This window comes from Duganella sp. 1411 (assembly GCF_017833525.1).
In the GTDB taxonomy this organism is placed as follows: domain Bacteria; phylum Pseudomonadota; class Gammaproteobacteria; order Burkholderiales; family Burkholderiaceae_D; genus Rugamonas.
Window position 1 is genome coordinate 1,151,641 of record NZ_JAFICD010000001.1, and the last position, 115,343, is coordinate 1,266,983.

Annotated in this window: 86 protein-coding genes and 1 pseudogene (2 of these 87 only partly in view); 46 read left to right on the forward strand and 41 right to left on the reverse strand. The window is 66.7% G+C overall.

Annotated elements, in window-relative coordinates; genetic code table 11:
• The 7 genes from JOD97_RS04515 to JOD97_RS32545 all read left to right on the forward strand — a co-directional run.
• Positions 1 to 475, forward strand: the 3' portion of a protein-coding gene (locus tag JOD97_RS04515; protein WP_209713699.1) for a 4'-phosphopantetheinyl transferase. 263 nt of this gene lie to the left of the window's left edge; 475 of the gene's 738 nt are visible here — the last part of the coding sequence; its start codon lies off the left edge, out of view; its stop codon occupies positions 473 to 475.
• Between the two features lie 114 nt (positions 476 to 589).
• Positions 590 to 1,888 (forward strand): MFS family transporter, encoded by a 1,299-nt coding sequence (locus JOD97_RS04520; protein ID WP_209713701.1) that lies wholly within the window; start codon positions 590 to 592, stop codon positions 1,886 to 1,888.
• 96 nt (positions 1,889 to 1,984) lie between these two features.
• Positions 1,985 to 2,251: a BrnT family toxin gene (locus JOD97_RS04525; protein WP_209713703.1), complete on the forward strand. Its 267-nt coding sequence runs from the start codon at positions 1,985 to 1,987 to the stop codon at positions 2,249 to 2,251.
• Positions 2,238 to 2,534 (forward strand): BrnA antitoxin family protein, encoded by a 297-nt coding sequence (locus JOD97_RS04530; RefSeq protein WP_209713705.1) that lies wholly within the window; start codon positions 2,238 to 2,240, stop codon positions 2,532 to 2,534. The genes JOD97_RS04525 and JOD97_RS04530 overlap by 14 nt, the downstream gene beginning before the upstream one ends.
• 66 nt (positions 2,535 to 2,600) lie before the next feature.
• Entirely contained in the window at positions 2,601 to 3,473 is an 873-nt protein-coding gene (locus tag JOD97_RS04535) for an RNA polymerase sigma-70 factor (RefSeq protein WP_209713707.1), read from the forward strand.
• Between the two features lie 84 nt (positions 3,474 to 3,557).
• Positions 3,558 to 4,031 (forward strand): carboxymuconolactone decarboxylase family protein, encoded by a 474-nt coding sequence (locus tag JOD97_RS04540; RefSeq protein ID WP_209713709.1) that lies wholly within the window; start codon positions 3,558 to 3,560, stop codon positions 4,029 to 4,031.
• A 246-nt stretch (positions 4,032 to 4,277) separates the two neighbouring features.
• The gene (locus JOD97_RS32545; RefSeq protein WP_229264179.1) at positions 4,278 to 7,181 is read left to right on the forward strand and encodes a hypothetical protein; all 2,904 of its coding nucleotides are present in this window, start codon (positions 4,278 to 4,280) and stop codon (positions 7,179 to 7,181) included.
• A gap of 52 nt (positions 7,182 to 7,233) precedes the next feature.
• Here the strand turns inward: JOD97_RS32545 and JOD97_RS04550 are convergent, their stop codons facing one another.
• The gene (locus JOD97_RS04550; protein ID WP_209713711.1) at positions 7,234 to 8,691 is read right to left on the reverse strand and encodes a hypothetical protein; all 1,458 of its coding nucleotides are present in this window, start codon (positions 8,689 to 8,691) and stop codon (positions 7,234 to 7,236) included.
• 392 nt (positions 8,692 to 9,083) lie between these two features.
• On the opposite strand from JOD97_RS04550, the gene JOD97_RS04555 reads away from it, so the two are divergent.
• The 11 genes from JOD97_RS04555 to JOD97_RS04605 all read left to right on the forward strand — a co-directional run bounded on the left by JOD97_RS04555 (position 9,084) and on the right by JOD97_RS04605 (position 25,084).
• Positions 9,084 to 11,864 carry a TonB-dependent receptor gene (locus JOD97_RS04555; protein WP_209713713.1) on the forward strand — a complete coding sequence of 927 codons (2,781 nt, stop codon included), beginning with the start codon at positions 9,084 to 9,086 and terminating at the stop codon, positions 11,862 to 11,864.
• A gap of 2 nt (positions 11,865 to 11,866) precedes the next feature.
• The gene (locus JOD97_RS04560) at positions 11,867 to 12,796 is read left to right on the forward strand and encodes an EamA family transporter (protein WP_229264180.1); all 930 of its coding nucleotides are present in this window, start codon (positions 11,867 to 11,869) and stop codon (positions 12,794 to 12,796) included.
• A gap of 15 nt (positions 12,797 to 12,811) precedes the next feature.
• Positions 12,812 to 14,113 (forward strand): D-tagatose-bisphosphate aldolase, class II, non-catalytic subunit, encoded by a 1,302-nt coding sequence (locus JOD97_RS04565; RefSeq protein ID WP_209713715.1) that lies wholly within the window; start codon positions 12,812 to 12,814, stop codon positions 14,111 to 14,113.
• Positions 14,107 to 15,297: an SIS domain-containing protein gene (locus JOD97_RS04570; protein ID WP_209713717.1), complete on the forward strand. Its 1,191-nt coding sequence runs from the start codon at positions 14,107 to 14,109 to the stop codon at positions 15,295 to 15,297. Before JOD97_RS04565 ends, JOD97_RS04570 begins: the two co-directional genes overlap by 7 nt.
• Positions 15,281 to 16,255 (forward strand): N-acetylglucosamine kinase, encoded by a 975-nt coding sequence (locus tag JOD97_RS04575; protein WP_209713719.1) that lies wholly within the window; start codon positions 15,281 to 15,283, stop codon positions 16,253 to 16,255. The genes JOD97_RS04570 and JOD97_RS04575 overlap by 17 nt, the downstream gene beginning before the upstream one ends.
• 107 nt (positions 16,256 to 16,362) lie before the next feature.
• Entirely contained in the window at positions 16,363 to 17,463 is a 1,101-nt protein-coding gene (locus JOD97_RS04580) for an amidohydrolase family protein (RefSeq protein WP_209713721.1), read from the forward strand.
• Positions 17,464 to 17,557: 94 nt separating this feature from the next.
• Entirely contained in the window at positions 17,558 to 18,382 is an 825-nt protein-coding gene (locus JOD97_RS04585) for a DeoR/GlpR family DNA-binding transcription regulator (RefSeq protein WP_209713723.1), read from the forward strand.
• A 63-nt stretch (positions 18,383 to 18,445) separates the two neighbouring features.
• On the forward strand, positions 18,446 to 20,530 hold the full coding sequence (locus JOD97_RS04590) for a glycoside hydrolase family 36 protein (protein WP_209713725.1): 2,085 nt from the start codon (positions 18,446 to 18,448) through the stop codon (positions 20,528 to 20,530).
• Positions 20,531 to 20,656: 126 nt separating this feature from the next.
• Positions 20,657 to 22,675, forward strand: a complete 2,019-nt coding sequence (locus JOD97_RS04595) for a TonB-dependent receptor plug domain-containing protein (protein WP_373999781.1) — start codon at positions 20,657 to 20,659, stop codon at positions 22,673 to 22,675.
• Positions 22,665 to 23,171 carry a YfiR family protein gene (locus JOD97_RS04600; RefSeq protein WP_209713727.1) on the forward strand — a complete coding sequence of 169 codons (507 nt, stop codon included), beginning with the start codon at positions 22,665 to 22,667 and terminating at the stop codon, positions 23,169 to 23,171. Before JOD97_RS04595 ends, JOD97_RS04600 begins: the two co-directional genes overlap by 11 nt.
• The gene (locus JOD97_RS04605; RefSeq protein ID WP_209713729.1) at positions 23,168 to 25,084 is read left to right on the forward strand and encodes a bifunctional diguanylate cyclase/phosphodiesterase; all 1,917 of its coding nucleotides are present in this window, start codon (positions 23,168 to 23,170) and stop codon (positions 25,082 to 25,084) included. The genes JOD97_RS04600 and JOD97_RS04605 overlap by 4 nt, the downstream gene beginning before the upstream one ends.
• Here JOD97_RS04605 and JOD97_RS04610 read toward each other — a convergent pair.
• Positions 25,055 to 25,420: a DUF4844 domain-containing protein gene (locus JOD97_RS04610; protein WP_209713731.1), complete on the reverse strand. Its 366-nt coding sequence runs from the start codon at positions 25,418 to 25,420 to the stop codon at positions 25,055 to 25,057. The two genes, JOD97_RS04605 and JOD97_RS04610, sit on opposite strands and share 30 nt — an antisense overlap.
• A gap of 216 nt (positions 25,421 to 25,636) precedes the next feature.
• Between JOD97_RS04610 and JOD97_RS04615 the strand changes: the two genes are divergently transcribed.
• The gene (locus tag JOD97_RS04615) at positions 25,637 to 26,731 is read left to right on the forward strand and encodes a non-reducing end alpha-L-arabinofuranosidase family hydrolase (protein WP_209713733.1); all 1,095 of its coding nucleotides are present in this window, start codon (positions 25,637 to 25,639) and stop codon (positions 26,729 to 26,731) included.
• A 1-nt stretch (position 26,732) separates the two neighbouring features.
• Here JOD97_RS04615 and JOD97_RS04620 read toward each other — a convergent pair whose 3' ends face one another.
• Both JOD97_RS04620 and JOD97_RS04625 read right to left on the reverse strand, forming a co-directional pair.
• A complete protein-coding gene (locus JOD97_RS04620) occupies positions 26,733 to 28,973 on the reverse strand; it encodes a glycoside hydrolase family 3 N-terminal domain-containing protein (RefSeq protein WP_209713734.1) in 2,241 nt (746 codons plus the stop codon).
• A gap of 164 nt (positions 28,974 to 29,137) precedes the next feature.
• A complete protein-coding gene (locus tag JOD97_RS04625) occupies positions 29,138 to 31,081 on the reverse strand; it encodes a glycoside hydrolase family 97 protein (protein ID WP_209713736.1) in 1,944 nt (647 codons plus the stop codon).
• A gap of 271 nt (positions 31,082 to 31,352) precedes the next feature.
• On the opposite strand from JOD97_RS04625, the gene JOD97_RS04630 reads away from it, so the two are divergent.
• The 4 genes from JOD97_RS04630 (at position 31,353) to JOD97_RS04645 (ending at position 37,189) form a co-directional block, all read left to right on the forward strand.
• On the forward strand, positions 31,353 to 34,280 hold the full coding sequence (locus tag JOD97_RS04630) for a TIM-barrel domain-containing protein (RefSeq protein WP_209713738.1): 2,928 nt from the start codon (positions 31,353 to 31,355) through the stop codon (positions 34,278 to 34,280).
• 139 nt (positions 34,281 to 34,419) lie between these two features.
• Positions 34,420 to 34,707, forward strand: coding sequence for a hypothetical protein (locus JOD97_RS04635; RefSeq protein ID WP_209713740.1), 288 nt, complete (start codon positions 34,420 to 34,422; stop codon positions 34,705 to 34,707).
• Positions 34,704 to 35,114: a hypothetical protein gene (locus JOD97_RS04640; protein WP_209713742.1), complete on the forward strand. Its 411-nt coding sequence runs from the start codon at positions 34,704 to 34,706 to the stop codon at positions 35,112 to 35,114. The genes JOD97_RS04635 and JOD97_RS04640 overlap by 4 nt, the downstream gene beginning before the upstream one ends.
• A gap of 83 nt (positions 35,115 to 35,197) precedes the next feature.
• Positions 35,198 to 37,189 carry a TonB-dependent siderophore receptor gene (locus JOD97_RS04645; RefSeq protein ID WP_209713744.1) on the forward strand — a complete coding sequence of 664 codons (1,992 nt, stop codon included), beginning with the start codon at positions 35,198 to 35,200 and terminating at the stop codon, positions 37,187 to 37,189.
• A 23-nt stretch (positions 37,190 to 37,212) separates the two neighbouring features.
• On the opposite strand, the gene JOD97_RS04650 is transcribed toward JOD97_RS04645, so the two are convergent.
• The 13 genes and pseudogenes from JOD97_RS04650 to JOD97_RS04710 form a co-directional block, all read right to left on the reverse strand.
• A complete protein-coding gene (locus tag JOD97_RS04650) occupies positions 37,213 to 38,340 on the reverse strand; it encodes a Gfo/Idh/MocA family protein (protein WP_209717180.1) in 1,128 nt (375 codons plus the stop codon).
• Positions 38,341 to 38,371: 31 nt separating this feature from the next.
• On the reverse strand, positions 38,372 to 39,427 hold the full coding sequence (locus JOD97_RS04655; protein WP_209713746.1) for a sugar phosphate isomerase/epimerase: 1,056 nt from the start codon (positions 39,425 to 39,427) through the stop codon (positions 38,372 to 38,374).
• 147 nt (positions 39,428 to 39,574) lie between these two features.
• Entirely contained in the window at positions 39,575 to 40,534 is a 960-nt protein-coding gene (locus tag JOD97_RS04660; protein WP_209713748.1) for a substrate-binding domain-containing protein, read from the reverse strand.
• 20 nt (positions 40,535 to 40,554) lie between these two features.
• Positions 40,555 to 41,553: an ABC transporter permease gene (locus JOD97_RS04665; protein WP_209713750.1), complete on the reverse strand. Its 999-nt coding sequence runs from the start codon at positions 41,551 to 41,553 to the stop codon at positions 40,555 to 40,557.
• The gene (locus JOD97_RS04670) at positions 41,531 to 43,021 is read right to left on the reverse strand and encodes a sugar ABC transporter ATP-binding protein (RefSeq protein ID WP_209713752.1); all 1,491 of its coding nucleotides are present in this window, start codon (positions 43,019 to 43,021) and stop codon (positions 41,531 to 41,533) included. The genes JOD97_RS04665 and JOD97_RS04670 overlap by 23 nt, the downstream gene beginning before the upstream one ends.
• An 8-nt stretch (positions 43,022 to 43,029) precedes the next feature.
• On the reverse strand, positions 43,030 to 43,887 hold the full coding sequence (locus JOD97_RS04675) for a sugar phosphate isomerase/epimerase (RefSeq protein ID WP_209713754.1): 858 nt from the start codon (positions 43,885 to 43,887) through the stop codon (positions 43,030 to 43,032).
• A 10-nt stretch (positions 43,888 to 43,897) separates the two neighbouring features.
• On the reverse strand, positions 43,898 to 45,628 hold the full coding sequence (locus JOD97_RS04680; RefSeq protein ID WP_209713756.1) for a GMC oxidoreductase: 1,731 nt from the start codon (positions 45,626 to 45,628) through the stop codon (positions 43,898 to 43,900).
• Complete coding sequence (locus JOD97_RS04685) at positions 45,625 to 46,203, reverse strand: gluconate 2-dehydrogenase subunit 3 family protein (RefSeq protein ID WP_209713758.1); 579 nt, start codon at positions 46,201 to 46,203, stop codon at positions 45,625 to 45,627. Before JOD97_RS04685 ends, JOD97_RS04680 begins: the two co-directional genes overlap by 4 nt.
• Before the next feature lie 22 nt (positions 46,204 to 46,225).
• A complete protein-coding gene (locus tag JOD97_RS04690; protein ID WP_209713760.1) occupies positions 46,226 to 47,095 on the reverse strand; it encodes an AraC family transcriptional regulator in 870 nt (289 codons plus the stop codon).
• Positions 47,096 to 47,412: 317 nt separating this feature from the next.
• Positions 47,413 to 48,636, reverse strand: a complete 1,224-nt coding sequence (locus JOD97_RS04695) for a phospholipase D family protein (protein WP_209713762.1) — start codon at positions 48,634 to 48,636, stop codon at positions 47,413 to 47,415.
• A gap of 140 nt (positions 48,637 to 48,776) precedes the next feature.
• A complete protein-coding gene (locus JOD97_RS04700) occupies positions 48,777 to 49,154 on the reverse strand; it encodes a hypothetical protein (protein WP_209713764.1) in 378 nt (125 codons plus the stop codon).
• Between the two features lie 324 nt (positions 49,155 to 49,478).
• Positions 49,479 to 49,727 (reverse strand): annotated as a pseudogene (locus JOD97_RS04705) (hypothetical protein); the annotation flags it as partial.
• Between the two features lie 106 nt (positions 49,728 to 49,833).
• Complete coding sequence (locus JOD97_RS04710; protein ID WP_209713766.1) at positions 49,834 to 51,426, reverse strand: mechanosensitive ion channel family protein; 1,593 nt, start codon at positions 51,424 to 51,426, stop codon at positions 49,834 to 49,836.
• A gap of 217 nt (positions 51,427 to 51,643) precedes the next feature.
• Between JOD97_RS04710 and JOD97_RS04715 the strand changes: the two genes are divergently transcribed.
• Positions 51,644 to 52,513, forward strand: a complete 870-nt coding sequence (locus tag JOD97_RS04715; RefSeq protein ID WP_209713768.1) for a phytanoyl-CoA dioxygenase family protein — start codon at positions 51,644 to 51,646, stop codon at positions 52,511 to 52,513.
• Positions 52,514 to 52,552: 39 nt separating this feature from the next.
• On the opposite strand, the gene JOD97_RS04720 is transcribed toward JOD97_RS04715, so the two are convergent.
• Positions 52,553 to 53,341: a cyclase family protein gene (locus JOD97_RS04720; RefSeq protein ID WP_373999782.1), complete on the reverse strand. Its 789-nt coding sequence runs from the start codon at positions 53,339 to 53,341 to the stop codon at positions 52,553 to 52,555.
• 58 nt (positions 53,342 to 53,399) lie between these two features.
• A complete protein-coding gene (locus JOD97_RS04725) occupies positions 53,400 to 54,347 on the reverse strand; it encodes a LysR family transcriptional regulator (RefSeq protein ID WP_209713772.1) in 948 nt (315 codons plus the stop codon).
• Positions 54,348 to 54,473: 126 nt separating this feature from the next.
• Between JOD97_RS04725 and JOD97_RS04730 the strand changes: the two genes are divergently transcribed.
• The 17 genes from JOD97_RS04730 (at position 54,474) to JOD97_RS04810 (ending at position 73,919) form a co-directional block, all read left to right on the forward strand.
• Positions 54,474 to 56,162, forward strand: a complete 1,689-nt coding sequence (locus JOD97_RS04730) for a DUF1302 domain-containing protein (RefSeq protein WP_209713774.1) — start codon at positions 54,474 to 54,476, stop codon at positions 56,160 to 56,162.
• A 19-nt stretch (positions 56,163 to 56,181) separates the two neighbouring features.
• On the forward strand, positions 56,182 to 57,531 hold the full coding sequence (locus JOD97_RS04735) for a DUF1329 domain-containing protein (protein WP_209713776.1): 1,350 nt from the start codon (positions 56,182 to 56,184) through the stop codon (positions 57,529 to 57,531).
• Positions 57,531 to 58,619: a YCF48-related protein gene (locus tag JOD97_RS04740; RefSeq protein ID WP_209713778.1), complete on the forward strand. Its 1,089-nt coding sequence runs from the start codon at positions 57,531 to 57,533 to the stop codon at positions 58,617 to 58,619. Before JOD97_RS04735 ends, JOD97_RS04740 begins: the two co-directional genes overlap by 1 nt.
• Positions 58,616 to 60,994 carry an RND family transporter gene (locus JOD97_RS04745; protein ID WP_209713780.1) on the forward strand — a complete coding sequence of 793 codons (2,379 nt, stop codon included), beginning with the start codon at positions 58,616 to 58,618 and terminating at the stop codon, positions 60,992 to 60,994. The genes JOD97_RS04740 and JOD97_RS04745 overlap by 4 nt, the downstream gene beginning before the upstream one ends.
• 9 nt (positions 60,995 to 61,003) lie before the next feature.
• Positions 61,004 to 62,164, forward strand: coding sequence for a S9 family peptidase (locus JOD97_RS04750; protein ID WP_209713782.1), 1,161 nt, complete (start codon positions 61,004 to 61,006; stop codon positions 62,162 to 62,164).
• A gap of 18 nt (positions 62,165 to 62,182) precedes the next feature.
• Positions 62,183 to 63,172 (forward strand): VOC family protein, encoded by a 990-nt coding sequence (locus JOD97_RS04755; RefSeq protein WP_209713784.1) that lies wholly within the window; start codon positions 62,183 to 62,185, stop codon positions 63,170 to 63,172.
• Positions 63,173 to 63,174: 2 nt separating this feature from the next.
• The gene (locus tag JOD97_RS04760) at positions 63,175 to 63,579 is read left to right on the forward strand and encodes a Rieske 2Fe-2S domain-containing protein (protein ID WP_209713786.1); all 405 of its coding nucleotides are present in this window, start codon (positions 63,175 to 63,177) and stop codon (positions 63,577 to 63,579) included.
• A gap of 15 nt (positions 63,580 to 63,594) precedes the next feature.
• Positions 63,595 to 64,734, forward strand: a complete 1,140-nt coding sequence (locus tag JOD97_RS04765) for an FAD-dependent oxidoreductase (protein WP_209713788.1) — start codon at positions 63,595 to 63,597, stop codon at positions 64,732 to 64,734.
• Between the two features lie 16 nt (positions 64,735 to 64,750).
• Positions 64,751 to 65,902 (forward strand): MFS transporter, encoded by a 1,152-nt coding sequence (locus tag JOD97_RS04770; RefSeq protein ID WP_209713790.1) that lies wholly within the window; start codon positions 64,751 to 64,753, stop codon positions 65,900 to 65,902.
• Between the two features lie 21 nt (positions 65,903 to 65,923).
• Positions 65,924 to 66,523 (forward strand): cupin domain-containing protein, encoded by a 600-nt coding sequence (locus JOD97_RS04775; protein WP_209717183.1) that lies wholly within the window; start codon positions 65,924 to 65,926, stop codon positions 66,521 to 66,523.
• A complete protein-coding gene (locus JOD97_RS04780; protein WP_209713792.1) occupies positions 66,520 to 67,509 on the forward strand; it encodes a fumarylacetoacetate hydrolase family protein in 990 nt (329 codons plus the stop codon). Before JOD97_RS04775 ends, JOD97_RS04780 begins: the two co-directional genes overlap by 4 nt.
• Positions 67,506 to 68,459, forward strand: coding sequence for an NAD-dependent epimerase/dehydratase family protein (locus tag JOD97_RS04785; RefSeq protein ID WP_209713794.1), 954 nt, complete (start codon positions 67,506 to 67,508; stop codon positions 68,457 to 68,459). The genes JOD97_RS04780 and JOD97_RS04785 overlap by 4 nt, the downstream gene beginning before the upstream one ends.
• Positions 68,456 to 69,394, forward strand: a complete 939-nt coding sequence (locus tag JOD97_RS04790; RefSeq protein WP_373999783.1) for a LysR family transcriptional regulator — start codon at positions 68,456 to 68,458, stop codon at positions 69,392 to 69,394. Before JOD97_RS04785 ends, JOD97_RS04790 begins: the two co-directional genes overlap by 4 nt.
• Before the next feature lie 239 nt (positions 69,395 to 69,633).
• The gene (locus JOD97_RS04795; protein WP_209713796.1) at positions 69,634 to 70,641 is read left to right on the forward strand and encodes an ornithine cyclodeaminase family protein; all 1,008 of its coding nucleotides are present in this window, start codon (positions 69,634 to 69,636) and stop codon (positions 70,639 to 70,641) included.
• Positions 70,642 to 70,682: 41 nt separating this feature from the next.
• Entirely contained in the window at positions 70,683 to 71,693 is a 1,011-nt protein-coding gene (locus tag JOD97_RS04800; protein WP_209713798.1) for a dihydrodipicolinate synthase family protein, read from the forward strand.
• Between the two features lie 10 nt (positions 71,694 to 71,703).
• Positions 71,704 to 73,173 (forward strand): NAD-dependent succinate-semialdehyde dehydrogenase, encoded by a 1,470-nt coding sequence (locus JOD97_RS04805; protein WP_209713800.1) that lies wholly within the window; start codon positions 71,704 to 71,706, stop codon positions 73,171 to 73,173.
• Between the two features lie 2 nt (positions 73,174 to 73,175).
• Positions 73,176 to 73,919, forward strand: a complete 744-nt coding sequence (locus JOD97_RS04810) for an EthD domain-containing protein (RefSeq protein WP_209713802.1) — start codon at positions 73,176 to 73,178, stop codon at positions 73,917 to 73,919.
• Positions 73,920 to 73,957: 38 nt separating this feature from the next.
• Here JOD97_RS04810 and JOD97_RS04815 read toward each other — a convergent pair whose 3' ends face one another.
• The 6 genes from JOD97_RS04815 to JOD97_RS04840 all read right to left on the reverse strand — a co-directional run bounded on the left by JOD97_RS04815 (position 73,958) and on the right by JOD97_RS04840 (position 84,683).
• Positions 73,958 to 75,139 carry an aldose epimerase family protein gene (locus JOD97_RS04815; protein WP_209713804.1) on the reverse strand — a complete coding sequence of 394 codons (1,182 nt, stop codon included), beginning with the start codon at positions 75,137 to 75,139 and terminating at the stop codon, positions 73,958 to 73,960.
• A 150-nt stretch (positions 75,140 to 75,289) separates the two neighbouring features.
• The gene (locus JOD97_RS33080; RefSeq protein ID WP_373999784.1) at positions 75,290 to 77,629 is read right to left on the reverse strand and encodes a family 43 glycosylhydrolase; all 2,340 of its coding nucleotides are present in this window, start codon (positions 77,627 to 77,629) and stop codon (positions 75,290 to 75,292) included.
• A 210-nt stretch (positions 77,630 to 77,839) separates the two neighbouring features.
• Positions 77,840 to 78,565 (reverse strand): Fic family protein, encoded by a 726-nt coding sequence (locus JOD97_RS04825; protein ID WP_209713806.1) that lies wholly within the window; start codon positions 78,563 to 78,565, stop codon positions 77,840 to 77,842.
• Complete coding sequence (locus tag JOD97_RS04830; protein ID WP_209713808.1) at positions 78,558 to 79,070, reverse strand: hypothetical protein; 513 nt, start codon at positions 79,068 to 79,070, stop codon at positions 78,558 to 78,560. Before JOD97_RS04830 ends, JOD97_RS04825 begins: the two co-directional genes overlap by 8 nt.
• A gap of 179 nt (positions 79,071 to 79,249) precedes the next feature.
• Complete coding sequence (locus JOD97_RS04835) at positions 79,250 to 83,413, reverse strand: discoidin domain-containing protein (protein WP_209713810.1); 4,164 nt, start codon at positions 83,411 to 83,413, stop codon at positions 79,250 to 79,252.
• 256 nt (positions 83,414 to 83,669) lie between these two features.
• Positions 83,670 to 84,683, reverse strand: coding sequence for a hypothetical protein (locus tag JOD97_RS04840; RefSeq protein ID WP_209713812.1), 1,014 nt, complete (start codon positions 84,681 to 84,683; stop codon positions 83,670 to 83,672).
• Positions 84,684 to 84,996: 313 nt separating this feature from the next.
• On the opposite strand from JOD97_RS04840, the gene JOD97_RS04845 reads away from it, so the two are divergent.
• From JOD97_RS04845 to JOD97_RS04865, 5 genes are all read left to right on the forward strand, one after another.
• Entirely contained in the window at positions 84,997 to 88,071 is a 3,075-nt protein-coding gene (locus JOD97_RS04845; RefSeq protein ID WP_209713814.1) for a TonB-dependent receptor, read from the forward strand.
• Positions 88,072 to 88,103: 32 nt separating this feature from the next.
• Positions 88,104 to 89,774 carry a glycoside hydrolase family 43 protein gene (locus JOD97_RS04850; RefSeq protein ID WP_229264182.1) on the forward strand — a complete coding sequence of 557 codons (1,671 nt, stop codon included), beginning with the start codon at positions 88,104 to 88,106 and terminating at the stop codon, positions 89,772 to 89,774.
• Between the two features lie 74 nt (positions 89,775 to 89,848).
• Positions 89,849 to 90,547, forward strand: a complete 699-nt coding sequence (locus JOD97_RS04855) for a response regulator transcription factor (protein WP_209713815.1) — start codon at positions 89,849 to 89,851, stop codon at positions 90,545 to 90,547.
• A complete protein-coding gene (locus JOD97_RS04860; RefSeq protein ID WP_209713817.1) occupies positions 90,531 to 91,850 on the forward strand; it encodes an ATP-binding protein in 1,320 nt (439 codons plus the stop codon). Before JOD97_RS04855 ends, JOD97_RS04860 begins: the two co-directional genes overlap by 17 nt.
• Positions 91,851 to 92,046: 196 nt before the next feature.
• Positions 92,047 to 93,381, forward strand: a complete 1,335-nt coding sequence (locus JOD97_RS04865) for a glycosyl hydrolase family 8 (protein ID WP_209713819.1) — start codon at positions 92,047 to 92,049, stop codon at positions 93,379 to 93,381.
• 11 nt (positions 93,382 to 93,392) lie between these two features.
• On the opposite strand, the gene gspK is transcribed toward JOD97_RS04865, so the two are convergent.
• The 16 genes from gspK to JOD97_RS04945 form a co-directional block, all read right to left on the reverse strand.
• Positions 93,393 to 94,325 (reverse strand): type II secretion system minor pseudopilin GspK, encoded by a 933-nt coding sequence (gene gspK / locus JOD97_RS04870; RefSeq protein ID WP_209713821.1) that lies wholly within the window; start codon positions 94,323 to 94,325, stop codon positions 93,393 to 93,395.
• The gene (locus tag JOD97_RS04875) at positions 94,325 to 94,972 is read right to left on the reverse strand and encodes a prepilin-type N-terminal cleavage/methylation domain-containing protein (RefSeq protein WP_209713823.1); all 648 of its coding nucleotides are present in this window, start codon (positions 94,970 to 94,972) and stop codon (positions 94,325 to 94,327) included. Before JOD97_RS04875 ends, gspK begins: the two co-directional genes overlap by 1 nt.
• The gene (locus JOD97_RS04880; RefSeq protein WP_209713825.1) at positions 94,969 to 95,871 is read right to left on the reverse strand and encodes an SMP-30/gluconolactonase/LRE family protein; all 903 of its coding nucleotides are present in this window, start codon (positions 95,869 to 95,871) and stop codon (positions 94,969 to 94,971) included. The genes JOD97_RS04875 and JOD97_RS04880 overlap by 4 nt, the downstream gene beginning before the upstream one ends.
• Before the next feature lie 22 nt (positions 95,872 to 95,893).
• Positions 95,894 to 97,498, reverse strand: coding sequence for a glycosyl hydrolase family 18 protein (locus JOD97_RS04885; protein WP_209713827.1), 1,605 nt, complete (start codon positions 97,496 to 97,498; stop codon positions 95,894 to 95,896).
• Positions 97,499 to 97,614: 116 nt separating this feature from the next.
• Entirely contained in the window at positions 97,615 to 100,275 is a 2,661-nt protein-coding gene (locus JOD97_RS04890; RefSeq protein WP_209713829.1) for a TonB-dependent receptor, read from the reverse strand.
• A 348-nt stretch (positions 100,276 to 100,623) separates the two neighbouring features.
• Entirely contained in the window at positions 100,624 to 101,553 is a 930-nt protein-coding gene (locus tag JOD97_RS04895; protein WP_373999785.1) for a hypothetical protein, read from the reverse strand.
• Complete coding sequence (locus JOD97_RS04900; protein ID WP_209713833.1) at positions 101,550 to 102,812, reverse strand: glycoside hydrolase family 18 protein; 1,263 nt, start codon at positions 102,810 to 102,812, stop codon at positions 101,550 to 101,552. Before JOD97_RS04900 ends, JOD97_RS04895 begins: the two co-directional genes overlap by 4 nt.
• A gap of 7 nt (positions 102,813 to 102,819) precedes the next feature.
• Positions 102,820 to 103,923 (reverse strand): acyltransferase family protein, encoded by a 1,104-nt coding sequence (locus JOD97_RS04905; protein WP_209713834.1) that lies wholly within the window; start codon positions 103,921 to 103,923, stop codon positions 102,820 to 102,822.
• Between the two features lies 1 nt (position 103,924).
• Entirely contained in the window at positions 103,925 to 105,085 is a 1,161-nt protein-coding gene (locus tag JOD97_RS04910; protein ID WP_209713836.1) for a DUF5009 domain-containing protein, read from the reverse strand.
• A 200-nt stretch (positions 105,086 to 105,285) separates the two neighbouring features.
• Positions 105,286 to 108,438 (reverse strand): two-component regulator propeller domain-containing protein, encoded by a 3,153-nt coding sequence (locus JOD97_RS04915; RefSeq protein ID WP_209713838.1) that lies wholly within the window; start codon positions 108,436 to 108,438, stop codon positions 105,286 to 105,288.
• 10 nt (positions 108,439 to 108,448) lie between these two features.
• Positions 108,449 to 109,159, reverse strand: coding sequence for a response regulator (locus JOD97_RS04920; RefSeq protein WP_209713840.1), 711 nt, complete (start codon positions 109,157 to 109,159; stop codon positions 108,449 to 108,451).
• 436 nt (positions 109,160 to 109,595) lie between these two features.
• Complete coding sequence (locus tag JOD97_RS04925) at positions 109,596 to 110,891, reverse strand: peptide MFS transporter (protein WP_209713842.1); 1,296 nt, start codon at positions 110,889 to 110,891, stop codon at positions 109,596 to 109,598.
• Complete coding sequence (locus JOD97_RS04930; protein ID WP_209713844.1) at positions 110,884 to 112,047, reverse strand: FAD-binding oxidoreductase; 1,164 nt, start codon at positions 112,045 to 112,047, stop codon at positions 110,884 to 110,886. The genes JOD97_RS04925 and JOD97_RS04930 overlap by 8 nt, the downstream gene beginning before the upstream one ends.
• Positions 112,048 to 112,258: 211 nt before the next feature.
• Positions 112,259 to 112,954 (reverse strand): helix-turn-helix domain-containing protein, encoded by a 696-nt coding sequence (locus tag JOD97_RS04935; RefSeq protein ID WP_209713846.1) that lies wholly within the window; start codon positions 112,952 to 112,954, stop codon positions 112,259 to 112,261.
• A gap of 77 nt (positions 112,955 to 113,031) precedes the next feature.
• Positions 113,032 to 114,519, reverse strand: a complete 1,488-nt coding sequence (locus JOD97_RS04940; RefSeq protein ID WP_209713849.1) for a M81 family metallopeptidase — start codon at positions 114,517 to 114,519, stop codon at positions 113,032 to 113,034.
• Positions 114,520 to 114,531: 12 nt separating this feature from the next.
• On the reverse strand, positions 114,532 to 115,343 hold the final stretch of the coding sequence (locus tag JOD97_RS04945; protein ID WP_209713851.1) for a serine hydrolase. Its footprint extends 1,177 nt past the window's final position; only the last 812 of its 1,989 coding nucleotides appear in the window; the start codon falls outside the window, past its right edge — the gene reads right to left on this strand; the stop codon is at positions 114,532 to 114,534.

Here is a 115,343-nt window from a genome sequence, read left to right on the forward strand (position 1 = left end):
CGAACCGTTGTGGCCGGCCGGCCTGGTCGGCAGCATCACCCACGCGGCCGACCTGGCGGCGGCGGTGGTGCTGCCGCTCGCCAGCGGCTATCGCGGCGTCGGGCTCGATATCGAAACGGTGCTCGGCGACGACGGCGCGCGCGAGGTGGGCGGCGTCGTCGCCAGCGCCGACGAGACGCGCTATCTGGCCGCGTTCGAGCAAGCGCTGGGCCGCAACGTCCCGCTGACCCTGCTGTTTTCGGCCAAGGAGAGTTTTTTCAAGGCGGTGCACGGCGCCGTGGGGCGCTATTTCAACTTCGACGCGCTGGAGCTCGAACGGCTCGACGTGGCGGCGCGCCGCATGCACTTCCGCCAGTGCGAGGACCTCGGGCCCGACTTGCCGCCCGGCTCGCGCCACGCGGTCCACTTCCAGTTGCTCGACGCCGCGCACGTCGCCACCGTCTGCCTGTGGCGGCGCGGCGGCGAAATCGCCTAAGGCCGTATCGCGCACACGGGTTGCGCCAGGATACTTTACAATCCGCAGCAACATTGCAGCCTCTCAACAGACGGCGCGCACGGGAAGAACTCAACCATTTAGCAAGGAACCAGCATGACCGCCACCGACCTGCCGCACTACACCCCCGAAGAAAAACGCCGGCGGGTGTTCGCCATCATCAGCGCGTCGTCCGGCAACCTGGTCGAATGGTTCGACTTCTACGTCTACTCGTTCGCATCGATCTATTTCGCCAGCCAGTTCTTCCCTAGCGGCAACCCGACCACCGAATTCCTGAAATCGGCCGCCGTGTTCGCGGTCGGCTTCCTGATGCGGCCGATCGGCGGCTGGATGTTCGGGCGCATCGCCGACCGGGTCGGCCGCAAGCGCTCGATGATCATCTCGGTGCTGATGATGTGCGCCGGCTCGCTGGCGATCGCGGTGTTGCCGACCTACGCCAGCATCGGCGTGGCTGCGCCCATCCTGCTGCTGATCATCCGCATGTTCCAGGGCCTGTCCGTGGGCGGCGAGTACGGCACCACGGCCACTTACATGAGCGAGGTCGCGCTGCGCGGCCAGCGCGGCTTCTTCTCGTCGTTCCAGTACGTCACGCTGATCGGCGGCCAGTTGCTGGCCGTGTTGACGGTGGTGGTGCTGGAGCAATTCTTGAGCGAGGCCGAACTGAAGGCCTGGGGCTGGCGCGTGCCGTTCGTGATCGGCGCCATCGCCGCGCTGGTGTCGCTGATGCTGCGCCGCACCTTGCACGAAACCATCAAGCCCGAGGACAGCAAGAACCAGGAGGCCGGCACGCTGGCGGGCATCTTCAAGAACCACCGCGCCGCCTTCATCACCGTGCTCGGCTACACGGCCGGCGGCTCGCTGATTTTCTACACCTTCACCACCTACATGCAAAAGTATCTGGTCAACACCTCCGGCATGCCGGCCAAGACGGCCAGCGTGGTCATGACCGGCGCCCTGTTCCTGTACATGTGCATGCAGCCGCTGTTCGGTATGCTGGCCGACCGCATCGGCCGCCGCAGCTCGATGATGCTGTTCGGCGCGCTGGGCGCGCTGGCGACCTATCCGATCCTCGCCATCCTGCGCGGCAACGCCAGCCCGTATATCGCCTTCGCCTTGATCACGGTGGCGCTGGCCATCGTCAGCCTGTACACGTCGATCGGCGGCCTGGTGAAAGCCGAGATGTTCCCGCCGGAAGTGCGGGCGCTGGGCGTCGGCTTTTCCTACGCCATCGCCAACGCCATCTTCGGCGGCTCGGCCGAATTCGTCGGCCTCACGTTCAAGAACCTGGGGCACGAGAATTGGTTCTATATATATGTCACCGTCATGATGGCGATCGCCTTCCTGTTCAGCTTGCGCCTGCCGAAGACGCCGTCGTATCTGCATACGGACCACTGAACCCGGGCGCGGAGAGCCACGCCGAGGACTCAATAGAATAAACGTAGATACAAAAATAGGTTGCCACCATTATTATTTGTATCTACAATTATTCACATGGACATCGCATTCGACTCCGACAAAGATGCCGCCAACATCGAAAAGCACGGCATTTCGCTCGCGGCGGCCGCTCTGATCGAATGGGAAGACGCTTTGACATGGAAGGATGAACGGCACGACTACGGCGAGGCGCGCATTTGCGCAATCGCCTACATCGCCGACCGCCTACACTACGTTGTGTATGTGGACCGTGACGACGTCCGCCGCATCATCAGCCTGCGCAAAGCCAACTTGAGAGAGGTAAGACGATATGCCGAAGCTTAAACCAGGTACCGTGTTCCCTACCAACGAGGAAGACGTCGCCATCACCAACGCGGCGATGCAAGATCCCGACGCGAAACCCTACACCGACGAGGAATGGGAGGCGACCATGCCGACACGCGGACGCGGCCGGCCGGCAGGCAGCGGCACGAAGGTCGCCATGAACATCCGCCTGGACCGCGATCTGGTCGATGCCTTCAAGGGGACCGGAGAGGGTTGGCAAACCCGCCTGAACGACGCACTGCGCGATTGGGCTAAAAACCATAAACTACTCGTGGCTAAATAGCAGGGTATGTCACAAAGCAGGCGCCCGGCGCGTCTAATCTGCAGACCCACTCCGTTCGCAGCCACCATGACCGACTCCGCCGCCTTCACCGCCCTCCGCCCCCGGCTGTTCGCCATCGCCTACCGCATGCTGGGCGTGCGCGCCGACGCCGAGGATGTGGTGCAGGACGCCTGGCTGCGCTGGCACGGCAGCGACCAGCAGGCGGTGCAATCGGCCGAGGCCTGGCTGGTCACCCTCACCACCCGGCTGGCCATCGACCGCCTGCGCGCGCGCCAGGCCGAGCGCGACACCTACGTCGGCTGGTGGCTGCCCGAGCCGATCGTCGAACTCGACGAGCGCACGCCGGAGAGCAGCGCCGAGCTGGCCAGCGAGGTGTCGATGGCCTTCCTGTGGGTGCTCGAGCGCCTGTCGCCCGAGGAGCGCGCCGCCTTCCTGATGCGGCAGGTGTTCGATCACGACTACGCCGACATCGCCGACATCCTCGGCAAGAGCGAGGCCGCCTGCCGGCAGATGGTGCACCGGGCGCAGGAGCGCGTGCGCCAGCAAACCCCGCGCTTCGACGTGCCGCGCGACGCCCACCGCGCGCTGCTGGCGCGCTTCATGGCCGCCGCCCAGGCCGGCGACCGCGCGGCCATGAAGACCATGATGACGGACGAGGTGCAACTGGTGTCCGACGGCGGCGGCAAGATCAAGTCCTTCCTGCGCATCCTGCGCGGCGCCGGCCGGGTGGCGGGCGTGTTCTGGTCGCTGGAACACCAGTATCCGCAGCGGGTGGCCTACCGCCAGGCCAGGATCAACGGCGAGCCGGGCTTGCTGCGCTACGTCGAAGGCAAGCTCGAATCGGCGCAATCGTTCGTGATCGAGGACGGCCGCATCGCCGCGGTGCTGGTGATGCGCAATCCGGACAAGCTGACCGGCGCGCCGCAATTTATTTTCTAACAGCTGTCACAGGCGGCGCGGGTGGCCCGTCTAACAGGGTATGCGGGGCGCAATGGTGCGCCCCACCCTCTGAAAGGCATCATCATGACGCAAACCGCCCGCCTCCCCTCCTTCTTCCAGCTCGCCCCCGCCAATCTGCAGGCGATGATCGCGCTGTCAGCCTCGGTCAAAAAAAGTTCGCTGGGCGCGCGTCTGGTGGAGCTGGTCAACTTGCGCGTGTCGCAGATCAACGGCTGCGGCGTGTGCGTCGACATGCACTGGCGCGACCTGATCAAACAGGGCGCCGACCCGCGCCACCTGAACGCCATCGCCGGCTGGCGCGAGGCGCCGTCCTCGTTCTTCAGCGACAGCGAACGCGCCGCGCTCAACTGGGCCGAAGCGGTCAACGCGCTGCCGCACCGGCAGCCCGGCGACGACGATTTCGCCCGGCTCAAAGAACACTTCAACGACACCGCGATCGCCGAACTGGGCTACGCGATCGCGGTGATACGCGGTTGGAACGTAATCAATGCCAGTTTGCACAACCAGATTCCCGAGGTGCCGGCGCCGGGATTCTAAGGCTTGCCCATTTGGCAAACACGTTCTTGACCACGACGTTTTTGCCAACCTTTAACGATATCATTTTGTTAGTTTTCAGGGCACGCATTTTCACAATTACAACAGTTATATTTTTTACACCGAAGAGGGATTCGGCGTTATCTCGCGCGCGTATGCTTATCATCTAAGCGGCTCCTGCTACTTGATAAAAATCAAACGTGCGCTTCATTCCCTCGCACGCATCGCCCGGCCGCGCCAGGAGATGTCATGCTTGATAAACAGACACCGCACTCGTTCGCCGAGGTGTTCGCCCACGAACAATCGCTGTTTGCCGGATTTCCGCCGCCCGCCGACGCGCCATCGAAACCGGCCGCCGAGGCATTGTCCGAACTCTACGGCAAGGCGGCGGACCGCCAGTTCGCCGGACTGGCCCTGTCCGGCGGCGGCATCCGCAGCGCCACCTTCAACCTCGGCGTGCTGCAGGCGCTGGCGGATCTGGGGCTGTTGAGCAAATTCCACTATCTGTCCACGGTATCCGGCGGCGGCTACATCGGCGGCTGGCTGAGCAAATGGATACACACCGCGCCGGGCGGCGTGGCCGAGGTGGAAAAGCACCTGCGCGGCGCCGGCGACGGCCCCGCCCCGCGCGCCGAGCCCAAGGAAGTGCAATTCCTGCGCAAGTACAGCAACTACCTCACGCCCCGCAGCGGCCTGTTCACCGCCGACACCTGGACCTTGATCTGCACCTACGTGCGCAACACCATGCTGAACATGACCATGCTGGTCGCCTGGATGGCGGTGCTGTTCCTGCTGCCGCGCGTGCTGCTGCTATGGGTGGACGAGTTGCGCAACCACCAGCGCTCCGTGGTCCTGCCGCTCAGCCTGGGCATTTTTCTCGCGTGCGTCGCCAGCATGGCGTTGAACATCTCGCTCAAGGGGCCGGCCACCAAGACCTTCGGCTGGCTGCAAAGCCAGAAATGGGTGCTGCGCAGCGTCTGCTATCCGTTGATGATCGCGGCCTTCCTCGGCAGCATCGCCTTTGTCCAGTACCAAAGCCAGATGATCGACTACCTGGACCATTTGACGTTGCGTTCATGGCCCGCCGCCTGGCTGCTGCTGCCGGGCGCCGTGTATTCGCTGTTCTGGGGCGCCGGCTGGATTTTGGCGCAATACCTGAACCGGCGCGCGGCGCTGGCACCGGGCGCCGCCGCGCGCTGGCGCCTGGCACCGGGCGCGTGGCGCCAAACCACGACGGAAGCGCTGGGCCATGCCTTGTGCGCGATCGGCGCGCTCGCGGTCGGGACGCTGCTGATGGTGTGGCTGTGCCGCAGCGTCGGCGCGGCCACGCTGGAGCGCCTGGCCAACGTGCACTTGGCAACGCTGGGCATGCCGGCGGTGCTGTGCGTGTTCGGCGTGACGATGACCCTGATGATCGGGCTGATCGGCCGCCTGTATGGCGACGCCAGCCGCGAATGGTGGGCCCGCCAGGGCGCCTGGACCGTGATCCTGGCGGCGGCCTGGCTGATGGTGTGCGCCGCCACGTTTTACCTGCCCGCGCTGCTGGCCTGGGCGTTCGAGCGCTACGCCACCTCGGCGTCGCTGGCCGCCGGCTTCACCTCGCTGATCACCTACCTCGGCCTGCGCTCGGGCAGCGGCAAGGGCACCGGGCAACCGGGTCGGGCGGGCCGCTCCGGCCGGCTCGAACTGCTCGCCCAACTGGCCCCCTACGCGTTCAGCCTGTTGTTTCTGGGCCTGCTCACCACCGGCCTGATCGCGCTGGTCGCCAACGGTCCGCCGCACGTCGCGTATCCGCCCGCCGCCGACGACGCCGCGTCCCTGGCGCTGTACTTCGAGCGCTACCTGGCGCTCAGCGACGCCCTGGCCTGGGGCCATCTGTGGCCGACGATGCTGACCTGCGCGGTCGCGGCGCTGTTGCTCGGCTGGCGGGTCGACATCAATAAATTTTCACTCTACATGATGTACCGCCTGCGCCTGGCACGCGCCTACTTCGGCGCCACCAACCACGCGCGCCTGCCGCATCCGTTCACCGGCTTCGACCCGGGCGACGACCTGCCGCTGCACGAGTTGCTGCATCCGCGCGCGGCCGCCGGCACCGCGCCGCCGCCCGGCCCGCCGCCCAAGCCCTACCACCTGTTCAACGCGGCGGTCAATCTGGTGCAAGGCACGGAACTGGCCTGGCAGACCCGCAAGGCCGCCAACTTTGTTTTCAGCCCGGCGTTTTCCGGCTTCGAACTGCCGGCGGCCAACGGCGGCGCGGGCGGCTTCCGTTCGACCGAGCGCTACGCCACGCGCGGCACCTTCGGGGACGAGCACGACAACGGCGTCAAACTGGGCACCGCCGTCGCCATCTCCGGCGCCGCCGCCAGCCCCAACATGGGCTACCACTCGTCGCCGCCGCTCAGCTTCCTGATGACGCTGTTCAACCTGCGCCTCGGGCGCTGGTCGCCGAATCCCGCCAACGCCGGGTGGCAGCGGGCCACGCCCGCGCTCGGGTTGTTTTGCATCGTTAAGGAGCTGTTCGGCCTGACCAACGCCGATTCCGACTTCGTCTACCTGTCGGACGGCGGCCACTTCGAAAACCTCGGCTTGTACGAGCTGGTGCGGCGCCGCTGCCAGCTGATCGTGGTGGTCGACGCCAGCTGCGACGAGGCCGACAATTTCGAGGACCTGGGCAACGCCATCCGCACATGCCTGACCGACTTCAACGTGCCGATCACGCTCGATGTCGCCACGCTGCCCGGCGCCGCCGGCGGCGCCCCGCGCGGCAGTTGCGTCACCGGCCGCATCCATTATCACCAGGCCGACGGCGGCAGCCAGCACGGCGTGCTGCTCTACCTGAAGCCGGCGCTGACCGGCGGCGAAAACGCCGACATCGTCAACTACAGCCGCTTGCATCCGGCTTTTCCGCACGAATCGACGGCCGACCAGTGGTTCGACGAAAGCCAGTTCGACAGCTATCGCAGCCTGGGCCGCCACATCGCCGCCCAAGCGTTGGGGCCGGCGGTGGCGGCGGCGGCCAAGGGCGGCGCGCGCGGCGACGAGCGCGGCTACATCGGCCGCCTCAGCGACGCCCTGGCCACGCCACGCCCGCCGCCGCGCCGCGTGTCGCGCCGGCGGGCGGCGGCGGAGCGCGGCGGCGCGCCGGCGTGAACCTCTTCGCCCCCTGCCGTCGACGCGGCCACCGGTTTTCCGCCACCCCGCGTTATGGCGCGGTGCCGTACTCGTCGGCGCCCAGGTCGATCACGCCCTCCTTCCGCGCCTGGCCGTTGATGTCCAGCGTGCCGTTGACCGGAATCGCGCCCGACGGGAAGTAGGCCGTCCACAGCGGCGAGCTCCAGGTCGTCAGCGCGGTGCCGACGGCGCCGACATTGATCGCCGGCGAGGTGGCCTGGAGGTTCAGGTCGCCGTTCTGCGGCGCGACATAACGGGGGTCGGCGACGACGCGCGTGCCCGGCAAGCTGGTCGCGGCCGACGCGGCGCCCCACCACAGGTTGACGCCCCACACGTTGCCGCTGTGCCCGCTTCCCTCGACCACGTAGTCTTCCGCGATCGTGCCTTCGCCGTAGAAAATATTATTGGCGAAGCGCGAGTCGATCACCTTGTACTGGAACACCACCTCGGTGCCCCAGCCCTGGTTCTTGTAGAACGAGTTGTTGTTGACCTGGATGCGGCGCGCCTGGCCGGCGCCCGACGAATAGCCGCCCAGCGACAAGCCGGCTTCGCGGTTGTTGTACACGAAGTTGTTGGTCATCAAAATATCCTCGGTCGCCTTGCCGCTGTGCTCGCTGGCGAATTCGAAGCCGATGTCGTTGCCGGTGGAGATGTTGCGGTCGAAAATGATATTGCGACCGCCGTCCACGTAAAAGCCACCGGCCGACCCTTCGCCGCCATACCACGGATTGGTGGCGCTGGAATTGTTGCGCGCGATGTTGTTTCGCACCATGCCGTTGCGGACCCGGTCGTTCTCGCCGCAATTCTGGCACTCGCCCTCGTAGCCGATGAAATCGAAGCCGATGTTATTGTTGTCGTGCACATTGTTGTTGAGCACCTCGAAGCGGTCGACGTTGCCGTTGATGACCAGCGCCTCGCTGGCCTGCAGCACGTTCTTGTAGACCTCGTTACCCTGGACCAGCAGGTCGGTGACGCCGGTCGCGTTCGTGCCGAACACGGCCAGGCCATGGGCGCCGACCGCGCACGGGTCCTTGCAGGTGCTGGTGTTGCGGATGTCGTGGATCTTGTTGTTGACGATCTGCAGATGCGAGCCGTTGCCCTCGATCAGGATGCCGACCGGCGTATTGCTGCCGCTCGACGTCAGGCCGGCCACCTCGAACCCGTCGACCCGCACGTAATTCGAATTGTTGATCGTGATCAGGCCCTGGCGTCCCGACGGGCTGAGACCGCTGCCGCTGATGATCGCGCCCGCATCGCCCTTGAGCGTGATGAAGGCGTTGGCGTTGCCGGACTTGCCGGAAATAAGCACCTTCTGTGCGTAGGTGCCGGCCAGCACGCGCACGGTGTCGCCAGCGGCGGCCTTGTCCACCGCCTGCTGGATCGACTGGCCGGGAGCGACCGTGTACGTGGCGGCCAGCGCGGCGCCGAGGTGGGTGGACATCAGAAGGCCGGCGAGCACGCGCGCGGCCTTGGTTTTGACATAGTTCATAGGCAATTCTCCAGATGGCGGCTCCAACGGCGAGCCAGGTGAATGAAACCGTCGCGGCGGCATCAGGGGATGCCACCACGAAAAGCATAGTAATAAGCAAAGAAAGAAAACACAAGAAACTTTCGAAATACTTCGATTTAGTGCGATTGCTATTTTTCCTGCCGCTATCACGTAGGGCGGATTAGCGCAGCGTAATCCGCCAAGCGCCGTCGGCGACTCATGGCGGATTACGGCTGCGCCTAATCCGCCCTACGAAACCGGCCGATTCAGCGACAACGCCTCCTTCGCCGCGCCATCAAAAACAACAGTAAACGAAAGTTTTCGAAAGCTTCTTGTGTTTTCGCTTTCATTTTATTACCATCTATCCCAGACAACAAAAACGGGAGAACGGCATGGGTGAAACGATGGGAAAGGGATTCCGGCGCGGCCTGATGGCGGCGGCGGTGGAAATGGCGGTCTGCGGCATGGCACATGCCCAGACCCAGCAGGAGGCGGCGCCCGCGGCGGCCCAGCAGGAAGCGCCGTCGGTAGTGGTGGTGACCGGCGCGCGCGCCGCGCTGGCGCGGTCGCTGGAACTGAAACGCAACGCCGACGTGATCCAGGATTCGATCTCGGCGACGGAACTGGGCCGCTTCCCGGACGATAACGTGGCCGACTCGCTGACCCACATCTCCGGCATCTCGGTCTCGCGCACCCGCGGCGGCGAAGGCCAGTACATCAACGTGCGCGGCCTCGGTTCGGGCTACAACATCGTCACGTTAAACCAGCGCATCCTGGCCACCGACGGCGACGGCCGCGACTTCGCCTTCGACGTGCTGCCGTCGGAGGTGATCAGCGGCGCCGACGTCATGAAGTCGGCCGAGGCGGCGCAGATGGAAGGCAGCATCGGCGGCGCCGTCAACCTGCGCTCGGCGCGGCCGATGGACAATCCCGGCTACCACGCGTCGGTCCGTTTCGAGGGCGACCGCAACGACCTGTCGCGCAAGAATGGCGGCAAGCTCTCCGGCGTGATCAGCAACACCTTCAACAACAACACGATGGGCGTGATCGTCGGCGCCGTGCTCTCCAAGCGCAACGTGCGCACCGATTCGCTGGGCTACCAGACCTTCAACGCCGACTCGCCCGGCAGCTTCGACGCCAACGGCGACGGCACCATCGGCGCCGGCGAAAGCAAGCTGCTGGCGCCGTGCTGCATCTCGTTCGGCTCCGTCTTCGAGGAAAAGAAGCGCAGCGCGCTGTCCGGCGCGTTCGAATGGAAGGTCACGCCGCAGTTGCGCATGACGGTCGACGCGCTGGCCACCCGGCTCGATTCGCCCCAGGTGGGCTACCAGCAGTCGTACTACATCGAGCACGCGCCGGGCCGCTGGTCGGACGTGGTGATCAAGGACCGCCTGATCACCAGCATGACGGTGCGCGACCTGGTGCCCGAAATGAGCAACGTGACCATCGACCGCGTGGTCGACACCCGCCAGCTCGGCTGGCACGCCGACTGGAAGCCCAGCCCCGCGCTCAAGCTCACCGGCGACCTGTATCGCTCGACCTCGCAGCGCGATTCCGGCGGCAAGGACAGCTTCGTCGTCGCCGGCATCGCCGGCCGCAACACCGGCTACTACCGCGCCAACAACGGCGCCCTGCCCGATATCCGCGTCACCCTGGAGGACGGGCGCGACCTGGCCACCGAACTGGCGGCCGGCCGCCTTGGCAACAAGGACTACGGCCTGCATTTCGCCGGCCTGACCGGCACCGACATCAAGGACACCGTCGACGGCGCCACGCTCGACGGCCGCCTGTCGCTGGGCGGCGCCTGGCACGTCGACGCGTTGCGCTTCGGCGTCAGCGCCACCAACCGCAAGAAGGACCGCAACGCCATCGGCAACGAGAAAAGCGGCGGCGCCTGCCAGTACTGCAATATGTACTCGACCACCTTCTCGTCGCTGGGCGCCGACGTGGTCCATCCGATGACGCTGCCGAACTACATGCGCAACGCCGGCGGCGCCTTCCCGGGCAGCTTCGTGCGCTTCGACGTGCCGGCCTACTTCGCCGCGCTTAAAAGCCTGGACGGCAAACCGGTCCTCGACGACAGCGGCAACCCGACCGGCGAGACCTTCGACGTCAGCAAGTCGCAGCCGGTGTTCGTGCCGACCGACTCCTACTCGGTGCGCGAGAAAACCGCCACCTTGCACGGCCAGTTCGAGCTGGCGGGCGAAAACTGGAACGGCAACATCGGTGCGCGCCTGGTGCGCACCAGGACCACCTCGCGCAGCGCGATCGACCAGATCGTCGCGATCGACGACGCCACGCCGGACATCCCGACCAGCAGCCCGCTCGTGACCTATAGCCCGGCCGTGCCGGTATCGCAGGACGGCAGCTACACCAAGCTGCTGCCGTCGGCCAACTTGAGCTGGTGGGCGCGCGACGACTTCGTGGTGCGCGGCGCGCTGGCCAAGGTCATGGCCCGGCCGTCGCTCGACAAGCTGGCGCCGACCCGTACCGACAATACCCTCGACCGCAGCTACATCCTCAACATCGTCGGCGATCCGAACCTCAAACCGACCGAGGCGGTGCAGCAGGACCTGTCGGTGGAATGGTATTACCGGCCCAAATCGGCGATCACGGCGGCCGTCTTCGCCAAGCAGATCAAAAACTTCGTCACCTACCAGACCGACGAACACGTCGACATCGGCGTGCCCGGCTACCTGTACACGGTGACCCACCCGGTCAACGGCGACAAGGCCCGCGTGCGCGGCATGGAGATCGGCGTCCAGCACCTGTTCGACAACGGCTTCGGCATCAACGCCAAATTCGCCAAGACCTGGACCAAGGCCTACCAGGGCGGCGAATACGTCGGCCAGCTCGAAGGCGTGGCACCGACCGCGTCGTCGATCGGCTTCCTGTACGAACGCGGCGGCGTCAACGCCTCCATCTCGTTCGACTACACCGGCCAGTACACGCAAAGCACCAACGTGCTGGCCGGCTTCCCCAACAAGGTCGATTCGCTGACGTGGGTCACCGCCTCGGCGTCGTGGGACATCACGCCGCGCGTCACGCTGTTCGTGGAGGGCAAAAACCTCGGCGACGCCGTCATGCGTTCGAACCTGGGCCGCGCGGACGCGCAATACGGCTTCGAGACCTGGGGCCGCACCTACGCGGCCGGCATGAGCGTGAAGTTCTGACCATGACCTCCTCGATAACGATGACGACGGCGGGCGGCGCGCGCCCCGCCGGCTGGCTGGGCTACGCGCTGGCCACCACGCTGCTGTGGGGCGTGTGGGGCGCGTTCGCGGGCCTGCCCGCGCAGCGCGGCTTTCCCGAAACGCTGATCTATGTGGTGTGGGCGCTGACGATGGTGCCGCCGGCGCTGCTGGTGCTGGCGCGGGCCGGCTGGCGCGTGCGGCGCGACGGCCGCGCCGTGTTCTACGGCCTGACCATCGGCCTGCTGGGCGCCGGCGGGCAGATGATCCTGTTCTACGCCGTCAAGGCCGGGCCGACCTACCTGATCTTCCCGCTGATTTCGCTGTCGCCGGTGATCACGATCGCGCTGTCCTACCTGTTCCTGCGCGAGCGCACCGGCCGCCTTGGCGTGGCCGGCATCGTGCTGGCGGTGTGCGCGCTGCCGCTGTTCGACTACACGCCGGGCGGCGCGCCGCAGCAGTATGGCCTGTGGTTCGTGCTGGCCGTCGGCGTGCTGGTCGCCTGGGGCCTGCAGGCCTATTTCATCAAGCTGGCCAACGCCAGCATGGACGCGCAGAGCATCTTCTTTTACATGACCGCCAGCGCGCTGCTGTTCATCCCGGTGGCGCTGGCCATGACCGACTTCTCGCAGCCGATCAACTACGGCGCGGACGGGCCGCTGCTGGCCGCCGCCACGCAAGTCCTCAACGCGGTCGGCGCCCTGGCGCTGGTGTACGCCTTCCGCTACGGTAAGGCGCTGGTGGTCTCGCCGCTGGTCAACGCCGGCGCACCGCTGCTGACCACCGTCATCGCCATGGCGCTGGCGGCCACGCTACCGAGCGGCTACAAGCTGGCCGGCATCGGGTTGTCGCTGGCCGCCGCGCTGTGCCTCGCGCTGCAGCCGGAAGACGCGCCCCCACCTGAACCAACGTAATCCAAGGAACACGATATGCGATATCTACTCAATCTGGTGCGGCGCCAAAAGGCCGGCGAAGCGGCCGGCATCTATTCGGTGTGCTCTGCCCACCCGCTGGTCATCGAGGCGGCGATGGAAGTGGCGCTCGCCGCCGGCCAGCCGGTGCTGATCGAGGCCACCTCGAACCAGGTCAACCAGGATGGCGGCTACACCGGCATGACGCCGTCCGCTTTCCGCGATTTCGTGCACGGCATCGCCGACCGCGCCGGCCTGCCGCGCGAACGCGTGCTGCTCGGCGGCGACCATCTGGGCCCCAACGCCTGGCAGGACCGGCCCGCCGACGACGCCATGGCGCGCGCGGAGGTGCTGATCGAACAGTACGTGCTGGCCGGCTTCCGCAAGATCCACCTGGACTGCTCGATGTCGTGCGCCGGCGATCCGGTTCCGCTGCCCGACGCCATCGTCGCCCGGCGCGCCGCGCGCCTGTGCGCCGTCGCCGAAAACGCGTGGAACAGTGCCGGCGGCGAGGCCCCGGTCTATATTGTTGGCACCGAGGTGCCGGTGCCCGGCGGCGCCCACGAGGATCTCGAGGCGCTTGCGGTGACGACGCCGCAGGCTGCCGCCACCACCAGCGCGGTGCACCGCGCCGCCTTCGCCGAAGCCGGCCTGCAGGCCGCGTGGCCGCGTGTGATCGGCCTGGTGGTGCAGCCCGGCGTCGAGTTCGACCACCACAAGGTGATCGACTACCGCCCGGAACAGGCGAGCGCGCTGAGCCGCTTCATCGAGAGCGAGCCGACGCTGGTCTACGAGGCCCACTCCACCGACTATCAGGTCCGCGACAGCCTGGCCGCGCTGGTGCGCGACCATTTCGCCATCCTCAAGGTCGGTCCCGGCCTGACCTTCGCGCTGCGCGAGACGCTGTGGGCGCTGGCCGACATCGAGGAGGAGATGCTCGACGGCCGGCCGGGCTCCGATTTCAAGAACGTGGTGCTGGAGACCATGCGCGCCGAACCGGGCTACTGGCTCAAATACTACGGCGACCCGGTGCGCGCCCGCTTCGACCAGCAGTTCAGCCTGAGCGACCGGATTCGCTACTACTGGCCGCATCCGGCGATCCAGCGCGCGCAAAGCCTGATGCTCGACTACCTCGAACGCCACGCGCCGCCGCTCACGCTACTGAGCCAGTACCTGCCGGCCCAATACGAGGCGGTGCGCGAAGGCCGCCTGCGCAACCGGCCGGCCGATTTACTCAAAGAGGGCGTGGCCAGGGTGCTGCGCCAGTATATGGACGCCTGCACGACGGGCGCCGCAACAAGGGAGTTGGAAACATGTTAGTAGTGGATAAGAGCCGGACCATCCTCGGCCTCGGCGAAGAACAATTGGACACGGCCGGCGCCGGCCTGACCGCGCGCGAAGTCGCGCAGCAAGGGGACGTGTGGCCGCTGATCGCCGACTTGCTGGCAAGCCGGCGCGCCGACGTCGACGCCTTCCTCGGCCCGTTGCTGGCGCGGCCGGACCTGCGCATCGTGCTGACCGGCGCCGGCACGTCGGCCTTCATCGGCGAATGCCTGGCCCCCGCCCTGCTGCGCCGGGGCTTGCGCGCCGAGGCCGTGCCGACCACCGACCTGGTGTCCGGTCCCGGGCTGTTCCTGCAGCCGGCCGTGCCCACGCTGCTGGTGTCGTTCGGCCGCTCCGGCAGCAGCCCGGAAAGCGTGGCGGCGGTGGCGCTGGCCGACCAGTTGGTCGCCGACGTGCACCACCTGGTCATCACCTGCAACGCCGACGGCGAACTGTATCGCATGGCGCAGGGCCGCGCCAACGCGCTGGCGCTGCTGCTGCCGGACGCCACGCACGACCGGGGCTTCGCGATGACCACCAGCTTCACGTCGATGCTGCTGTCGGCCGCGCTGGCGTTCGGCGCGGTCGACGGCGACGCGGTGGCGGCGCCGTCGAGCGCCGCGCCACGACTGCAACTTGCCGCGCTGCCGCTGCTGCAAGCGCTGGTCGAACAGCGCTTTAGCCGCGTCGTCTACCTCGGCAGCAACGAGCTGCGCGGGCTGGCGCGCGAGGCCGCCCTCAAGCTGCTGGAGCTGACCGACGGCCAGACGGTGGCGCTGTTCGATTCGCCGCTCGGCTTCCGCCACGGCCCAAAGACCATCGTCGACGGCGGCACGCTGGTGGTGGTCATGCTGTCGAACGACGCGCACGCGCGGCGCTACGACCTCGATCTGCTGCGCGAGCTGCGCAACGACGGCCGCGCCGGCCGCGTGCTGGCCCTGAGCGGCATTCCCGAACCCGGGCTGGGCGCCGATTGCGTGGCGCTCGACGGCATGGGCGGCGCCGGCGATCTGGCGCTGGCGCTACCGTATATCGTATTCTGCCAATGCTACGCGCTGCTGCAGTCGCTGGCGCTGGGCCTGCGGCCGGACACGCCCAGCGTCTCCGGCACCGTCAACCGCGTGGTGCGCGGCGTGACGATCTATCCATATCAAGGGGAAAACGATGTTTCTGGGCGTTGACGGCGGCGGCACCAAGACCGCGTTCGCACTGGTCGACGCGGACGGCAACGTGCGCGCGCGGCACGAGGAAGGCAGCGCCTACTATCTGGAAGTGGGCATGGACGGCGCCGCCGCGATGCTGCAACGCGGCTGCCGCGCGCTGTTCGCCGCCGCCGGCGTCGGCCCGAACGACATCGCGCAGGCGTTTTTCGGCTTGCCGGCCTACGGCGAGGACCGCGACGTGCAGCCCGCGCTGGACGCGCTGCCGGGCGCGATCCTCGGCCACGGCCGCTACCAGTGCGGCAACGACATGGTGTGCAGCTGGGCCGGTTCGCTGGCCTGCGCCGACGGCATCAGCGTCATCGCCGGCACCGGCTCGATGGCGTATGGCGAATATGGCGGCAAGCGGGCGCGCGCCGGCGGCTGGGGGGAGTTGTTCAGCGACGAGGGCTCGGCCCACTGGATCGCCCGCGCCGGACTGGCGCTGTTCTCGCGCATGAGCGACGGCCGCGCGCCGCGCGGCGCGTTGTATGAGCTGGTGCGCCGGCGCCTTGCGCTGCGGGAGGACCTGGATCTGTGCGGCGTGGTCTACGGCCAGATGAAAGGCGAACGCAGCGCCGTCGCGCGGCTGGCCGGCCTGGTGACCGAGGCGGCCGCGCTGGGCGACCGCCAGGCGGTGGCGATCGTCGATCAGGCGGCGGCCGAACTGGTCGGCATGGTCGACGCCGTGCGCGACGCGTTGGGGGTGGATGACGGCGCCAAAGTCGCGGTGTCGTTCACCGGTGGCCTGGTCGGCGCCGAGGGGCCGTTGCGCGCGCCGCTGATCGAGGCGCTGGCGGGGTACCGGGTGGCGCCGCCGCGTTTCGCGCCGGTGCTGGGGGCGGCGCTGTACGCAGCCCGCAGCGCCGGCACGCCGCTGAGCGCGGACGCGCTGCGGCAGTTGACCGTAGCGGATCGCGTTCCACGTGGGGCGGATTAGCGCAGCGTAATCGGCCATGTACGAGCCGCCGACGGCGCATGCATGGCCGATTACGGCGTTCCGCCTAATCCGCCCTACGTGGATCCACAATAATCGAAGGAATCAGAATGCGTCTTACCCTTATCTGTTTCATGCTGGCCGCCCTGCCGGCGCGGGCCGCCACCGATACCTACACGATGGCCGATTTCGACAAGGTGCCGAAGATCGACGCCCACCTGCACCTGCACGGCGACAGCCAGGACGCCTACCTCGCCCAGGCACGCAAGGACAATTTCCGCGCGCTGACCATCAATGTCGACTACGGCGACTTTCCGCCGCCGGCGCGTCAGCGCGTGGTCGCCAGCAAACTGGCGCGCGCCCATCCCGGGGAAGTCGCCTGGGCCGCCACCTTCTCGACCAAAAACTTCGAGCGCGCCGGCTGGACCCAAGCCACCTTGAAAGACCTCGACACCGCGCTGGCCGATGGCGCCGTCGGCGTCAAGGTCTGGAAAAACATCGGCATGGAGCTGCGCGACGCCAGCGGCAAACTGGTGATGATCGACGACCCGCGCCTGTCGCCGCTGTTCGACGGCCTGGCGAAACGGGGCGTGATGGTGCTGGGCCACCAGGGCGAGCCGCACAACTGCTGGCTGCCGCTCGAACAGATGACCGTCAACAGCGACCGCGAATACTTCAAGGCCCATCCGGCCTACCACATGTACCGCCACCCGGAAATGCCCGGCTACGAGCGGCAGATGGCGGCGCGCGACCACCTGCTGGCCAAACATCCAACGCTGCGCTTCACCGGCGTGCACCTGGCGTCGCTCGAATGGAACATCGACCGCCTGGCGCGCTTCCTCGATGCCCATCCCACCGTCAACGTCGACGTCGCGGCGCGCATCGGCCAGCTGCAATACCAGTCGCAACGCGATCCGCAAGGCGTGCGGGCGTTTTTTGTGAAGTACCAGGACCGCCTGATGTACGGCTCCGACCTCGCCCAGTCGGCCGCCCAGCCGGACGCCGACTTCGCGAAAGACCTCGATACCGTCTGGCGGCGCGACTGGCGTTACTTCGCCACCGGCGACAGCCAGTCGGTGCCGGAACTGGATACGCCGGTGACGGGCCTGGCGCTGCCGCGCCGCGTAGTCGACAGGCTGTTCCGCGAGAACGCCGAAAAAACCTTCCCGACCGCGTGGAAAGCCGCGCCGGAAAAGGCCGTGCGGCGCTAGGCCGAGCGGACCGCCGAACTTTCGTTTCTTTTCGCGCCGGGCGTCCTGTATCATCGGGGTCACTCTGAATTGGCGCGAAATGGAAAGATCGGCAATGAAAAAAAACCATAACACGGAAACGAAAGCCGTAACGAAGGAAACGCCGGACAGCGACATGCTGGTCGAGGAACGGCGCCGCCGCATCCGCGAGCTGGTCGGCGAGCGCGGCCGGATCACGGTGGCCGAGCTGGTGGCGATGTTCGACATCTCGCAGGTCACCGTGCGCAGCGACCTCAACGCGCTGGCCGAGATCGGCGCGGTGGTCCGTACGCGCGGCGGCGCGCTGGCCCAGCGCGCCGACGAGGACCTGCCGATCGGCGTGAAGCAGACGCTGCGCCGCGCCGAGAAGGTCCGCATCGCCGAGGCGGCCGTGCGGCTGATCGGCGAAGGCCAGACCATCGTGCTCGACTCGGGCACCACGACGGCCGAGATCGCCAAGCAGATACGCGGCCTGAAGCTGCAGTCGGTCAACGTCATCACCAACGCGCTCAACATCGCGGTGCTGCTGGCCGGCGCGCCGCACGTGACGTTGATCATGCTGGGCGGCGTGCTCAGGCCCAGCTCGTATTCGCTGGGCGGACCGCAGGCCGAGGCGGCGTTGCAGGGGCTGCACGCGGACATCCTGTTCCTCGGCTTCGACGGCCTGGACCCGGAGATCGGCGTGATGACGCCGCACCTGCTCGAGGCGCGCCTGAACTCGCGCATGCTGGAGATCGCGCGCAGCGTGGTCGCGGTGGGCGACTCGTCCAAGCTTGGACGGCGCAGCCTGTCCGTGATCGCCAGGATCGAACAAGTCGACCGCATCATCACCGACGCCGGCGCGGCGCCGGAGACGGTCGAAGCGCTGCGGGCACGCGGCGCGCAAGTCACGCTGGTGTAGGGAGCGGCAGCGGCCGCGCCCGCGCCGGCCGTGGTCCACCTACACTGACAGACGAGGAAATGTATGAAGCAAGCGCATGACAAACGACGCCGCACCCTGCTCGGATGGCTGGCCGGCACGGCCGTGGCATCGACCGCCTCGCCGGCGTGGGCGGCCGCCGGCGGCAACCACATCGCCCGCGTCGGCGACGCCGCCATGGCGCTGGAATTCGACGGCCAGCTGCGCTGCCGGGTGCTGTCGAAGCACGCGCCCCGCCCCGGCGCCGTCACCGGCTTCGCCCCGAGCGAAAGGCTGCGCCTGAAGGACGGGCGCTGGATCGAGCGTTTCGCGCTGACGGCGCAGGCGGCCGACCGGGTCGACGGTCCGCACGGCTCCGGCGTGCGCCACCGCTTCACCGGCGTGTCCGCCGAGGGCGTCGAAAAGACCGTCGCCGTGACCTTCCACGAGCGCCACCCCGGCTTCGCCATCGTGCGCATCGCCTACCGCAATACGGGCGCCGCACCGCTCGCCGTCACCGCGTGGGCCAACAGCGGCCACACCCTGCGGCCGGCGGCCGGCCGCAAGCCGGAATTCTGGACCTTCTCCGGCGCCAGCCACCTGGACCGGCGCGACTGGGTGCAGCCGGTGAAGGCCGGCTTCGACCAGCGCAACTTCATGGGCATGAACGCGTCCGACTACGGCGGCGGCACGCCGGCGGCCGACGTCTGGCAGCGCGACTGCGGCCTGGCCGTCGGCCACATCGACACCGTGCCGCGGCTGGTCGCGCTGCCGGTGCGCGCGGTCAAGGGCGGCGCGGCGATCGGCGTCGAATACGAGCTGGAGGCCACGCTGGCGCCGGGCGAATCGCTCGCCACCCTCGACACCTTCCTGGCGCTGCACACGGGCGACTACTTCGCCGCGCTGGATCGCTACCGCCAGGTGATGGCCGAACGCGGCATCCGCTCGCCCGACACGCCCGCCGAATGCTACGAGCCGATCTGGTGCGCCTGGGGCTACGAGCGCGACTTCACCATCCCGCTGATGGTCGGCACGCTGCAAAAAGCCAAGGAACTGGGCCTCGAATGGGCGGTGCTCGACGACGGCTGGCAAACCAACGAGGGCGACTGGAAGCTCGACCGCAAGAAGTTCCCGGCCGGCGAGGCGGACATGCGCGGCCTGGTGGGCGCGATCAAGGACGCCGGCCTCAAGCCGCGGCTGTGGATCACGCCGCTGGCGGTCGATCCCGGCTCGGACCTGCTGCACGACCACACCGACATGCTGTTGCTGGACAAGGACGGCGCGCCGCAGCTGGTGACGTGGTGGAACAGCCTGTATCTGTGCCCGGCCTACCAGCCGACCATCGACATGACCCGCGACCTGGTGCGCAAGATCCTCGGCGAATGGGGCTACCAGGGCCTCAAGCTCGACGGCCAGCACCTGAACGGCGTGGCGCCCTGCCACAACCCGGCGCACAAGCACGCGCGGCCGGAGGAATCGTTCGAGAAGCTGCAGGACTTCTGGAAGATGGTGTACGACACCGCGCGCGAGGTCAACCCGAATGCCGTCGTCGAGCTGTGCCCGTGCGGCACCTCGTACGCCTTCCACAACATGCCGTACATGAACCAGGCGCCGGCCGCCGATCCGCTGTCGTCGTGGCAGGTGCGGCACAAGGGCAAGACGCTGAAGGCGCTGATGGGACCGTCCGCGCCGTACGCCGGCGACCACGTCGAGCTGAGCGACGGCGGCGAGGACTTCGCCTCCACCGTCGGCATCGGCGCCGTGCTGTCGACCAAGTTCACCTGGCCGGTCGATCCCAAGCCCAAGGACAGCTTCCTGCTGACGCCGGCGCGCGAGGACAAATGGCGCAAGTGGATCGGCATCTATCGCGACAAGATGCTGCCGAAGGGCCTGTATCGGGGCGAGCTATACGATATCGGCTTCGACCGGCCGGAGGGCCACGCGGTCGAAAAGGATGGCAGCATGTATTTCGCCTTCTTCGCGCCGCGCTGGGACGGGCCGGTGGAGCTGCGCGGCCTCGGCCCCGGACGCTGGCGCCTGCGCGACTACGTCGACGGCCGCGAGCTGGGCGAGCTGCGCGCGGCGGCCGGCACGGCGACGGTGGCGCTGCGCTTCGAGCACGCGTTGCTGCTGGAGGCGGCGCGGGTGTGAGCACCGCCGCCAGCGGCAGCGCTGTTGCAATGACGCACAGAAACATTTTCTAAAAGCTACAAAATGGCGGTTCCCCCGCGCGAAAGGAGTAAAATAATTACTGCTAATCAATAATCTTGTCATCCCGTGAACGCATTCCATCGCCCCGCCCCTCGTTTCCGCCTGCGCCAGGGCACGCTGTTGATCGTGCTGGCGCTGGCGGCGGCCCGCGCGGCGGCCGGCCCCGAGCCGGAGGAATTGAGCACGCTGCCGCTCGAGAGCCTGATGGACGTGACGATGGTGACGTCGGCCTCCCGCTTCGCCCAGCGCGTCAGCGACGCGCCGTCGGCGGTGTCGGTGCTGACCTCGCAGGATGTGCGCGAGCATGGCTGGCGCACCCTGGGCGACGCGCTGGCCTCCCTGCCCGGCCTGTACGTGTCGAGCGACCGCAATTACGACTACCTGGGCGCGCGCGGCTTTCTGCGCCCGGGCGACTACGACAGCCGCTTCCTGCTGCTGATCGACGGCGTGCGCGTCAACGACAGCGTCTACGACCAGGCCTCGATCGGCGACGACAGCCTGGTCGACATGGACCTGGTCGAGCGCATCGAATACGTGCCGGGGCCGGGGGCCGCCGTGTACGGCTCGAACGCGCTGTTCGGCGTCATCAACGTCATCACCAAGACCGGCAGCGCGCTGGCCGGCGCCCAGGGCGCGGTGTCGGCCGGCAGCCGCGGCGAGCGGCGCGGGCGCGCCAGTTACGGCTACCACAGCCAGGACGGCACCGACCTGCTGCTCTCCGTCAAGGCCTCGACCCGCCGCGGCGACGCCCTGTACGCGCCCGAATACGACACGCCCGAGCAGAACCACGGCCTGGCCGAAGGCTTGGACTACCAGCGCGCGCACGGCGCCTTCGTCAAGGCCAGCCGCGGCGGCTGGGGCGTCAGCGCCGGCTACATCGAGCGCGTCAAGGGCGTGCCGACGGCATCGTTCGGCGCCGTGTTCAACGCTCCCTACCACACGCGCGACACGCAAAGCTTCGCCAGCGTCGCCTACAACGCCGCGCCGGCCGACGACGTCGCGCTGTCGACGCGGCTCGACTGGGGCCGCGCCGACTACCTGGGCGTGGGCTGGTATCCGGACGCCGAGGGCCGCGTCCGCCAGAACATCGACGGCGACCACGCCGCGTGGTACGCGCTCAACCTCAACGCCACCTTCACCGGCCTGGCCGGGCACAAGCTGCTGGCCGGCCTGGACGCGCAGCGCAACGCCCGCCGCGACCAGTTCAACTTCAACCAGGACCCGTACCAGCAGGAACTGGACGACCGCCGCGCCGACAGCCGGCTGGGCGCCTACGTCGAGGACGAAATGCGGCTGGCGCGCAAGGTGGTGGTCAACGCCGGCCTGCGCTTCGACCGCGACAGCATCACCGGCACGCGCCTGAGCCCGCGCGCGGCGCTGATCTGGCAGCCCGGCGCGGCCGACACGCTCAAGCTGATCTACGGCACCGCCTACCGCTCGCCCAACGCCTACGAGCTGTATTACGCGGTGGGCGTGGCCGACGGCGGCCAGGCCGCCAACCCGGGCCTGCGCGCCGAGGAGATCTCCACCCACGAACTGGTGTGGGAACGCCAGCCCGACGCCTACAGCAAGGTGTCGCTGGCCGTGTTCCACTACCGGATCTCCGGGCTGATCACCGAGACGGTGCGCCGCGACGGCATGCTCATGTTCGACAACACCGAGCGCGCCTCCGCCAACGGCATGGAACTGGCGGCCGAACGGCTGTATCCGGGCGGCACCCGGGTGCGCGCCAACTACGCCTGGCAACGCGCGCGCGACGGCGACGGCGCCAGCCTGGTCAATTCGCCGCGCCACCTGGCCAAGCTCAACGCCACCTGGCCGCTGCCGGGCGAGGCCCTGCGGCTGGGCGTGGAGGGCCGCTGCATGTCGCGCCGGCTCACCGAACATACGACCGCCGCCGGCTACTGCAACTGGAACCTGACCTTGCTGCCGGCGCGCCGGCGCGCCGCCGGCCTCGATTGGTCGCTCAGTTTTTACAACGCCGGCGACCACCGCTATGCCGACCCGGCCGGCCCGGCCTTCGTGCAGGAAGCCATTCCGCGCGAAGGGCGCACCATCGTCACCAAAATCGGTTATGCATTCTGAACCGAACTCCATCAAAGCCGCGCTGCTGTGGTGCGTCGCGCTGGTGCTGCTGACGCTGGCCCGCTCCGGCAGCGCGCAGACCGACGACGCCGCGCTCAAGGCGGCCTACGTCTACAACATCGCCCAGTTCACCATCTGGCCGGGCGCGGCGGGCGCGCGCCCGCTGACCGTGTGCCTGAGCGGCGCGCACGCGCTGTGGGACAGCCTGCGCAAGCTGCGCGGCAGGCCCGTGGGCGAGCGCCCGCTGGCCGTGCTCGAACCCGGCCCGGGCACGCAGTGCGACGTCGCCGTGCTGCGCGGCGGCGCCGCGCGCCCGACCGAGGCCGCGAGCGGCCTGCTGGTCATCGTCGACGAGCCCAAGCGGGGCTACGCCGGCGCCGTCGCCCTGGTCGAGGAAGACCAGCACCTGCGTTTCGACATCGATACGGCGGAGGCGGCGCGCGCCGGACTGCGCTTCAGCTCGCGCCTGCTGCAGCTGGCGAGGAACGTCCGATGAGGCGCCCCGCCACGCAAACCGCCGTGCCGATCGCCAGCGCGCTCGGCACCGGCCAAATCATCGCCGCCGCCGCCGCGCTGGTGATCGCCGGCGCCGTGCTGATCGCCTACCAGCTACTCGACATGCGCCACGCGCTCACCGAGGGCGCCCGGGTGCAGGCGGCCATCGTCGCCGACAGCATCACCGCGCCGCTGATGTTCGGCGACCGCGACGCCGCCGACGAGGCGTTGCGGGCGTTCCGCTACGCGCCGGGCCTGCGCGCGGTGGGCGTCTACGACAACGAAGGCCGCCTGTTCGCGGAGTTCTCCTATCCCGACAGCCGCCTGCCGGCGCGCCTGCCCGCCGCCGGCGTGACGCCGGACGGCGTGGTGACCGTGACCGAGCCGGTACACTACCGCAACACCATGCTGGGCCGGACGGTTTTACACACCAGTACCGGCAAGCTGCGCGCGGCCATGCTGCGCTACGTCGGCCTGCTGACGGTGGCCTCGCTGCTGGCCATGCTGGTGGTGGCGGCGCTGAGCCGCAAGACCCGGGCGCGGGTCGCCGCCGCCGAGCGCCAACTCGACTACATGGCCCACACCGACCACGTCACGCGCCTGCCCAACCGCCACGCCACCTACGCCCGCCTGGGCGCCGACCTGGATCGCGCGCGCACGCAGGGGTGGCAACTGGCGCTGCTGCTGGTGGACCTGGACAACTTCAAGCTGGTCAACGACAGCGCCGGCCACGCCGTCGGCGACGAGCTGCTCAAGCAGGTCGCCGGCGCGCTGGCCCGCGCGGTGCGCCCGGCCGACCTGGTGGGGCGCATCGGCGGCGACGAGTTCGCGATCATCGCCGGCCCCGTGCGCGACCGCGCCGAGGCGCTGGCGCTGGCGGCCGGGGTTACGCAGGCGCTGCAGGCGCCGTTCCAGCTCGAGCACGGCGAGTTCTTCGCCACCGCCAGCGTGGGACTGTGCCTGTACCCCGACGACGCCCCCACCATGATCGAGCTGATGAGTAGCGCCGACACCGCGCTGTACCACGCCAAGCACGGCGGGCGCAACCGGTTCGCCGAGTTCGTGCCGGCGATGACGGCGGCCACCCAGCGCCGCGCCGCGCTCGAGCGCGAGCTGCGCCGCGCCATCGCCCACGACCGGCTGGCGGTGCACTACCAGCCGCAATTCCATTGCGCCAGCGGCGCGCTGACCGGGGTCGAGGCGCTGCTGCGCTGGAACCATCCGGAGCACGGCCCGGTGCCGCCGTCCGAATTCATCCCGATCGCCGAGGACAGCGGCCTGATCGTCCAGTTGGGCAGCTGGGTGCTGCACCGCGCGTGCGCCGAGGTCGCGGCCTGGGAGCGCGCCGGCGCGCCGCCGATGACGGTGGCGGTCAACATGTCGGCGCGCCAGTTGCGCGAGCCGGGCTTCCTCGATGATGTGACGCGGGCGCTGACAAACAGCGGGCTGGCGCCGCCGCGGCTGGAGCTGGAACTGACGGAAAGCGTGCTGATGGAGGACGTGGCCGGCGCCATCGCCTTCATGCAGGCGGTGCGCGCGCTGGGCGTGCGGCTGGCGATCGACGACTTCGGCACCGGCTACTCGTCGCTGGCCTATCTGCAGACTTTCCCGATCAACCAGCTCAAGGTCGACCGCAGCTTCGTGCAACTGCTGCCGCGCCGCGGCGACACCATCGTCCACGCCATCCTGGTGCTGGCGCGCGGCTTCGGCCTGTCGGTCGTGGCCGAGGGCGTCGAGGAGCAACAGCAGCTCGACTGGCTGCGCGAGGCCGGCTGCGACATCGCGCAGGGATTTTTGCTCGGCAAGCCAGTGCCATCGGAAGAATTCGCAGCCCGCTATCTGGGCCGCTACCTTGCTCAACCCTCGGTTGTTGACCAAATCCTGTCAAATTCCGCCCAAGTAGGCGGCAAGTAGACCATCGGAGCTTTCGATACCTAAAACGTCCATTATCGACTCGAGTTCAGAGCCGAAATATTCGCGCCCTTCCGTATCGTCGTTCTCAACCAGGACTAAAGACCGCTGAAATTCTGCAAGAACCCAAAGTTTTGTCGGGTTAGCTTGAACTCCATCGATCAGTCGGCGGAGTAAGTCATTGAGAATCGTTGACAGGCGCTCCTTCTCTTCCCTTGTATTTTCACCGGGAAGAGAGCCGAATTTTTCCACAGCTTTAAGGATGTGCAGTTTTATTATCGTCGAGTCGTCTATGTCGATTGGTGCATCAATAACTTCGGAGAGTGGGTCGTCATTCATGTGGGATTTCAATTGGATGGGCCGGGTGCGGAAATCCTTGGCAGCGCGCGTGCACCCAGGCACGTGAGCGACTTAGCACTTCTGGCACTCTTCATAAAAAAAACAGCGCGCTGCAAAAGTCGCTGCATTCTACCTTATCGCCACGTACGTGTTTCGGCCTATCCTCCCTGTCGAATTCTGCAAATATTTTTTGATTCGCCAATAGAGGAGATATTAATGAAACTAAAAAAACGCGGTATGGGAGTAATCGTGTGGGCCACCCTGGCCGTATGTGGTGGGAATCACGCAATTGCCAACGGCGCCACCGATCCCGCCCAGCTGGGATTTAAGTGGACTTCGACCCCGCCGCTTATCGCGCCGCAACCAGATTCAAACCAGACAATCTACGGCGTGAAAGATCCTTCGATCGTTTTCGTGAACGGAAAATATCACGTATTCATGACGACGGCGGGTTCCAATGGCTGGGGTCTCGGATACACCAGTTTCGAAAAGTGGACGAACCCGTTGGCCGCGAAAATCGTCCCGCTCGACAAGTCGCCCATGGGGCCGGGTTATCGCGCGGCGCCGCAGGTATTTTATTTCGCTCCGCAGCAAACCTGGTATCTCGTCTATCAAGGTGCCGATCCGCTGTATTCCACCTCGAAAGACATCAGCGATCCGCTGTCCTGGAGCGCGCCGAAACCGTTCTTTCCAACCAGCCCCGACATCGTCAAGCCGCCGCAAGGCACCGGCTGGCTGGATTTTTGGGTGATCTGCGACGATAAAAAATGCTATCTGTTCAGCACCGACGATAACGGACGTCTGCTTCGGTCGGAAACCGAATTAGCCCAGTTCCCCAACGGCTTCCACAACACCGTCGCCGTCATGAACGATAAAAGGGACGACGTGTTCGAGGCGAGCAATACCTACAAGATCGCCAACACGAACACCTACATTACCCTGGTGGAGGCGATTTCGCCGAAAGGACGCTACTTCCGGATTTGGAAGAGTGAGGGCCTGGAGGGAAAATGGGAGCCATTCTCTTCCGCGCCGATGAACGCTTTCGCGAGCAGCGATAATGTCGAGCGGATTTGGTCGGAAGGGATTTCCCACGGTGAAATGATCCGGACCAATCCCGATCAGACGATGACGATCGATCCTTGCCAGCCGCTCGAATACCTCTTCCAGGGGAATGACCCCACGGTACGGGTCGACGATTACATCAAAATTCCGTACCGCTTGGGCGTCATCACGGCGAAGGGCGAAAATCCAATAAGCGCACTCTGCCGCTATCCGGCGTCCCGCCCGGCCGCCGGGGCGGGGACCAACTAACTCATTCGGTCAGCTCGATGTTGGCGCGCAGCCGGATGTCGTCCGAGGCCGCGCCCACCATCAGCTCGAACCGGCCCGGCTCGGCCACCCACTGCAGCTTGCGGTTGAAGAAGGCCAGGCTGCCGCGGTCGATCGTGAAGCTGACTTGCTGCTGCTGGCCGGGCGCCAGCGCGATCTTCTGGAATCCCTTGAGCTCCTTCAACGGGCGCACGCTGGAGGCGACCGGGTCGCGCAGGTACAACTGCGCCACCTCGGCGCCGGCCACCGGGCCGGTGTTGGCCAGCGTGAACGACAGCGTGATCTTGCCGTCGGTCTTCATCGCGCTCTGGCTCAGCTTGAGGTCGCGGTAGGCGAACGTGGTGTAGCTCAGGCCGTGGCCGAAGGCGTAGCGCGGGCTGTTGGACATGTCGATGTAGGCCGACTTATACTGGATATCGCGCTCGTCGGTCACCGGGCGGCCGGTCGAATATTGCTGGTACGTGATCGGGATCTGCCCCTGGTGGCGCGGGAAGGTCATCGGCAGCCGGGCCGACGGGTTGACCGCGCCGAACAGCACGTCGGCGATGGCGTTGCCGCCTTCGCTGCCCGGCAGCCACGCGTACAGGATGGCCTTGGCGTCCCGCGCCACGTTCTCGAAGATCAAAGGACGGCCGGCCAGCACCACCACCACCGGCGTCTTGCCGGCCGCCTTCAGCGCCGCGAACAATTGTTCCTGGCGTCCGGGCAGGCCGATGTCGGCGCGCGACTTGGCTTCGCCGCTCATCTCCCACGATTCGCCGACGGCCAGCACCACGACGTCGGCCTCGCGCGCCGCCGCCAGCGCGGCGCCGAAACCGCTGTCGCTGGCGCAGGCGACGTCGCAGCCGGCGGCGAAGCTGACCCGCGTGCCGGCGCCGGCCTGGGCGCGGATGGCGTCGACCAGGTTGACCACGCGCGCCGCGTTCGACTTGACGATCCAGCCGCCCTCCAGGTCGCGGCGGGCGTCGGCCAGCGGGCCGATGACGGCGATCGATTTGACGCCGCGTTTGATCGGCAGCGCGCCGCCGTCGTTCTTCAGCAGGACCATGGACTTGGCAGCGGTGGCGCGCGCGGCGGCGCGGTGCGCGGGGTCGCTGACAGCCTCTTTTTCGCGCTGCGGATCGGAGAAGCGGTAAGGATCGTCGAACAGGCCCAGTTCGAATTTCTTGGTCAGCACGCGGCGCACGGCGTCGTCGACCAGCTTGACGTCGACCTTGCCGGCGCCGGCCAGCTGCGCCAGCGAGCCAGCGTAGGCGTTGCTCTCCATGTCCATGTCGCTGCCGGCGGTGATGGCCTTGGCGGCGGCGTCGGACAGGTCGCTGGCGTAGCCGTGCGGGACCATCTCGCCGATCGAGTTCCAGTCGCTGACGACAAAGCCCTTGAAGCCCCAGGCGCCCTTGAGGATGTCGCGTTGCAGCATGGCGCTGCCGGTGGCGGGCACGCCGTTGAGCGTGTTAAACGAGTTCATGAACGTGGCCGCGCCGGCGTCGACGGCCGCCTTGAACGGCGGCAGGTAGGTTTCGTACAGCAGCTGTTCGCTCATGTCGACGGCGTTGTAGTCACGCCCGGCGATGGCGGCGCCATACGCGGCGAAATGCTTGGCCGTGGCCATCACCGAGCCGGTGCCGCCCAGCTTGGCGCCTTGGAAGCCGCGCACGCGAGCGGCGGCGATGCGGCTGCCGAGGTAGGCGTCCTCGCCGGCGCCCTCCATCACCCGGCCCCAGCGCGGATCGCGGGCGATGTCGACCATCGGCGCGAAGGTCCAGTGGATGCCGGCGGCCGACGCCTCGCGCGCGGCGATGCGCGCCGACTGCTCGATCGCCTCCAGGTCCCACGACGCCGCCTCGCCCAGCGGCACCGGGAAGATGGTGTCGTAGCCGTGGATGACGTCGAGCCCGAACAGCAGCGGAATCTTCAGCCGCGACTGCATGGCGATGGCCTGCACCGCGCGCGTGTCGGCCGCTCCCTTGACGTTGAGCATGGAGCCGACCTTGCCGGCGCGAAGATCGCTCTCCAGGTTGCGCCGCAGTTCGGATTCCGGCCCGGTGATGAACTCCTTGTCCGACAGCTGGTTCAACTGGCCGACCTTCTCGGCCAGCGTCATCTGGCGCAGCAGCGCCTCGACCCGCTCCGGGATGGCCGCGCCGTCGGCCGCCCAGGCGCTGTTGGCGATCAATGCGAGCAGCGTTGTCGCCGCCGAGCGTGCGATCCAGTTTTTTGTCATGCCTGTCTCCGTGCTATGTATATCGTTGGGTGAAAAAGTTACGTAAATATACACGCAAAAATGCGCCGGGCTAAGCAGTTTTCGGAAAAAACGGAAACGATTCCACTCCGGCCGCCAAGTCGCGGGCACACGGCGTACGCAAGGCATTACCACGTTGGCGCCAATTATCGCGCCACCGGTTCCAGAATCACCGCCGCGCCGCCGGCGGACGCCAGCTTCAGCTCCAACACATCGCCGGCGCCCACCTCGCGCTCCATCCGCGCCACGTCGTTCGGCGTGGCGCCATCCTGCCAGATCGTCGCCCGGTATCTGCCCGGCGACAGGAACCGCAGCGGCACGCGCTGCACGACCCCGTTCGCCTCGTCGGCCGTCATCGCGCCGAGGTACCAGCTGGCGCCCCGGCGCCGCGCCAGCACGATGTCGCGCCCCGGCTCGCCGGACAGGAAGCGGGTCTCGTCCCACGCCGTCGGCACCCGCTTGACGAAATCGAATCCGGCGGCGTCGCGGTAGGCCTCCGGCGAATCGGACACCATCTGCAGCGGGCTGTCGTAGACCACGTACATCGCCAGCGCCTGGCCGCGCGTGGTCTGCGTCTGGGGCTCGGTCTCGCGCACGGCGAAGGTGGCCGGCGTGGCGTTGCGGAAGCCGCCGGGCGTGTAGTCGATCGGGCCGGCGAGCATGCGCGTGTAGGGCAGCATCAGGTTGTGCCGGGGCGTGATCTTGTTGCCCATCTTGTTCCACTCGGCGCCCATCACCCCCTCCTGCGTGATGAAGTTCGGATAGGTGCGCTGCAGCCCGGCGGGCACGTAGGCGCCGTGCAGGTCGAGCAGCAGCTTGCGCTTGGCCGTGGCGGCCGCGACCCGCTGGTAAAACTCGACCATCTGCTGGTCGTCGCGCTCCATGAAATCGATCTTGACGCCCTTGACGCCCCAGCGCGCGTAGGTGTCGAGCACCTCGTCCATGCGCGCCGCCACGTGCGCCCAGTGCGCCCACAACAGCAGCCCCACGCCCTTACCGGCCGCGTAGCGCGCCAGCGCCGCGATGTCGATGCCGTCGGCGGCGCGGGTGATGTCGGTGGTCGGCAGCGCGACCCAGCCGTCGGTGTTCGAGCCCAGCGCCCAGCCGGCGTCGATCAGGTAATACGGCAAGCCGGCGTCGGCGGCGAAATCGATGAAGCGGCGGTAGCTGTCCATGTCCGGCTTCATGCCGGCCAACGGACTCGAATACCAGTCCCACGCCGCCTTGCCCGGGCGCACCCAGCTGAAGTCGCCCGCCGCCGGCGGATTCAGGTTGCCGATCAGATTGGAGCCGATCAGGTCGCCGGCGCGCTCGCCCAGCATGACCACGCGCCAAGCCGTCGTCAGCCCGGCCGGGGACGCCACCGCCGGCGCGGCCTGCCTGGGCTGCGCCGACAGCTTCACCCGCAACGCCCCGCCCTCGCGCCACAGCGAGGACCCGGTATAGCCGCCCAGATTGGCCTGCGTGATCGCGTACGCCGTGCGTCCGGACGGCGCCGTGCACACCACCGGCACGTCGTAGGCGACGCCCTCGCGCAGCGCCGACACCTTCAGCAGCTCGAACGGCACCTCGTGCGCCGTGGTGGCGACCGACACCAGGCATTCGGGGTCGCCCGCGGGAACGAAGGCGGTGCGTTCGCCGCGCAGGCGCACCGGCTGCGTGCCGCCGATGCGGTAGCGGAAGGCGACGCCGTCGTCGTAGGCGCGCACGTCGACCAACAGCCGTCGCCCCTTGGCCGCGCGCTCGCGGAAAACCAGGGTGGCGCCGCGATAATGGTCGCGCGCCTCGGCGGCCTTGGTCGCCACCAGCGGGATGGTCCGGTCAACGCTGACGCCCTGCTGTTTTTCCAGCGTCAGGGGCCCGAAGCCGGGCACGCCGTCGAACTCGAGGCCGAGCGGCGAATCGGCGATGATGGTCTCGCCCGCGCGCGTGATCGAGAAGCGGCTGGCGTCGCGCTCGATGCTGATGACGGCGCCGCCGTTGGGCGAGGAAATGGCCACGGCGCCCTGCGCCGCCGCCGCCGACAGGCAAAACAAGGGATACAGCGCCGACGCGACGGCGGCCGCCATCGTTGAGGAATTTGCTTGCATAACACTCCATACCGAAGCCGTCCGGGCTTCTGTTCGTTGAGGTCGAGGTGGTTGGCACGCCGGCGCCGCGCGTGTACACTACGGCAATGACGGTACGGAATATATCGAAAACATCGACTCGAAGCAAACCTTATCGTCAAAAGAATTATCGATATCGAAATCGCTATCGAAAACATAGAAATTGGAATTGGTAACGATCCCGGTACTCTGCTAGCTTGCTGCATCCGGGCCGTAAACAAGAGCCTGCTTCATCCACCGATCTGGGAGACAAATGGAAAAACATACCGCGCTATCGGCCTTCGCGCTGCTGGCAGTCCTTGCCACGAGCGCCAACGCGGGCGCCCATCCGCCCGCCGGCCTCGACGCCAATGGCCATCTGCTGCCGGTGGCCGCGACCAGCGCCCTCACCGCCGCGTTTTCGTATTCGCCGATCGAGCATGGCGTGCAGGTGCGCGTGGGCGGTGTGACCAAGAACGTGATCTTCTACGGCCCGGCGACGGTGCGGGTGAACACCACGCTGGGCGACAATTTCTGGCGCCATCCCAGCATCGTCGTGACGGGCAAGCCGGCCGCCATCGCGTTCACCACGCGCGAGGACGCCGACACGCTGACCTTGCGCAGCAAACAGCTCCACATCGTCATCGACAAGGCCAGCGGCGCGCTCACCTTCAAGGACGCCAACGGCAAGGTCTACACGCGCGAACGCCAGGCCGCGCCGCAGGCGCTGAAGAAAATCGAAGTGGCCGGCGCCCCGACCTACGAGGCCGAGAACACCTTCACGCTCAAGCCCGATGAAGGCATCTACGGCTTCGGCTTCCTGGGCGAAGGCGAGCTCAATCGCCGCAACAAGAATTTGCTGCTGGTGCAGACCAACATCGGCATCGTCATCCCGGTCATGGTGTCGACGGAACGCTACGGCATCCTGTGGGACACCTACTCGAAGATGCGCTTCAAGGACACGCCCGAGGGCGCGTCGCTGTGGGCCGAGAGCGCGCCCGGCGGCGTCGACTACTACTTCATGGGCGGCGGCACGGTGGACGACGTGGTGGCCGGCTACCGCGACCTGACCGGCGCGGCGCCGATGTACGCCAAGCAGGCCTTCGGTCTGTTCATGAGCAAGGAGCGCTACCAGACGCAGGCGCGCCTGCTGGAGGTGGCGAAAACCTTCCGCCAGGAGCAGTTCCCGCTCGACTACATCGTGCAGGACTGGCAGTACTGGGGCAGCGACAAGGACGGCACCTGGAGCGGCATGATCTGGAATCCCGAACGTTTCCCCGATCCCAAGGGCATGACCAAGTCGCTGCACGACATGAACCTCAAACTGATGGTGTCGATCTGGCCGTCGATCGGCAACGACACGGCGCTGGCCAAGGAGCTCGACCAGAAGGGGCTGCGCTTCGAACCGCTGCACTGGATTTCGAAGAAGGCGCGCATCTACGACGCCTTCAGCCCCGAGGGGCGCAAGATCTACTTCAAGCACGTCAAGCAAGGTTTGCTCGACGTCGGCGTCGACGCGCTGTGGATGGACGGCACCGAAGTGGAAGTCGGCACGGCCGCCCACAGCGCCGCCGACAACGAACGCGACATCAAAGGGCTGGGCAACAACGCGCTGGGCGACTTCACCCGCTACCTCAATCCGTATTCGCTGATGACCACGCAGGGCACCTACGACGGCCAACGCGCCACCAGCCAGCAGCGCGTGCTGACGTTGACGCGCTCGGCCTGGGCCGGCGCGCAACGGACGGGCGCCACCTCGTGGTCCGGCGACACGCGCGCCAGCTGGAAAACCCTGCTCGAGCAGATCAACGGCGGCGTCAACGTCACCATCACCGGCAACCCGTACTGGACCCAGGATACCGGCGGCTTCTTCATCGGCAGCGATTTCCCCGGCGGCGAGAAAAACGCCTCGTACCGCGAGCTGTACGCCCGTTGGCTGCAATACGCGGCCTTCAATCCGCTGATGCGCATCCACGGCACGGATATCGAGCGCGAGCCCTACCTGTTCAAGCAATCCGATCCCGAGATGTACAAATCGCTGCGGGGCGCCGTCGACCTGCGCTACCGGCTGCTGCCCTATATCTACAGCCTTGGCTGGAAAGTCACCCACGACGGCTACACGATGATGCGCGCGCTGCCGATGGACTTCCCGGACGACCGGGGCGTGCGCGACATCAACGACGCCTTCCAGTTCGGCCCGTCGTTCCTGGTCCATCCGGTCACGCGCCAGATGTACCGCATGCCGCCGCCGCCGGCCGCCACCATCCCGGCCAGCGCGCTGCGCACGCCGGACGGCAAGCCGGGACTGGCCGGGCAGTACTTCGAAGGCACTGGTTTCGAAACGCCGAAGGATAAAACGGTCGACGCCACCATCGACTTCCAGTGGCCGGGGCCGCCGCTGGCGGACATTCCGGGCGGCCTCAAGAGCCTGGACAACTTCTCCGCGCGCTGGACCGGGGCCGTCGTGGCGCCGGAGGACGGCGAGTACGAACTGGGGCTGGAGGGCGACGACGGCTATCGTCTGTTCATCGACGGCAAGCTGGTCGTCGAGGACTGGAAGAATGGCGGCAAGCGCTACGCCGGCACCAAGGTCACGCTCAAGCAGGGCCAAAGCTTGCCGGTCACGGTGGAGTATTTCCAGGCCACCAGCGAGCGCAACCTGCGGCTGGTGTGGCGTACGCCGTCGCAGCTGGCCAGCGCGGCCAGCAACACCGACAAGCCGGACACCACGATGCAAACCTACCTGCCGGCCGGCACCGACTGGTACGACTTCTGGACGCACGAGCGCTTCGGCGGCGGCAAGACGGTGAGCAAGGACGTGCCGCTCGACGTCTTCCCGCTGTACGTGCGCGCCGGCGCGATCGTGCCGATGGGGCCGGTGGTGCAATATGCGACCGAGCGGCCCGACGCGCCGTACGAGATCCGCGTCTATCCCGGCGCCGACGGCAAGTTCACCGTCTACGAAGACGACAACGAAACCTACGACTACGAAAAGGGCCGCTACGCCACCTACGACCTGGTCTGGAACGACGCCGCCAAATCGCTGACGGTCGGCGCCCGCAAAGGCGCCTATCCGGGCCTGGTCAAGACCCGCAAGCTCAACATCGTGCTGGTCGGCCCGGCCAATGCCACGGCGATCGAACCGGCGACGGCGACCAGGTCGATCACCTACACCGGCAAGGCGCAATCGGTGAAGTTCTAGTTGATGGGCGGATCGAGGCGGCTATTCTTGTGCGCCTCGATTTTCCTGGCTGTCGACGACACGGCGGCGGTGACCAAGCTGGCATTGACAAACGATGGGTACTTGGATATCTTAAAGACATCTAAAAAGCGAGACTCCCATGACCACGCGTGCCATTTCCAATCAGATCGCTTTTCGCTACCGAACCACTGACAGCGCTACCGGGATCACGCGGGAGACGGCCAAACGCTTGGCAGAACATCTAGGGGTCGATGAAACCCAGGCTATCCACCTCGCGTTGCATGACCTCGCCGTCAAGGTACTCCCCCAGTACGAAGCCGACGATGGTGCGCTGAGCGCCGCGCAGGTGCGCCAAATCAAAAAGCAGGTGCCACAAGGAAGCAATCGCTCGGTGCGTTCAAGCCTGTTCGACAAAGAGCCTCTATGACACCGGTATGGTGGACCGAGCCCACCGCCGGAGAGATCGTCTGGTGCCACTTTCCGGACAATATCACCCCCCGTCCCAAACCACGACCGGCACTCATTCTGGTGGTTTTCGACGACGATGCGCCGCGATTCCACGTTCAAGTCGCATATGGCACCAGCCAGCGCACCAAAACACTCTACCGTGGAGAATTTTCCATTTTACGATCGAGCAATCCCAAGGCTTATGAAACGGCCGGCTTAAGCTACGACACCAAATTCGATTTGAAGCAGATGATCGAACTGCCCTACACCACTGAATGGTTCTCTGTCCCCCCTGCCGCGCCCCATGGACAGACACCCAAACTGGGCACTCTGCATCCCTCCCTTGTGCCGGCTGTTCAAGCAGCTTATCGTGCGGTCATGAAATAAGCGGACGCCACTAAACACGCCTGACCCCGCAATCAGTCATTGCCAACTTATAATGTTCATTGCACAATGTTGGGATGAGACACTTGCCATTCCCTCGCCCAGCCTTGCTTCTGGCCTGCGCCCTGACCGCCAGCGGGCCGGCCGCCGCCGACGGCACGCCGCCCCAGTCGTACCAGCCGGACTATTTCGCGCAGTTCCAGGCGGCGACCGCGATGGACATGGCGACCCGCCTGCCCGGTTTCGTCTTCGATGGCGGCAACCCGTCGCGCGGCGTCGCCGGCAACGTGCTGATCAACGGCAAACGTCCCGCGTCCAAAACGGAGCCGCTTGCCGACGTGTTGGGACGCATCCCGGCGGCGGCCGTCGAGCGCATCGAGGTCATCAACGGCGGCGCCGGCGGCATCGATATGCAGGGTTATCCGACCGTGGCCAACCTGCTGCTCAAGCAAATGGACCTGGTGTCGGCCAGCACCACCGCGTCGAGCTATCTGACGGCCGACGGCGATCTGACGCCCTCGCTGGAGGGCAACTACAGCCTCAAGCGCGGCGACCGCAGCATCAACCTGACGCTGGGCTGGCTGCGCTCGCCCGACACCGGACAGGGACAGGGCCGCAAAACCACGCGCTATGCCGGTCCGGGGTCGGTTGCCGAGGCGACGATGGCCGGCGCCGGCGTCAGCGGCAACAAGGTGGCCAAGCTCACCTATGGGCAAGACCTGCTGGACGGCCAGTTGACCTGGAACGGCGCGTTCAATCCCTGGACCTACCAGTCGCAGGGCTGGTATGACGCCGGCACGCGCTCGCTCAACAGCAACGACAACGCCGGCCGCACGCTCGAACAGGGCCTCGCCTACACGCGCGATCTGGCGCCCGGCGCCAGCATGGACCTCAAGGCGCTGTACCGCACCGCCGAGATGACGGCCGACTCGACCTTCTCCTCGGGCGGCCACACCTCGTACGCGGTGTCGGCCACCAACGCCAGCGAGCAGGTGCTGGCCGCGCAACTGAGCTGGCAAGCGTTGAACGGCGTCGTCATACGCGGCGGCGTCGAGCGTGCCGTCAACACCAACGACAGCGCCAACACCTATCAGGCCGGCGCCGACGCCGCGCCGATGCCGACCGGCGCCGCCTGGGTGCGCGAGGAGCGCGTCGAGGGCCAGCTGTCGTCCGCCTGGCAGCTCGACAACTCGCTCAGCGCCGAGGCCGGCCTGAAGCTCTCGCACGCCAGCCTGAGCGCGGGCATCGACCAGCCGGAGGCCAAGGCCCATCTGTATCCCAAGCCGCGGCTGCGCGTGTCGCTATCGCCGACGCCATCTCTGCAGCTGCGGTTGCGCCTGGAACGCGAGATCAGCCAACTGAACTTCGGCGACAACGCCGGATATTTCGGCGTCGCCGACCCCAGGCTGCGGGCCGACTACCCGGAGCTGGAGCCGGCCAAGACCTGGTTGTGCGAAGGCGCGCTCGAATACCATTTCTGGGAACGGGGCGCGGCCGTGCTGAGCTATACGCAATCGCACATCAGCGACGTCATCGACCGCATGCCGATGCGCACGGCGAACGCCACCTACGACACCGCCGGCAACATCGGCGACGCCAGCGCCGACAGCGTGACCGGCTCGCTGAACCTGCCGACCGACGGCTGGGCCCTGCCGCAAGGTCTGCTCAAGCTGTCGACCACGTGGCGCTCGTCGTCGGTCACCGATCCGACCACGCTGGAGACGCGGCGCCTGTCCGGCGAGCAGCCGCTGGCCTGGCGGATCGAGTTCGCGCAGGATTTACCGCGCCAGCGCACCGCCTGGGGTTTTTCCGTCGACAACGGCTGGAGCAACGACAACTGGCAGGCCGCCGAACGCGACACCAGCAGCGGCAGCGGCTGGGCGCGCGCCTTCGTCAACTACCGGCCGGCCTCGAACATGATGGTGACCTTGGAGTTGAACAACCTGACCGGACGCACCGTCACGTTCGACCGCACCCACTACGCCGGCGACCGGCTGGCCGGCAACATCGACTTCATCGAGCACAACCTCACCCGCACGCAGCCGTTCGCAACGCTGCGCGTGCGGCGGGATTGGTAGGTTTCCCACCTACCAAATCACGGTTACTCCGCGATCCCGATCCAGCGCGAACCTTGCCGGCTGCTTTCCATGGCAGCGTCCATGAACTTCAGGCCGGCGACGCCGTCGTCCACGTCGGGCATGCCGCGCGTCAGCTCGGGCTTGGCCCGGCCGGCGTCGATGGCGTGGATTTGCGCGGCGGCGTCGCGGTACAGCTGGGCGAACGCTTCCAGATACCCCTCCGGATGGCCGGACGGCACGCGCGTGGCCGCCTCCGCCGCCACGCCGCGCACCCGTCCGCGCGTCAGGCGCTGGGCGCAGCCGCCCTGCGGTGTGAGCCACAGTTCATTTGGATTTTCCTGCTCAAAACTCAGGCTGGCCTTGGTACCGTACACGCGCAGGCGCAGGCCGTTTTCACAGCCGGTCGCCATCTGGCTGCTCCACAGCATGCCACGCGCGCCATTGGCGTAGCGCAGCATGACCTGCACATGGTCGTCCAGCAGGCGCCCGGGTGTGAACGCGTGCAGCTCGGCCAGGATCTCGTTCGGCAGCATGCCGCTGACATAGCCGGCCAGATGATAGGCATGGCTGCCGATATCGCCCAGGCAGCCGTTCGGCCCGGCCCGCAGCGGATCGTTGTGCCAGTTGTTGCGCTGGTAGTCCTCGCTCTGGTTGGCCGCCTCGGCCAGCCAGTCCTGCGGGTATTCCACCTGTACCAGCCGGATCTCGCCGATCTCGCCCGCCGCCACCATCGCCCGCGCGTGCCGCACCATCGGATATCCGGCGTAGACGTGGGTCAGCGCGAACACCTTGTTGCGTTCGCGCGCCAACGCCGCCAGCGCCTCGCCCTCGGCCAGCGAAATCGCCAGCGGCTTGTCGCAGATGACGTGGATGCCCGCTTCCAGGAAGGCCGTCGCCATCGGCGCGTGCAGGTAGTTGGGCGTGACGATGGCGACCGCGTCGATACCGTCCGGCCGGGCCGCTTCGGCGCGCGCCATCTCGTTGTAGTCCGCGTAGCTGCGCGCCGAGCCAAGGCGCAGGCCTGCGGCGCTGGCCGCCGCCTTTGCCGGATCGCTGGACAGGCTGGCCGCCACCAACTCGTAACAGTCGTCGAGCCGCCCGGCGATGCGGTGCACCGCGCCAATGAAGGCGCCGTCGCCGCCGCCCACCATGCCCAGCCGAAGTCGTCGTTCCACGCCCATGTCAGCCCTCCAGTCCCATCAGCGCGCGGACCTGCTGCAGGTCCGCGCCGCTGCCGGCAAAATCGTCGAATGCCCGCTCGCCCACGCGGATGATATGGCTGCGAATGAAGTCCGCGCCTTCGCGCGCGCCGTCCTCGGGATGCTTGAGCGCGCATTCCCATTCCAGCACCGCCCAGCCCGGGTAGTCGTATTGCGCCATCTTCGAGAAGATCGCCTTGAAGTCGATCTGCCCGTCGCCCAGCGAGCGGAAGCGCCCCGCCCTGTCCTGCCAGCCCGAGTAACCGCCGTACACGCCCTGCCGGCCGTTGGGACGGAACTCGGCATCCTTGACGTGGAAGGCCTTGATGCGCTCGTGGTAGATGTCGATGAAGGCCAGGTAGTCCAGCTGCTGCAGCACGAAGTGGCTGGGGTCGTACAGGATGTTGGCGCGCTTGTGGCCGCCCACCGCGTCGAGGAAGCGCTCGAAGGTCACGCCGTCGTGCAAGTCCTCGCCCGGATGCAGCTCGTAGCAGAGATCGACGCCGGCGTCGTCGAAGGCCTCAAGGATGGGCAGCCAGCGGCGGCCCAGTTCGGCGAAGGCCTCCTCGACCAGTCCGGCCGGACGCTGCGGCCACGGATATAGATACGGCCAAGCCAGCGCGCCGGAGAAGCTGACATGGGCCGCCAGGCCCAGGCGCTTGGACGCACGCGCCGCGCGCAGCAACTGGTCGACCGCCCACGCCTGGCGCGCCGCCGGATCGCCGCGCACATGGGCCGGCGCGAAGCCGTCGAACAGCGCGTCGTAGGCGGGATGGACCGCAACAAGTTGGCCCTGCAAATGGGTCGACAATTCCGAGATCTGCAAGCCGTGCGAGGCCAGCAGCGCGACAATGTCGTCACAATATGCCTGGCTGTCGGCGGCCTGCTCCAGATCGAAAAGGCGCGGATCGCACGGCAGTTGGATGGCTTTGTAGCCGAGGCCCGCCGCCCAGCCGGCCAGGTTGGCGAGATTGTCGAACGGGACGTCATCGCCCATGAACTGCGCCAGGAAAATGGCCGGTCCCTTGATGGTTTTCATGCTGAACTCCTGCGTTATGCCGCGTGGGGCGGATTAGGCGGAACGCCGTAATCCGCCAATGCATGCGCCGTCGATACGCATGCAGTGGCGGATTACGCTGCGCTAATCCGCCCTACGTGGTTCCGTTGGCCGCTTAAGGCGGCTAAATTAATACGGCGAATCGGCGAAGTAGAACTGCTTGGCGTTGTCACGCGTGATCAGCACCGACGGGATGATGGTCTTGGCCGGCAGCGCTTCGCCTTTGAGCCGCGCGGTGGCCGTCATCTTGATGGCGTCGTAGATGAACTTGGGCGAGTACGAGACGTCGGCCTGGATCAGCTTGTCGCCGTCGATGATCTTCTTGACGGCGCTCTTGGCGCCGGCGCCGCCGAACACCTCCTTGATGTCGGTGCGCTTGGCCTGCTCGATGGCCTTGACCACGCCGATGGCCATGTCGTCGTCGGCCGCCCAGACCGCGTCGATCTGCTTGAAGCGCGTCAGATAATCCTGCATGACCTTGAAGGCGTCGTCGCGGTTCCAGTTGCCGTACTTGGTGTCGAGCACCTTGATGCCGGGGTTGGCCTTGAGCGCGGCGTTGAAGGCGTCGACGCGCTCGTTGTCCAGGGTGCTGGGCATGCCGCGCAACACCACGATATTGCCTTTGCCGCCCAGTTTCTTGGCCAGGTATTCGGCAGGCAGCTTGCCGAAGGCCGTGTTGTCGCCCGCCACATAGGCGTTTTGCGCCGCCGGGTTGGTCAGGCCGCGATCGACCACGGTGACGTAGACGCCCTTGTTTTTCAGCTGCGTGACCGGCTGCGTCAACGACGCCGACTCCAGCGGGAAGATCACCAGCGCGTTGATCTTGTTCACCACCAGCATGTCCTGCAGCTGGTTGGCCTGGTCCGGCGTGCTGGCGGCCGTCTTGATGATGATCTTCAGCGTCGGATTGGCCGCCTCCAGTTCCTTCTTGGCCTGGTTGGCCCACCAGACGATGCCGCCGGTGAAGCCGTGCGTGGCGGTCGGGATCGCCACGCCCAGTGTGACTTTCTCGGCCGGAGGTGCCGAAGCGGCCGAGCCGGCCGCGACGGCCAGCAGGCAGGCGCTTACGATGCGTTTGATTGAGATCATTGTATTCCCTTGTAAAAAAATTAGCGGCGGCCACGCTGCAGGTAGGCGACGGTGATGATCACCACGCCCTGCACGGCGGCGTTCAGGTGGACGCTGATGATGCTGGTCAGGTTGACGATATTGCCGATGACGGACAACAGGATGGCGCCGATGACGGTGCCCATGATGCGTCCCGAGCCGCCTTTGAGGGAAGTGCCGCCCACCACCACGGCAGCGATCGCCTCCAGCTCCCACAGGATGCCGGTGGTCGGCGTGGCCGAGCCCAGGCGCGGCACGTACAGGATGGTGGCGATGGCCACGCACACGCCCAGCAGCAGATAGGTCAGCACCTTGATCTTGTCGACGCGGATCGCGGCGTAGTTGGCGACCTGCTCGTTCGAGCCGATGGCCTGCACGTGCTGGCCGAACGCGGTGCGGTTCAGGATCACGGCGCCGCCGACGGCCACCAGCAGGAACACCAGCACCGGGATCGGCACGCCCAGCACGCTCTGGTAGTACACCGGGCTGTAGACGTCGGACACGGTGCTGTCCAGAGTCAGCGCGCCGCCGTCGGACAGGTAAGTCAAGGTGGCGCGGAAGATGCCCAGGGTACCCAAGGTGGCGATGAACGGCTCGATGCGCCCGCGCGTGACCAGCAAGCCGTGCGCGCCGCCCAGCACGCCGCCCATCAGCAGCGCCAGCGCGCAGCCCAGCAGCACCGTGGCCACCGGGCCGGCCCATTGCGCGCCGGCCGCCGCGTTCATCAGCATGATCATCGCTCCGGCGATCAGTGCCGCCATCGAGCCGACCGACAGGTCGATGCCGCCGGAGACGATGACAAAGGTCATGCCGACCGCGATGATGCCGATGAAGGCCGTGCGGGTGAGCACGTTCATCAGGTTTTCGACGGTGGCGAAGTCCGGGTTCAGCAGGCCGCCGGCGATGCACAGCAAGACCAGCGCGACGACCGGGCCGTAGCCGCGGAAGCGCTCCAGCCCCGGCAACGTGAAGGGAGCTTTAGTGGTGGGTGTCGGTTGCATGGGAGATCAATTCTTCTTCGGTGAGATGGTCGTGGTCCAGCATCGCCTGCAGCTTGCCGCCGCGCAGGATCGCGACGCGGTGGCACAGGCCGATCAGTTCTATCAGTTCGGACGAAATGACGATGACGGCCCGGCCCTCGGCCGCCAGGCGGTGGATCAGCTGGTAGATGTCGCGCTTGGCGCCGACGTCGACGCCACGGGTCGGCTCATCGAGCACCACCACGCGCGGATCGCTGTGCAGGTATTTGGCCAGCGCCAGCTTTTGCTGATTGCCGCCGGACAGCTCGCCGGCCTTGCAATCGACGTCGCGCAGGCGGATGCCGAAATCGGCGATGGCCTTGTCCAGCGCGGCGCGGCCGCCCTTCAGGTCCAGCCACGGCTTGGCGTCGCGCTCCAGGGTCATCACCGTGAGGTTTTCCCGCAGGCCCAGGCCGACGTGCAAGCCCTTGCCCTTGCGGTCCTCGCTCAGGTAGGTCAGGCCGTGCAGCATGGCCTGGCGCGGATTGCGGATATCGACCGGCGCGCCGTCGATTTCGATGCGCCCCGATGAACGCGGGCGCAGGCCGAGCAAGGCCTCGAAAGCCTCGGTGCGGCCCGCGCCGACCAGGCCGCCGAAGCCGAGGATCTCGCCGGCGCGCACCTCGAAGCCCAGGTCGCGCACCCAGCCGGGCACGCTCAAGCCCTCGACCTTGAGCAGCACCTTGGCATCCGCCGCCGGCAAGCGCTTGGGCAGGAACATGTCCGACACGTCGCGCCCCACCATCAGGTTGGCCATCTGGTGGCGGTCGATGTCGGCCGTCAGCGCGCGGCTGACGAAACGGCCGTCGCGCATCACCACCACCTCGTCGGTGTTGGCCTCCATCTCGTCGAGCTTGTGCGAGATGTAGACGATGGTCACGCCCTCGGACTTGAGGCGCGCCATCAACGCGAACAGCTTGCGCGTTTCGCCGGACGACAGGCTGGCCGTCGGCTCGTCCATGATCAGCAGGCGGGCCTTGCGGCTGAGCGCCTTGGCGATTTCCACCAGCTGCTTCTCGGCGACGATCAGGTCGGCCACCTTGGTGTCGGGACTGATGTCGAGCCCGACCTGCTCCAAACAAGCGGCGGCGCCGGCGCGCATGGCCTTGAGGTCCAGCAGCCAGCCGCTGCTTTTCTCGTGGCCGAGAAAGATATTCTGCGTGATCGTCAAGTGCTCGGCCAGGTTGAATTCCTGGTGGATCAGCGCGATGCCCAGCGCCTCGGCCTGCCGCGCGTCGGCGAAGTGGCGGGCCGTGCCGTCGATCAGCAGCTGGCCGCCGGTCGGGCGCTCGTAGCCGGCCAGGATCTTCATCAGCGTCGACTTGCCGGCGCCGTTTTCCCCCAGCAGGCCGACCACGCGGCCCGGTTCGAGCGCGAAGTCGACCCCGTGCAGCACCCGCACCGGGCCGAACTCCTTGACGATATGTTGAAAATGTACGGACAAGCTCATGGAAATCCCTACGGCACCGGCATCTTGGCCAGCACCGCCTGCAGCCCGCGCATCGAGGCCGCCACCGATTCCAGCTGGCCCATGCCGTTCGGGTATTCCTCCTGCTCGACGATGATCCACTCGGTGCCGCCGACGCTGCGCACCGCCTTGGTCAGGCCGGTCCAATCGGTCTTGTCCTGGCCGATGATGCTGGTGCCCTCCGTGCCTTTGACGAACTTGGCCTTGTAGTGCGTGGTCACGGTGCGGCCCGGGTAGGCGTTCACGAAGGCGATCGGGTCCTTGCCGGCGTAGGTGGTCCAGCCCACGTCCTGCTGCAGGATGAAGTCCTTGGGCGTGTTGTTGGCCAGCAAGTCCCAGTTGGTCTGGCCCTTGTCGCCCAGCATCTCCGCCTCGTGGTTGTGATAGCCCAGCTTCATGCCCTGCTCGCCCAGCTTGGCCGACAAGGCGCTCAGCTCCTTGGCCAGCTCGGCCGAGCCTTCCTTGCTGGCGGCGCGATTATCCATGGCGATGATCAGGCGGTTGCAGCCGAGCGTCTTGTAGAAATCGGTGGTGGCCTTGAAGTTGGCCGCGTTGAGCTGGTCGACACGCGTGTGCGCGCCGGCGCATTGCAGCCCTTTTTTCCGCAGGAAGGCACGCAGCCCCGCCGGATCGGCCTTGTATTTGCCGAACTCGCCGGCGAACTCGACGCCCTGGAAACCCAGCTTGGCCAGCTTGTCCAGCGTGCCCTCGAAGTCCTGCTTGATCTCGTCCTTGACCGACCACAGCTGCACGCCCAGCATCGGGCTGGTGGCAGCCTGGGACGACGCCGCCGTCAAGGCGAAGCAAAGCGCCAGCGCGTTGCGTTTGTGTGCGTTGAAAACCTTCATGTTCATATCCTTAAAGTTTGCCAAGTTTGAGTTGTTCAACCGCATAGTCGCAGGCGCGCACGGTGAGCGCCATGAACGTCAGCGACGGATTCTGCCAGGCGCCCGAGCACATGCTGGCGCCGTCGGTGACAAACAGGTTCGGCACGTCGTGCGCCTGGTTGTACCCGTTGAGCATCGACGTCTTCGGATCGCGCCCCATGCGCGCCGTGCCCATCTCGTGGATCGACAGTCCCGGCGCCCACTGCTCCGTGGTCCTGATCGACTTCTTGACGTCCTTGACGCCCAGCGACTCGAGGATGTTGGCGGCGGTATCGGCCATGTCCTCGCGCATCTTGTTGTCGTTGGCCGAATAGGTGCAGTCGATGTGCAACTGCGGCATGCCCCACTTGTCCTTCTTGGTCGGATGCAGGCTGACCATGTTTTCATAGCGCGGCAGCATCTCGCCCTGGCCGAACAGGCCGAAGTGCCAAGGGCCCGGCTTGCGTATCATCGCCTTGTAGTCCTTGCCGAAGCCGGGCTTGCCCCCCTGCTGCTGCCAGCCTTCGCGCCGGGCGCCGCCGGCCAGCGCGTAGCCGCGCAGGAAGCCCGGATGCTGCTCCGTCACGTTGCGGAAACGCGGAATGTAGGGTTCGGTCGGACGCCGGCCCGAGTAATAATCGTTCTCGTAGCCCTCGACCCGGCCGGAGGCGCCGGCGCCGAACAAGTGGTCCATCAGGTAATGGCCCAGCACGCCCGAGGAGTTGCCCAGGCCGGTGGGGAACGCCTCCGAGGTCGAGTTCAGCAGCACCTGCGTGCTGCCCAGCGTCGAGGCGCACAGGAACACCACCTTGGCGTGGAACTCGCGCGTTTCCATGGTTTCGGCGTCGATCACCCGCACCCCGGTGGCGCGGTTGGTCTTGGCGTCGTACAGCACGCTGTGGACGATGGCGTTGGTGGCGATGCTCAGGCGCCCGGTCGCCACGGCGGCCGGCAGGGTCGAACTCTGCGTCGAGAAGTACGCGCCGAAGGAACAGCCGCGATTGCACATGCTGCGCGCCATGCAGCTGCCCCGGCCCATTTCCAGGTGCTTTTCGTTGGGCTTGGTCAGGTGGGCGCAGCGGCCCATGATCATGCGCGCCGGCGCGAAGCTGGCGTCGAACTTCTTCTTGAGCGCGGCCTCGACGGTGTTAAATTCGAACGCCGGCAGGAACTCGCTGTCCGGCAGCACCGCCATGTTTTCCCGCGCGCCGCTGATGCCGACGTGGCGCTCGACATGGCCGTACCACGGCTCCAGGTCGGCGTAGCGGATCGGCCAGTCGACGCCATGGCCGTCCTTGGCGTTGGCGCCGAAGTCCAGATCGCTCCAGCGGTAGGACTGGCGCGCCCACAACAGCGACTTGCCGCCCAGCTGGTTGCCGCGTATCCAGCTGAACGGACGCCCTTCCGGCGTGCTGTAGGGCATGTCGCGGTCGTTGTTGAAGAAGTGCTTGGTGTGGTCGTCGAAGGCGTAGCATTTGCGCTGCTCGGCGAACTGGTCCGCCGCCAGCTTTTCCTCGACCAGGCCGCGGTTGGGCAGTTTCCACTCGTCGACGCCTTCGCCGATGTAGTCGCTGCGGTGCTCGACCGGGCGGCCGCGCTCGACCATGAGCGTGCACAGGCCGCGCTCGCACAATTCCTTGGCGGCCCAGCCGCCGGTGATGCCGGAGCCGACCACGATGGCGTCGAATTGTTCGGCGCTTTTCTTGATGTAGGGTTGGTTCATATCAGAGCCCAGGTGCGAGTGTTTTTTCGAACGGGAACGTCGCCCTTGTAGCCGCCGGGCACCGGCAGATACGCCAGCTCCAGGGTCGAGCCGGCTTCCGAGGTGTAATAGGCGAACAGCGTGTAGGACTTCAGCGTGCGGAAAAACCGCTGGTCGTCGGCCCCGAACGGCGCCGTGCCGCCATCGAGGGCGTGCAGCAGCTCGATCCTGCGCTTGGGCGGCAGCGCGCGGAAGCGCTTGCCCGCCGTGGCCAGCGCCAGCGCGTCGACGCGCTCCAGTCCGGCGATAAAACTCTTTTGCTCCGGCTCGGTGGCGCAGGCCCGCAACATATGGTCGATGGTGCGGTGCGCGCCGACGGCCAGCGCGCCGGGCGTGTCGGTGGCGGGAATGATGTGCTCGGCCAGCACGGCGGTCAGCGCCAAGGCCTCGGCCGACAGCACGCCGGGCGCGGCCGGTGCGCCGGCCGGGGTCGCCAGCGCCGCCAGGGCGTCGCCGGACAATGCCAGGCCACACAGGCCGGCTAATTTGATGAGAGCGGATCTGCGTCCGTCGATCTCTCGTTCAGCATGCAACATGTCTCCTCCATGAATCTCGGGTTCAACTACTCCTTCGGACCGTCGCCGCCCGCCCGGAGGCCAGCAGGGACAGCTGATACTGTTTGGGCGTGATGCCGACCACGCTGCGGAAGATCTTGGTGAAATAGCTCTGGCCGCCGAAACCGGTCTCCACGGCCACGCGGGCGATGCTGTTCGCACCCGGCAACAGGCGGCACGCCTCGTGCACTTTCATGCGCAGGATGTATTGCTTGGGCGTCAGCGAGAAATGCTGCTTGAATTTGCGCTCGAAGGTCGACAGCGACATGCACGACAGGCTGGCCAGGTGGTCGATGCCGATGTCCTCGGTCAGGTGCGCCTGCAGGTATTCGATGCAGCTTTTAAACACGTGGAACGGCGCGATGGCCTCCTGCGAGCGCTGGGCGTCGCGGCTGAAGCCCTCGACGCCGACGATCTCGCCGTGGCGGTCGCGCACCGGCGCCTTGGTGGTGAACAGCCACGTCAACGCGCCGTTATTGCCATCGATCACTTCGAGCTTGTTTTTGACGGAGACGCCGCTTTCCATCACCTGCAGGTCGTCGGCGCGGATGCGGTCGGCGATATCGCGGCGGAAAAAGTCATGGTCCGACTTGCCGATGATGTCTTTCACGCTGGAAAGAGAATGCTGCTCTTGCAGCAAACGGTTGCCCCAGACGAACTGGCCGGCGCGGTTTTTGGCGAAATAGTAGGTGTCTTGCAGGTCGTCGAACAGGACGCTGGGGGTGGAGATGCCGTGGCGGTAGAAGAAGTCGGCGCAGTCGGAGGTGGACGCGGCCGGGGCGGCGCCGTCGGCGGCGAGGAAATTTTGGTGTTTTTCCTTTTCGGTATCGCCGGTGGCCACCACCATTCCCATCCTGATCATCCTCGTGCTCATCGCCATTCGCCATTCGCTAGTCTGGCAAGAATGGTAGCATCGACAACTTCCGGGAAGTATTAAAAAATCGGAAAAATTTATAACGAAATCGGCAAGTGGGAAAATTCAAAGCCTGGCGGTCGAGATGTTTTCCATCACTGCGCCAAGCGGCACCAAGCTCTCCCCCGCTTGATCGCCGCTTGGACTACATGGCCTGAACCTTTCAGCATCGAGCATCCGCCGCGAATCGCTCAAAGCCGCCGGCTGAGGTCAATTTGGCTACCCCTCTCTCGGTTTCTCTTTGAGCACTATTCGGTGACAACCACTCCTGCGACAAATCAGGCAGCGGCCTGATGTATGCTCGGGTCGTAATAAATGCTGTCCATGAGCGCGGCACGATTGTCCCATATACGCCCGCCCAGTACATCCCTTGGCCTTGAGTGCAGCCACCAAGGGCTATTCTGCACAGGGATAACGACACGCTCCCAGTAGTTGCCTAGGTTTAAGGTTGTGGGGGCCGTTCCGAAGGCTTCGCTGATGCCTACTCGGTTGGCGTTGTTCAGCCCGACAAAAAAATCTGGCCTTTTCATGGCAAGCAGACGACTTGCCGTTGCGACGCCGCCCTTGTGTGCCTTACCCTGGAAGGCAAGGTCGAAGTCGTGCACAAAAGCGTCGAACTGCGCCTCTGACACATCGCCCTCCAAAGGAATGTTTTGCAGCGCGCTGGACAATAGCTCCGGCGACTCATTGACAAGGTTCTTGAAGTCTCCTTGGCCGAACATCGTTCCAAACCAGGCCCAATTTAGACCATCAAGCTGAGATTCCTTGGTTCCATAAGTGCCCGCAATTGCCTTGCGCTCGTATTGCGACATCGCCGAGAACGAACGATGCTCTTTGAACAAAACTGACGCTCGCTCCAAGATTTCCAACCGACCTACGAAGTCATGGTGGCCGTCTTTCTTCACTGCTGCGGTAAAGCTCGCCCAAGAAACGTCCATAGGAGATGTCTTCGCCCCTTTGCGGGGCTTCTTTAGCCGGTGGAACTTATCCAGCGCGCTGCGCTTAGCCTTGTTGATTCGATACTGGGTTTCATAAGGAAATAGGAAATCGTCTTCGTCGATCGTCTCCGCTACGGCCCAGCTCGATTTAACGAAGGAGGTTAAATCAACAAAGACCTCATCGTCAGCGGAACCTTCAAGCAGCACACTTACCTCGATATTCCTGCCTCCGAAGGCTCCTCCGGTGAGGTTATGGCTCCCTACAACCGCAGCGAACCCTTTCGCCATCTTAAAGAGATAGACCTTCGGGTGGAAAAGACGACCATCTGGTGGCAAACAGCGAGCTCCAACGTGGGGGATGAACCTCCGCAGCACTTTCGGGTCAGTCTGATACATGTGGGTACCGATTACAACGCGTCCTAGTTTCGGGTGCGCCTCCAGCATTGCCTCCACCGCAGGGTTGGGGCCTGCCCAAGCCACCGCCACATCAAACCGAAGACACTCCCTTACCAGACGGACCACGGCGCGGGTCGCTTCGGTGTCCGTCAACATGTTCACTTTCATGCGATTCTTTTCTTGTTAATTTTGTTTTATGGTGTTGGGGCTCGTTTGGCTGTCGCGTGCCCCGCACCGCAGCGGCTTTGGCTCCAGCCTGCTGCGGTGCTGGCTTCGCGCATTTCTGAGTTAATTGGCAGGCTGGCTTTTTACGTCGCTGCTTTGACGGCGCCAACGGAAACACCTGCACCTGCCGCGGCTCCTACGCCTGTAACGATAGCCGTTCCAGCAGCCATGCCGCCCCCGCCTGCCGCCACGGCGCCTCCTCCGATAGCAGCCAAAGATGCATTTGTGAGCGCAGCGCCAGACAAAGTACTGATCGCCGTACCGGTGCTAGCCGCTCCGAGTAATCCTGCACCGCCAGCCGCAGCAGCAACCGCGGGAGCCGCTGCCCATGCCAGACCACCGGTGGCAATCGTTCCCCCAACTACGAGCAACGTTTTCCCTGGGTTTTCAACAACAACGTCTATAACATCACTCACCATGTCCACTGCGCCACCCAACACGTCACCAATAAAGTCGAACATAATGCATCCTTCATAACAACTAGGTTGAAAATGGCCGGCGATGCGCTCGACATCGACTACCGAGGAAGACTTTCTAAACAGCCACGACCGCTTCCAGTAGAAATTGGCCGATGACAGTTAGGATAGCATTATTTCCCAGTGGAAAAATACACGAAATGTCACACTGCAGGCGTGTGGCGAGGGCAGGTCCCGGTCGAATAAAACGCCTCAAATACTCGAGACAAATGCGCGAATTCACGGGAACGTACGTTTATTACGGAATCGATATTTCAGCCGCGTCCAGGAGCCGGTCTGACGTCAATGTCTGGTCGAGGAAAGAACTTAACCAACCAGATCACGGGCGAGCTCGATCAAGGTCGCCGACGGGATGGCTTCGCGCACGTCGGCCAGCGCGCTGCGCAGCGCCGCGTCCGCCGTGTCCGACTCGCGGGTAAATTCCAGCGCCAATCGCCCCGGCTGACCGATCCCGACCAACGCGTCCTCGCAGCCGGCCTGCCCCAACCGCTCAACCAGCGCCTCCGTATCACGGTCGCCGTCGACGAGCTGGTAGTTCAATGTAAAGACGTACTCCATGTTTTAATCCTCGCCCTCGTCGGCGACTCGCCGTCGCTTGTGGTGAGAGGACGCACTGCCAGTATCGGGACCATCAACATGGCCGTCAAGCGACGGCCGTACCGTATTATGACGGCTGCGGACTGACGCCCTCCGCCGGCGCGCACAAAATCGTTTGTGTCGGGAAGGCAAGACCGATGCCGGCCGCCTCGAGCTGCTCGTAGATCGCCAGGAGCAATTCTTCCCGGACAATCACCTGGACGTCAAATTCGGGCACGTCGATATACGAAAAGACTTCGATATTGAAGGCACGGTCGGTGATGTTGCCCAGCCTGGCGCGCGCGCCCTCGGCCATTTTTTCATGGCCGGCGAGCACCTGCTGGACGATCCGGATGGCCTCACGCAGCTTGGCCGACGTGGTGCCGTAGGCGATCGCGATGACCGGATTGAACAGGAACCGGTCGCGCTCGGCGTAGTTCTCGATCTGGCGCGCCGACAAGTCGCCGTTGGGCACGGTCACCACGGTGCGCTCGCCGGTGCGGATGCGCGAGGACCGGATGCCGATGTCCTCCACCGTGCCGACCACGTCGCCGACCCTGACGAAGTCGCCCACCTGCAGCGGCCGGTCGGCGATGATGGTGACGCTGCCGACCAGGTTTTCCACGGTTTTCTGCGCGCCCAGCGCCAGCGCGATACCGCCGATGCCCAGCGCCGCGATGCCGGTGGTGACGTCGATGCCGAACGTGCCGAGGATGCCGATGCCGGCGAACGCGAGCAACAGGAACTTGACCGTGCGCCGCGCCAGGATGATGACGGACACGATCTGCCGGCGCTGGTGCCGCTGCATGCGCGCGACGGCCAGGTCGGCGATGCCGTCGACCAGCCGCAGGCCGAACCACACCAGCGCGATAGCGGTGATGACGCCGGTGTAGCGCAGCAAGGTCTGGCGCGCCACGATCGAGACCGGCAGCTGGTCGGCCCAGTTATAGAAGACGAAGACGGCGATCAGCAAGCTCAACGGCGGCAGCGCCGCCTCGGCGAAGCGGTAGCCGCTGCTGGCGGCCGGGTCGGCGACCAGCCGGCGGATGACGGTCACGCAAATGAAGGAAACGATCCACAAGCCGCCGAACACCACCACGCCCAGCCCGAGCAACACGCCCCAATCCTTGAGCGGCGCGCCGGCCACCAGCGTTTCGTTTTTCGCCGGCGGCTGGGCCGCCGGCGCGCCCTTGGCCGCCGCCGCGATCTGCGCCAGCGTTTCCTTCGAAACGCGCCATATCTGATGTTCGCCGTCCGCGCCGCGCGTGAGCAGGATCGGCACCTCCTTGCCCTGCAGCTTCACTTCACCGATGATTTCCTGGTCGGCCGGCAGGTCGTCGTCGAGCCTGCCGGTGTCGGCGTTCGACAAGGCGGCGAACGGCTTGAGCGAGCCGTTATCGTCGAGCAGCGCATGGAAGGCGCGCGCCTGGCTGGCGGCATTGAGTTGCTGGCGATTGTTGGCCGGCGCCGGGATGTCGAGGAATTGGGCAGCGCGATCGTAGTCCAGTTCGGCCAAGGCCCCGATCAGGCCGGCGACCATGGAGCGCGGCGTCTCGCGGCCCAGCGTATCGGCGGGAACGGCCGGCGCCTCGGCGGCTGGCTTGATCGGTGGCACGGCAACGGCGACAGGCGCCGCCAACGCCATCAAGAGCCAGAGCAGAAAACGGTGATAAAAGCGCATACAAAAAACTCCTATTGATTGGATCGCCACCGCGTGCGCAACCGTAAGGCTGTGCACGGCTGACCTGTGGGCCGTCAATGATAGAAGTCTTCCGCGCGCGGCGCTGTTCGCTACCGCACAGTGCGCCAACCAGGGGCCACTGGCGATTCAGCCGTGCCGCGCCGATCGGGGCGATTGATTACAATAATTCGTGAGCGCATCGAAACAAGGAGCCATCATGGATCCAGATAACCGCACCCCATCGACGCCGGCCGAGTACACCGAAGCTGCCATCATGGGTGGCCTGTATGGCGACGGCTTTATCGCCTGCAAAAATGCCTTCCCGACCGAGTGGGTGCGGCGGCTGGGGGCCGATATCACCGTGTTGTTCCGGGAGGCGCTGGCCCAACCCGGCGGCGCGCTGCCGCGCGGCCCGAACCGCTACTACGTCGAGATCCACCCGGAGCGCCTCAGCGGCTTCATCGACATCATCACGCACCCTTGGGTGGCGGCGGTCTGCCGCGCCATCCTGGGACCGGATTACCGCATCGTCGAAGCCGGTTTCGACGTGCCCGGCCCGGGGGCGCTGCACCAGCCGTGGCACCGCGACTTCCCGACGCCGGCGGCGACGCTGCAAGGCCGGCGCCTCAATTCGCTGGCCTTCAACATCACCACCGTGGACGTGACCGAGGACATGGGCCCGTTCGAAATCGCGCCCGGCACCCAGTGGGACGACCTGGCGGGCGACGACCCGATGTTCCCCGCGCGATCGCGCTGGCCCCGCTACGAGGCGCTGGCCCAGCGCAAGCTGGCGAAAATGGGCGACATCTCAGCCCGCTCGGCGCTGACCATCCATCGGGGCACGGCCAACCAATCCGACAAATCGCGCCCGGTGTTCGTGCTGGGCGTCGACGCCCCGGACGCCCGCAACGCCGACAAGCACGACCTGCAACTGACGCGCGGCTACTACGACAGCCTGCCGGACGCGCTGCGCCGCCACATCACCTGCCGCGTGGTCGACCAGCTCGAGCCGATCGTGCAGGAGCATACGATCGAAGGCTTGCTGACGGGCGTCTCGCCCGGCGCGCGGATGGGCATGGGGGGATGAGCACTCGGTCCAACCCGAACCGCGCCGGCACGGCCTCTTTTACTCTTCAAAGATCGCCACGGCCCGCGTCCAGCCGGCCGATGCGGCGCGGATCTTGTGCGGGAAGCAGCTGATGGTGAAGCCGGTCGGCGGCAGCGACTCCAGGTTGTGCAGCTTTTCCAGGTGACAGTAGCCGATGTCGCGGCCCGCCTTGTGCCCTTCCCAGATCAGGCCGACGTCGCCCGTCTCGGCGATTTTCTTGGCCGTGTAGCTGAACGGCGCGTCCCAGCTCCAGGCGTCGGTGCCGGTCAGGCGCACGCCGCGCTCGAGCAAATACATGGTCGCCTCGTAGCCCATGCCGCAGCCGCAGTTGACGTAGTCCGGCTTGCCGTAGCGTTCGCCCGCGCGGGTGTTGACGACGACGATTTCCAACGGCCGCAGGGTGTGGCCGATGCGCTTGAGTTCGGCCTCGACCTCCGCCGCCGACACCACGTGACCATCCGGCAGGTGGCGGAAATCGAGTTTGACGCCCGGCTGGAAGCACCACTCCAGCGGCACCTCGTCGATGGTGATCGAGCGCTCGGCCTCGCCCAGCTTGCGGTTCATCGTCGAGTGGAAATGGTAAGGGGCGTCGAGGTGGGTGCCGCTGTGGGTGGTCAGCCGCACCCATTCGGCGGCGGCGGCCTCGCCGTCCGGGAAGTCGCTGGCCTTGGTGCCGGGCAGCATGTGCATGAACTCGCCCAGCGTGTCGGCGTGGGTCTGGTATTCGATCTTCGGCGCCAGCATGGGCGGGTCGGACAGCACCTCGTTTTCCAGGTAGATGGAGAGGTCGACAAAGCGGCGCGGCATAAACATCCTTTCAGGGTCAGAAGCCGCCATGCTAGGCGCGCCGTGCCGCGCTGTAAAATCACTTCTGTCGATTACTCCCATCGATGGCTTCGATACCAGCGTCCATCCTTGCCACCGCCTGGTGCAGCAAATCGCGCAGCCACACCAGCCCCGGGTCCTGCGTGCGATATTTGTGCCACTGCATCGACTGCGCCATGCGAGTCACCCGCAGCGGCATGTCCAGCATCGCCACCGGCAGCCCGCGCGCGACCTCCTTCGCCAGCCGGCGGTGCACCGTGGCGACGCGCTCCGTGCCCACCACCAGAAACGGCGCGGCCAGGAAGCTGAAGGTGGTCACCTCCACCCGCCGCTTGATACCGGTGTTTTCCATGAACGTGTACTCGAAGGTGCGGTCCATGCCGGGCGGCTGCATCACCACATGCCCGGCCGCCTGGTACTCGGCCAGCGAGATCGCGCCCTGCTTCGCGTAGCGGCTCTGGTCCCACACCACGGCGCAAAACTCCTCCTCGAACAGGCCGTCGGTCGGATGCTCCGGCGAGCAGAACTCGTGCGGAATCACCAGCAGGTCGGCGTCGCCGTGCTCCAGCGTGCGTTGCGGCTGCCGCGTTTGCGGCAACAGGTGGAAGCGCACGCTGCTCGATTGCTCGCGCGCCAGCACCAGCAGGTGCGGCACCAGCACCGACATCGTGAAATCCGAGACGAAGATGCGGAACTCGCGGTCCGAGCGCGCCGGCTCGAAATGCGGCGTGGCGGTGATGGTCGTGTTGACGCGCACCAGCACGTCGCGCACCGCCTCCTGCAAGACCTCGGCGCGCGGCGTCAACTCCATCTGCCGCCCCACCTGCACCAGCAGGTCGTCGCCAAAGTATTCGCGCAGCCGCGCCAGCGAACTGCTGAGTGCCGACTGGCTCATGTGCAGCTGCTCGGCCGCGCGGCTGACGCTGCGCAGCGTGAACATGGCGTCGAGCGCCACCAGCAGGTTCAAGTCCAGCTTGTTGAAGCGCATGCGGTCTCCTTCGGTTTTTATAGGTATCGACAGCATCGATACATCGAATGCATACAATCAATTTTACACATACGCGCTCCGTTGGCAAACTGAATGCACCACATAAAAACATAACCGGAGACAATAATGAATAACTTCCTGGCACCCGCTGCCCGGCCGGCGCCCCCGCGTCTGGGCCTGTTGAAGACGGCCACGCTGGCGACTACCCTGGCCGCCGTCCACGGCCACGCCGCCGAGCTCGAACTGTCCAATCCCGATTGGACGGTTCGCTTCGACAACACGCTGAAAATCAGTACCATGTACCGCGTGCATGACGCCGATCCGGCGCTGGTCGACACCACCCGGCAACTGGTGCCGGGCGTGCCGGCATCGGCCTTTCCGCAGGCGCTCAACTTCAACGCCGGCGACGACAACTTCCGCAACAAGGGCCTGGTGTCCAAGCGGATCGACCTGCTCAGCGAGTTCGACGCCGTCTACCGCAAGGACTTCGGCGTGCGCGTCAGCGCGGCCGGCTGGTACGACCAGGCCTACGACGGCAGGACCGACGCCACCGACACGCACAACGGCCAGTCCCCCTACGACAGCATCCCCGAATCGACCCGCAAGCTGGCCGGCCGCAAGGCCGAGCTGCTGGACGCCTTCATCTTCGGCGGCTGGGAGCTGGGCGCGGGCCACAAGCTCAGCGCGCGCCTGGGCCAGCACGCGCTGGTCTACGGCGAGACGCTGTTCTTCGGCGACAACGGCATCGCCCGCGCCCAGGGACCGACCGACGTGATGAAGCTGCAGTCGTCGCCCAACGCCCAATTCAAGGAGATCATCCGTCCGGTGCCGCAGGTGTCCGGCCAGCTGCAACTGAGCCCGGACGTCACCGTCGGTGCCTACTACCAGTTCCGCTGGGAGGCCGACCGCATGGCGCCGGCCGGCAGCTATTTCAACACCTCCAACAACATCTGGGGCGGCTCGCCGCTGCCGGAGATCGTCAGCGGCAACGTCTTGCTGCCCGGCGCCGACCAGAAGCCATCGGACCACGGCCAGTTCGGCGCCCAGCTCAAATGGCGCCTCGACGAGACCGACATCGGCTTCTACGCCGCGCGCTACCACGACAAGTCCGGCCAGTTCTATTCGCAATTGAACGTCACCAGCGCCGCGCCGAGCAGCTGGTACTACATCTTCCCGGAGGCCATCACCACCTGGGGCGCCAGCGCCACCCACGCGATCGGCAACACCAGCTTCGCGCTGGAGGCGTCGGTCCGCAACAACATGCCGCTGACCAACCAGAACGTGGTCTACCCGAACGTGCAGCCGCAGCCCTCGTACGCCACCGGCCGCACCGCCCACGTCAACCTCTCGTGGCTGAGCTCACTGGGACCGAACTGGCTGGCGCGCGAATCATCGTTCATCGGCGAGCTGGCCTGGAACCGGGCGCTGTCGCAGGACGATCCCAACCACACGCTCGACGGCCTGCGCACGCGCGACGCCAGCGCGCTGCAGATGATCTACACGCCGACCTACCGCCAGGCGCTGCCCGGGCTCGACCTGAGCGTACCGGTCGGCTTGCGCTACGCGCTCGACGGCTACTCGTCGGTCACCGGCCTCGGCTGGGGCGCCAAGCACAGCGGCACCGCCACGTTCGGCGTCGACGGCACCTACCAGGGCGTGTGGCAGTTCTCGCTCAGCTTCAACAAATACCTGGGCAAGGCCGAGCCGTTCGTCAATTACCGCCCGCTGCTGGCCAACGGCGCCGCCGTCTACACCAGCGGCAACGCCCTGGCCGACCGCGACTACCTCGCGCTGTCGCTGCGCCGCACCTTCTAAAAACCACTCCGGAGACCGTATGAAGCATTCGATATCGACCCTTGCCGCGCTCGCCGCGCTGGCCACCGGCGCGCTGGCGTCCGCCGCCACGCCCGACGAAGCGGCCAAACTGAAGACGGAACTGACGCCGCTGGGCGGCGAAAAAGCCGGCAACAAGGACGGCAGCATTCCGGCCTGGACCGGCGGCTACACCACCCCCATCGCCGGCGACAAGGCCGGTGGCCGGCGCGGCGACCCGTTCAAGGACGAAAAGCCGCTGTATGTGGTCACCGGCAAGAACGCCGACCAGTACGGCGCCTTGCTCAGCGACGGCACCAAGGCCATGCTCAAGAAGTACCCCGACTACCGGCTCGACGTCTACCAGACCCACCGCACCGCCGCCGCGCCGCAATGGGTGTACGACAACACGTTCAAGAACGCCACGCGCGCCAAGCTGACCGCCGACGTCGTCAGCGGCGCCTTCGGTGGCATTCCCTTCCCGATCCCCAAGACCGGCGCCGAGGTGATGTGGAACCACGTGCTGCGCTGGCGCGGCACCTCGTGGCAGGTGCCGCTGAACCAGTACCAGTTGACGGCCGACGGCAAGGCCGTGCTGACCACCGCCGGCGTGGCCGACGAACAAATGCCCTACTATTTCCCGGAGAGCTCGCTGGAGCAATTTTCTAAGACCAACGAGCAATGGCTGATCCGCCTGATCAATTCCGGGCCGCCGATCCGCGCCGGCGAGGCCATCGTCGGGCGCAACAGCATCGACGCCAGCAAGGACCAGGCGTGGGTTTACCTGACCGGCCAGCGCCGCGTGCGCAAGCTGCCCAATCCGTGCTGCGACACGCCGACGCCGTCGACGGCCGGGGTGATGAGCTTTGACGAGCTGTCCACCTGGACCGGACGCACCGACCGCTTCGACTGGAAGATCGTCGGCAAGCAGGAACTGCTGATCCCGTACAACGGCAACAAGCTGCTGCAACCGAAGACCGACGCCGAGCTGCTGGGCAAGGCCTACCTCAATCCCGACCATGTGCGGTGGGAGAAGCACCGGGTGTGGGTGGTCGAGGCCAGCCTGCGCACCGGCCAGCGCCACCAGGCGCCGAAGAGCCGCTACTACTGCGACGAAGATACCTGGAACTGCGTGCTGGGCGACCGCTGGGACGCCAACGGCCAGTTGTGGAAGACGCTGTGGTCGCAGACCTTCGTCGCGCCGGACCTGCCGGGCACGGTGATCGGCGCCTTCGGCTACACCGACCTGATCTCCGGCACGGCGTTCGTCGGCGACCTGTCGACGTCGAAGGCGGCGCAGTATCCGCTCAAGCCGCGCTATCAGGACAGCGTCTTCACGCCCGATGCGATGACCGGCGAAGGTGCGCGCTGATGTTGGCGAGCACCTTCATCGGCGCGCTGGCCCTGGGCGCCCTGCCCGCCGCCGCGCTGGCCGATAGCGCGCCGGCGCCGACGGCCACGGCCGCCCTGGCCACCACGGCGGCGCGGCTGCGCCCGGCCGTGATGGCGCGCGGCGCCGCCCGGTCGGTGCTGCTGGGCGCCGCCACGGCGGGCAAGCGCATCGTCGCCGTCGGCGAGCGCGGTATCATCCTGCTCAGCGACGACGCGGGCAACAGCTGGCGCCAGGCCGCCGTGCCGGTCAGCGTGACGCTGACGGCGGTGCGCTTCGCCGACGCCAGCAACGGCGTCGCGGTCGGCCATGGCGGCGTCATCCTGGTCAGCGGCGACGGTGGCGCCAGCTGGCAAAGCGTGATGGACGGCCAGCGCATCGCCACCCTGGCGCTGGAGGCCGCGCGCGCCGGCACCGACGCCGCCGCCATCCGCGACGCCGAACGCCTGGTGGCCGACGGCGCCGACAAGCCGCTGCTCGACGTCTGCCTGCTCGGCGGCGGCCGCATGCTGGCGGTCGGCGCCTACGGCCTGGCCTTCGCCAGCGCCGACGGCGGCCGGACCTGGTCCTCGTGGATGGACCGCATCGACAATCCAAAAGGTCTGCACCTGAACGCCGTGCGCCGCCGCGGCGACACCCTGCTGATCGGCGGCGAGCGCGGACTGGCGCTGCTGTCCACCGACGCCGGCCGCACCTTCAAACGCCTGCCGGTACCCTATCAAGGCAGTTTCTTCAGCGCGGAGCTGACCGGCGACGGCGCCCTCGTGCTGGCCGGCCTGCGCGGCAACGTCTGGCGTTCCGCCGACGCCGGCGCCAGCTGGCGGCAGCTGTCCAGTCCGATGCCGGTGACGATCACGGCATCGGCCGCGCGCGCCGACGGCTCGCTGCTGTTCGCCAACCAGGCCGGCGTGCTGCTGGCCGCCCGCCAGGACGCGCTGGTGCCGCTGCCCGGCGCGCCGCTGGCGCCACTGAACGGCGTGCTGGCGCTCGACGACGGCAAGCTGCTCGCGCTCAGCGCGCGCGGTGTGGCAGTGGTCGCCGCCAAGCCGGCAAACGGGGGCCAGCCATGAACATGTCCGAGAACCTGAACCAGTTCGACCGCGCCTCCGGCTCGCTGGTCGAACGGCTGCTGTTCAACCACCGCCTACTGGTGATGCTGGCCTGCGCGCTGGTGACCATCGCGCTGGGCTGGCAAACCACCAGGCTGACGATCAACGCCAGCTTCGAGAAGACCATTCCGACGCACCACCCGTACATCCAGAACTACCTGGCCCACCAGGCCGAGCTGACCGGCCTGGGCAACGCGGTGCGCATCGCGGTCGACAATCCGCGCGGCAGCATCTACGACGCCGCCTACCTCGAAACCCTGCGCAAGCTGAGCGAGGAAGTGTTCCTGCTGCCGGGCGTGGCGCGCACGCAGATGAAATCGCTCTGGACGCCGGGCACGCGCTGGGTCGGCGTCACCGAGGACGGCCTGGAGGGCGGCCCGGTGATCCCGGACGGCTACGACGGCGGCGCCGCCAGCCTGGCGCAGCTGCGCGCCAACATCGCCCGCTCCGGCGAGATCGGCCAGCTGGTCGCCTTCAACGCCGGCTCCAGCGTGATCTACGTGCCGCTGCTGGTGCGCGACGGCGACGGCAAGGCGCTCGACTACGGCGCCTTCGCCCAGCGCCTCGAAGCGCTGCGCGCCAAGTACGAGCAACAAGGCGTGCGCCTGCACATCACCGGCTTCGCCAAGCTGGTCGGCGACTTGATCGACGGCGTGCGCGCGGTGCTGCTGTTCTTCGCCATCGCGGTCGCCATCGCCACGGCCATGGTCTACTGGTACACCCGCTGCGCGCGCTCGACCGCCCTGGTGGTGCTGGCCTCCCTGGTGGCGGTGCTATGGCAACTGGGCATGCTGCCAATGCTCGGCTACGCGCTCGATCCGTATTCGATCCTGGTGCCGTTCCTGGTGTTCGCCATCGGCATGAGCCACGGCGCCCAGAAGATGAACGGCATCATGCAGGACGTCGGGCGCGGCATGCACAAGCTGGTGGCGGCGCGCTTCACCTTCCGCCGGCTGTTCCTGGCCGGGCTGACGGCGCTGCTGGCCGACGCCGTCGGCTTCGCCGTGCTGTCGACCATCGACATCGACGTCATCCGCGAACTGGCGGTGGCCGCCTCGCTGGGCGTGGGCATGCTGATCATCACCAATCTGATCCTGCTGCCGATCCTGCTCAGCTACACCGGCGTCAGCGCCAGCGCCGCCGCGCGCAGCCTGCGCACCGAGGCGGCCGACGCCGGCGGCCAGGCGCGCCACCGCCTGTGGGCGCTGCTGGACCGCTTCACCGGCCGCCGCTGGGCGCTCGGCGCGATCGCCGTGGCGCTGCTGCTGGCCGCCGGCGGCTACGCGCTCAGCACCCGCCTCAAGATCGGCGACCTCGATCCGGGCGCGCCGGAGCTGCGCGCCGACAGCCGCTACAACCGCGACGTGGCCGCCCTGTCGGCCGCGTACGGCGCCTCGAGCGACGTGCTGGCGGTGATGGTCAAGACCCCGGACGGCCAGTGCGCGCAGTACGACACCCTCAACAAGATCGACGCGCTGGAATGGCAGTTGCGCCAGATCGACGGCGTCGACAGCACCAACAGCCTGGCGCTGCTGAACCGCCGCGTGCTGGCGGGCCTGAACGAGGGCAATCCGAAATGGTACGAGTTCCTGCCCAACCAGGACATGCTCAACACCGTCACCGCCGGCGCCCCGCGCGGCCTGTACAACGACAGCTGCGGCCTGCTGACGGTCTACGCCTACCTGCGCGACCACAAGGCCGACACTCTGGCGCGCGTGGTGGCCCACGTCGAGGCCTTCGCCGCCGCCAACGACAGCAAGGATGTGCGCTTCCTGCTGGCGGCCGGTTCGGCCGGCATCGAGGCGGCCACCAACATCGTCGTCCACGAAGCCTGGCGCCGCATGCTGTTGATGGTGTACGCGGCGGTCGTGGTGCTGTGCTTTATCACCTTCCGCTCGTGGCGCGCGGTGCTGGTGGCGGTGCTGCCGCTGATGCTCACATCCGTGCTGGCCGAGGCCCTGATGGTGGTGTTCGGCATGGGCGTCAAGGTCGCCACCTTGCCGGTGATCGCGCTGGGCGTGGGCATCGGCGTCGACTACGCGCTCTACATCCTGAGCATCACGCTGGCCCAGCTGCGCCAGGGGGCCAGCCTGTCGGCTGCCTACTACCGCGCCCTGCTCTTCACCGGCAAGGTGGTGATGCTGACCGGCGTCACGCTGGCCATCGGCGTCATCACCTGGGTCGCCAGCCCGATCAAGTTCCAGGCCGACATGGGCCTGCTGCTGGGCTTCATGTTCTTGTGGAACATGCTCGGCGCGCTGATCCTGGTGCCGGCGCTGTCGCACTTCCTGCTCAAGCCGGCCCGCGCGGCGGCCGGTCCACAGATTTTATCGTAAGGAGTATCCATGTTCCGCTATTTCCCCACCAACTATGTCTGGGACCTTTCCATCAACCTCGCCATCGAGATGGGCGCCAAAATGGGCGAGATCGAGGAGATGTGCGCGCCGCTGCGCGAAGCGGCCAGCCAGCCCGACGCCGCCGGCTCGCAGGCGTTCCGCGCCACTTGGGTGCGCATGGCCGACAAGCTGTGCGAGCTGGCCGCCGAGGACGAGGCGCGCGGGCGCCTGATCTCGGCCGGCGACAAATACGGCCGCGCCGCCACCTACTACCTGACCGCCGAGCGGCTGCAGGCGCACGGCTCCGAAGGCCGCATGGCCTTGTACCAGCGCTTCCTCGAGGTGTTCGCCAAGGGCACGGCGCTGGCCGGCGAGAACTGCGAGCGGGTCGAGATCCCGTACGGCGACACCCACCTGTCGGCGCTGTACATCCGGGCCGAGGGCGTGGCCGGCCGCGCACCGGTGCTGGTGCAGCTCAACGGCCTCGATTCGACCAAGGAGATGAAGTATCGCGTCGGCCTGCCGCGCTGGCTGGCGCAGCGCGGCGTGTCGTCGCTGGTGGTGGACCAGCCGGGCACCGGCGAGGCGCTGCGGCTGCATGATCTGACGGCCGTCTACAACAGCGAGGTATGGGCCGCCAAGGTGGTCGACTGGCTCGAGACGCGCGACGACATCGATCCGTCGCGCATCGGCTGCGAAGGCGTGTCGCTGGGCGGTTACTACTGCCCGCGCGCGGTGGCCTTCGAGCCGCGCTTCGCCTGCGGCGTCGTCTGGGGCGCCAACCACGACTGGCGCGACGTGCAGAAGAAGCGCTTGCAGAAGGAAGGCAGCTTCCCGGTGCCGCATTACTGGTCGCACGTGCAATGGGTGTGGGGCGCCAAGGATCTCGAGGACTTCATGCGCATCGCCGAAAACGTCCACCTCGACGGCGTGGTCGAACGCATCAAGGTGCCCTTCCTCGTCACTCACGGCAGCAAGGATAGTCAGATCCCGCTGCACTGGGCCGAGCGCACCTACGAACAACTGGTCAACAGCCCCAAACGGGAACTGAAGATCTTCACCGAACGCGAAGGCGGCGTCCAGCACTCCAGCTTTGACAACTCCGCCAACGCCGGCGCCTACATCGCCGACTGGGTCGCTGAGACCCTCGGCGGGCGCGTCTCCATTTAAACCAACAAGGAAGCAACCATGCATATCATCGGACCAGACGCACTCGTATTCGGCGTCGACGACGTCGCCGCCTGCAGCCAGTACCTGACCGACTACGGCCTGATGCCGGTCGGCGTGAGCGCCGCCGGCGGCCGCTTCGAAGCGCTCGACGGCACCGCCATCGTCATCGCCCGCCAGGACGACGCTACGCTGCCGCCACCCCTGCCGACCCGCACCATGCTGCGCAAGACCGTCTACGGCGTGGCCGACGCGGCCACCTTGGACGCCATCGCCGCGGAACTGGGCAAGGACCGCGAGGTACGCCGCCTGCCCGACGGCTCGCTCGAGGCCAGCGACGACCTGGGGTTCGTGCTTGGCTTCCAGGTCACCGTGCGGCGCCCGTTCGCGCTGCCGGCCGAAGCGGTCAACGCGCCGGGCGCGCCGGCGCAGCGCGCACCGAACGTGGTGGCGGTCGACGAGCAAGCCGTGATCCAGCCACGCACGCTGTCGCACGTGGTCTACTTCGTGCCCGACATCGCCAGGGCGGAAGCGTTCTATGTCGAGCGCCTCGGTTTCCGCTGCACCGACCGTCTCGGCGGCGCCGGCCCCTTCCTGCAGCCGGCCGGCACGCTGGACCACCACACGCTGTTCCTGATCCAGACCCCGCCGTTCATGCAGGGCGTCGAGCACTTCACCTTCCACCTCGGCGGACCGACCGAGTTGATGCTGGCGGGGACGCGCTTCGTCAAGCAGGGCTACCAGTCGTTCTGGGGGCCGGGCCGCCACAAAATGGGCTCGAACTGGTTCTGGTACTTCAATAGCCCGCTGGGCTGCCACGTCGAATACGACGCCGACATGGACCTGCACGACACCACCTGGACGGCGCGCGACGTGCCGATGAGCGCCGACGCTTCGCAGCTGTTCCTGTTCCAGCAGCGCGACAAATGGGCGCCGGCCGGCGGTCCGCCTCCAGGAGTGCCTGGCGGCCCGCCGCCAGGCAAGCCGGCGGAAAGCATCGTCCAGGAGTAGCCATGCGGGCGCCCGACATCCGGCTGTGCCACCTCGACGAGCTGCCCGACGGCGAGGCGCGCGGCTTCGACCCGCACGGCAGTGGCCAGGACAGCGTGCTGGTGGTGCGCCAGGGCGCCACGCTGCACGGCTATCGCGACCTGTGCCCGCACTACGGCGACACGCCGATGGCCTGGCGCCGGCACGCCTACCTGAACGCCGGCGGCACCCACATCGTCTGCGCCGCGCACGGCGCGCTGTTCGAGATCGACGGCGGCATGTGCGTGCGCGGCCCCTGCCTCGGCCAGGCGCTGACGCCGGTAAAGCTGGCGTTGAACGCCGCCGGCGAAGTACATTTGAAGGGTGAGGTGCCGGACGACGCGGGTCCGGCCCCCGCTACAAAAACCACCGAAGACAATACTAATTAATCAACGGAGACTCACATGACATCACCAGCAAACAACATCCTGATCATCGGCGGCGGCTTTTCCGGCATGTCGGCCGCCATCCAGCTGCGCAAGCTGGGCGTGGCCGTCGAGGTGGCCGAGATCGATCCGGGCTGGCGCTCCTACGGCGCCGGCATCAGCCTGGGCGGCGCCACGCTGCGCGCCTTCAAGACGCTGGGCATCCTCGACCAGTTCCTGGAGCACGGCGCGGCCGCCGACGGCGTCGACCTGCTGCTGCCGCACGGCCAGCACCTGGCCACGTTGCCGACGCCACGCCTGGCCGGCGACGACGTGCCCGGGGGCGGCGCCATCATGCGCCCGGTGCTGGCCAAGATCCTGGCCGACGCCACCATCGCCAGCGGCGCCAAGGTGCGCCTGGGCTGCACCTTCACCAGCCTGCGCCAGCACGCCGACGGCGTCGAAGTGAGCTTCACCGACGGCACCGTCGGCAATTACGACCTGGTCATCGGCGCCGACGGCCTGTATTCGAAGGTGCGCGAAACGCTGATGCCGGAGGCGCCCAAACCGCGCTACAGCGGCCAGTGCGTATGGCGCGCCGTGCTGCCGCGTCCAGCGGAAGTGGAACGGGCCATGATGTGGGTCGGGCCGAAGATCAAGACCGGCGTCAATCCGGTCTCGCGCGACCGCATGTACCTGTTCGTGACCGAGGACCGCGCCGACAACGTGCAGATCGATCCGGCCAGATTCACCGACATGCTGACCGACCTGCTGGTACCCTTCGCGGCGCCGCTGATGCAGCAGTGCCGCGCGCAGTTGCAGCAGATGGGCGCCGACGCGCAGATCGTCTACCGGCCGCTGGAAGCCTTGCTGATCCCGCAACCGTGGCACCGCGGCCGCGTGGTGCTGATTGGCGACACCGTCCATGCGACCACGCCGCACATGGCCTCCGGCGCCTGCATCGGCATCGAGGACGCCATCGTGCTGGCCGACGAGTTGGACGGCGCCGACACCATCGAGCAGGCGCTGGCCGGCTTCGAGGCGCGGCGCTGGGAACGCTGCCGCATGGTGGTGGAAAATTCGAGCCGGCTGGGCGAGATCGAAATCGCCGGCGGCGACAAGGCCGAACATTCGCGCATCATGCACGCCACCCACATGGCCCTCGCGGCGCCGATCTGAGCGCCGGGAGCCCGCCATGAACAACTTCAACGAGCGCGCCGAGCGCTGGCCCGGCCGCGTCGCGCTGGTGGTAGCGCACTGCGCCGGGATGGTCGACCTGGTCGCGCTGCCGGTATGGGTCGGCGCGCTGATCGCCGGCTACGGCCTCGATCCGCAGCGGGCCGGCGCGCTGGCCACGCTGTTCCTGCTGGGCGCCGTCGCCAGCAGCCTGGTTTGCGCGCCGCGCTTCCACCGGCTGCGCAGCGGCGCGGTCGCCGTGGGCGGCTTCACGCTGGCCGCCGCCGCCTTCGCCGGCGTCTCCGCCACCCACGACTACGCGCTGATGGCGCTGTTGCACGCGCTGGCCGGCGCGGCGGCCGGCGCGGCGCTCAGCATGACCCACGGGACCATCGGCCGTTGCCGCAATCCGCACCGCATGTTCGCGCTGGCCGGCATGGGGCTGGGCGTGTTCGCCATCGTCTTCCTCGGCTCGATGCCGGGTTTGATCGCCACCCAGGGCGGGCCGGTGCTGTTCCGCGTCTTCGCCGGCGTGATGGTGGTGGCCGCGCTGGTGTCGGCGCTGGCGTTTCCGTCGGCCGTCGCCGACACCGAAGTCAGGACCGCCAACGCCGCGCCGATCGCGCCGGCCGTCTGGTTCGCGGCGTTCGGCATTGGCTGCATGGGCCTGGTGCAGGCGATGATGTTCAGCTTTTTGGAGCGCATCGGCGCCGATCGCGGCTTCGCGCCGGGCGCCGTCACCGGCGTGCTGATCGCGCTCGGCTTCGTCAACCTGTTCCCGGCGCCGCTGGCGGCGCTGCTGGAGCGGCGCTGGCCCGCGCATCTGGTGGTGCTGGCCGGCCCCGTGCTGCAGGCGGCCCTGGCGCTGACCATCGCCGCCAGCAGCAGCTACGCGGCCTACGCCGGCGCCGGCGCCGTGTTCGCGGCGGTGATGATCTTCACCCACACCTTCGCCTTCGGCCTGGTGGCGCAACTCGACGCCGGCGGCCGCGCGCTGTCGGCCACGCCGGCCATGCTGATGGTGGGTGCCGCCATCGGCCCGGTGCTGGGCGGCACCCTGGTCAAGAGCGCCGGTTACGGCATGCTCGGCGCCGCCGCCGCGCTGATCGGCTGCGTGTCCGTTTTCTGTTTCGCCCAGGCCGGCCGCCGTCGCGTGGCCGTGCCATCCTGATCCCCCCATAGGAGTAGCATGATGTCCCTGCCCCCGATACACCGCGTCGTCACCGGCCATGACGCCGCCGGAAAAGCCATCGTCGCCAGCGACGGCGCCCTGCCCACCGTGATCGAACTGGCGGCCATTCCCGGCACCGTGTTCCATGAGGTGTGGAGCACCGCCGCCACCCCGGCGCCGGCCGACAACGGCGCCGACCCGACGCTTGGCGCGCTGGTGCTGCCACCGCCCGCCAACGGCACGCGCATGCGCTTTGTCGACATCCCGCCCGATACCGACGACTTTCTCGCCAACGGCGCGGCGCGCATGCACGACGCCTTCACCCAGGCCGGCGACGCCGCCGCGTCGACCGTCGCCGCCGATTCGCCGCACCCGCTGATGCACCGCACCGAGTCGGTCGACTACGGCGTCGTCATCGAGGGCGAGATGACGCTGGTGCTCGACGACTCGCAGGTGCTGCTCAAACCCGGCAGCGTGGTGATCCAGCGCGGCACCAACCACGCCTGGGCCAACCGTTCGGACCGGCCCTGCCGCATGCTATTCGTGCTGGTCGACGCCACCTACGATCCGGCCATCGCCGCCGCCCTGGCCCTGCCGTCATCCATCTGGAAAAAAACATGAAATTCGCCACCCTGCAAGACCACACCCTCGACGGACGCCTGCTGATCGTCTCGCGCGATCTGACCGCCTGCGTCGAAGCCGGCGACATCGCGCCGACCCTGCTGCACGCGCTGCAGCACTGGGCCGACGTCGAGGATGCGCTGCGCCGGCGCTATGAGGCGCTCAACGCCGGACGCCTGGAAAGCCAACCCTTCGATCCGCGCCGCTGCGCCGCGCCGCTGCCGCGCAGCCCCCAGTGGTGCGACGGCTCGGCCTTCCTCAACCACGCCAACCTGATGGAAAAAGCCTTCGGCACGCCGCCGATTCCGGACCTGGACACGATACCGCTGATGTACCAGGGCGCCAGCGACGACTTCCTCGGCCCGCACGACGACGTGCCGATGCCCAGCGAGACCGACGGCATCGACTTCGAGGGCGAGTTCGGCGTCATCGTCGACGCGGTCGCGATGGGCAGCGGCGCCGACCAGGCGCTGGACGCGGTGCGGCTGGTGGTGCAGCTCAACGACTGGAGCTTGCGCGCGATGGGCCCGCGCGAAATGCGCACCGGCTTCGGCTTCCTGCAGGCCAAGCCGTCGACCAGCTTCGCGCCGGTCGCCGTCACCCCGGATGAACTGGGCAACGGCTGGTCGGATGGCCGCGTGCACCTGCAACTGGAAGTGTCCTGGAACGACGCGCCCTTCGGCCGCCCCGACGGCGGCGAAATGAGCTTCGGCTTCGGCGAGTTGATCGCGCACGCGGCGCGCACCCGGCGTCTCAAGGCCGGCACCATCATCGGCACCGGCACCGTCTCCAATGTCAGCCGGCAGGCCGGTTCCGCCTGCATCGCCGAGCGGCGGGTGATCGAGATGATCGACCAAGGCGAAGCGCGCACCGGCTTCATGCGCTTTGGCGACCGGGTACGGATGGAGGCGCGCTGGCCGGGCGCCGGCGCCGGACCGTTTGGCGTCATCGAACAAACCGTGGTGCGGGCGGAGCGGCCGGCATGACGGCCCCTGCTCCGCTGAAGCATACGGTGATCACCGGCGCCGATGGATTCGTCGGCCGCGCGCTGGTGGCGCGCTTGCGCGACGATCCCCGGCAGCGCCTGACGCTGATCGACCAGCGCTTCGACCAACCGCCAACCGCTCCGCACATCCGCCAGGTGTGCGGCTCGTTCGGCGACGACGCCGTGTTGGACCAGGTGTTGGAGCAACCGGCCGACACCGTATTCCACCTGGCGAGCGTGCCCGGCTCGCTGGCCGAGCGCGAGCACGCCCTCGGTTATCAAGTGAACCTGCTGGCGACGTTGACGCTGGCGCATCGGCTGGCCGCGCAGGGTCGCAAGACAGGCAGTCCTGCGCGGCTGGTGTTCGCCAGCTCGGTCGCGGTCTATGGCCCGCTCGGCGCGGACCCGGTGCGCGAGGATCAACCGGCCCGGCCGGCGACCAGCTACGGCGCCCACAAGCTGATGGCGGAAATCGAACTTGCCGATTTGAGCCGGCGCGGGGAACTCGACGCGGTCAGCCTGCGCCTGCCAGGCATCGTCGCCCGGCCAGTCAGCGAATCGGGCCACGGCTCGGCATTCATGAGCCTTGTGATGCACCGTCTGGCCGCCGGCCAGCCCTACGTGTGCCCGGTGCCGGCGGATGCCACCGCGTGGTGGATGTCGCTGCCGTGCTGCGTCGACAACCTGCAGCATGCGGCGCTCATGCCGACAGCCGGCGCGCCGGCCTCGCGCACCTGGCAGCTGCCCGTGCTGCATCTGAGTATGGAGCAGCTGCTGGCGGCGCTGGCGCGACGCTACGGGCCGCGCAGCCGCGCCTTGTGCACGCACGAGGAGAACGCCGCGATCACGGCGCTGTTCGGACGCTTTCCGCCGCTGCAAACGCCACTGGCGCTGGCCGCCGGATTCCGGCACGACGGCGACGCCGACCGCCTGGTCGCGGCGTCGGTGTGAACCGCAGCTCCATGGAAGCGCGCGCTAAAAATACGCAACCCGACCCGGCGATCATCGAGCAGCGCTGGCTGGTGTTCCTGCGCGTGGTGGCCGTCGGCAGTTTAAGCAAGGCGGCCGCCGCGCTCGACATGCCGCAGTCGATGGTCAGCCGTCATATCGCCCAGCTGGAACAACAATGCGGCGAGCGGCTGTTCCGGCGCACCGGGCGAGGCGTGGTGCTGACCGAGGTCGGCGAGCAGCTGCTGCCCCGCATCGGCGAACTGGCCGCCGGCGCGGAACGCCTGGCCGACGATATCCGCAGCGTGCGCGGCCAGCCGGTCGGCGAGGTCATGGTCGGCCTGCTGCCGTCGGCCGTCGGCCGTCTGGCGGGGCCGCTGTTCGCGGCGGCGCGCGCGCAAATGCCCGGCGTGCGCCTGCACCTGTCCGAGGGCGCCAGCGCCCAACTGGACGAACACCTGCGCGAAGGCCGGCTCGATATGGCCGTGGTGCTGCGCGAGGACGGCGACCGCGCCGACGACGAGGATGTGCTCGCGCGCTTGGCGTTGCACGTCGTCGGGCCCGCCGGCGACCCGCTGCTGGCGCACGGGGAGCTGCCCTTCGCCGCGCTGGCGGGCCTGCCGCTGGTGGTGCCGGGCCGCCCGCACCTGCTGCGCGCGCGCCTCGACCGGCTGGGCGCCGAACACGCGCTGCCGCTCAACGTGGCGGTGGAAGTCGATTCGGTGCGGCTGCAATATGAGGTCGCCGCCGCCGGCGGAGGCTATGCCATCGCCGCCGCGCCGCCGGCCGGCATGGATCGGCGCCTGGCGGCGGCGCGCATCGTCTCGCCGGAGCTGGAGCGGTACGTGGTGCTGGCCGTCTCGCCGCGCCGTCCGCATACGCGCGCGTCGCGCGAGGTGCGGCGCGTGATCTGCCGCCTGGCGCCCTCTTTCACCTGAATTTCCGTGATTGGTGGGTTTCGTAGGGCGGATTAGCGCGCAGCGCGTAATCCGCCATGAGCCGCCGACGGAGCCTGGCGGATTACGCTGCGCTAATCCGCCCTACGTGATCGACGTGATCAACGCGATCGACGTGGCCAGCCATCGACAATGAGCATAGCTGCTTTCCCTAACCGGTGGTTCCTCGCGCGGATGACGGCTCGTATAGTCGAAGGCATCCAAACCACGGGGCCCGCGCCATGTCCGAACCAGTCAGCACCACCATTCCTCCCACCCTGTTCCTGTCCGACGCCGACGTTGCGTCGCTGGCCGATTGGGGCGCCGCCGTCGCCGCGCTGGCCGACGCCTACGCCCGTCCGGTGTCCGACGCCATGGTGCCGCCGCGCTCCATGGCGCGCGGCGACGGCCACTGGTTGCGCAGCCTGACGGCGGTCTCGCCGTCGGGCGGCCACCTCGGCTGCAAACTGATCGCGGCCTCCACCCGCGCCCGGCGCGCCAGCTACCTGATCTCGCTGTTCGACCAGGAGACCACGGCGCTGGCCGCGCTGATCGACGGCAACCGCGTGACCGGCCTGCGCACCGCCGCCACGGCCACGCTGGCGGTCGACCTGCTGGCGCCCCTGCGGCCGCTACGGGTGGCGGTGATCGGCTCGGGCTTCGAGGCGCGCGGCGCGCTGGACTGCCTGCGCACGGTGCGCACGGTGCAATCGGTGCGTGTCTACAGCCCGACCCCCGCGAGCCGCGAGCGCTTCGCCGACAGCTTCCGCCCGGACCTCGACATCACGACCGTCGCCAGCGCCCAGGAGGCGGTGCGCGAGGCCGACGTCGTTCTGTGCGCGGCGCGCAGCCGGGATGAATCGCCGGTGCTGCGCGGCGCCTGGCTGCCGGCCGGCTGCACCGTCGTCTCGCTGGGATCGACCCTGCCGGAGCAGCGCGAGGTCGACGAGGAGACGCTGGCGCGCGCCGCCTGCATCGTCGCCGACATGCCCGACGAGGTCGAGCACGACACCGGCGACGCCATCGCCGCCACCCGCGCCGGCGTCCACCTGCCGGACAAGCTGGTGTCGCTGGCGGCGCTGGCCGCCGGCGCCGTCACGCCGCGCCGCGCGGAACGCGACATCGTCGTCTACAAATCGGTGGGCTCGGCGCTGCAGGACGTGGTCATCGCCGAGATGCTGTTGGCGCTGGCCCGGGAGCGCGCGATCGGCACGCCGCTGGCCGCCAGCATCGCGCCCGTCTCCAAATAATTTTCCATCCATCGCATCACGCACCACCTATAGGAGCCATCATGGCCGGTTACACCAAAAAAGAAGCCCGCGACTGGGCACGCGAACGCCTGCAAGGCGTGGCCAACGTCATCATCCCGACGATGACGTCCGATTTCAAACACCTCAACGAAGCGGCGGTGCGCCACGACGTCGACACCACCATCGGCCACGGCTTCGTCGGCACGCTGACCTGCTCCGAAGTGGCCATCACGCTCGACCAGTACGAGCAGTTCGTGCGGGTCGCCGTCGACCAGGCGGCCGGCCGCATTTTCATCGTCCACCACGCGGTGTTCAACACGCTGGAGGACAACATCGAAGCGCTCAAGGTGGCCGAGGCGGCCGGCGCGGAACTGGTGCTGCTCGGCTATCCGCCGTACTTCTATCCGAAGTCGATGGAGGACGTCTACAACTACACCAAGGCCCTGTGCGACGCCACCGACCTGGCGGTGATGCTGTTCCCGATTCCGACCTGGGGCTTCGGCCGGCTCGATCCGTCGGACATGTCGCTGCCGCTGCTGCGCCGCCTGATCGACGATTGCCCGAACGTGGCGGCGATCAAGGCCGAAGGTGGCGCGCCGCACATCATGGCGGCGATCGAGGTGCACCGCGCCTTCCACAAGGAGGTGGTGATCTCGTCGCCGATGGAGCACGAATACGTGCCGCTGGCGCAGTTGATCCCGATCCCCTTCTGCGGCACCAATTATTCGGCCTTCTACGGCCCGGTGCTGCCGAAGGTGTACAAGTTGATCCAGGAAGGCCGCTTCGACGAGGCGACGGCGATCTTCTACCAGCTTGACGCCGCGCGCAAGGCCTTCGGCAGCGTGCCGCAGGCGGGCAATGGCCTGATCAACCGCATGATGTGGAAGTACGAGGGCTGGCTGCAAGGCTACAACGGCGGCCCGCTGCGCCATCCGACGGCGCGCGTGTACTCGCGCGACATGGTGGCCCTGCGCCGTGGCCAGGAAGCCTCCGGCCTGAATCCCACCGCCGATGCCGACGAGGCGTTCTTCGTCGGCCGCAATCCACGCTAAAGGACCAGCGATGAAACACCTGCTCAAAGATCCCACCCTGTGGCGCGACGCCGCCTATGTCGGCGGCGACTGGCTGGCAAAAACGCCCCATGGCAGCTACGCGCTGCGCAACCCGGCCAACGGCGAGGTACTGCTCGAACTGCCGCGCTGCCAGCAGGCCGAGGCCCGCCACGCCATCGAAGTCGCACACCAGGCCTTCCTGGCTTGGCGCAAGACGACCGCCAAGCACCGCGCCGAGGTGCTGCACCGCTGGTATGAACTGGTGCGCGCCAACCGCGACGACCTGGCGCTGCTGATCACGCTCGAGGAAGGCAAGCCGCTGGGCGAGGCGCGCGGCGAGATCGATTACGCCGCCTCCTTCCTGCAGTGGTTTTCCGAGGAGGCCAAGCGGGTGCGCGGCGACGTCATCCCGGCGCCGAAGGAAGGCCAGCGCATCGTCGTGCTCAAGCAGCCGATCGGCGTGTGCGCCGCCATCACGCCGTGGAACTTCCCGGCCGCGATGATCACCCGCAAGGCCGGCCCGGCGCTGGCGGCAGGTTGCGCGATGGTGGTCAAGCCGGCCAGCCAGACGCCGCTGACGGCGCTGGCGCTGGCCGAACTGGCCCTGCGCGCCGGCGTGCCGCCCGGCTTGTTCAGCGTGCTGACCGGCAACGACACGCGCCTGCTCGGCGCCGAGCTGACCAGCCATCCGCTGGTGCGCAAGATCACCTTCACCGGCTCGACCGAGGTGGGCCGCGTGCTGCTGCAACAGGCCGCCGCCACCATCAAGAAGTGTTCGATGGAGCTCGGCGGCAACGCGCCGGTGCTGGTGTTCGACGACGCCGACCTCGACACGGCGGTCGAAGGCGTGCTCGCCTCGAAGTTCCGCAACACCGGCCAGGCCTGCATCAGCGCCAACCGCATCTTTGTGCAGGACGGCATCTACGACGCCTTCGCCGCCAGGCTGGGCGCGCGCGTGGCGGAACTGAAGGTTGGCAACGGCCTCGACGACGGTGTCCAGCAAGGTCCGCTGATCGACGCCGGCGCCGTGGCCAAGGTCGAGGAACACATCGCCGACGCGCTGGCCGGCGGCGCCCGCATCGCGCTCGGCGGCAAACGTCATGCGCTGGGCGGCTGCTTCTTCGAGCCGACGGTGCTGGTCGACGTCAAGCCGTCGATGAAGATCGCCCACGAGGAAACCTTCGGCCCGGTGGCGCCGCTGTTCCGTTTCCACACCGAGGCGGAGGCGCTGGCACTGGCCAACGCCACCGAGTTCGGCCTGGCCGCCTACCTGTACAGCAGGGACGCGGCGCGCATCTGGCGCGTCGGCGCCGGCATCGAATCGGGCATGGTCGGCATCAACTGCGGCCTGATCTCGAACGAAGTGGCGCCGTTCGGCGGCGTCAAGCAAAGCGGCCTGGGTCGCGAGGGGTCGCAATACGGCATCGAGGAATTCCTCGAGATCAAATACCTGTGCTGGGATGGATTGGAGGAGATTTAGAGATGATCAAAATGATGGCAGCCATTTGCCGGCGCCCCGGCATGACCCACGCGGAATACATCGCCTACGTGCAATATGTGCACGCGGCGATCAGCAACGAGAATCCGCTCGCGCTGCGCGCGTACGTGCAGAACCACGTGTTCGATTCGGCCTTCGGCAGCGCGGCCGAGGCGGCGCACACGATGACGGTGGCGCGCGATTCGGTCACGGAGCTGTATTGGGATAACGCCGGGGACCTGCAGGCGACGTTTTCGCATGAGCATGTGCGGACCAAGGTCGGCCCCGATGGCCGGAATTTCAGCGATACCAGTGTCGCGCTGAGTTTGGTGGCGGCGGAGGTCGAGCAGCCGGTCGCGCGCCCTGGCGGCGGCTGCGGCGCCAAGGTGCTGCACTATCTGCGCGCCGCCGACGGGCTGGAGCTGACGGACTTCTTCGCGCGCTGGCAGGCGGCGCACGCGAAGGCGCTGGCGGCGGCGCCGGAGGCCGCGTCGGCGCTGCGCCGGTGCGTGCACAACCGGCAGCTGCCGCAATTTAATCCGATGCTGGCTTATTTCGGCGGCAAGGATGCGCCGATCTATGAAGGCGTCGGCAGCCTGTGGTTCGACAACGCCGCGTCGGTGGGCGCCTTCCGCGCCTACGAGCGCGCGCTGCTGGAAATCAACGCCGATCCGGCCACCGCGTTCTACCGGCCGGACCAGTCGTTTTTCCTGTATGCGCAAGAAGTCGACATCTACCGGCGCAGGTGATTTACCCGGGGCGGATTATCCACCCCGGGCAATTCGTATCAACGATCGAGCTTGTAGAAATGCAACACCGTGGTCTGCGAATAATCGCGGCCCGGATCGACGCGGGTGCTCGGGAACGCCGACTGGTTCGGGCTGTCCGGATAACCCTGCGCCTCAAAACTGATCGATTGGTACTTGGTCAGCTTCTGGCCGCCCTTGCCCACCACCTCGCCTTTGAGGAAGTTGCCGGTGTACATCTGCATGCCCGCTTCGGTGGTGGCGATCGCCAGGCCGCGGCCGGAGTTGCGGTCCTCGATCTTGACGGCCGGTTTCGGCTCGGCCGTTTTGCCACCGCGCAGGATGTAGTTGTGGTCGATGCCGCCGTTGGCCAGCGCCAGCTGCGGATGCTGGGCGCGCGCCCGCTCGGTCACATTGGCTGGCGTGCGGAAGTCGAACGGCGTGCCCGCCACCGGCAGCGGCTGGCCGGTCGGGATCAAGGTCTTGTCGACCGGCAGGATGGCGTCCGACTCGATCGTCAGGTCGACATCGGTGGCCAGGCGCGTGGCCGGGATGCCCGACAGGTTCAGCATACTGTGCCAGGTCAGGTTGACCACCGTCGGCTTGTCGGTCTTGGCGCCGTAGCGGATGGTCAGGTCGTTGTTGTTATTCAATTCGTAGGTCACGTCGGCCACGACGGTGCCGGGGAAGCCCTGGTCGCCGTCGGGCGACGTCAGGGTGAACGTCACCGAAGCCTTGTCGGCGGTCTGTTCGACGCTCTTGACCACCCAGTTGCGCTTGTCCCAGCCGATGCTGCCGCCGTGCAGGGTGTTGGGCGCCTCGTTGACCGCCAGCGCGAACTTCTTGCCGTCCAGTGCGAAAGTGCCGTTGGCGATGCGGTTGGCGTAGCGGCCGACCGTCACGTTGGTAAAGCCGGGCGTCGATTCGTAGCCGGCCAGCGTGTCGTAGCCGACGGCCAGATCGGCCGAGTTGCCCTGCTTGTCCGGGAAGCGCAGGCTCTGCACCGTGGCGCCGTACGAGATCAGCGTGGCCGACAGGCCGCTGGCGTTCTTCAGGACGATGGCTTCAACCTTGGCGCCGTTCGACAACGTGCCGAAAGGCATGCGCGACAGCGACACGCCGCCGGAAGCGGCGTCGTCGCGCGATGGCAGCTGGCTGCAGGCGCTGAGGCCAACGAGGGTGCTAAGCAGGAAAATCGAGGCGGGTCTGGTCGAAATAGTCATGTAGTTGTGAAGGTTCCGTTAAAAAAAATAGGTGGCCGGCGACTGCCGGCCATGCCCATGATAATTGCTGAGCCGGCCGTCGGGCGCCCGGGAGACAGCCGGACGTTAGCATAAACCAAACGCCGGCTTCCCGTGCGACGGCACAACCGATCAGCGCGCGATGCTGGAGATTTCCCCGTCGGTCAAGGCGGTACCGTAGATGCGCAGGTCGTCCATCGACCCTTTATATGGCGCGTCCCACCAGTTCACGCCCAGCGCGAACACGCCGCTGGTGGTGGTGAATACGTTGGGGAAGTTGACGCCGCTGTAGCGCTTGGCGCCGTTGACATAGATGTTGACGGCGCCGTTCTTGACGGTGAACGCCACGTGCGACCACTGGCCGACCGGGATGTTCATGCCCAGGCCGGCGTCGTACCACGCCGTGCCCGACCACAACATGGTGGAACCACCGACGCCGTCGTGTCCCTTCGGCAGCAAGCTGATCCACGAGTCGCCGGTGCGGGCGCCAAAGAACGTGGTGGTGAACGCGGTCAGTTGGGCCGGCTTGAGCCACATCGCCACCGTGTACGTGTTGCTCGAGAATAGGCCGTTCGGCAGGCGCACACCGGTCGCGCCGTTGAAGACGGCCGCGCTGCCCTTCATGCCCGGCTCGTACCCCAGGCTGCCGCCGGCGATATCGATTTTCGCGCCGATGACGGCGCCCGCGCCGAACGCGCCGGTGGCGTCGTTCAGGTTGCCGTCGAACGGGAAGTAGGCGACCATGCCGCCCAGCTTGCGCACGGTGACGACAAAGGACTTGACGGCCTTCGCCATGCCTTTGGTGATGGTGGCCGTCAACGTGACGGTCACATCGCCGGACGGGCTGGTGACCTGCCCCGTGTTGCTCAACACGCGAGGATTCGACGAGGTCCACGTGATCACGGCATCGCGCGCGGCGCTGGTCGGCAGCGTCATGTCGCCGGTGACCGCGTTGGTGTTGCCGAGGCTGAGTTCACTGTAAATCGCGTGCACGATCTGCATGTCGCTGCCGGACGGCAGGCGGCTGCCCATGACGGAGACACCCTCGCGCGACGTCGCGGTAAACGTCATCACATAGCTTTGCGAGGTTTCATCCCACTGCCTGAGGAACACGCCTTTGAACGGGGACGACCCCGGCAGGTTGATCTCGGCCTGGTTGGCGCCCACCAGCGCCCACGTGCCGGAGACAGCGCCGCTGATCGTCCCGTTGGCGTTGAGGGTGATGAATTTGGATTTTTTGATCGTGGCGGAAATATCCTTGCCGTGATTGACGAACATGTAGTCGCCGAACACGAATCCGCGCGGCACGGCGGCCAGGGTTTCGTTGGTATTGCGGTACGGCGTCACCACCGGCCAGCCATCGGCATTCATGAACATCTGGTGCACGCGGATTTCATGCTGTTCGCCGCGCTCCGGGAACCGGGTGTGGAAGATCAGGAAGTGCTTGCCGGTGGCCGCATCATAATACGCCGAATTGTGACCGGCCGACACATAGCCGGTGCCGATGCCGGTGCCGAGTTCGCCCAGCTTGCGCTCGAACAGGAAATTGCCCATGATCTTGACGCCATACGGCGCGATCGAGGCGTCGTCGAACAACGGCTTGGTCGGATCGGCCTTGACGTTGGCCATATTGACGCCCTGGGCGTCGAAGTACGGGCCGTCCGGCGAGGTGGCGCGCGACACGCGCATGTTGTAGCCGCCGGCCGCGTCCAGCCCGCCGAACGACGTGAACATGTAGTAGTACTGCGTCACGGGGCTGTACATCACGTAGGCGCCTTCGATGCGGCTGTGATTGCCGCCCATCAAACGCTTGCCGTAGCCCTGCCCCGGCAGCGGCATGCCGGTGACCGGATTCATCTGCATGATGAAGATGCCGCCGGAATAGGAACCGTAAATCATCCACAGCCTGCCGCCGTTATCGAAGAACACGTTAGGATCGACGGTGTTCGGATGCTTGAGGGCGTCGTAGATAGTGCCGTCGTAGCTGGCCTGGCCCCACATGCCGGACTTGAGGATGATGCCCTTGTTGACGTACGGGCCCTCGATATTGTTCGACACCGCGATGCCCAACGCCGAGCGCGGCGAATCGCCTTTGCAGGCGTTGTAATACATGTAGTACCTGCCGTCGGCGAGGCGGATCACGTCCGGCGCCCACAGCGTGTTCGATTGCGCCCAGCTGAACGTCTCGGCCAATTCCGTGTAAACGTTGCTGGAACCGTTCAGGAATAATTTATTGGTGGCGCTGACCGAGTCGGTTATCTGCGTCCAATTCATCAAATCGGTGCTTTTGGCCGATGCCAGGTGGGAGCCGAACACATAATAGGTGCCACCGGTCTTGATCACGGATGGATCGTGGACGGAGGCGTTTTTAAAGGTCACCGGCGCATAGGACTGTTGCGCGGCGGCGTTGGTGGACAGCATGGATGCGGCCAATACAGCGGCGGCCCCCCACAGCGAGAAGGATTTGGTCACGTTGGTCTCCAAGTATATTTTTATCGTTTTACCCGCCCAAGGGCTGCGGAAGTTCGCCTTTTGCCTGTACCTGCCCGGCAAATTTCATGGTCGGCTACGCACGATATCGTGGAGAAACTGATGTGTCCAATGACGTTTTACGCCGCCGCGATAGCCAAACAGGCATCGGGGGTTGGCGGCATCGCGCTGACGTGGCGCAAGTCCGACGCGTCAAAGCGGCCGGTATGCTCGCTTACGTGCGAATTCCGCGTAGTCACGCGCGACGTGTGGGTCGGCATAAGCGGCGACGGCGTCCGCTTCGGCATCGACACCGTCTAATCCAGGCATCACCGCCACCGAAGCCCGCCATTGTTCACGTGGAATAGGCGGACCTATGAACGGAAGTAAATAAGCATCCAGGTGACCTGCATTTGGCGATTCAAGTTCAAGATTAAGCGCTTGCAGGTACGGCTCCTTTTGCGTGCGTGTCCAATCAATGGAAAGGCCTGCGCGAAAACACAACTCGGAGTGTATCAACAACATGGTACGTCCGTTACCATCGAGAAAAGGATGTCCATAGGCGAACAATCCCATGATGAAGCCAGGATGGGTTGGCATCTGGCCTTTTTCCTGCGCCTGGACCAAGCCGTCCTCCACCGCACGGCGACAATCGCGTGGATGACAAAAGTAGACAGGTCCCTTCGAAATCGCCTTGTCTGGCAGCACTGCGGCGCGATCCTGACCTGCCCAAGGATACAATCCGCCAAAAAGCAGTCGATGGGTGTTGAGGAAATCCTCATATTCAATCCTGCGACAGGTTACCAAGTAGTCAAGCGCAGCCGGAAGTTGGGCACGAAACAAAGCGTGCTCCGCAACCTTGACGATGCTCAGGTCCTTTTCCCCACCGGTATTCCGTAGATAGCCCGCAGTTTCAAAATCACCGAATGGATCAAACATGCGATTTAAGCATGCGGTGATGTTCCATCACCAGCTTGGTCATGTCCGTCGGCGACAATTTTCCTGCCCGCGTCAGCGCCACGAGCAAGTCATCGGTGGAATCGGTCGAGACTTCATCGCCGGCAAGCCGGGTCACCGCGACGGCCCACAGATCGCCATAAGTGGGTATATAACTTATCCCCAAACGTCGGGCCAACGAAGCGACATAGCGCGCGGTCGGCGTCATCACCCGCGTCTGACGCCTCCGTCGCGTGGCGAGCTTTCGGCGTAATTTCGCTTGTCGCTGATGCGCATTGGCAAGGACCGCTTGCTTACCGAGCAACTCTAATTTCTGAGGTGTGACATACACGCCGCGCTCAATCCGCAGAATAAAACCCTTGCGGCGCAACTCCAGGAGAGCTGCCGAAACCTGACTGCTGCTACCCATGCCATTCAGATCCGAGCGCAGCAAAAGACCGTCCCGACGGGGACGGATTGACTGCAATATTCGGCCTTGGATGTCCATATGGTTTATTATACATGATGTAGTTTTCCTTTGTATATCATAGACTTACCGCATTTCTCAATGCCGGTCTCGACCGGCTTCCGCTCGACGGGATGCACGCGTGCCTCGGCCGGCCCGGCGCTTACCCCATCGCCCTCCACTCAGCCGTCACGCCGGGTCGCCAGCGCGACGGCCCAGCGCTACAACGAGCCGTGCAGACGCACTTCCGCCATGCTGCCGTACCAGGTACCGCCGTTGTAAATGCGGATGTAGCGATATGGCGAGGCGCCCCCCACCGCGAAGCTCTGCCAATCCGCCGTCTGGACGCCGGCCCCGGCGATCGTGGTCCACGTGGCGCCGTCGTTGGAACCCTGGAACACGACGCCCTTCGCGCGGATGGTCTGGTCCTGGCGCGCCAGCAGTTCGACACTCGTCAGGCTGACCTGCTTGCCGGACTTGAAGTCGAACACGATGTAGCTGCCGACTCCGCTGTTATTGCTGCCGGTGCGGAAATCCGAGAAGGACGAGATATTGCCGTCGAACAGCGCGTCAACCATCGAGGCGGTCAACGCGGCGCTGCGGTTCAGCGTCGAGTCGATCAGCGTCGCCACGGTCGAGATATTGCGGATCACGTCCGATTCATCGACCACATAGGCGCCGCTGCCGTCCGTGGTGGCCGTGGCCGGATAGCCGGCCGAACCATCCGGCAGCTTGTAGTTGACGGCGAACGTCACCTTGCCCGCCGCCACGCCCTGCGGCAGCGCCGCGCTGGCCGTGAAGTTGACGTTGTCGCTGGTGGCGACCGTCGCCGTCTGGCCCTGGATCGTGGCCGTGACGTCGTTGATGGCCGCCTTGGCCGTGAACGTCAAGGTCACGGTGTTGCCCGGCACGACGCGCTTGTTCGCCACCGTCGCCGGGCTGAGCGATTGCGCCGAGGTCAGCGACGCGGTGGCGATCTGCGCGGTCGATTTGACGACGCCGTACAGGCGCAGCTCCGCCATGTTGCCGTACCACTGGCCGCCGTTGAACACGCGCAGATAGCGGAACGGCGTGGTGTTGTTGGAGGTCAGCGTTTGCCAGTCGGCGTTGTTGCCGGCCGCGTTCGTGATCGTGGTCCAGTTGGTGTTGTCGTTCGAGCCTTGCACGACGGTGCCGTTGATGCGGCCGACCTGGTCCTGGCGGGCCAGCACTTCGGCGCGCGCCAGCACCACCGTGCCGCCGTCGCGGAAGTCGAACTCGACCCAGCCGCCGTAGCCGCTGCCGTTGACGCGGTAGTCGGTGGCGGTCGTCAGGTTGGCGTCGAACAGCAGGTTCGCGGTGTTGACCGCGTCGGTGGCGTTGCGCCCGCTCGAATCGGTGACCGAGGTGACCGTGGTGACGTTGTCGATCATGCCGGTCTGGTCGGCGATGGTCAGCGCGCTGCCATCCGTCGTGAAGAAAGTCGGTTCGGCGTCCACGCCGGCGGCGGTTTTGTAGTTCAACAGGAAGCTGACCGTGCCGTACGGGCCTGTCGCGCCGGCCACCCAGCTGGCGGTCCAGTTCAGGTTGTCCGTCGTGCTCACCGTGGCGGGCTGGCCCTGGATGGTGACGTTGACGTTGGTGATCGCCTCGGTCGAGACGAATTTCACCTTGACCGTGTTGCCCGGCACGATGCGGTTGCGCAGCGCCTGGTCCGAACCCATGGTCACGGACGACAGCTTGTTGACCGTCTCGTAGCGGGTGCCGAAGATGTGGAACTCGCCCAGCTCCAACATGCTGCTCGAGGGCTCGATCATGGCGATCTTGAAGAAGCGGTAGCGCTGGGTTTGCAGCGCATCGTCGACCGGCAGGTTCTGCATGTCCTCGGTCACCACGGTCAGCCCGGGCGTCAAGCGGGTCCAGTTGGCGTTGTCGTTGGAGCCGTAAACCGTGGTGCCGCCGATGCGCTCGGGGAAGCTGGTGCGCACCTGCAGGCCGAAGGCGGTGGCGGCGACCTTGAAGCTCGGTCCGAAGTCCAAGGTGTGGGTCTGGTTCTGCGCCAGGTAAAAGCCGACGAAGGAATCGGGATTGCCGTCCAGCGCGTTCGGCACCTGGGTGCCGAAGGTCGACGACGTCAGCATCTTGGTGTAGTTCAGGCTGCCATCGGCGATCACCGGCGTCAGCAGTTGCAGACCGGCCACGGCCGTCCTGAGCGTGGCCAGCTTCTGGAAGAACACGTCGTCGGTGGCGCTGGCGATGACGCTTTCGATGTCGTTGTAGGCGGCGGTGTAGGTGTTCAGCGTCGAGGTGACGTACGGCAGGCTGGCGTTGTAGCTGGCGATCACGGCGTTGACCACAGCCTGGCGGTCGGCGCCCACGATGACGGTGACGCGCTTGCTGACGACGCTGGTGCCGTCCCTCGCCGAGACGACGAAGCTATAGGTGCCGGCCTGGGTCGGCAGCCACGAGAACGCGCCGGTGCTGCCGTTGAAGCTGGCGCCGGGCGGCGGATTGTCGATCTGGTAGGTCACCGTGGCGGTCGAGCTCGAATCGGTCGCGGCGAAGCTGGCGCTCACGGCCTGGCTGGCGCCGGCGTAGGTGTAGACGTCCAGGTCCGCGTTGCCGGCGGTGAAGGTCGGCAGGCTCAGGCTGCCGCCGTTGACGTTGATGTGGTCGATGTCCACCGTCGTGCCCGCCCCCTTGATCGTGACCGGCAGGAAGTCGCCCAGCCCGCCCGCGTAATTGACGTACATCCACTGGCCATTGGTGTTGGGCAGCTGGAACGTGGTGCCGAACGCTTCCATGGTGGCGACGCCATTGGTGCGCACCTTCAGCGACAGGCTGCTGGTGCCGTAGCCATAGCCGTAGACGGCGAAGCTGCTGCCGGCGGCGGTGGCGGTGGTCTCGATGTAGGAAGCGGTCGTGTCCGACTTGACGACGGAGTTGGCGTCGAGCGGCGTGAAGCGCGCCTCGACTTCGCGATAGGGGTCGGTGATCGTCTTGACCAGGCGCTGGGTGCCCTCGGCGGCCGCGGCGGCCGGGATCAACAGCCAGAAGTCGCCACCGCCGTCGCCGCCGTCCCAGTTATAGACGGTGCGGTTGGCGAAGATGCGCGAGAAGTTGGGCGCGTGCTTTTCCATGTTCATGCCGCGCGCGTACTTGTAGTAGTAATACAGTTCCCAGGTGTTCTGGGTCAGCCGCCCGCGGTAGGCGCCGGCCACCTTGTGGTAGACGACGGTGGGGTTGCCGCTGGCGTCGGTATGCGACGCGGTGGGGATCCACGCAATCTCGTAGCCCTGCATATAGGTGCCGAACTTCTCGGCGGCCTGCAGGATGCGGTCGCACAGGAATTCGTAGGGGCCGACCGCGTTCGGCGCGGTGGACGGCGTGCCCTCGACCGGATCGACCTTGGTGCCCTGGGCCATCATGAAGCGCGCCAGGATTTCGGCGTTGGTGAGGTCGCCGGCGCCGTGGGCCTGGTCGCGGCCCATCTCGACGTGTTGCACGGCCGGCGTCACCTGCTCGCCGGTGTCGTCGTTGGTGGTCACCAGGCGGAACAGCGCTTTGACGGCGCCGTTCTGGCCCTGGTCGACGGCGTCCTTGTTCACCGTGAACCACTCGACGGTGCGGTCGTAGCCGGCGCGGTCGCCGGTGAAGATATACCCCGCCATGGCGCCGATCGTCGTGTACAGGTGCTGGTTCATGAACCGGCAATTGCAGCTGTTGTCGGTGTCGATGGTCGGCAGCACGAAGTTGTTGGCGAAATTGCTGGTGTCGTCGTCCGTCCACGCCAGCGCGGCGGTCTGGTAACTGGTGTAACGCAGGATCTCGGCCGCCCCCACCATGCGCTGCAGCGGAATGCCCGTGTGGATGTGCGCGTCCGTGTAGTAGGCGAACTGGCTCGGGTCCATCTGCCCGTACAGGCGGATGATGCGCAGCGCGTTGGCGCGGTAGGTTTCGTTACCCGTCACGTAGTACAGGATGGCCTGGGTGTAGGCGGTCAGCGCGTCGGCGATGAACAACGATTCCACGCCCTGGCTATTGAGGCCGTAATAGCGCGGCTTGGACGGGTCGGCGGCGTTGACGTTCTTGATCGAGGGCGTGGTCGACGCGGTGCCGGACAGCAGCATCTGGTTGAAATAGGTGTTCCACGGTTCCTTTTGCGCCCGCACCTGGGTGCGCATATTTTCCAGCACGTCCTTGGTCAGGCCGACGCCTGGATGCTTGAAGCCGCTCGCATCGAGCGTCTCGTTGATGGTCGGCTGATAGCTGGTGGCCAGGTTGACGATGGTGTCCGCAGCCATGGCCACGCGGGCCGGCAGCACGCCACACAGCGCGACGATGCCCGCCGCCGCGCCCATGCGGACCATCCGCCAGAACGCGCTGTTTAATCTTTGTATTTTCATTGTTGTCTCCTCCTTTTTTTAACTACACGAGTGCCGATTCCAACTCCTCTTGTTCTTAATATATTCAATACATACCGCCCGGCCGGGATGCGCCGGAAGGGATTTCAAACGACTGGGAAAAGCGTGGTGAATACGCGCCGGAACGGCACGCGATAGACCACGAGCCCGATTTACGGGCCCGTTGTTATCGATATCAATACTAGTCCATCGATGGGGGCGTGTCCACGTTTTTCAGCTCCCCGTCCGATGAACGCAACTACGGGGACGGGGCGCGGAGACGGAACTCGAGATCGGCGTCGCGGTCGACGACCAGCTGGCCATCCTGATAGACCAGCTCGGCGACCTGGATGACGGTGCGCTGGTTCCAGCGCGGGTCGGCGCCCGCCTCGGCCTCGTTCTTTTGATGGACGAAGTAATAGATGAACGCGCGGTCGCCATCGACGACGACGTCCGGATGCTGCCCCATGGCGCGGTCGGTCGCCTTTTGGCCGGCCCCGCCGAGGATGTAGCCGGCCTGCTCGGTCCATTTGAGCGCATCGTCGGAACGCAGCACCATCAAGCCCTTCCACACGTCGGCGATCAGCCAGTAATGTCCCTTGAACCGGAACACCTTGGGCCCCTCGCCGTGGGTGGAATTCACCGGCCCGTCGCCGGCCTTGGTCCAGGAGCGCAGGTCGCGGCTGTCGGCGGCCATGATGCGGCTGCCGGCCCGCTCGTCCTTGTACCACATGCGGTAGCCCTGACCCAGCTTGATGACGGTCGGGTCGATCACGCGCCCCGCGTCCAGCTTCACCGTGCCCTCGCAATCCCATTTGGACAGGTCGGTGCTGGTCAAATGCTCGATGCGCGCTTCGGCGCCCGCCACGCCCCAGCGGTGGAATATGCCCGGCACGACGGTGAGCCACATGTGATAGGTGCCGTTCTCGTACATCACCTCGGGCGCCCACAGCGTCGCGTCGGTGCACGCCTTGGGAAACTGCGCCGTGCCCTCATAGCGCCATCGCACGCCGTCCGCCGACGTGGCGACGCCGATCGCGGTGCCGTGCACCCATTCGACATCTTGCGGGTCGGGCAGCTTCATCGTCGCCCTGCGGTTGGTGTAGAACATTTTCCACAGCTTAGCGCCGCGGTCATAAATAATCGACACATCGGCCGCGCCGTCGAAAACCGGGTCGCGGTACAGCGGCTTGGGCGCGATGTCGGCGGCGTCTGCCCAGCTTGAGAAAACCAGCGGCAGCGCGATGGCTAACGCGGATAGCAACGATTTCATTCAGTCTCCATTTTTGACGGCAAATCCGTTATCGATAACATCCCCATTGTAACCCGCGTTGGAGACGAAACGGTACGTTCCAGGTGCCGTCGCGTCAAATGGTTACGCATATCATATTCGCCGAAACACTTCTTTTCCCTTACGCACAAATTACATTCGCCGCCCAGATACACTCTGTGGCTAAAAATGGTTGCGCTTATCAAATTATGTTTGAATATGTTGACTTTGCTCAATCCGGCTCCTAGACTTGGCGTTGTCGTGCTGTAAAAAAACAGGAAAAGCACGGCGGTAACCAAAAAATGGAGACAAGCAAATGAATCATAGAACGACCGCCAGCCGGCGCGCCGCACTTGGCCTGACCGTCATGGCCGGCATGATCGCCCAAGCCTACGCCCAGCAGGCCGCCCCCGCCGCCGACACCAGCCCCCCGGGCGCCACCGCCGAGGCGCCGATCACCAGCGTACAGGTAACCGGCTACCGCAACAGCCTGTTGTCGTCGGCACGCGACAAAAAAGAAGCCGTCGGCTTCCAGGATTCCATCAACGCCGAGGATTTCGGTAAGTTCCCCGACAAAAACCTGGCCGAGTCGCTCAGCCGCGTTCCCGGCGTCGGCGTCTCGCGCGACGTCACCGGCGAGGGCATGACCATCCAGATTCGTGGCCTGGGCTCGTCGTTCACCAAGATTCTGCTGAACAATTCTCCGGTCGCCGTGGCCTCGTCCGGCCCGATCGACGGCGCCAACACCAACCGCGAGGTCGACCTCGACCTGCTGCCGACCGACCTGTTCACCAAGCTCACCGTGAGCAAGAGCCCGACCGCCGACCAGATCGAGGGCGGCGCCGCCGGCGTCGTCAACCTGCGCAGCGCGCGGCCGTTCGACAAGGAAGGCAAGCAGCTGTCGATGGGCCTGACCGGCACCAAGCAGCAGATCGCCGACAAGGCCGGCATGCGCGGCAACATCATGGCCAGCAACACCTGGGACGGCAAGTTCGGTATCCTGGGCGGCATCTCGTTCTCGCGCCAGCAAGCGCGCACCACCGGTTTCGAAACCGTCGGCTGGACCAATCCCAACCTGACCGCGTCGCAAAGCACTTCGCCGACCCGCAACAACACCGGCGGCGGGAACTGGACCATTCCGGCCACCGTGCCGGCCGGCGCCGGCAACGGCCTGACGGCGGGCACGCCGATCGACCAGGCCTTCCTGCTGGCGCACAATCCGGGGCTGACGATCGGCCAGATCGACAACGCCATCATTCCGCGCCTGGGCCGCACGATGGAATACTACGGCACCAAGGACAAGATCTCCGGCGTGCTGGCGGCCGAATACCGGCCGACGCAAGACCTGCACTTCTACCTGGACACCATGTACAGCAAGAAGGACGACGACATGCAGCGCAACGCCTACACCTGGGCCGTGCGCAACAACGGGTCGATCCCGCTGAACATGCAGGTCGATAAGACCGATTGCGCCAACGGCTGCACGGTCACCAGCGGCACCTACGCCAACGCCTTGAACTTCATCGAGTTCGGCCCGCGCCGCGACAAGGTCGACCTGCTGGGCATCAACCCGGGCATGGAATGGAAGATCACGCCCAAGCTGACGCTCGACGTGGCCGGCAACTGGAACCGCAGCCGCTTCACGCACGAGGCGCCGACGGTCATGCCGATCACCGCGCCCAACAGCGGCAACACGATCACCTACGCCAACAACGGCGGCGTGCCGTCGATCGTCTCCAACCTGGACCTGAACAACCCGGCCAGCTACCAGTGGATCGGCGGCCGCGTCAACGTGCAGAACGAGTTGCGCGAGACCGAAACCAAGGGCTTCCACACCAACCTGGCATGGGGCGACAAGAAGCTGACGCTCAAGGGCGGCCTGGCCTGGGACGACATCGACCGCACCATTCGCGGCCAGGATAATTCCGCCGCGTGGCAGGCCGCCGTCTGCGGCAACAACCCGACCGTGTTCCTGCAAGGCCCGAACGGCGCGCCGCCATGCAACGGCGCCAGCACGCCGGGCGCCAGCGCCGCCGCCCTCTATCCGGGCTACGGCACCGGCTACACGGCCGGCCAGACGGCTCCGCTGACCTACCAGGGTTCGCTGATCACCAACGCCGCGCTGCCAAGCTATCTGGTGCCCGGCCCATACGGCAAACTGGCGCTGGACTGGGATCGCTTCCGCCAGGATTCCAAGTACGACTACTACAACAGCACCGCACCGGACACCGGCGCCTCGTCGACCGGCGCCAGCGCCGGCTACATCCGCGAGAAGTCGAAGGCGGTCTATCTGGAGGCGAGCGGCGAACTGGCGCCGGCCGGCTTCAACACCCGCTGGAACGTCGGCGTGCGCTATGTACGCACCAACCAGCAGGTCGGTTCGCGCAACTCCTTCAGCGACCCGCGCAACGCCAGCTTGCCGCTCAACGGCAGCAAGTATCCGAACATCGATTCGTGGGTGTACCAGGACTCGGAGTACAACAACACCCTGCCGTCCGGCACCCTGGCGGTGGACGTGGTCAAGGACGTGGTGGTGCGCGCCGCCCTGTCGCGCAGCATGACGCGCGTGAATCCGAATTCGCTGCGTCCGGGCGTCAATTTCTCCGGCGTGTCGGCCGATACGGGCACCCAGGGCAATCCTAACCTGAAGCCCTACCTGTCGGATAACATCGACCTGGGCATCGACTGGTACACCGGCCGCGAAGGTTATGTGTCGGTCACCGGATTCCAGAAGCGCGTCAACGGCTTCACCGTGGACGAAAACGTCACGTTGCCGTTCTCCGCGCTGGCACAGTATGGCATCAACTACGGCACGCTGATCCCGACGCAGCAGCTGGCGATCGATTCGCGCGGCGGCCCGGACGTGGCCACCGTCGTCATGACCCGTCCGCGCAACGCCGACGGCATCCTGCGCATCCGCGGCCTGGAAGTGGGCTGGGTGCAGCCGCTCGACAAGCTGCTGCCGATCAAGGGCTTCGGCTTCAACGAGACGCTGACGCTGATCAACCAGAAGGCCAGCGGCGAAGGCTCGAAGGGGTTCATCGCGCTGGGCGTGCCGAAGAAGACCAACAACTTCGGCGTCTACTACGAGAACCACGGCTACATGGCGCGCTTCATGCACACCTACTCGCAGGGTAGCCAGGTGGCGACGGCGAACCAGAGCGGCATCACCCAGGCCGCGCTGTTCAGCGACACCTACAAGCAGTGGGACTTCTCGTCGAGCATAGAACTGGACCAGGTGTTCGACCGCGATGGCCTGCCGATGCTGACCTTCGATATCGTCAACCTGAACAAGGCCAAGCGCCGCGGCTACTTCCAGTTCCCGAACGCCACGATGTCCGAGTACGATCCAGGCCGCACCTTCGCGTTCGGCCTGCGGATGAAGTTCTAACGGCGGCGGTGCCGCGCTTATAGGGTTAATACATGAAACAACAACTCTTATTGGTCGCGGCACTCTGCGTGGCGGGGGCGGGGTCGGAGGCGGCCGCCGCCCCCGCCACCAGCGCGCGCTTCGAACGCTTCAGCTACACCGGCAAGTCCCTGGAGCAGGCCAAACCGGGGCCCGGGCAGTTCGTCAACCCGGTGTTGTCGGGCTATTTCCCCGACCCGTCCATCACCCGCGTGGGCGACGATTACTACGTGGTCAATTCCTCGTTCACCAATTTCCCCGGCCTGCCGATCATGCACTCGCGCGACCTGGTGACGTGGACCCAGATCGGCAACGCGCTGGATCGTCCCGAGCAGGTCGACTTCACCGGCGTGCGCGGCTCGCAGGGCATCTACGCGCCGGATATCTCGTTCCACGACGGGCGCTATTACATCATCACCACCTGTTCCAGCTGCCCCGGCGGCATGGGCAACTTCATCATCACGGCCGAGAATCCGGCCGGCCCCTGGTCCAAGCCGGTCACGGTGAAGGGCTTGAACGGCATCGACCCGTCGCTGTTCTGGGACGGCGACAAGGTCTACGTGGTCCACAACGACGCGCCAGAAGGCACGCCGCGCTACGACGGCCACCGCGCCATCTGGATCACGGAACTGGACCCGGCCACCTTGCAGCGCGTCGGCACGCGCCAGGTGCTGATCGACGGCGGCGTCGAGCCGGCCAGGAATCCGATCTGGATCGAAGGCCCGCACCTGCTGAAAAAAGACGGCTATTACTATCTGATGTGCGCCGAGGGCGGCACCGGTGACAACCACTCGGAAGTGATCCTGCGCTCGAAGGACGTGATGGGCCCATATGCTCCCGGCCCGGCCAACCCGATCCTCACGCAGCGCGACCTCGATCCGGCCCGCCCCAATCCGGTGACGACCGCCGGCCACGGCAAACTGGTGCAAACCCAGCGCGGCGACTGGTGGGCGGTGTTCCTGGCGACGCGCCCCTACCCCGGCAATTTCTACAATATCGGGCGCGAGACCTTCCTGCTGCCGGTGACGTGGAAAGATGGCTGGCCGATGATCCTCGAACAGGGCAAGCCGGTGCCGTACACGCTGGCCAAGCCGGATCTGCCGCGGCAGCCAACGCCGGCGCTGCCGATGAGCGGCGACTTCGCCTATGTCGACGAATTCAATGGGCCGCTGTCGCCGGCCTGGATCGGCTTGCGCACGCCGCGCGTACGGCCGTACAGCATCGACAAGGGTCAACTGGTGCTGCAGTCGGGCCAGCCGCTGGGCAAGCTGGACGGCGTCCCGGGCTTCATCGGCAGGCGCCAGCAACACCATGACGCAACCGTCTCGACGCTGGTCGACTACCAGCCGGCGCGCGACGGCGACCGCGCCGGCCTGATCGCCATCCAGAACGACGCCAACCATCTGTTCCTGGGCGTAACGCGCATCGCCGGGCGCCGGATGGTTGCGCTAGTCAAAATCGAGAACGGCAATGAAACGGTGCTCGGCTCCGCGCCGCTGGCGGCGGGCCGGGTCGAGCTGATCATGGAAATGCACGGCGGACGCTCGGCCTATAGCTACCGCGCCGGCGGCAAGGTCAACTCGCTCAAGACCGACGTCGACGTGACCTTCCTGTCCACGCAAAAAGCCAAGGGCTTCGTCGGCGTCGTCATCGGACCATACGTGCAGGCGGCCGACGGCGGCTAGCGTCCCGGTTTTTTCCCGCGCCGCGCACGGCACATGCGATGTTGTATAGTTGCATTTTCCGTTCGTGGTTCCGTATGCAGGAAAGCTTACTACTCATCGAAGACGACCTGGCGCTGGCCGCGCTGACGGCCGAGTTTCTGCGCGCCGAGGGCTACCAGGTGACCGTGGCCCACCGTGGCGAAGGCGTCGCCGCGCTGGTGCGCACGCTGCGGCCGGCGCTGATCGTGCTGGACGTGATGTTGCCGGGCATGGACGGATACGCCGTGTGCCGGCAGATCCGCGCCGGCTATTCCGGCCTGATCCTGATGCTGACCGCGCTCGACGAATCAGCCGAGCAGCTGACCGGCTTTGCCGCCGGCGCCGACGACTACGTGGTCAAGCCGGTCGATCCCCAGATACTGCTGGCGCGGCTGCGCGCCATGCTGCGCCGCCATCCGCAGGCGCAGGCGCCCCATGGCCTGCTGCGCTGCGGCGCGCTGGCCATCGACCTGGCGACCCAGCGCGCCACGCTGGACGGCGCCCCGCTGCCCTTCTCCACCGCCGAATTCGAACTGCTGTCGATCTTCGTGCGCCACGCCGGCGTGCCGCTCGGGCGCGAGGTGCTGCTGCAAAACCTGCGCGGCCTCGAATACGACGGCCTCAATCGCTCGATCGACATGCGCGTCTCGCGCCTGCGCAAGAAGATGCAGGCGCTGAACTGCCCCGTCACGATCCAGACCATCACCGCGCAAGGCTATTTATTAGCCGCCACCGACGATGCGGACGCCGTTTAAGCCGGGCCGCCCGCTGCTGGTGGCGCTGTGCGCCTGCTGGGCGGCGCTGACCGTCTGGCTGCTGTGGCTATCGGCGCTGGGCGCGATCCATGTCAGCGAGTACAGCTTCCGGCGCCTGCTCAACGGCCCCGGCTACCTCGTGGCCGAGCGTTTGCGCGCGTTGCCGCCGCCCGAACGGGCGGCCGGTTTGCAGGTGCTGCAGCGGCACTTCCAGTTTCCGCTGTCGCTGGTGGCCCGCGCCGACGTCGAGCTGGCGCCGGAGGCGGACGTCATGCTGGCGCACGGCCAGGCGGTACAAGGCAGCACCGAGGAAATCGCCTACTTCGCGCTGGACCAGCAAACGTTGATCCAGATGGGACCGATGTGGGGCAGCGCGGCCATCGAGGACGTGGCGCGCCAGCCGGTGTTCTGGCTGGCCGGCGCCGCCTGCTTCGCGCCGCCGCTGTTGCTGTCGCTGGCCGCGTGGCAGCGGCGGCGGCGCCGCGCGCGCTCGATGGCGGCGCTGATCGACACCCTCGACCAGCTGCTGCGCGCGCCGGCGGCGGTGTTGCCGGCGGTCGAGGCGGAATGGCAGCCGATGGTGCGGGCGCTGCAGCACCACGCCAGCCAGATCGCCGCGATGGCCGAGCGCCACAAGGAGGTGTCGCAGGCGGTGTCGCACGAGTTGCGCACGCCGCTGGCGCGCATGCGTTTCGCGCTGGCCCTGCTCGGGCGCGGCGCCGACGAGGCGACCCGCGCGCGCCTGCACGAGCGGCTGCTGCGCGACGTCGGCGAGCTTGAGGCGCTGGTGCGCGCCAGCCTGGCCTTCGCCCGGCTGGCCGACGCGCCGGCGGTAGTGGGCAACGAGCGCATCGCCCTGCGCGCCTGGCTGGAGGAGGAACTGGCGGCGCTGGACGGCGGGCGCCGCGCCGTCACGCTGGCGGTGGAGCTGGACGACGACGGGCTGTGGGGCGACCGGGCGCTGTTGCATCTGGTGCTGCGCAATCTGCTGGACAACGCCGCCCGCCACGCGCACGGCCAGGTGTCGCTGACGGTGCGCGAGCACGCCCCGGGGCAGCTGGTGCTGGAGGTCGACGACGACGGTCCGGGCATCGCGCCGGAGGACCATGAGCGCATCTTCGAGCCGTTCGTGCGGCTTGGTGTGCACGATGGCGGCGAGGAAGGCCACGGCGGCAGCGTCGGTCTCGGCCTGGCGCTGGTGCGGCGCGCGCTGCACTGGCAGCAGGGCGAGGTGCGGGTCGGGCGCAGTCCCCTTGGCGGCGCCCGATTCAGCGTGACGCTACCGCGCCGCCGCGCCGGCTAATAACGCCGCACAATCACCTAACCACGTAACCACGTAGGGCGGATTAGGCGGAACGCCGTAATCCGCCATGCATGCGTCATCGGCGACGCATGCATGGCGGGTCCGTTACAGCCTGTGACAACGCCCAAGCCCCGCCGCAACTAGACTGCCAGCAGCCGTCGCAAGCCCTGCGCCGGGTCCTTCTGGAGACCTTCCCATGACTGTACGACCTTCCCTTCGCACCTCGCACCTCGCCCCCGCGCTGCTGGCGGCGCTGCTGACCGCTTGCGGCGGCGGCGCGTCCGACGCCAACGCCGACCGCACAGCCGCCACGCTCACCGTGAAGGCCGCCACGCTAAAGGCGGTGGCCACGCCGCTGCCCTACACCGCCGGCACCATCCGCCCCAACCACGTCAGCGACGCCACCCTGGCGCAGCAACGGGTCGACTTCTACGCCCAGTGGAAGGCCCTGTACGTGGCGCAGGAATGCGGCAGCGGGCGCTACTTCGTCAAGGTCAACGCCGACGGCAAGGTGGTCGGCGGCGGCACGGCGGACGACACCATCACCGTGTCCGAGGCGCATGGCTACGGCATGCTGATCAGCGTGCTGATGGCCGACGAGGACAGCGACGCCCGCACCGTGTTCGACGGCATGGTGCGCTACTTCCACGACCACCCGGCAAGCTCCGACGCCGGCCTGATGGCCTGGAACCAGGTCAAGGGTTGCGCCAACGCCGGCGGCGACAAGCGCGGCCACGTCAGCGCCACCGACGGCGACCTCGATATCGCCTACGCGCTATTGCTGGCCGACCGCAAATGGGGCAGCGCCGGCACGATCAACTACAAGGCCGAGGCCCAGCGCGTGCTGAGCGCCATCATGAAGTACGAGGTGCACCCGAACGGCAAGCACCTGCTGGTGGGCGACTGGGCCCGCATCGACGAGGACCGCACCTACGAGCAGACCACGCGCACGTCCGACTTCATGCTGTCGCACCTGAAGGCGTTCGCGCTCGACAGCGGCGACGCGCGCTGGAACGCGGTGCGCGACCGCAGCTACGCCATCGTCGATCTAATACAGCGTAACTTCAGCAAGACCACCGGCCTGGTGCCGGACTTCGTCTACCGCCTCGATGGCACGCCGGCGCCGGCCGCCGCCAACTTCTTCGAGGGCGAAAACGACGGCAATTATTCGTGGAACGCGTCGCGCTTCCCGTGGCGGGTGGCCATGGATTACCTGCTGTACGGCGACAACCGCGCGCTGACCGCGCTCAAGCCGCTCAACAGCTGGGCGCGCACCGTCACCAAGAACGATCCGAGCCGCTTCGCCGCCGGTTACAAGCTCAATGGCAAGGTGTCGGAGGCCGACTATAACCAGCTGCCGTTCGTCTCCGCGCTGGGCGTATCGGCGATGGTCGACCCTAACAACCAGGCCTGGCTGAACGCCATCTGGAAGGACGTGCAGGGCCAGACGCTGAAGGACAACGACTACTACGGCAACACCCTCAAGATGCTGGGCATGATCAGCATGTCCGGCCGCTGGGCCAAGCCGTAAGCAAGCCGCAGTTATAACTCGCGGGTCCACACCAGCCGTGTGGCGGCCTCGCTGCCGCGCGGCCGGTGCAGCAATGAGACGGCATCCAGTTCGGCGCGCTCGAGACGGATGCTGCTCTCGACCACAAAGTAGTCGCTGCGCAGCCCGACGCGCACGTCCTTCAGCACCGTACCATCGGGCAGCGTGGCGGCCAGTTCGGCCATGCTGCGAAAGTGGGCCTGGCGGCGCCGCTCCGCCAGTTGGCGCGCCTGATCCAACGACAGGCGCGTGACCGCCGCCAGCAATTCCGGCGGCGCGGTGTCGAGGTTCAGATCTGCCGGCGCCGGCAGCAGGATCACGAAGTTGGCCAACGCCGCCAGCACTTGCGGCGTGTAACCGGGAACGCCGGACAGCTCGTCGACGCGCTTGAGCGCCAGCTGTCGCTTGGCCCCCTGCGCCCCTTGCTGGCCGTCGGCGACCGCCCGGGCGGCGCGCAACGCCAGCGCGGGATCGAGTTTAAGCTGCGTCAAAAGACGTTCGTAGACGCGGATCTCGGCGAGATTGAACGTCCCGCCGTCGGCCAGATTGGCGAGGTTGTAGCGCGACTGCGCGTCGATGATGCGGCTGGCGATGCCGGCGCGCGGCGCCACCTCCTCCGCCGCGTCGAGGTCGAGATAGCGATCCAGGTGGATCTCGGCCGGCTGGCTGTTCCACCAGCCGTCCAGCGTCGTCAGTTCCGGCGAGCGCTCGCTGTCGTCGCGCAGCACCTGCCGGCTCCAATCCAGTCCGGCACGGAGAACCCAGCGCGTCTGCGCGTGCAGGCGCTGGTTTTCCAGCATGCGCACCTGCACCTGCTGGCGCCAGAACAGGCTGGCGATCGCGCTCACGGCCAGCGTGGAGATCAACAGCGCGGTCACCATCGCGATGCCGCGCTGGCGTCGATACCCGCCGCCGCGCCGGCGCATCAGCCGCTTCCCAGCATGAACATGCGCACCAGCGGGCCGACGCCATCGGTCGGACGCAAGGTCACCTGCAGTCCAGCCGCCTCCATCGCCGGTGGCCGCACGACACGCCGCGTGCGCACACGCGGACCGGCCGGAGCCCCGGCGGCCGCTTGCCAGGTGCCGCCGCTCCAGGTCAGCAGGTCGAAGCCCGCCACGCCGGGATCGAGCGCCACGCTCGCCGGCGGCGCGACGCCCTGCACCGCCGCGCTCCACGCCGCGCGCAATTGATCGAGATCGCGCGTGGCCGGCGAGGTGCCGCGCAACAGGCGAACGCCGTCGCCGTGGTACACCACCACCTGCATGCGGTCGGCGCCACCGTCGCCATCGACGCCGCGCAACAGCACCAGCCGGCCCGGCGCGGCCGACAATGTGGGTTGTCCATCGAACGCCGCGCGGCGCGCCAGTTGCGCGCAATCGGCTTCCAGCTGTGCAAAGGCCAGTTGATGGCCGCGCATCGATTCCAGCTGCGCGGCCAGCGCCACGCGCGAGGCCAGGATGCCGTCCAGCGCGCGCCACCCCATCACGGTCATCAGCGACAGGATCAACATCGTCACCAACAGCTCGACCAGCGACATGCCGCGCTGCGGGCGGTGGCGCGGCGTTGTCACTGGCGCCCCTGGATGCGGCGCCACTCCAGACCGGGGCGGTCGACGCGGAAGCGCAGCAGCCGCTGGTGCTCGACTTCGGTCACGTAGATAGTGCGGCCATCCGACCCGCCGAAACAGAGGTTGCTGGGCCGCGCGCCCGGCAGGCGGATTTCGCGCAGCAGCGCGCCGTCCGGCGCCAGCTTGACCACCGTGCCCTTGCCGAAGCGGCTGACGTACAGGTTGCCGTCGACGTCGACGCGCATGCCGTCCATGCCGAAATCCTCGAAACGGCGCAGCAACCGCTTGTTCGACAGCCCGCCGTCTGCCGCGATGGCGAAGGCCCAGATATTACGCTGCTCGCTCTCGTTGACATACAAGATGCGGCCGTCGGGACTGACCTCGATGCCGTTGGCGGTGCCCATGCCGTCGGCCGCCAGACTGACCTTGCCGCCACGGTCGATGCGCCATACGCGCCCGGTGTTGTGTTCCCAATCGGGATCGCTGGCATACAGCACGCCGTCGGCGGTGATGGCCAGATCGTTGGGCTGGGTCATCCTCGCCTCGTGCGCGTACAGCTGAGGCGTGGAGGCGCCGGGCGCGATGCGGAAAATATTATGGCCCACGTAGTCGGCCACATACAGCGCGCCTTCGCGGTCAAAGCGCATCCCGTTGGGCACCGAGGCGCCGGGCAGCAGCGCGAACTCGCGCGCCGCCCCTTCCGGCGTGACGATGCCGATGGCCTGCTGGCGGCCGAAATTGGCCGCGTAGACGTTACCCGCGACGTCCACCGCCGGCCCTTCTATGCCGGCGGTGAACCCTCGCTCCGCTGTCAGCGGCGTGGCCACGAACAAATCCTCCGCCGTCGACGGGACGCTCCAGCCCAATCCCGCCGACAGCAACAGCACCATCATCGAACGCATGGCATACCCTCGCGAAAAAACATCAATGGCCCAGCACCTGCAGTTCCTTGATCGAGCCGCTCCACGACGACGCGCCGGTGCGTCCCGACACCCGCACGCCGGTCACGCCGTTGATGGCCGCGCCGCTGAAGGTGTAGGTCGCGCCGCCGGCGGAGGCGCTGTTCGGATAGGCCGGGCTGACGGCCCAACCCGATTCCACCCAGGTCGTGCCGTTGGTTGTGTACTGCAGGCTCACGCCGGCCTCGAAATAGCCGTTGCCGTACGTGTCGATGACGCCGTTGATGAATTTGGCCGACGAAATGGTCTTGGCCGCAGGGAGCGTCACGCCGGCCGCCTGCCATTTCTGGTTTCCGCCCTCGCCGGCGCCGTTGATCGTCAAGGTGGCGCTGGTATTGCCATCATTGACCGCCGCCGCTGCCGCCTTGTTGGTGTTGGCGGTGGCGGCGGTGTTGGCGGTCCACACGTAGCCGGTGCCGGTGGTGGCGACGTTGCCGTCGGTCGTGCCGCCGCCGTTGCCCAAGCCGGCCGACACCGCGCTCCAGAACGTGCCGTCCTCATAGCCCATGGCCCACACGCTGGCGCCGCCGAGCGCATAGGTGTTCACCAGCGCTGCCTTGGCGGTGACGCTCTGCGCGTCGTCGTACCAGAGCACCGGCTGCTTGTTGGCGGTGGTCCATTCGGTGCCGTCCGGCTGCTGGACCACCGTTCCCCAGGTGGCGTATGGGGTGGCCGACGCGGTGTCGCGATGCTTGACCGCGCCGTGCGCGGCGATGACATCGTTATAGCCGGAGACGCCGTTCGTGCCCTTCCAGTAGACCAGGTTCTTGGTGCTGTAGTCATAGCCGTAGGTTGGCAATCCGTGCAGCACCTTGGCCGCCGGCACGCGCGAGACCGCGTACGCCAGCTTGGACTTCATCCAGTCCAGCCCCGCCTCCGGCCCCGGCCAGGTGGCCGAACTGGAAGACGACCACCCCGGACCGACTTCGTCATACGTCATCAGCTGGAAGTAGTCGACCGCCGCGCCGATGGCGGCGTAGTCGTAGCCGGCCAGGTACTCCGGCTGGCCGTCGCCGCTCATCGGCGGAATGCTGATGATCAGCTTTTTATTCTGGTTGTGCAGCCCAGTGGCCAGCGCGTTGATGAAGGACGTCATCTGCGCCTTCATCCCCGGCTGCACCGCCTCGAGGTCGATGTCGATGCCGGCGAAGCCGTTGTTCACCGCCAGGTTGACAAGATTGGTCACGGCCGTGGCGCGGCTGGCGGCGCTGGCCAGCAAGCCGTTGCTGACGGCGGGATCGAAGCCGCCGTACGAATTGCTGTAATCGGAAACGGTCGGATACAGCGGCAGGCTTTTGGCCTTGGCGAAGGCGATGATGCTGTTGGTGGTGGCGGTCAGGCCGCTGCTGTCGATGCTGCCGTTGGCCAGCATGGCGTAGGACGAACCCAGTCCCACGGCCGACAGGCTGGTGTAATAGGCCTGCAGGTTGGTGTACGACTGCGCCACCTGGCCGTCGGTGTAGGCCAGCACGAAGGCGGCGGATGCATCTCCGCCGAAGGTGGCGGCAGCCAGCGTGATGGATGCGGCCAGCATGCGCAGCCGGGTCGGAACAAGTTTGGTAGCAATCACGGAAAGTCTCCAGGTTGGGTGGGTTTCGGGAACGACCGGGCGTAGTCCGCCCCGGCGGTCCGCGCACGGACCGCCGTTTGCTGCATTACCACGGGTGAGTCAGAAGAAGGCGGCGCTTACCACTCGGTGCCGACGCGGATGCCGAACATGCGCGGATCGTTGTACGAAGCCAGGGTGAACGTCGACTGCGGGCCGCCGATGCCGCCCCAGGTCTTGGCGCGCACGTCGCCCACGTTGCGCACGTAAAGCTCGGCGTGCCACGGGAACCTGGCGCCGCTCGGGGCAGTGAGTCGCAGCGCGGCGTCGACCTGGCTGTAGGCCTTCTGGCCGTCGGACAGGTGCGGCGTATCGAGGTTACGCAGCGAGAAGTACATCTTGTCCTGCCAGCGCCACTGAACCCACGGCGACAGCGACCAGCCGTCGTTGAAGTAGAAGTCCTGCGAGAAGCTCAGGGCCATGGTCTTCGGCGGCGAATAAGGCAGATGGTTGCCGACCACGTTGTACGGCCGCAGCTGCGCCAGCGATGGATCGGTGCCGGTGTAATAGTCCGGACATGGCGTCACGCCTTGCTTGGCGCGGGCGTCGCAACCGATATCGTCGCTGTAGGTCGGGTAGTCGGCGATCTTCGCGCTCAGCAGCGAGGCCGAATAGCTGATGCGGGCGTCGCGCCACGGACGGTACTGCCCTTCCAGCTCCAGTCCCTTGATGTCGGCGCGGCCGATATTCTGGGTCGAATACCAACTGATCACCGCATCGCAGGCCGGATGGTCGGCGTCGCAGGTGCGCTTGCTGCGGCCCACGGTGTGCTGCCCTGTCGCCTGCATGTCCTTGTAGCGGCTGTAGAACACCGTGGCCGACAAGGTCAGACGGTCGTCCAGCAGCTTGCCCTTGTAGCCCAGTTCCAGATTGGTGACGGTCTCCGGCCGGTACGGCAGGAAGGAGTACTGCGGTCCCGGCGGGCCGGAGGCGCAATCGTAAGGCTTGCCGTTGGCGTCCAGCTCCGTGCCGCACAGGTTGAAGCGGTCGTTGAAGCCGCCCGCCTTGTAGCCCGTCGACAGCGAGGTGTAGACCATGTTGCGCGGATCGATCTGCCAGGTCAGGCCCAGGCGGCCGGTGGTTTTGCTCCACGATTCCTCGTGGTTGCTGATCGACGCCGCCGCCGGGAACACGCCGCTGCCGTAGTAGGCGCCCATGCCCGGCTTGAGCAGGCTCGAATTGACGCCGGTGTAGCCTGGCGTGCCGGGACCGCCCGGATCGAGTATGCCGTTGAAGTAGTCCTTGCCGTACGATTCCCAGAACTGGCCATCCTTGTCGGCGCGCTTGTCCTTGCTCATGCGCACGCCGGCGGTGAAGTTCCACGTCGGCGCGAACTGCCAGTCCGACTGCGCGAACACCGCCTTCGACTCCGATTGGCGATTGGGCTGGTGGTAGAAGTTCGAGTACGGGTAGCCGTTCGGCCCCTGGTTCAGATAGTCCTGGCCGAAGTCGATGTTGTTCTTCTCCTTCATGTAGAACAGGCCGGCCACGTAGCGCAACGAACCGAAGTTCTGGCGCAGCTGCAGCTCGTGGACGTCGGAGGCGAACTTCGATCCCATCGTGTAGGTGGCGGCGTCCACCACCGGCCAGTGGTCGCCTCCGGCGGCGGCCGTGGCGTCGACGTCGGCCTCGATGTTCTGGTAGCCGGCGTCGGTGTCCTGCTGCTGGAAGCGGCGCTGCACCGCGTGCGCGTAGCTATATTCGATATCGGTTTGCTTGTTGAGGCTCCAGACGATGTTGGAGCGCAGCGTGCGGATCGACATGTCGGTGACGCCCGGCACGTTGATCGATACGTCGTACTTGCCGCCCTTGCAGGCGTACGGCGTGCCGGCCACCTGCGCGCAGTCCTTGAGGGCCAGGTCGCCGGCATCGTTGTTCTGGTAGTTCTCGTAGGAGACCAGCCATTGCAGGTCTTTGGTGACCTTCCACAGGCCGGACAGGCGGGCCGCCCACTGGTTGCGGTTGGTGTAGTAGTCGCTCTTGCTCACCGGGTGGTTGCGGCGCTGGTCGGTGTCCGGAATGCCGTCGGCCGGGAAGCCCTTCGATGGCATGTTGACGTCGTACTTGTCCTGCGTCTGATTGATCCAGCCATCGCGCTTGACGCCCATCGCGGTAAAGCGCAGGGCCATGTCATCGCTGACCGGGATGTTCTGCACCACGTTCAGCTGGCGTTGGTTGTAGTTGCCCAGGTCTAGTTCGACGCTGCCCTCTTTGCTGCCGATCACCGGCTTGTTCGGAATGATGTTGATGCTGCCGCCGGTCGAGTTACGGCCGAACAGCGTGCCCTGTGGTCCGCGCAGGATCTCCAGCCGGTCCAGGTCGAACAGCAGCGCCAGCGCGCCCTGTGGACGCGGCGAGTAAATGCCGGCGATGTGCAGGCCGACGGCCGGGTTGCCGATCTCGGTGAAGTCGGAATTCGACACGCCCCGGATCGCGATCTGCACCCCCGAGCTGCCGTCGACCGAGCCGCCCAGCTGCAGGTTGGGCACTTCGCCGGACAGCGACTTGACGTTGACCGCGCCCTGGCGGGTCAGGTCCTCCTGGGTCACGGCGGTCACCGCGACCGGCGTTTTGAGCAGCGATGTGCTGTAACGGGTGGCGGTGACCATCACCTCCTGAATGGTGTCGGAGGACTTGGGCGTGGCGGCCGTCTCCTGCCCGAAGCCCGGTGCGGCCAATACCGCCAGCGCACCCGCGACCGCGGAGCTGATCAGGGTCTTCCTGCGATTCAAATCAAACATGCTCTTTCCTCTTGTTGGCGTGACGGACCTGCCGTCATCTCGATTGAAATCCCAACTGCTAGTAGGTGCTTCGCTACGGCGTTTGCTGCTTGTGTTTAGCGTTTATCCCCAGCCGTGTTTCAACATTAACACCCACTTCGCGGCCACCGCAAATCGCTACACCACGCTCCCATATCCGCCATAAGTCCTTGAAATTACTGGATATTCCATCAATCAGGCGGGACCTCTCTTACACTTCTTTACGCGCCGATCGGCCACGCCCCCGCCGGCGCCGCGATTGCTAAACAATCCATGCAAATCCTTACAATTCATTACAGAGATCGTCCCGCGCTTGCAACACAAAACCCGCTAGCGACGCGGGGCTTGCAGCACCATCGGTCCGATCTTGCGGGCGAACGGCCAGCCCTGACGTTCGTCGGTGGCCAGTTCCCAGTTGAAGGCGCCACGCAAATCCGGGTGGCGGCGCCGCAGTTCGCGCCATGCGGTGGCGACCTGCGCATCGCTCATGAAGTTGGGCGCGTTGTTGATGCCGAATCCGACCACCACGTGGGAAGCGCCCAGCAGCTCGACCCACTGGTCGACATTGGCGACGACATAGGCCGGATCGGCCAGATTGGGACCGTCGTAGTATTGCGGCGCGCAGTAGTCGAGCGCACCGGCGCTGAGCATGTCGCGGCAGAAGCGCTGGTCGATGGCGCTCCACGGCGCCGGCGGCGCGCTGATGATGAAGCCCGGGTACATGCGTTTGAGTTCGAGGCTGATCCAGATCATCTCGGCGGTGTCGGGACGCTGGTTGGCCTGGAAGGTGTTCCAGTCCAGGCCATCGATGCCGCCGAACCGGCGATACAGGTCGGCGATGCTGGCGATGAAGGCGCGCGACTTGGCGCGGTTCGGGAAACTCATGCCGTTGCCGTCGCCACCGACCGACAGGATGATCTTGCGGCCCTGTACCTGACGCGCGAACCGCAGGTCGTCATTGAAGTGCGAGGCGGCGCCCCGGCCGTCGCCCGGCGCGGTCCAGTAGACGGCGCCGGTGGTGCCGGGCGGCCCGCCGACCGGCCGCGCGGCGAACAGGTACACCACGCTGTAATGCGGATCGATATCGCGCAAGCGCGCCGGCATCTCATGCCATCCGGGGTAGTAGCCGGCGAGCACGCGCGCCGGCAGGCCACCCGGCGCGCCAGGTCCAGCCGACGGCCCGAATTTTCCCACCGTGCCGCCCACCGCCGCGACGACTGCGCTCACGCACACGCCGGCGGCGGCATGCCGCAATTTCACTTTCGTACTTCCTGCATCGCGCGCGACAGCGAGAAGGTGGCGTCGTCCTGGTCCAGCGACCATGACATCAGGCCGCGCAAGCCCTGCGCGCGCACGTAGTCGGCTTTTTCCCGGATCACGCGCGGGTCGTCGTAAGTCCAGAATGTGCCCTGGTCGTAGGTCCACAGCTGCTTGGTGACCGGATGATAGAAGGTGGTCAGGCCGCGCGCCGCGATGGTCGAATATTGTTCCGCGCCCTCCTCGAAGCCCTGGGCCGCGCCGGTCGCCGGCTGATACAGCCCATTGTTGGCGGGGCCGACGCCGCCCCAGCCGCGCGCGTAGAACGGCACGCCGACGACGATCTTGGAGGCCGGCACGCCAGCCTTGGTGAAGCGCTTGACGCCCGCCTCCACGCTGCGCGGACTGTCGTCGCCGCTGGCCGGATCGGTGTACAGATTGGACTGGAAGCCGGTCGGTCCGAGCTTGCTCCAGGCGCCGTGGAAATCGTAGGTCATGAGATTGATCCAGTCCAGCGAACGGCTGTACGCCGCCGGATCGGTATGGCGCATCTTCTCGTCGGTGCTGTTGACGGCCGCGGTCAGCAAATAGTGCTTGCCGTTGGTCTTGCCCAGCGCGTCGAGCTGGCGGCGGAACTCCTCCAGCAGCAGCGTGAAGTTGGCCTTGTCGTTCGGTCCCGGATGTTCCCAATCCAGATCGATGCCATCGAAGACGCCGGCGGCCGCGCCGGCGCCGCCATGGCCGTCCAGCTTGGGCAGGTTGCCACGCAGGTAAAGGTCGATACAGGACGACACCAGCGCGCTGCGCAAGGCCGGCGTGCCCGCGCCGGCCGGGAAGTGGTGCGACCACTCGCCGCCGCCCAGCGCCACCAGCACCTTCAGTTTCGGGTGGCGCTTTTTCAGTTGCGCCAGCTGGTTGAAATTGCCGGCCAGCGGCTGGCCGGCCTTGTCGGCGCTGCCGTCGACCGATTCGTCGGCGCTGAAGCGGCGCGCGTAATCGAGCGTCGCGTTCATGCCGTTGGCGATGTCGTCGATATCGCGCCCGCTGTCGCAGCGCACGCCGCCGTCCGGCATCTTGTAGACGTTTTCAAAGGCGTACACCAGATAGGTGAAGCCGGCCGCGCCGCCCGCCCGGTCCAGCTGCTTGAGGCGGAAGCCCTTCCCCACGCTCCAGCCAGTGTAGTAGGAACCCACTTCGGCCGCCTGCACCCCGCCGGCCAGCAAAGTGGCGGCGACGGCCAGGCAAGATAAACGTGTACGCATGATATCCTCAGAGTTTGATGTAGATTTTTCGGCGATCCATCGCATAGGCCACCAGCCAGCAAGCCAGCATGAACGCCACCGCGAACAGCAAGGAGGCGTTGTACGGCGATGACCACGACAGGAACACGGTTTGATACAGCCAGCGATACAGCGTGTCGCCGCCCACGTGCAGGCGCCCCAGCACGATGACCGCCACGTCGGCCAGCAGGTAGATAAAGAGCGTGTTCTTGCCGAACACCTCGAAGAAGTAGGTGCCGAAGCGCGCTCCGGCCATGTCGATCACGGCCACCAGAACGGCGAGGATGATCAGGTCCCAGCCCACGGTGCAGACGACGAAGCTGCTGGTCCACAGCTTCTTGTTAATCGGTAGCAACGCGTCCCATCCATAGGCCAGCACCAGGCACGCCACGCCCGCCGCCACCAGCGTGGCCACGGTGCGAACGCCGGGGCCTTTGCGCTGCAGCCAGACGGCCGCCGCGTAACCGGCCAGCACGTTGACAATCGACGGCAAGGTGCTGAGTATCCCCTCCGGATCGAAGGCGATGCCCTCGCCGCGATACATGTGCGGCGCGCCCAGCACGGCCAGGTCCAGCTTGAGCGCCGCGTTGCCGCTCAGTGTGTAGTCGCCGAAGGACGCCAGCATCCACCAGTAGCCTAGCAAGGCGGCCACGCTGAACGCCGCCGCGCCGCGCAAGCCGCCATAGCGCACGATCAGCGCGGCGAACAGATAGCACAGGCCTATGCGCTGCAGCACGCCCATGACGCGGGTACCGGAAATCGGCGCCAGCGTGAAGTCGGGATTGAAGAACGGGAACCAGTACAGCAGATAGCCGCACAGGAAAATCAGCGCGCCGCGCTTGATCACGCGCTGGAGGAAGTAAGCCTCGCCTTGGCCGGCGAACTTCTTCATGCTCAGGCTCACGGCGGCGCCCACCACGAACAAGAACGATGGGAACACAAGATCGGTCAGCGTGAAGCCATGCCAGGCGGCGTGTTCGAGCGGGCCATAGCTGCTCTCGCCGCCGGGGGTGTTCACGATGATCATCAGTGCCAGCGTCAGGCCGCGGAAGACGTCCAGTGCCAGATAGCGTGGGGAAACGGAATTCGACATCTCAGAGTTTCAGTTTGAAGTTATAGGTATTTAAGACCGCCACCACCGCCACGACCACGGCGGAGAACAGCAGCGCGAAGGCGATGGCCACACCGCCGTGCATCAGCACCGGCCACCAGCGCAGATGCAGGTAACCCATCAGCGTGGCCAGTATCACCGGCAGCAGATAGGTCACCAGCGGATTGGCCGCCGCCGGCTGCACCAGCGCCGTCCAGCGCACGACCTGGCGCATCTCGATCAGCCAGTACAGCAGCACGAACAGGCCGCTGCACAAGGCCGCGCAATACAGCGCCCACGGCGGCGTGGCGCCGATTTTGGAGATCGGGTAAAGGTGGTGCAACAGCCAGGCGGCCAACGCCAGCACCAGCGTCAGCACCGCGCCCGCCGCCAGCCGTTGTGGCGCGCCACCATACCGCGCGCCATCGAAGAACAGCAGCACGCATATGGCGCCGCACAACACGATGGAGGTGTGCGTGGCGTGCATGGCGATCACGCCGTTGCCGCCTGCCGCCTGGCTGAACGTGAACCACAGCACACAGCCCGCCGCCGCCAGCACCAGCACCGCCATGCGTCCGCGCCCGGCCAGATAAACGATGCTGGCAACCAGATACGCCCAGCCTATGCAACCGAGGATGCCCCACCACGAGGTCTGCATCCAGTCCTGTCCATCGGGGCCGCCGCGATAGGCCAGCGCCAGCGCCGCGATCGCCGCCGCGCCCAGCCAGCGCAGCCAGCGGTTGCTGCGCGTGCCCCACACCAGCAAGGCCGCCACGTAAAAGCATAGGGCCCACAGCTGGATGGACATGCCCATGGCCGCTTCGTTATAGCCCTCTTCCGTGTTGACCATGAACAGGCCGATGACGATCAAGCCGAAGGCGCGCGTGGCGATTTGCCACAAGGTCTGGCGCATGCCGCCTTCGACAGCCAAGCGGTGATTCAGGCTCAAAGGAATCGACGTGCCGACCACGAACAGGAAGGCCGGGAACACCACGTCGGCAAGGCTCATGCCGTCGACGCTGGCGGCCATGTGCTGGATGCCATACGGGACGCCGTTGGCGCCGGACAGGCAGTTCACGAACAACATGACGAAGAAGGTCAAACCACGCAGGGCATCGATGGCGATGATGCGTTGGCGCGGCAGTACGGGGTGGGCAACAGGCATGGACGATGTTTTTCCGATCAGAATAGACAGACACTAGCATGCGCCCCGCGCGCCCCGCAACGTCGCTGACCATCATCCGCAAGCCTTTGATTTCAATGAACAATCTGTAGAATCGAGGCCGCCGCGCTTACGCTTCTTTACACAAGCGGCCCGCACGCCCCAAGAAGCCGTGCGCATGCGGCGGGCAAGCTCACAATTCATTACGAATTAGTGGCGCCGGGGAGGATGATCGTGGCGACCAAGCCACCCTCGGCATGGTTTTCCAGCGTCAGCGTGCCGCCGTTGGCCTCGACGATGCCGCGCGCGATGCCCAGCCCCAGTCCCAGGCCGCCCTCGTTGCGGGACCGGCCATGATCGAGCCGCATATGCGCGTCGAACAAGCGGCCCAGTTCCTCCGGCGGCACGCCGGGGCCGTGGTCGCGGATCTGGATGTGCACCGCGCCGTCGTGCTCCACGGTGGCGATATCGGCGCTGCCGCCGTAGAACAGCGCGTTGTCGAGCAGATTGCCGATCGCGCGCTTGAGCGCCAGCGGCTTGGCCCGCACCGCCAGCCCGGCCGGCGTGTAGCCGATCTGGTGGCCGGCCAGTTGGGCGCTTCGCAGCATGCGGCCGATCAGCGCGTCCAGCCGCACGGCGGTGACGTTTTCGTGGATGTCGCTGTCCCTGACGGTTTGCAGCGCGCTCTTGACCATCATGTCCAGATCATCCAGATCGTCGTGGAACTCCTCGCGCACGGCGTCGTCGTCCAGCAGTTCGGAGCGCAGCTTGAGCCGCGTGATCGGTGTGCGCAGATCGTGCGAGATCGCGACGAACAGCCGCTCGCGGTCCTCCACGTATCCTTGCAAGCGGGTTTGGGCCTGCTCCAGCTCCCGCGTGCGCGTGCCCACCTGCACCTCCAGCTCGCGCCGCCGCCGCGAGTGCATGCGCTCGCGCGCGCGATGACCGCCCCATGCCAGCATCAGCAAGGACAGCGCCACCGCCAGCCGGAACCACCAGCGCTGCCAGTACGGCGGCGCGATCTCGAAGGCCAGCGGCGGCGAAGGCTGGCCCCAGACGCCGTCCTTGTTGGCTGCCCGCACCTGGAACTCGTAGTGGCCGGGATCGAGATTGGTGTAGGTGGCCATGCGCTTGCTGGCATCGCCGACGGTCCAGTCGCGGTCGTACCCTTTCAACCGGTAGCTGAAGCGGTTGCGCTGGGGATCGCTGTAATGCAGCGCCGCGAACTCGAAGGTCAGCGCGGCGGCGTCGTGCGCCAGGCGCGGGGCGGCGGCGCCGATGGGCAGCGGCTTGCCGCCGGCCTGCATGGACGTGATCACGGCCGGCGGCGGATAGGGATTGTCGCGGATGGCCGCCGGGTGGAACACCGTCAGGCCGTTGACGCCACCAAAGTACATGGTGCCGTCGCGCTCCCGGTAGGCGGAGCCGGAAAAGTAAAAGCCCTCGATCATGCCGTCGCGCGCCGAGTAATTCCTGAACGTGCCGGCTTGCGTGTCCATGCGCGAGATGCCGGTGGCGGTGCTGAGCCACAGCACGCCGTCGTCGGCCTGCAAAATGGCGCCGATGGAGTCGTCGGCCAATCCCTCGCGCGTGGTGTAGCGGCGGAAGCCGATGGCGCCGCCGGCGCCGCGCACCACGCGGTTCAAGCCGCCGTTGGTGCCCACCCACAGCGTGCCCTGGCGGTCGACGAACAGCGACTGCACGCGGTCGCTGCTGATGCTGGCGATATCCGCGCGGTCGTGGTGGAAATGACGGAAGCCGCCGCCGTCCGGCGCCAGCAGATTGAGGCCGTTGTCGGTGGCGACCCAAATGGCGCCGTCGGCATCCTGCGCCGTCATGCGTACCCAGTCGTCGCTGAGGCTCGCCTTGTCGCCCCCGTCGTGGCGGAAGCTGCGGTCCGGGCCTCCGGCGCCGTCGATCCGATGCAGGCCGCCACGGCTGCCCACCCACAGATTGCCGGCGCGGTCGCCGGTGATGTGGGTGATCGAACCGCTGTTCGGATCGGGGCTGCTGAAACCGTGCGCCGAATAGGTGCCGCGCTCCGGATCGAAGCGTCCCAGCTCGGCGCTGCTGCCTATCCAGGTGACGCCGCGCGCGTCGCGGTGGACCGCCAGCACGATCTCCTTGTTGTGCATGTGGCGTTCCAGCCTTGCGTCGCCACGCAGGCGGGTGATGTTGCCGGTGGCGGGATCGAGGCGGTCGATGCCGCCGATGCCGGCCAACAGCAATCCGCCCTTGCCGTCGCCGCTGATGCCGTAGACACGGTTGTCGTGCAGCGTGCGCGGATCGCCCGGAATGTGGAAATAGCGGCTGAAGCCACCGCTGGCCAGGTCGGCCCGGCGCACGCCGGCGGTCCAGCTGCCCACCCACAGCGTGCCGCTATGGTCCTGGAACAGGCTCGATACCTCCTTGCCCGCGCTCTGGTGCGGGTCGGCCGGGATGGCGACGAAGCGGCGCCGAACCTCGTCCCAGCGATGCAGGCCGTTGGTGTTGGTGCCCAGCCAGAGCGTGTTGTCGCGGTCCTGCGCCAGCGCCGTCACCAGTCCCGGCGCCAGGCCGTCGGCCGGCCCGTACACGTGGCGCGGCATGCCGGGCGCGCCCAGTTGCCAGCTGACCAAGCCATCCATCGTCACCAGCCACAAGACCTGGCGCTGGTCGATGCGCAGCTGCTGCACCTCGTTGAGCGGCGCGTTCGGCCTGGCGGGCGTGTCGACGCGGAAGTGCTGGAAGCCGGCGGCGCCGGCGGGCAGGCGGTCCAGCCCCTGCTTGAGGCCCACCCACAGCGCGCCCTCCCCGTCCAGCGCCAGCGCGTTGACCTGGTCGTTGGCCAGGCTGGCGGGATCGGCGGGATCGTGGCGCAGCACCGTGTAGCGTCCCGACTCCGGATCGAAGTGATGCACGCCGTCGCTGGTGCCCAGCCATAGCTGGCCGTAGCCGTCGCTGATAATCGCCTGCACCTGCCGCCTGCCCGCCCGCTCCGGACCATCCAGCGCGGCGGGAAAGCGCGTGAAATCGCCGCTGGCCGGATCGAAGCGCTGCAGGCCGCCGCGCGTGCCCACCCATAAACGGTTCTTCTTGTCGACGTGGAGCACCTGCACCCAGTTGTCGGCCAGGCTGCGCGGATCGTTGGGGATGGTGCGATAGACGGTGACGCGGTAGCCGTCGTAGCGGCTAAGGCCATGCTGGCTGCCGAACCACATGAAGCCCTGCTGGTCCTGCACGATGGCGGTGACGGTTTCCTGCGCCAGGCCGTCCCTGACGCTCAGTTGCTCGAAGTTGAGCGTGTGCGGCACGGCGCCCGCCGCGACGCAGTGCAGCAGCCAAAGGCAGCAGGCCAGCAAGGCACAGCGCAGCATGCCGGCCGGCTCACGCCGGCGACACCGACACATCGGCCGAGAACACATAGCCGGCGCCGCGCACCGTCTTGATCAGCGACGGCTGCTTGCCGTCGTCATTCAGGCGCAAACGCAGCTTGCTGATCTGGACGTCCAGCGAACGGTCCAGCGGGCCGGCGTCGCGCCCGCGGGTTTGTTCGGACAGCACGCCGCGATCGAGGATATCGCCCGGATGCTCGACGAAGTACTTCAGCAACTGGTAATCCAGTCCGGTCAGCGGCACCGGCGTCCCGGCGCTGTCGGTGACGAGGCGCTCCAGCAGATCGAGCGTGAAGCCGACAAACCGGTAATAGCGCGGCGCGCTCTGGGTGTCGAAGCCGGCGCGGCGCAAGATGGCCTTGATCCGCGCCAGCAGCTCGCGCGGGCTGTAAGGCTTGGCGATGTAATCGTCCGCGCCCAGTTCCAGGCCGACGATGCGGTCCGCTTCGTCGGAGCTGGCGGTCAGCATGATGACCGGCACATTGGAACGGCGCCGCACCACTTTGCACAGCGCGAAGCCGTCGGTATCGGGCAGCATCACGTCCAGGATCACCAGCGACAGCTGGTCGGCCAGGCGCGCGAACTCGGATTGAAAGCTCAGGCCATCCGGCGCGAGGGTCACCTCGTACTGCTGTTTTTCCAGATAGGTTTTCAGCAGCATGCCGGCCTTCTGGTCATCCTCCGCGATCAATATCTTGCGCATGCAGCCTCTGTCCGATGAATTCACCTCAACTCTAGCTCTAGTATAAACACAAGGTGGCGCAAAAAAAAAGCCGGCGCCCGGCGGGGCGCCGGCAAACGAAGAATCGCACCACAGGGGGAGAGCCGTGCGATTCCGTGCTCGCACCGCTTGCGAGGCGGCGCAAACATTAACGATATAAACCATATGGCGGATACCGGTGAATCGATTCTAGCACCGGGTCCACTACCCCACGTCCGCCAAGCAAGCCATTGATTCCATTGACAAATATGCGAATAGACCAAGGATGTCGTTACACTTCCTTACCGGCCGCGCCTGGCCACGGGCGGGATCGGCCGGCGGCGCCGCGCGGGGGGCGGCGCCCGATGGCAAAACCTTACAAAACTTAACAAAAATCTTCCACTGTTGTTGTTCGCATACGCCAGTGGACCGTCAAAGCTCATGCCGTCTTGTCGATTGGCCGCGCCGGCAACGCCGCGCTTGCCCGATGCAGGCGATCGATGCCGCGCAACGCGACGCCGGACGAGATACAGATCGCCGCCAGCAGCAAAAAGAAGCCTTGCGGCGTGACCCGCTCCCATACCGCCCCGACCAGGCCGGACAACAGATTGCCGGTGAAGGAGCAGAAGAACCATGCGGCGATCGTGGTGGCGGCGAAGCGTGGCGGCGCCAGGCTGGCGAACAGCCCCAGGCCGACCGGCAGTATGTACAGCTCGGCCAGCGTGAAGATGCCGAAGAACGCCACCACCCACAACCAGCCGATGGCGTGCGCGCCGGAGCCGCTGGCGACGATCAGCGCCGCCAGCATGGCGTAGGCGACGCCCACGCCGATGGCGCCCATGCTCATGCGCGCGAGCGCCGGCACGGCCCGGCCGGCGGCGGCGCGGCGGGTCCACACGCGCACCAAGAGTGGACTGATCAGAAAGACGAACATCGGATTGAGCGACTGGAACCACGTTACCGGTATCGTCAGCCCGAACGCCTGCCGATCGATGGCCGTGTCGGCCCATACGGCGAAGGTGTTCCCGGTTTGTTCGTAGGCGACGCGGAACAGCATGACCGCGAGCGCGACGCCAATCAGCATGCGAATATTGCCGCGTCCATCCCCGGACGGCGCCGGCGCCGCCTGCGGCGGGCTGGCGGTCCTGGACGCGTCGGCCGGCAAATGCTTGCCGCCCAAGGTGTAGACCGCCAGGCCCAGACACATGCCGACGCCGGCGGCGCCAAAGCCGTAATGCCAGCCGTAGACCTCGCCGAGCGTGCCGCAGATCAGCGGCGCAAGGAAGGCGCCCAGGTTGATGCCGACATAGTAGACGTTGAACGCGGCGCCGGCGCGCGGATCGCCCTTCGGATACAACAGCGGCACCTGGCTGGGCAGGTTCGGCAGGAACAGGCCGTTGCCGACCGCGATGACCACCATGGCCGGAAAGAACAACGCCTCGAACGCCATCATGAAGTGGCCCAGCGCCATCAGCGCGCCGCCGATGATGACGGCCTTTCTGCGGCCCAGCCAGCGGTCGGCGATCAGGCCGCCGGCGATCGGCGTCAGGTAGACGCCGGCGGCGTAGGCGCCGAACACGACGGAGGAAAACGCCTGTGTGAAGTGCAGCTCCTTGGTCATGTAATAGATTTGCAGCGCGCGCATGCCGAAGAACGAGAATTTTTCCCACATCTCCGTCAGGAAAAGAATGGTCAACCCCTTGGGCTGGCCGAACCAGGTGTCGTGGTCACGCATGGTCGCCGGCCGCTGGGTGATCGATGCCGGTGAAGCGGGCCGGGCTGATGCGGGCCGGATCGACGCCCGGCCAGGCCGGCGGCGCGGCGCCGTCCCCGCCCAACAGCATCGACGCGTAATAGCGCCCGGCGCCGGGCGCCGACTGGATGCCGTAGCCGCCCTGCCCGGCCGCCCAGAAAAAGCCCGGCGCCCTCGGATCGTATCCGCCCACCAGTTCGCCGTCGGCGACGAAGCTGCGCAGGCCGGCCCACACGTGCGTCGGCCGGCGGATGCGCAACGTCGTCATGCGCTCGATGTTGTCGATGGCGATGGCGATGTCGAGTTCTTCGGCCTGGACGTCGTGCGGCGCGACCGGATCGGCGTTGCAGGGCGAGCCAAGCAGCATGCCGGCATCCGGCTTGATATAGAACGATTCGCGCACGTCGACAAACAGCGGCCAGTGCGACGAGGCGATCCCCTCGGGCGGCGCGAACAGGAAGGCGGAGCGGCGCTTGGGCACCAGTCCGACCGGATCGGCGCCGGCCATGCGCGCGACCGCGTCGGCCCAGGCACCGGCGGCGTTGACGACCACCGGCGCGCGATAGACGCCGCCGGCCGTGTTGACGCTCCACAGGCCGCCGGCATACGTCATGCCGGTGACGGCGGCATCGTAGACGGTGCGGCCGCCCTGCTGCCGCGTGCCGCGCAGGAAGCCTTGCAGCAGCGCGTCGACGTCGATGTCCGAGGCATCCTCCTCCAGTACGCCGCCGATGACCTGGCCCGGACGCAGCACCGGCAAAAACTCCAGCGCCTGCCGCGCGTCGAGGCGCCGCACCACCGACGAGGTGGCGCGCACCGACGCCTCGTGGGCGTCGAGCTCGGCCTCCTGCCCGGGGCCGGCGAACACGAAGGCGCCGCGCGGCGACAGCAGCGGATGCTCGCAGAAGCCGGCGGGCGGGTTCCGGAAGAAATCGATGCCGGCCCGGGTCAACGCCCGCACCTGGTCGGGGCCGTAGCTTTCCATGAACAGCGCGGCCGAGCGACCGGTGCTGTGGTAGCCGGGCTGGGGTTCCGCCTCCAGCACGATCACGCGCGCCTGGCGCGCCAGCCAGTAGGCGACCGACGCGCCGCCGATGCCGGCGCCGATGACGATGAAGTCCGCTGTCTCATGGCTCATACAATTCCCGTATTTTCAAATTAAGAAATTTATTCTATACATGAAAGATAGGCGAGTACGGAAATCCACGCAAGCACTTTCTGCGCAATCGTCCAGGTGCGGGCATGCAGCGCGCGCGCCGCCAGCACATCGGCAGGCGGCGGGAAGCAGCGGCAAGCGGCGGCAAGCGGCCGGATAGGTTCGTTATTTCAGAATTGGAAAATTGGTGGCGCTACTTTTTCGACTTCTTCACCGCGGGCGCCGGCGCGGCGGCCGGCGGCTCACCCAGCGAGGCGTACATCGCCTCCTGGTTCGGTTCGTCCGATGTGCATACCGACAGCACGCGGCAGCGCCCGTCGCCGACGGCGATATAGGCGTGCGCCATGCCGCTGTCGAAATAGATCGAATCGCCGGTTTCAAGCCGGGCCGGCGCATACAGGTCCGTGTAGAGGTCGACCGTGCCTTCGAGGACGATGGCGAACTCCTCGCCCGGATGGCGGATCAGTTCGCCGAATTCGGCCAGCGAGCGCGTATGGATTTCGGCGATGATCGGCACGGCGCGCTTGTTGAGCAGGTCCGCCGCCGGATACAGGTGCGAATAATTCGGCGTGTTGATGGCGTAGCCGGTGCCGCGCCGGTTGATGCTGCGGCGCCCGCTCGCGGCCGGTGCCGCCGGCTTGCCGACCGCCGCCGCGCCGCTGAACAAATGCGATATGTCGATCTCCAGCGCATTACAAATGCGCAGCAACTTGTCGTAGCTGAGCGACATCTTGTTGTTCTCGATCTTGGAGATCGTCGACATCGGCATGCCGCTCCTCGCGCCCGCCTCGATCAGCGTCATGCCACGCTCCTTGCGGATGCGCCGGAGCGATTCGCCCAGGTCGCCGTCCCGTTCCGTTCCATGATTGATCGCGCGTTTAGTGGCCATGCGTATTCCTCGTAAGAGCGCCCATTATAGACGCCCTTGCCCAGGTTGAAAACTCGGCGCGCCGCTTTTCTAGGATGCTAAATTAGGGCCGCCGCGTGCGGATCGCCGACGCGCGGCCAGTAGTCGAGCGAGCGCAGGCGGTAAGGGATCGCGGCGAAGTCCAGGCTCATCGCGCCGGGCGTGGTGACATACCACACCGCAGCCGCCAGCGGCGCGTACTCGGCGTGGAAATGCTGGGTCGACTTGACCACCACGATGGCCTTGTCCGCCAGGGTGATGCCGATGCCGGTGAACGCGTCGGTGCCGTAGGTCTGCGTACGGATCGACGCCAGCAGCACGTGCAGGCCGTTGTCCGCCTCGACCCAGACGCAGTCGCCCAGCCGCTCGCGCGTCCCGAGCGCGCTCTGGCTGTGGTTCTCGACGACCGCGCGCACGGTCACGCGCAGGTCGACCGGCTGCCCGGAGGCGGGTCCGCATTTGCCGCCGATGCGCAGCGCCAGTTGCGCGCCCACGCCGGCGCTCTTGCAGATGTGCACCGCGCCCAGGTCCCAGATGGCGCCGACGGCGACATTGGCGACCCGGCGCTCGACCAGCCGGCGCAGGATGAACGTACTGTCGCCGGCCGCGCCGCCGCCGGGATTGTCCGCCACGTCGGCCAGCACCACCGGGCCGGCGCCGGACGCGGCGGACGGCGCGAGGTTAAGCGCGAGGTCGAGCGCTTCATCGATGCCAACCACCTCCGGCACGATGCGCTCGCGCAGCGCCCAGAACTCGGCGCCGAGCCGTTCGGCCACGCGGCGGGCCAGCGCCGTGTCGTTGTCGGCGACCACCCACAGTTTGGCGCCGGCCTCCGGCACGTCGCCCCACGGAAAACTATGGCCCAGCGACACCGACAACACCCCCGGCTCGCGCTCGGCCTCCTGCATCCGCCGCACGAAGCCGCGCATCGGTTCGCGGGTCGTATGCCACAGGCCGACCATCTTGCAGTCGAACACCGCCGTAACGGGCCGCACGCGGCGCGCCACCGTGTCCGTCAAAATGCGGTACAACTCGCGGCCGCGCTCCTCGGCGTCGATGTGCGGGTACTCCTTGAACGCGATGATGGCGTCGGCCGCGCCGCGCATCCGTTCGGTGAAGTGGCAATGCAGGTCCAGCTCGATGCCGATGGCCACGTCCGGGCCGACCAGCGCGCGGATGCACGCGGCCAGGTCGCCCTCGCAGTCGTCGTAGCCGTCGGCCGCCATGGCCCCGTGCAGCAGCAATTGCACCGCGTCGACCGGCAGCGCGGCGCGCAGGTCCGCCAGGATCTCGTCGCGCAACGCCTCGTACACGTGCCGCACGGTGCGTCCCGCCGGCTGGGCCAGCGTGCACAGGCTCTCGACCACCTCGCCGCCGTCGGCCTCGACCAGCCCGCGCAGGAAATGCAGGAACGCGCCGGTGCCGTGCGGGTCGCGCCGGCTGGCGTCGCCGTGGAAGATGCCGATCTCCTCGAAGGCGCCCAGCCCGGTCGGGGTGGCGGCGAAGGTGTTGGTCTCTGTGGCCAGATGGGCGATAAAGAATTTCATGCCGGTCTCCGCTCAGTAATTCAGGTTCCAGGTCATCAAGCGGCCGACGACGCCGATCCAGACCACGCCCAGCAACGCCAGCGCCACCAGCACCGCCCAGGCGCGGGTCAGGCGCGTGGCGTCGGTGCGCGCCATCCGCCACGCCACCCACACGCCGGCGGCCGCCGCGCCGACGGCCAGCAGGCCGCTGACTTCCAGCAGCCCCACCACCCAGTCGATCGAGGTGCGGTAGACGCCGACATCGGTGTTGAGCAAGGGCTTGATCAGCATGAACCACGCGCCCAGGTAAAGCACGTCCACCACGACGGCGGCGCGCTGCAGCGTGCGCAATTTGCGCAGGCCAGGGCCGGCGCCGCTGGTGGCGCGGTCGGCGCGGCGCAGCAACGCGCCCAGCGGCCAGGCCAGCAGCGCGCACAACAGCGTGGCCGCCGAAAACACCAGCACGCCGAGGTTCAGCGCCGCCGAGCGCGCCAGCGGACCTTCCTGCAGCACCGAGACCGGGTTCTCGCTGTCGATCACGGTCTTGACGCCGTCCACCTCGGTCAGGGCCAAGGTCTGCGTGCCGCCGACCTTGCGCCACAACTGTGGGCCGACCTCGCGGTAGGTGGCCATGGCGCCGGTCGCCTCGGGCGTGCTGATGGTGCCATCCGGATTGGCCGTGATGGCGGTCTGCTGCAGCAGATACAGCAGGCTCAGGAAGCCGTGCTCGACCCGGCGCGAACTCTGGTAGCTGCCGGCGATGCGCCGCGCGTCGGCGGCCGCCGAAGCGAGGGTGGGCGGCTCGCTGACCGCCGCCGCCGGGAAGTAGCGGTCCATGAAGCCGT

Coding starts and splice junctions, on each gene's coding strand:
- JOD97_RS04520 (WP_209713701.1), top strand. CDS start 590: ATGACCGCCACCGACCTGCCGCACTACACCCCCGAAGAAAAACGCCGG.
- JOD97_RS04525 (WP_209713703.1), top strand. CDS start 1,985: ATGGACATCGCATTCGACTCCGACAAAGATGCCGCCAACATCGAAAAG.
- JOD97_RS04530 (WP_209713705.1), top strand. CDS start 2,238: ATGCCGAAGCTTAAACCAGGTACCGTGTTCCCTACCAACGAGGAAGAC.
- JOD97_RS04535 (WP_209713707.1), top strand. CDS start 2,601: ATGACCGACTCCGCCGCCTTCACCGCCCTCCGCCCCCGGCTGTTCGCC.
- JOD97_RS04540 (WP_209713709.1), top strand. CDS start 3,558: ATGACGCAAACCGCCCGCCTCCCCTCCTTCTTCCAGCTCGCCCCCGCC.
- JOD97_RS32545 (WP_229264179.1), top strand. CDS start 4,278: ATGCTTGATAAACAGACACCGCACTCGTTCGCCGAGGTGTTCGCCCAC.
- JOD97_RS04550 (WP_209713711.1), bottom strand. CDS start 8,691: ATGAACTATGTCAAAACCAAGGCCGCGCGCGTGCTCGCCGGCCTTCTG.
- JOD97_RS04555 (WP_209713713.1), top strand. CDS start 9,084: ATGGGTGAAACGATGGGAAAGGGATTCCGGCGCGGCCTGATGGCGGCG.
- JOD97_RS04560 (WP_229264180.1), top strand. CDS start 11,867: ATGACCTCCTCGATAACGATGACGACGGCGGGCGGCGCGCGCCCCGCC.
- JOD97_RS04565 (WP_209713715.1), top strand. CDS start 12,812: ATGCGATATCTACTCAATCTGGTGCGGCGCCAAAAGGCCGGCGAAGCG.
- JOD97_RS04570 (WP_209713717.1), top strand. CDS start 14,107: ATGTTAGTAGTGGATAAGAGCCGGACCATCCTCGGCCTCGGCGAAGAA.
- JOD97_RS04575 (WP_209713719.1), top strand. CDS start 15,281: ATGTTTCTGGGCGTTGACGGCGGCGGCACCAAGACCGCGTTCGCACTG.
- JOD97_RS04580 (WP_209713721.1), top strand. CDS start 16,363: ATGCGTCTTACCCTTATCTGTTTCATGCTGGCCGCCCTGCCGGCGCGG.
- JOD97_RS04585 (WP_209713723.1), top strand. CDS start 17,558: ATGAAAAAAAACCATAACACGGAAACGAAAGCCGTAACGAAGGAAACG.
- JOD97_RS04590 (WP_209713725.1), top strand. CDS start 18,446: ATGAAGCAAGCGCATGACAAACGACGCCGCACCCTGCTCGGATGGCTG.
- JOD97_RS04600 (WP_209713727.1), top strand. CDS start 22,665: ATGCATTCTGAACCGAACTCCATCAAAGCCGCGCTGCTGTGGTGCGTC.
- JOD97_RS04605 (WP_209713729.1), top strand. CDS start 23,168: ATGAGGCGCCCCGCCACGCAAACCGCCGTGCCGATCGCCAGCGCGCTC.
- JOD97_RS04610 (WP_209713731.1), bottom strand. CDS start 25,420: ATGAATGACGACCCACTCTCCGAAGTTATTGATGCACCAATCGACATA.
- JOD97_RS04615 (WP_209713733.1), top strand. CDS start 25,637: ATGAAACTAAAAAAACGCGGTATGGGAGTAATCGTGTGGGCCACCCTG.
- JOD97_RS04620 (WP_209713734.1), bottom strand. CDS start 28,973: ATGACAAAAAACTGGATCGCACGCTCGGCGGCGACAACGCTGCTCGCA.
- JOD97_RS04625 (WP_209713736.1), bottom strand. CDS start 31,081: ATGCAAGCAAATTCCTCAACGATGGCGGCCGCCGTCGCGTCGGCGCTG.
- JOD97_RS04630 (WP_209713738.1), top strand. CDS start 31,353: ATGGAAAAACATACCGCGCTATCGGCCTTCGCGCTGCTGGCAGTCCTT.
- JOD97_RS04635 (WP_209713740.1), top strand. CDS start 34,420: ATGACCACGCGTGCCATTTCCAATCAGATCGCTTTTCGCTACCGAACC.
- JOD97_RS04640 (WP_209713742.1), top strand. CDS start 34,704: ATGACACCGGTATGGTGGACCGAGCCCACCGCCGGAGAGATCGTCTGG.
- JOD97_RS04650 (WP_209717180.1), bottom strand. CDS start 38,340: ATGGTGGGCGGCGGCGACGGCGCCTTCATTGGCGCGGTGCACCGCATC.
- JOD97_RS04655 (WP_209713746.1), bottom strand. CDS start 39,427: ATGAAAACCATCAAGGGACCGGCCATTTTCCTGGCGCAGTTCATGGGC.
- JOD97_RS04660 (WP_209713748.1), bottom strand. CDS start 40,534: ATGATCTCAATCAAACGCATCGTAAGCGCCTGCCTGCTGGCCGTCGCG.
- JOD97_RS04665 (WP_209713750.1), bottom strand. CDS start 41,553: ATGCAACCGACACCCACCACTAAAGCTCCCTTCACGTTGCCGGGGCTG.
- JOD97_RS04670 (WP_209713752.1), bottom strand. CDS start 43,021: ATGAGCTTGTCCGTACATTTTCAACATATCGTCAAGGAGTTCGGCCCG.
- JOD97_RS04675 (WP_209713754.1), bottom strand. CDS start 43,887: ATGAAGGTTTTCAACGCACACAAACGCAACGCGCTGGCGCTTTGCTTC.
- JOD97_RS04680 (WP_209713756.1), bottom strand. CDS start 45,628: ATGAACCAACCCTACATCAAGAAAAGCGCCGAACAATTCGACGCCATC.
- JOD97_RS04685 (WP_209713758.1), bottom strand. CDS start 46,203: ATGTTGCATGCTGAACGAGAGATCGACGGACGCAGATCCGCTCTCATC.
- JOD97_RS04690 (WP_209713760.1), bottom strand. CDS start 47,095: ATGAGCACGAGGATGATCAGGATGGGAATGGTGGTGGCCACCGGCGAT.
- JOD97_RS04695 (WP_209713762.1), bottom strand. CDS start 48,636: ATGAAAGTGAACATGTTGACGGACACCGAAGCGACCCGCGCCGTGGTC.
- JOD97_RS04700 (WP_209713764.1), bottom strand. CDS start 49,154: ATGTTCGACTTTATTGGTGACGTGTTGGGTGGCGCAGTGGACATGGTG.
- JOD97_RS04710 (WP_209713766.1), bottom strand. CDS start 51,426: ATGCGCTTTTATCACCGTTTTCTGCTCTGGCTCTTGATGGCGTTGGCG.
- JOD97_RS04715 (WP_209713768.1), top strand. CDS start 51,644: ATGGATCCAGATAACCGCACCCCATCGACGCCGGCCGAGTACACCGAA.
- JOD97_RS04720 (WP_373999782.1), bottom strand. CDS start 53,341: ATGCCGCGCCGCTTTGTCGACCTCTCCATCTACCTGGAAAACGAGGTG.
- JOD97_RS04725 (WP_209713772.1), bottom strand. CDS start 54,347: ATGCGCTTCAACAAGCTGGACTTGAACCTGCTGGTGGCGCTCGACGCC.
- JOD97_RS04730 (WP_209713774.1), top strand. CDS start 54,474: ATGAATAACTTCCTGGCACCCGCTGCCCGGCCGGCGCCCCCGCGTCTG.
- JOD97_RS04735 (WP_209713776.1), top strand. CDS start 56,182: ATGAAGCATTCGATATCGACCCTTGCCGCGCTCGCCGCGCTGGCCACC.
- JOD97_RS04740 (WP_209713778.1), top strand. CDS start 57,531: ATGTTGGCGAGCACCTTCATCGGCGCGCTGGCCCTGGGCGCCCTGCCC.
- JOD97_RS04745 (WP_209713780.1), top strand. CDS start 58,616: ATGAACATGTCCGAGAACCTGAACCAGTTCGACCGCGCCTCCGGCTCG.
- JOD97_RS04750 (WP_209713782.1), top strand. CDS start 61,004: ATGTTCCGCTATTTCCCCACCAACTATGTCTGGGACCTTTCCATCAAC.
- JOD97_RS04755 (WP_209713784.1), top strand. CDS start 62,183: ATGCATATCATCGGACCAGACGCACTCGTATTCGGCGTCGACGACGTC.
- JOD97_RS04760 (WP_209713786.1), top strand. CDS start 63,175: ATGCGGGCGCCCGACATCCGGCTGTGCCACCTCGACGAGCTGCCCGAC.
- JOD97_RS04765 (WP_209713788.1), top strand. CDS start 63,595: ATGACATCACCAGCAAACAACATCCTGATCATCGGCGGCGGCTTTTCC.
- JOD97_RS04770 (WP_209713790.1), top strand. CDS start 64,751: ATGAACAACTTCAACGAGCGCGCCGAGCGCTGGCCCGGCCGCGTCGCG.
- JOD97_RS04775 (WP_209717183.1), top strand. CDS start 65,924: ATGTCCCTGCCCCCGATACACCGCGTCGTCACCGGCCATGACGCCGCC.
- JOD97_RS04780 (WP_209713792.1), top strand. CDS start 66,520: ATGAAATTCGCCACCCTGCAAGACCACACCCTCGACGGACGCCTGCTG.
- JOD97_RS04785 (WP_209713794.1), top strand. CDS start 67,506: ATGACGGCCCCTGCTCCGCTGAAGCATACGGTGATCACCGGCGCCGAT.
- JOD97_RS04795 (WP_209713796.1), top strand. CDS start 69,634: ATGTCCGAACCAGTCAGCACCACCATTCCTCCCACCCTGTTCCTGTCC.
- JOD97_RS04800 (WP_209713798.1), top strand. CDS start 70,683: ATGGCCGGTTACACCAAAAAAGAAGCCCGCGACTGGGCACGCGAACGC.
- JOD97_RS04805 (WP_209713800.1), top strand. CDS start 71,704: ATGAAACACCTGCTCAAAGATCCCACCCTGTGGCGCGACGCCGCCTAT.
- JOD97_RS04810 (WP_209713802.1), top strand. CDS start 73,176: ATGATCAAAATGATGGCAGCCATTTGCCGGCGCCCCGGCATGACCCAC.
- JOD97_RS04815 (WP_209713804.1), bottom strand. CDS start 75,139: ATGACTATTTCGACCAGACCCGCCTCGATTTTCCTGCTTAGCACCCTC.
- JOD97_RS04825 (WP_209713806.1), bottom strand. CDS start 78,565: ATGTTTGATCCATTCGGTGATTTTGAAACTGCGGGCTATCTACGGAAT.
- JOD97_RS04830 (WP_209713808.1), bottom strand. CDS start 79,070: ATGGACATCCAAGGCCGAATATTGCAGTCAATCCGTCCCCGTCGGGAC.
- JOD97_RS04835 (WP_209713810.1), bottom strand. CDS start 83,413: ATGAAAATACAAAGATTAAACAGCGCGTTCTGGCGGATGGTCCGCATG.
- JOD97_RS04840 (WP_209713812.1), bottom strand. CDS start 84,683: ATGAAATCGTTGCTATCCGCGTTAGCCATCGCGCTGCCGCTGGTTTTC.
- JOD97_RS04845 (WP_209713814.1), top strand. CDS start 84,997: ATGAATCATAGAACGACCGCCAGCCGGCGCGCCGCACTTGGCCTGACC.
- JOD97_RS04850 (WP_229264182.1), top strand. CDS start 88,104: ATGAAACAACAACTCTTATTGGTCGCGGCACTCTGCGTGGCGGGGGCG.
- JOD97_RS04855 (WP_209713815.1), top strand. CDS start 89,849: ATGCAGGAAAGCTTACTACTCATCGAAGACGACCTGGCGCTGGCCGCG.
- JOD97_RS04860 (WP_209713817.1), top strand. CDS start 90,531: ATGCGGACGCCGTTTAAGCCGGGCCGCCCGCTGCTGGTGGCGCTGTGC.
- JOD97_RS04865 (WP_209713819.1), top strand. CDS start 92,047: ATGACTGTACGACCTTCCCTTCGCACCTCGCACCTCGCCCCCGCGCTG.
- gspK (WP_209713821.1), bottom strand. CDS start 94,325: ATGCGCCGGCGCGGCGGCGGGTATCGACGCCAGCGCGGCATCGCGATG.
- JOD97_RS04880 (WP_209713825.1), bottom strand. CDS start 95,871: ATGCGTTCGATGATGGTGCTGTTGCTGTCGGCGGGATTGGGCTGGAGC.
- JOD97_RS04890 (WP_209713829.1), bottom strand. CDS start 100,275: ATGTTTGATTTGAATCGCAGGAAGACCCTGATCAGCTCCGCGGTCGCG.
- JOD97_RS04900 (WP_209713833.1), bottom strand. CDS start 102,812: ATGCGTACACGTTTATCTTGCCTGGCCGTCGCCGCCACTTTGCTGGCC.
- JOD97_RS04905 (WP_209713834.1), bottom strand. CDS start 103,923: ATGTCGAATTCCGTTTCCCCACGCTATCTGGCACTGGACGTCTTCCGC.
- JOD97_RS04910 (WP_209713836.1), bottom strand. CDS start 105,085: ATGCCTGTTGCCCACCCCGTACTGCCGCGCCAACGCATCATCGCCATC.
- JOD97_RS04915 (WP_209713838.1), bottom strand. CDS start 108,438: ATGCTGCGCTGTGCCTTGCTGGCCTGCTGCCTTTGGCTGCTGCACTGC.
- JOD97_RS04920 (WP_209713840.1), bottom strand. CDS start 109,159: ATGCGCAAGATATTGATCGCGGAGGATGACCAGAAGGCCGGCATGCTG.
- JOD97_RS04925 (WP_209713842.1), bottom strand. CDS start 110,891: ATGCGTGACCACGACACCTGGTTCGGCCAGCCCAAGGGGTTGACCATT.
- JOD97_RS04930 (WP_209713844.1), bottom strand. CDS start 112,047: ATGAGCCATGAGACAGCGGACTTCATCGTCATCGGCGCCGGCATCGGC.
- JOD97_RS04935 (WP_209713846.1), bottom strand. CDS start 112,954: ATGGCCACTAAACGCGCGATCAATCATGGAACGGAACGGGACGGCGAC.
- JOD97_RS04940 (WP_209713849.1), bottom strand. CDS start 114,519: ATGAAATTCTTTATCGCCCATCTGGCCACAGAGACCAACACCTTCGCC.